Below are 115,343 nucleotides of genomic sequence, written 5' to 3' on the forward strand. Positions count from 1 at the left end.
CAATAAATTATTGGCACTGACATTCATCGACACACTATTGAGTTCTCAAAGAACAGGCGCACACAGAACTTCGCGGGCTCAATGTCCCGGATAGTCTCTGAGGCAACTTTTCCAGCCTAACGCCTGTCTCCCACGGAGTCAAACTCGGGGTTCCAGATCGTCTTGCCTGTTCGCCAGGCGCTCCTCGTCCTACCTCGTTTCCGGATCCGCGTTTCCAGCCTCTGAGCTGGGCGTTCGGCACCCGGTCGGTGTCCGTGTCGCTCTGACCTGGAATAAGTTACGTGCCGGGAAACGGAACGTCAAATCGCCTGGTCACGAACCCATCAGCGCTGGTCGCGGGACCGCGTCCAGGGGCATTTCCCGACCCGGGCCACCCAATTGTGACCCAGGTCATGGAAATTCGGGTTCTGAAGATCAATCGGCTCGGCGGACGCCGGCGAAGTTCTTCTTGCCCCGGCGCAGCACCAGCCAGCGTCCGTGCAGGTAGTCCGCGTCGGACGGGGTCCACTCCAGGTCGGACACCTTCTGGTTGTTCACCGCGGCGCCGCCCTCGTTGACCGCGCGCCGGGCCGCGCCGCGGCTCTCGGACAGACCGGTCGCCACCAGGAGATCGACAATCGTTGACGCCGAAGTGGATTCGGCGACCTTGCCGTCGACCGCGGCCTCGGTGAGTGCCGCGGCCAGGGTCGGCTCGTTCAGGTCGGCGAGCTCACCGCGACCGAACAGCGCCTGGCTGGCCAGCTGCACCGAGCGGGTGTTCTCCTCCCCGTGCACCAGCGTCGTCATCTCCGCGGCCAGGCGACGCTGGGCCTCGCGGGCGTGCGGGCGTTCGATGGTCGCCTGCTCCAGCTCGTCCAACTCCTCCCGCGAGAGGAAGGTGAACCAGCGCAGGTAGCGGACCACGTCGGCGTCCGCGGTGTTCACGAAGTACTGGTACCAGGCGTACGGGCTGGTCATCTCCGGATCGAGCCAGAGGCTGCCGCCGCCGGTGGACTTGCCGAACTTCTTGCCGTCGGCCGAGGTCACCAGGGGAACGGTGAGCGCGTGCACGTGCTCGCCGTCGACGCGGCGGTTCAGCTCGACGCCGGCGATGATGTTGCCCCACTGGTCCGAGCCGCCGACCTGCAGTCGGCAGGCGTGCTTGCGGCGCAGTTCCAGGTAGTCGTTGGCCTGCAACAGCATGTAGCTGAACTCGGTGTAGGACATGCCGTCGCTCTCGAGCCGGCGCTTGACCGTGTCCCGGGCGAGCATGACGTTGATCGAGAAGTGCTTGCCGATGTCGCGCAGGAAGTTCACCGTGCTCAGCGGCCCGGTCCAGTCCATGTTGTTCGCGATGATCGCGCCCGTGGGGGAATCGTCGATGTCGACGAACCGCTCGAGCTGCGAGCGAATGCGCCCGGCCCACTCGGCCACGGTGTCGGTGGAGTTCATGCTGCGTTCGCCCACGTCGCGCGGGTCGCCGATGAGACCGGTGGCGCCGCCGGCCAGGACGACCGGGCGGTGCCCGGCGCGCTGGAAACGCTTGAGCGCCAGCAGCGGGACCAGGTGCCCGGCGTGCAGGCTGGCCGCGGTGGGGTCGAAGCCGGCATAGAGGGTGAGCGGTCCCTTCGCCAGGTCCGCCCGCAGGGCGTCCAGGTCGGTGGACTGCGCGATCAAGCCGCGCCAGGAGAGTTCATCAATGATGTCGCCGGTCACCCTGCTCATCTTTCCGCACGTCGGTAGCTCGCCGACGGACAGGTCGGCGGCGGGCCGGACCCGTGCGGCGCATCGCCCGGTCGCGGCCCGAACCGCACGAGATCCGACGCCGATTGTGCGCGGCGGCGCCCGCGGAATCGAGGCATTATTCGACCGCGGCGCCGGTCGAGGAGTGCCGGCCGAGTCCGTTCGCGCGGATATCGCGACGGCCCGCGGACGCGGCTGACGGCGTCACCTCCACTCACTTCGACACGGAGCCTAAGTCTCGAAAGCGGCCTTCAATGCGGTGAGGTGGACGCGGCTGGACGTGGCCGCGGCGTCGGCGTCGCGGGCGCGGATGGCGTCGTAGAGGTGTTCGTGGGCGTGGTGGTCCGCGCCGGGATCGGCCATGGGTTTCAGGGTGAGCATGTCGATCATGGCGCGGCGGGAGCGCGGGACGAAGGCGTTGAACATCTCCAGCAGCACGTCGTTGTGGGCGGCGGCGATGACCGTGCGATGGAAGGCGGTGTCGGCGTCGACCAGGGCCTCGGTGGTGGTCGCCTCGGTGCGGGCGCCCAGGGCGCGGAGCATGGAACGCAGGTCGGCGGGGGTGCGGCGGGTCGCGGCCAGGGCGGCGGCCTCCGCCTCGATGGCGATGCGGGCCTCGATGACCATCACGATGTCCGCGCGCCGCAGCACCGTGTCCCAGTCCTCGGCCGGATCCAGGGAGGTGACGAAAACGCCTGCGCCCTGGCGGCTTTCGAGTACGCCGCGGCCGGAGAGTTCGCGGATGGCCTCGCGCAGCGTGGAGCGCCCGACGCCCAGCTGCGGGGCCAGCGTGGTTTCCCCGGGCAGCTTGTGCCCGAGCTCCCACTCCCCCGCGCGAATCCGTGCCAGCAGGACCTCGGCGGCCTGGGTGGCGAGCGGGTGTCGCTGTACCTGCGCCACAGCTGCTCCACTTCTCTACTTGTCTGAGGAGTTATCACCCTCTAGTCTAGGGCACATGGAACAGGGTGTGCTGCTTCTCCTTCGCTGCCGCAGCGGGGTCTGATCGACCGGCACCCCGCTCGCGGGTGCTGTGGCGTGCCGGTCCCTCTTCGACGCGAAAGCGCGCGGCACACCCATGACTACTTCTTCCCGCTGGAATCGACAGCAGCCCTCGGCCATGCCATCGCACCGGTATCGCGATGTGCACCACCGTGTTTCGGTGCCCCTGACCGATCGGCGTTGGCCCGCGAACACCGTGACCACCGCCCCGCTGTGGGTGCCGGTGGATCTGCGCGACGGCAATCAGGCGCTGCCCGAACCCATGGACCCCGCGCGCAAGCGCGAGTTCTTCGAACTCCTGGTCGGCATGGGCTACAAGGAGATCGAGGTCGGGTACCCCAGCGCGTCGCAGGCCGACTTCGACTTCGTCCGGCTGATCGGCGCCGAGAACCTGGCGCCGGAGGACGTGTCCATCGTCGTGTTCACCCCCGCGCGCCGCGATCTCATCGAACGCACCGTGGAATCGGTGCGCGGCATCACCAATGACGTCGTCATCCACATGTACACCGCGACCGCGCCGGTCTGGCGCGAGGTGGTGCTCGGCTCCACCCGCGAGGAGGTCGCCGAGCTCATCGTGGCCGGCGGCGCGGACATCCTGCGGCTGGCGGGTGACATGCCCAACGTGCGGTTCCAGTTCTCCCCCGAGGTCTTCATGCTCACCGAGCCCGACTTCGTCCTGGATGTCTGCGATCGCATGACGACGCTGTGGGACGCCACCCCGCAGCGGCCGGTGGTGCTGAATCTGCCCGCGACGGTGGAGGTGGCGACGCCGAACGTCTACGCCGACCAGATCGAGTACATGCACCGGAATCTGGCGCGCCGGGACAGCGTGATCCTGTCGGTGCACCCGCACAACGATCGCGGCACCGGCGTGGCCTGCGCGGAACTGGCGGTGCTGGCCGGGGCGCAGCGGGTGGAGGGCTGCGTGTTCGGCAACGGAGAACGCACCGGCAACGTCGATCTGGCCACCCTCGCACTGAATCTGCACGCGCAGGGCGTGAATCCGATGATCGACTTCTCCGATATCGACCGGGTGAAGCGCACGGTGGAGTACTGCACCGGCATCGCGGTGCCCGAGCGGCATCCGTACGCGGGCGATCTGGTGTACACAGCGTTCTCGGGCACGCATCAGGACGCCATCAAGAAGGGGTTCGCCGAGCATCGGGACCGCGCGGCGCGCAGCGGGCGCGATGAACGCGAGATCGATTGGGCGGTACCGTATCTGCCGATCGATCCGGCGGATGTCGGCCGCACCTACGACGCGGTGATCCGGGTGAACTCGCAGTCCGGCAAGGGCGGGATCGCGTATCTGCTCGAGTCCGAGTACGGGTTGTGCCTGCCGCGCGAACTGCAGATCGACTTCGCCCGGCACGTGCAGCGGCTCACCGACACGTCCGGGACCGAGGTGTCGGCGCGGGCGCTGTGGGAGTTGTTCACCCAGGTTTACGGGGACGAGGTCGTCAACCGGTGGCGTCGGCCGGACCGGGTGGGCGCACCTGACGCTCGAGCTCGCTGACCCGCCGTTCGAGAGCGATCACGCGCTGTTCCAGCTCGCGGTGGCCGGGGGCGCGCGGTGCGGCGATGGTCTCCCGCTCGAGGGGTTCGAGCGGGCGGCCGTGCAGCTCGCGCACCCGGGCGCGCACGGTGGGGGCGTCCACGCCGAGCGCGGTCAGGACCGTCGCGGCGGTGCCCGCGCTCTCCCCGACCAGGCCCAGGAGCAGGTGCTCGCTACCGATCTCCTTGTCGCCCAGCCCTTTCGCCTCGATGAGCGAGAGTTCGAGGACCCGTTTGGCCCGCGCGGTGAAGGGCACGTGACCGGCGGGGTGTTCGGCCCCGAGCCCGCGCAGTTCCTCGACCCGGTCCCGCACGATCTTCAGATCGACCCCGAGCAGGCCGAGAACGTGGGCTGCCCGGCCCTCACCCTCGTGCAGCAGCCCGAGCAGCAGGTGCTCGGTGCCGATGTAGTCGTGTCGCAGGAGCATGGCCTCCTCCTGCGACAGGATGACGATTCGGCGGGCGCGCTCGGAGAATCGGCTGAACATGGAACCCCCTCGTGGAGTGCTGCATCCATTCCACGGTAGACCGCGCGGGAGGTTACGTTCCAGGATCGGCGGGACCGCGACAGCGGCAACGCGCGTTGTTTCCCGCTACTCCGGGTCGGTCCCCGCCCGCCGGATCTCCGGCCGGCGTCGCAGATCGGAGCGCATCCGGGCGGCATCGGCGCCGAACCACGCGAGGGTCCGAGCCGCCGGATCCTCGCCCTCGCGAATCAGTCCGAGCAGCAGGTGCTCTGCGCCGATATGGTTGTCGCCCAGCGAGAACGCCTCGTGCACCGTGAGTTCGAGAACCTGTTTGGTTCCGGCGGACAGCGTGCCGGGCAGGGCCACCGGCTCGCCGCCGCTGCCGCCGGTGTTGCCGATGGTGCGCAGCAGGCGCACCGCGACCGCCTCGGCATCGATGTCCTGCGCTTCGAGCAGGGCCGTCGCCGGATTGGGACGCAGGCGATACAGACTCAGCAGCAGGTGCGCGGGACCCAGCACGGAATGCTCGAGCGCCCGCGCTTCCTCCTGGGCGACACGGATGGCCTTGCGGGCGGTGTCCGTCATCTGGTCGAACATGCCTACAACCTAGGCGGATTCGTCGATGCGGGGTGCGCGGGGACTGCGCCGGTACGCCGAAACCGCCGGGGAGCCTGGCAGCCACAGGCGCCACGGCCGGTCGGCGGCCAGGCTCACCCCGACGCGCGGACCCGTCGCGATCGCCGCGCCGTCGGTGATCGGTGGCGAGAGTTCCAGGCGGATGGGCGCTTTCGGGTCGAAGAGCCGGGTTCCGTAGTCCGGCAGGGTGATTCCGAGGGCGCTGCCCACATTGCCCGGTCCGCGGGCCAGGTCGGCGTCGGTGCGCGCGGCCGGACGGCGGGCGCGCACCTCGTCGTGGCCGGCGATGATCTCCCCCGCGCGCACCAGCGCCGCGCTCGCCACACCGTCCGGGCCGGTGGTGACGTTCACGCAGGTGTGCATGCCGTAGCTGAGGTAGACGTAGAGCACCCCCGGCGGTCCGAACATGGCGGCGTTGCGGGCGGTGCGGCCGCGCCCGGAGTGCGCGGCCGGATCGGGCCAGGGTCCGGCCGGGTCACCGCCGTACGCCTCGACTTCCACGATGCGCATGGCGACATTGCCGGAGTACATCGTGGCCCCGAGCAGACGGCGGGCCGCGACGAGCGGTTCGGCGGCCAACTCTTGCGCACTCACCCGAGCATTGTCGCGGATGCCGGAATGCGGCGGTTCGCGAGTCGGCGCGGATAGGCCCGCGTGATCGCGCGAGCGGCCGGTCGTGCGTGCTCAGGCCGGATTCTCCCCCGGCTGATTCAGGCGGCCCAGCTTGTCCGGGTTGACCTGGAAGCGCAGGTGTTCGATGCGACCGTCGACCAGGTCGAAGGTCAGCGCGCCCAGGGTGTAGTCGCCGATCTTGCCGAGGATGCCGAGTTCGCCGTTGATGACGGCGGATTCGAGGCGGATGCCCGCGCTCACCGGTTTGGCCATGACGCCGAGCATCCAGCGGGCCACGTGGTCGGGGCCGTGCAGCGGGCGGCGCGCGGCGGTGACCTTGCCGCCGCCGTCGTTCCACAGCGTGATGTCGGGGGCGAGCAGTTCCATCAGGGAGTTGAGGTCCCCGCCCTGGCAGGCGGCCATGAACTTCTCGGTGACCTCCTTGCGGGCGGCGTCGTCGGCGTCGAACCGCGGGCGGCGGGACTGCACGTGCGAGCGGGCGCGGTGCGAGATCTGGCGCACGGTCGCCTCGGGGCGGTCCAGGAATCCGGCGATCTCGGCGTGCGAATAGCCGAAGACCTCGCGCAGCACGAAGACCGCGCGTTCGACGGGGGTCAGGGTTTCCAGGACGACCAGCATGGCGGTCGAGACGGTCTCGGCCAATTCCGTCTCCTCGGCGGCGTCGGCGCTCGGGGTGAGCAGGGGTTCGGGCAGCCACGGTCCGACGTAGGTCTCGCGGGTGGCCCGGGCGGAGGTGAGGCGGTTCAGCGCGAGATTGGTGACCGTGCGAACCAGGTAGGACTTGGGATATTCGATCGAATCCTGGTCGACGCCATGCCATTTGAGCCAGGCGTCCTGCAGGATGTCCTCGGCGTCGGTGACGGTGCCGAGCATCTGATAGGCGGTGCCGAAGAGCAGCCTGCGGTGTTCGACGAAGGGATCGATCACCGGGTCGCGGCCCTGCGACGGCGTGTGCCGGGACGTGGCCGATTCAGCGCTGGTGCGGTCCTGCATGAGAAACATACCTACCGGTCCGGGGTTGCGGTGTCGAATGACGGCCGGATGCCGTGTCGGCATCCGGCCGCGAGGCGGGCCTCACGCGGTCTTTCGGGTGGCGCGGCCGCCCTTGGACAGCTGCACCTGGGCGGTCATCTTCTTACTGCGCTTGAACGCCGGCACGGGGCTGCTCGAGACGCTCTCCTTGTAGAACACGGCCGCGCCGCCCCGCAGGTACCAGCGCTTCGGGGTGTCGTCGGCGTTGGTGAACTGCACCACCGCGTCCTTGCGGCCCAGGCTCACCGGCTGGTGCACGTAGCCGAAACGGAAGGGCCGCACCGACTTTCCGCGCAGTTCCCGGGCGATGGCGTCGGCGGCGTACGCGGCGGTCGGCAGGCCGGACTGGCAGGTGCCGTGGATGGGCCCCCACGCCATGGTGACCGCCGCGGCGTCGCCGATCGCGCGGATCTCCGGGTGCGAGACCGAGCGCAGGGTGGCGTCGGTGACGATGAGACCCCGTGCGTCGGTGGCGATTCCGGCCTGGGCGGCCAGCGGGGACACGCGCACGCCGGTGGTCCACAGCGTCAGATCCGAATCCAGGGTCTCCCCGGTGTCCAGGCCGACGGCCGCGGGCAGGACCTTGACGACCTTCACGCCGACGAGCCGCTCGACGCCGAGCCGGTCCAGCGCGCGGTTCAGGTGCGCCCGCGCCCGCTCACCCATCATCGAACCGGGCTCGGCCGCGCTGACCAGGGTGACGGTCAGGTCCGGGTGCGCCTCGGCGATCTCGGCGGCGGCTTCGATGCCGGTGAGCCCGCCGCCGCAGACGGTGACCCGCCCGCGCACGGCGGCGATCTCGGTGAGCCGCTCGGAGAACCGGCGCGCCAGGCGCGGATCGTTCAGGGTCCAGGCGTGTTCGGCGACGCCGGGGACGCGCGAGGTATCGGTGGCACTGCCGAGCGCGTAGACGAGGGTGTCGTAGCGCAGGACGGCGGCGTCGTCGAGGGCGACCGTGCGGGCCGCGGTGTCGATGGCGACGGCGGCGGCCCGGTGGAAGATCACCGGCGAGCCGTCGAGGATCTCCGGGATCCGGTGGTCGGTGAGTTCCTGCCCGGCGGCGATCTGGTGCATGCGCAGCCGTTCGGTGAAGCGGTCCGACGGGTTCACCAGCGTGACCCGGGTGTCGAGTTTGCGGGTGCGGCGGGCCACCCGGATCGCGGCCAGCATGCCGGTGTAGCCGGCGCCGAGGACGACGATCTCGTGGGTTGCGGTGGTGGCGTTCATGGTCGGCTCCGTGTCTCGTTCGGTGGGTTCGGACAGGAGACAGACGAGCCGCGCCGAACGTGACAACCCGGCGGTGTGAGCCGGGTCACCGTGGAATCTTCGCCGGGTCCCGCCGGTTGGAATTGTCGGCGGCCGGGGCTCCGGCCTGCGATTACTTCGTTCGGAAGAGGTGTGATGGCTGTACAGGTCGAGATCTGGACCGATATCAACTGCCCGTTCTGCTACCTGGGCAAGGCGCGGTTCGAGGAGGCGCTCGGGGAGTTCGAGCATCGCGACGCGGTCGAGGTGGTGCATCGGTCCTTCGAGCTGGACCCGACCCTGCCGCACGATCACAGCGACGCCGTGGTGCCGCACATCGCCGAGAAGTACGGCATCAGCGAGGCGCAGGCCGCGGCCAACGAGCGCGGGATCGGCGCGCAGGCAGAGGCGATGGGCCTGACCTATCGCATCGAGGGCCGCGATTTCGGCAACAGCTTCGACATGCACCGGCTGCTGCACTTCGCCCTGGAACAGGGTCGTCAGGACGCCATGATCGACGCGCTGTACGCGGCGAACTTCGCCGACGAGCGGCCGCTGTTCGGTGACACCGAGCGCCTGGTGCAGGTCGCGACCGGCGCGGGTTTCGACGAGGCCGCCGTGCGCGGGGTCCTCGCGGACCCGGACGCCTACGCCGAGGCGGTGCGCGCGGACGAGGCCGAGGCCGCCCGGCTGGGCGCGCGCGGCGTGCCGTTCTTCGTTCTCGATCGCAAGTACGGGGTGTCCGGCGCGCAGCCGGCCGAGGTGTTCGCGCAGGCGCTGCGGGAGGCCTGGAGCGATCACGAACCGGTGCTGCAGACGGTCACCAGCGCGGACGGCGAGGTCTGCGGTCCGGACGGGTGCGCGCTGCCGGCCCGGGACTGACGCGCATCCGCTCGCGGCGGTTCAGCGGTTCGATCGCCGCCGCGGCGCGGCCCCGCGCAGGGCGAGCAGCACCGCGAGCCAGATGCCGGCCAGTGCGAGAGCGAGGCCGGCGGGGTAGGCGCGGTCGAGGATGGTCGGGTTGTCGGGGATGGCGCCCGCTCGGCCCAGGACCGGCGCCGCGATGAGCGCCAGGGTGACGGTGCACAGTGCGCCGCAGGCGAGCGGGGCCCAGGTCGAGGCGGGCAGCAGCCGGCGGGCCGTGAGCCCCAGGGCCGCACACACCGGGGCGAAAACCGCGTCGTGCAGCAGGATTCCGGCCGCGAACCACAGCGCGATGGACTTCAGGTCGGCGGGATTGCTCTCCAACAGCAGGGCGATGCCGTTCCAGGCCAGCGCCGCGCCGAGCAGAAGCAGCAGTGCGCGTAGGAGTTTCATGCGACCACCTCGATGCGCGAGAGCCATTTCGTCTGCAGGACACCGGGCCGATTGGGGGCGATGAGGCGGCAGGGATATCCGTGATCGAGGACCAGGTCGTCCCCGTTGAGGCGGAGTGCGACGAGCGTGTCCGCTGCGCGAACGTGCCGGGCGGGCAGGACCGAGGTGCGGTAGATGCCCCCGGATTCCAGGGATTCGAAGCGGACGTCGCGGTCGGGGTACGGGCCGACGGCAGCGAGCAGTTCGCGTAATCGAACGCCGGTCCAGCGCGCCGAGGCGCTCCAGCCCTCGACGCAGGCGATCGGTAGTTCGGCGGTGACCTGCGGCAGGGCGGCCAGGTCGGCGCGGGTGAATTCCCTTCGGCTGCCCCCGATGTCGACGATCAGCCGGTAGTCGGCGGACTGGGCTCGATCCAGCACGCCCGCGGCCGCCGCCGTGCGATTGACCGGGACGCCCTGCGGTCCCTCCCCGCTGCGCGGGGACAGGATCGCGAGCCATTCCAGGAACGGGACGGTCTGCCCGGCGACCGAGAGACCGGCGACCGCGGCTCCGATGCCCGCGGCGGTCAGCAGCGCACGGCGCGTGATGGGTTGTCCGGCCGGTGTTTTCGGCGCGCCGGCGGCCGACTCCCGTGATACGGATGCCGGAGCCGAGGACCGGTCACCGAGCTCGCCGCCCGAATCCGCGCCCGCCGCGCTCTCCGGCCGGGCGAGGGCGGCGCGCACCACGGGTAGTTTGACCGCGAGGTGGACCAGCAGCGCTCCGGCCGCGACGTAGGCCATCGCGTAGTGCGTGGTGGTGAAGAAGAACGCCCACGGGTAGAACTGCGCCGTATTGAACAGTCCCGTCACCAATTGGAACAGCACCGCTCCCACCAGCACCGCGATCGAACCGCGTTCGAGCAGGCGGAGCGGATTGCCGATGAGCGGCCGCGCGAACAGCCGCGGGTACACCGCCCAGAGCTTCACCAGCACCAGCGGTATCGCGACGACACCCGAAATCACGTGTGCGCCCTGCGTCACCCGGTAGAGCCACACCGGATGCGCCGGCCAGCCGAACCAGCCGGGCGGGTGCTGAATCCAGTGACTGATCAGGCCGGTCGCGAAACACACGCCCAGCGCCACGCCGAGCGCGATCCCGACCCGCGCCGCGAGCCCGGGCCCGCGCGCCGGTGACATTGCGGTGGCCAGCGGCGCGGGCAACAGTAGATCCGGGTGACTCGCCGGCGGCGGGCGGTCCGCGGAGCCGGGGTCTTCGGGCCGGTCCGACGTCACCGCGCCGCCGCCGGGAAAACGGCCGCCGCGCCGTCGGATTCGGTCTGGGCGTCGGTTTCGATGTGCGGCACGGTGTAGCGGGAAGGAGCCGGGGCGAGCCGGGCCAGGGTCGTGCCGAAGCGGCCGCGGCATTCTGCCGCGACGGCGAGGGCGTCGGCGTAGTGATCGACGTCGGTGAGTGCCGGGAGGTCGTGGACCTGAAACCCGTTGCCGCGCAGCGCGTCACGCGTGTACTCGCCGGTCCGCGGGGTGGACATCGGGACGTCCACCAGCGCGCGGGCCGCCTGCGGGTCGCTCAGACCCAGTGCCCACCACCCGCCGTCGACGGCGGGGCCGAGCACGGAGTCGCCGGTGGCGACGAGCCGGGACAGACATCGATCGAGCAGGTCGGCGTCGATCTGCGGGGTATCCATCCCGATCTGGAAAACCGGCGCGCCGAGCCGTGCGGCATCGGTGTGCGCGTTGGCCAGGCGCTCGCCGAACGTGGTGCCGCGCTGGGGAACAACGGTGAAGTCCGCCAGCGCCGCGGCGATGGTCTCGGACTCCTCGGCTGCCGCCGGGTCCCCCGTCCACGCCACCACCCGATGCCGCGCCCCGCAGGCGCGCACGGCCGCCAGGGTGTCCAGCAGCGCGGCGGCGGCCAGGCGGGCCGCGTCGCGGGGCAGCAGGGGCGGCGTGAGCCTGGTCTTGGCGAAGCCCGCGATGGGCGACTTGGCCACCACCAGAACCGTTGCGAGAGAATCGAATCGAGTCATCGGACGCTCCAGAAGTCGCGAATGGCGTGAACGGTGCCGCGCCAGGATCCGGAGACCTTGGAGGCGCCGTGGGTGCGGGGACGGTAGGTGACATCGCGTTCGGTGAGACGCCAGCCCGCGCGGGCGGCGGTGACCAGGAGTTCGAGGGGATAGCCCGAGCGGGGGTGCATCGGGCCCAGCGCCAGCAGACGCGAGCGATGCGCGACCCGCATCGCGGCGATGTCGTGCACGGCGAGACCGTAGCGACGACGCAGGCGGGCACTGACCAGCACGTTGCCGAGGCGCGCGTGCCAGGGCCAGGCGGCCGCGCCGACCGGGCGGCGGCGGCCGACGACCATGTCGACCTCGGGGGTGAGTTCGGCTACCAGGGCGGGCAATTCGCGCGGATCGAGCGAACCGTCACCGTCCAGCACCGCGACGACGGAGGTTCCGGCGGCGGCCAGTCCGGCCTGCACCGCGCTGCCGTAGCCCGGCACCGATTCGGTGACCACCCGCGCGCCCGCCAGTCTGGCGACGGCCGCGGTGGCGTCGGTGGAGCCGTTGTCGACCACGATGACGTGGTAGCCCTGCGGGATTGCGGAAAGTACGCCGGGGAGTGCGCCTGCTTCGTCCCGGCACGGAATCACGACGGTGACTCCGGTGAGCTCGCTCGTTTCGGTCACCCGACGACCGTAAGTCCGTGTGGCCCGGTTGGACCCGCAGCGAACGGTGACGAAAGTATGACGGGAGCTGGACCGACGCCCATTCGACCGGCGCGCGGACGCGGTGGCGGCCTAGGGTGACACCGTGCGGAATGCTGCTGTCCAGACCCGGGTGCGCGCCGACAATCGCCGCGCCGATCTCTACTGTGCGCTCGGCGGCGCGCTACTCGTCGCTACCGCTTTCCTCGTTCCGCGAATTCTCGGCGAACAATGGCGGAGCAATCTGTACGCGGGCGCGGCGCCGATCTTCGGTTCCTGGCTACCGCATGTCGGGTGGGGCACCGGCCCGGCCGTCGGCATCGCCGCGCTGGTGATCGCGTACGGCCCGGAGCTGGCCCGGCGACTGCCGTGGCGGCGGGCGCTGCTGCTCACCTGGGTGACGGCCCTGGCGTGGACCTTCGCGCTGGCCATGGTCGACGGCTGGCAGCGCGGTTTCGCGGGCAGGCTCACCACCCACGACGAATACCTGCACGAGGTCGGCGGCATCACCGACATCGCGGCGATGCTGCGCGGATTCTCCGGTCGCATACTGGATTTCCGACCCGACTCCTGGACCACCCACGTCTCGGGCCATCCGCCCGGCGCGCTGCTGAGTTTCGTCCTCCTCGATCGCGTCGGACTCGGTGGCGGCGCGTGGGCCGGACTGCTCTGCATGGGCGTGGGATGTACCGCGGCCGTGGCTGTTCCGGTCGCGATCCGCGCGCTCGGTACCGATCCCCCGGAATCGCCTGCCCGGCGTGCCGAGCAGCAGGCCCGCGCCGCACTGCCTTTCCTGGCGCTGGCCCCGGCCGCGATCTGGCTGGCGGTCTCGGCCGACGCGCTGTTCGCCGGCGTCACCGCGTGGGCGGTCGCGCTGCTGGCCATCGCCACCGGGCAGCGGCGCGGGTGGTTGGTGGCCGCGTGCGGGGCGGGCGTGCTGTTCGGATTCGCGCTGTTCCTCAGCTACGGAATGATTCTCATGGCGGTGCCCGCGGCCGCGGTGTTGCTTGCCCGCGGTCTGCGCGCGTCGATTCCGGCACTGGTGGCCGCGCTCCTGGTGGTCGCGATGTTCAACGCCGCGGGCTTCTGGTGGCTCGACGGCTACCACCTCGTGGTGGAGCGCTATTACCAGGGCATAGCCAGCGACCGTCCGTACACCTATTGGGTATGGGCCAATCTCGCGGCCACCGTGTGCGCGATCGGCCTCGCTCCGGTGGCGGCCGCGCACCGGGTGGTGCGCGGGCTGCATCCCGAGAAAATACTGCGTGCCGCGAGCATCCCCGACCCGAATCCACTTCCGCGCGATGGGGAACGCGGCGGGCTCCCGGCGGAGACCCGGATCTCATCGCGCCGGCCCGGCCGCGACGAACCACAGCCCGACGGCGCGCCGGCGCCGGACCTCCGGCGAGCCGCGGCCGAGCGGCTCGCGCGGTGGCGGGCCGCGGTCGATCCGGTCGCGCTCGTCGCGGGCGCCGGATTCGTGGCGCTGCTGGCGGCCGACCTCAGCGGTCTCAGTAAGGCCGAGACGGAACGGATCTGGCTGCCGTTCGAGGTGTGGGCGCTGGCCGCGGCCGCACTGCTACCCGCACGCGCCGCGCGATACTGGCTCGCGATCCAGGCCGCCGGGACCCTGCTGCTCGCCCATCTCATTCTGACGAACTGGTGACTCCGATGCGCATACTCGTGGCCGATGACGACCCGATGGTCCGGGAAGTGGTGCGCCGCTACCTCGAACGCGACGGGCTGGAGGTGATCGAGACCGGGGACGGGCCCGCCACCGCGGCGGCGCTGACGCGCGGTGAGATAGATCTGGCCGTGCTCGACGTCATGATGCCGCCGCCCGACGGGATCGACCTGTGCCGGACGGTGCGCTCGGGCCCGTTTCCGAACACCCCGATCATCCTGCTCACCGCACTCGGCGAGGAGGACGACCGGGTCATCGGATTGCAGGCCGGGGCCGACGATTACGTGACCAAGCCGTTCAGTCCGCGCGAACTCGCGCTGCGGGTCGCCTCGGTGCTGCGGCGCTCGCATCCCACGCGCCGGGACGAGCAGATCCTGCGCGGCGGGACGGTGGAGGTACGGCAGTCGGCGCGGGTGGCCACCGCCGGCGGAGTCCAGATCGACCTGACCGCACGCGAATTCGATCTGCTGGCGTTCCTGCTGGCCAATCAGCGCCGGGTGTTCAGCCGGGACGAGTTGCTGGCGCAGGTGTGGGGCTGGAGCTTCGGTGACCTGTCCACCGTGACCGTCCATGTCAAACGGTTGCGCGCCAAGCTCGGCGACGCCCACCGCATCGACACCGTCTGGGGCCGCGGCTACGCCTGGAATCGTGATGCCGACTGACACCACCGAGCTCATCGGCTTCGCACTGGCGGGTTCGCTCCCGGTGGTCGCGCTCGGCGCGCTGCTGCTGCGCTACACCCGCAATCGGGCCATGAAGACGAGTCTGGCCGTGCTGGTGCTGATTCCGACGCTGGCGACCCTCAGCGGCGTGGTCGCGGTGAGCGGGCTGATGTTCACCGCGGAGTTCGAGCGGATCGCGGTGGTGCTGAGCGTGGTCACCGCGGTGACCGTGCCGGCGGCGGTGCTGCTGGGCCGGGCGCAGGCGCGAACCACGGTGTGGGAGCGCGAGATGCTGGCGCGGGAGCGTGCGGCCGAGCGGTCCCGGCGCGAGCTGGTGGCGTGGGTGAGCCACGACCTGCGCACGCCGCTGGCCGGAATCCGCGCCATGGGCGAGGCGCTCGCCGACGGTGTGGTGCGGCGCGAGGAGGACATCCAGCGGTACGCGAATCAGATTGTGCGCGATACCAATCGGCTCTCCGCCATGGTGGACGACCTGTTCGAGATGTCGAAGATCAACGCCGGGGCGCTGCGCCTGGCGCTGGAGCCGGTGGATCTGCGCGAACTCATCGACGAGGTGCTCGCCGCCAACCAGCCCACCGCCCTGCGCGCGCACATCACCCTCACCGCGAGCCAGCCGCCCGATCGGATCGTGGTGTGCGCCAGCGATCACGCGCTCACACGCGTCCTGACCAATCTGGTGGCCAACGCCATCGCGCACACCCCGCCGGGCGGTCGCATCGACCTGTCCAGCGGCAGTGCCGACGGCCACGCCTGGGCACGGGTGGAGGACACCGGCCCGGGCATCGCCGCCACCGATCTGCCGCGCATCTTCGAGGTGGCCTATCGCGGCAGCTCGGCGCGCTCTCCCGCCGCCGCCGAACTGGGCAGCAGCAGCGGGATGGGCCTGGCCATCGCGGCCGGACTGGTCCAGGCCCACCACGGCGACATCAGCGCCGAGAACCGGGAACCGGGCTGCCGCTTCCAGGTGCGGTTGCCGCTGCTGGTCGAAGGTCCGCCCGCACCCGGGCTCGTCGGCTCGTACCGACCGCCGGGCTCAGCGCCACTCGGGTGCGGAGCCCGCGGCGACCGCGCGCAGGGGCGCGTCCGCGAACGCGGTCAGACCCGCCTCCGGGGTGATCGCGGCGGTGAAATCCAGTAGCGCCGCGGCCCGATCCGGGGCGGCGACGATGTGGCGGACGTCGCCGGAACGGAATTCGCCGGTGACCACCGGTTCCTTGCCGCCCGCCGCCGCGGCCAGGATCCCGGCCACCTCGGCGATCGTGATCGGGTGGCCGGAGGCGACGTTCAAGGGGGTGAACACTTCCAGCGGGCGTTCCACCGCGGCGACATTGGCGGCGGCGATATCGCGGACGTGCACGAAATCCCGGGTCTGGCGGCCGTCTTCGAAGACGCGGATCGCCTCGCCCGCCGCGGCCGCCGAACGGAAGATCGCGGCGACCCCGGAATACGGTGTGTCCCTGGGCATATGGTCGCCGTACACGTTGTGATAGCGCAGCGCGGTCACGGTGGAGCCGGTGGCCGTGGCCCAGGCGGCGGCGTAGTGCTCCTGCGCCGCTTTGCTCGCGGCGTACAGACTGCGCGGGCGCAGCGGGGCGTCCTCGTCGATGGCCGCCCAGTCCAGCGGTGCGCCGCCGGGCCCGGCGTGGTCGAACACCCCGCGCTCGAGATCGGCGGTGCTGCGGGGCCGCGGGACCACGTCGGTGTCGCCGTCGCGGTAGCGGCCCTCGCCGTACACCACCATCGAGGACGCCAATACCAGGTGGCGGCACCGTTCCCGGGCCATGGCCGCCAGCAGCACCGCGGTGCCGAGATCGTTGTGCGAGGCGTACGCGGGGGCGTCGAAGGCGTTCACGCCCGCGCCGACGACCGCGGCCTGATGGCAGACCGCGTCGATGCCGGGGAGCAGCGCGGCGATCGCGTCCGGGTCCCGGACATCGACCCGGTGCACGCCCGCCGGCGCCGGGGCGTCCGGTCCGTGCGCGGCCGCGAGCATCAGGTCGACCGCGACGACCTCGTGTCCGGCGCCGCGGAGCGCGTCCCGGATGTGCGATCCGATGAATCCGGCGGCGCCGGTCAGCAATACGCGCATGAGCACGCCTTCCCCGCTGTCGAGTGGCGGAGGTAAACAGGGCAGGTCATGCGGTCGATGCTGGCTCGCGGTCCGCCCGGGCGCACGCGCGACAGCGGCGTGGCGCGGATCCGTCAGGGTTTGGTCACCCCTGTGCGGTCAGCCGCGCGGGCGGCGGACCGCGAAGGTGGGGCGGCTGACGTATTTGCCCTCTTCGCCGCCGCGCACGCTGATCACGTCGTCGGCGATGACGAAGGCGTAGGCCACGACCACCAGGACGGCCAACTGCGCCCAAGCCACCCAGACGATGCCGATCGGCGCGGTCGCCAGCACCGCCGCCGCGCCGAGCAGGCGCAGACCCGGGCGGGGCAGGCCCAGCACCGCGCGGAAACCGGCCTGGCCCAGGAAGAACACCGCGACACCGCCCGAGAGCGCAAGGGCGGCAGCGGTACTCGCGGGTTCGCCGCCGTGCGCGATGCTCATGCTGATGCCGGCGGCGGTGAGGATGATGCCGACCAGCAGCACGTAGAAGCCGTAGTCGTAGGCGACCACGGCGGGGCGGGCGCGCTCGGCGGTGGGACGCGCCTCGAGGGCGTGCTCGCCGCGTTCGTCGTCGAGGCCGAAGTACGCCCACCACAGCACGTAGACCAGGGTCAGGCCGACGGCCACCATGGCGATGAGGGCGGGGGTGATCTCCTGCCCCGCGAGCCCGGCGCCCATGGCCACCACCGATTCACCCAGCGCCACGATCAGAACGAGGCCGTGCCGTTCGCAGAAGTGGGCGGTGCGCACCACGAAGCCGCCGGTGTCCACCAGGTAGGGCGTGAGGATCTGGATCGCGAAGGCCAGGCCCCACAGCAGATAGCGCGGCCAGCCGTGGATGCAGCCGCCGGCCAGCACCAGCCCCGCGGTCAGCGCGTTCATCGGGCCGATGCGGCGGATCGCGAGCGCCGCGGACGCGCCGCCCGCGCTCGCGAACAGCAGCGTGTGCACGGTGTTGACCAGCACGTAGGCCAGGCCGAATGCCAGCCCGGAGCCGGTGAAGGCGTCCGGAATCGCCAGGGCGAGTACGAAGAAGCCGAACATGCCGATCAGCAGCCAGGTGCGGCGGCTCGAGTTGTCGGGGGCGACCTCGTTGGTGAGCCAGACGTAGCCGGCGTACATCCACCAGATCACGCCGAACATGAGCGCGACCTGTCCCAGCGCGGCCCAGCCGGGATGGTGGGTGAAGGCGTGGGTCAACTGGGTCATGGTGAAGACGAACACGAGGTCGAAGAACAGTTCCAGGGTGGAGGCGCGGTGCTGCCCACCCGCTTCCGCGTCCTCGGCCGTGTTCGGGATATCGCTGGTCACGGGAAGACTTTAGTGGTGGTCCGGCGCCCCAACCATCCCGGATGGTCCGTTTCACTCGGAATTCTCGAACCCGCCATCCGGGACCGATATCAGGGACGGCTGGGGGCCGAGATCGGGGTGCTGCCGGATGCGGGCGGGCGGGTCGAATTCCTACTGTCGGCGGATGGCAGTGCTGTGGTCGCGTACGCGGCGAATTCTCTTGGCCCTCACCGGGTTCCTGGCGGTGGCGACCCTGGTCATCGGCGGGGGCACGGTGTGGTTGTTCACCACCGCGGACGTGTCGACGGTGGGGCGGGTGCGGTTCGAGAACGAACTCCGGATCCCGCCGCTCGCCGACTCACGGGTGGAGGCGGACGGGACGCGCGTGTTCGAGCTCGACATGCGCTCGGGGAGAACGGAATTCCAGGCGGGCCGGGAGACCGAGACCCGGGGGTTCAACGGCTCCTATCTGGGACCGACGCTGCGGGCCGCCCGGGGTGAGCGGGTGCGGGTCCGGGTGCGCAACAGCCTGGACGAGGCGTCCACGGTGCACTGGCACGGCATGCATCTGCCCGCCGCCATGGACGGCGGTCCGCATCAGATGGTGGCCGCGGGCGCGAGCTGGGAACCCGAGTGGCAGGTCGATCAGCCCGCGGCCACGCTCTGGTATCACCCGCACCCGCACGGGGCCACCGAATCGCACGTGCGAAAAGGGCTGGCGGGCATGTTCATTCTCGATGACGACACCGCGGCGGCACTGCCGCTGCCGCGCGCGTACGGGGTCGACGATCTGCCGGTCATCGTGCAGGACGCGAAGTTCGACGGCGCGGAATTCGACAGCGGGCGCGGGATGTTCGCCGATATCGGCGTGCTCGGCGACCGGATTTTGGTCAACGGCACGCTCGCGCCGTTCCGCGAGGTGGGTGACGAACTGGTGCGCCTGCGCCTGCTCAACGCCTCGACCGCGCGGGTCTACGACTTCGGCTTCTCCGACGATCGCGCCTTCACCCTGATCGGCACGGACAACGGGCTGCTCGAGCGGGCGGCCGAGCTGAACGGGATACGGCTGTCCCCGGGGGAACGGGCCGAGATCGTCGTGCGCGTGCGCGCCGGGGAGCGCGTGACCCTGCGCAGCACGAATCCCGATCTGGGACTGGACTTCTTCGGGAGCCGATTCAGCGGCGGCGACGACAGCTTCGACGTCCTCGAACTGCGCGCGGCCGCCACGCTGCGGCCCTCCCCCGCGCTGCCCGTCGCGCTGGTGGATCCGCAACTGCCACGGGAGTCGGACTCGGTGCTGCGGCGCGACTTCGACCTGAGCTTCTCCAAGATCAACGGCCGCGCCATGGCCATGGATCGCATCGACGCCGCGGTGACCCGGGGCAGCACCGAGACCTGGACCGTCACCAATTCCGATGGCATGCCGCACAACTTCCACGTGCACGACGTGCGGTTCGCCGTCGCCCGGATCAACGGGTCCGGGCCGCCGCCGGAACTGCGCGGGCCCAAGGACACCGTCTTCCTCGCCCCCGGGGACACCGTGGACCTGGTGCTGCGGTTCGACGGCGCCGCCGATCCGAACACGCCGTACATGTTCCACTGCCACCTGCTGTGGCACGAGGACCTCGGCATGATGGGCCAGTTCGTGGTTGTCGAGCCGGGTGGACAGGCCGGGCAGATCGCTCCGCACGCAGGTCACTGACGCTTTTCGGGAAAGACCCCGGCGCGTGCCGACACGACACGCGCCGGGGTCTTGTGCTTTCCGAGGCGGTGGCCACATAATTCATCACGTAGTGAATTCAACACTTGATGAATTGAGAGGTGACCCGTGACGGCACCCATCGCAGACCCCGCGATCGCGGTCCGGAACCTGCAGGTGCGACGAGGCGAACGCCAAGTCCTGCACGACATTTCGCTGACCGTGCCGCGCGGCAGCATCACCGGGCTGCTGGGGCCGTCCGGGTGCGGCAAGACCACGCTCATGCGCAGCATCGTCGGTACCCAGCTCATCGAGCGGGGCGAGGTGGAGGTACTGAACGAGCCCGCCGGCTCGGCCGGGCTGCGGCACCGGCTGGGGTACGTCACCCAGGCGCCCAGCATCTACGACGATCTGACCGTCGCCGACAACGTCGCGTATTTCGGTGCGCTGTACGGGTCTTCGGCGCAGGACGTGCGCGCGGCCATCGACGCCGTCGGACTCGGCGGGCACACCGGCAATCGCGGCAACCAACTCTCCGGCGGGCAGCGCACCCGGGTGTCGCTGGCCTGCGCGCTGGTGGCGAACCCGGACATCCTGGTGCTGGACGAGCCGACCGTCGGCCTGGATCCGATGCTGCGGGCCGACCTCTGGGAGCAGTTCCACGCCCTGGCCGCGCAGGGGTGCACGCTGCTGGTCTCGAGCCACGTCATGGACGAGGCCGAGCACTGCGACAACCTGCTGCTCATGCGGGAGGGCAAACTGCTCGCTCAGCTCAGCCCCGATGAATTGCGTTCCCGCACCGGCGAATCCAGCCTCGAGAACGCCTTCCTCGCCCTGATTCGAATGGGAGAAAAGCTGTGACCGCCACCCTCGCCCGCCCGGCCGGGCGCAACCCGCTGCGCTGCTACGCCGCGACCACGGTCCGCATCCTGAAGCAGTTGCGCGCCGATCATCGGACCGTGGCCATGATCCTCGTTGTGCCGGCGCTGCTCATGACGCTGCTGTATTTCGTCTACCGGGACTACGCGGTGGCACCGGGCGCGCCCCGGCTGTTCGACCGGATCGGCATCACCATGCTCGGCATCCTGCCGTTCGTGGTCATGTTCCTCATCACCGCCATCGCCATGCAGCGCGAACGCGTCTCGGGCACGCTGGAACGGCTCATGACCACGCCGCTGTCCAAGATCGATTTGCTCGCCGGGTACGGCACGGCGTTCTCGGTCGCCGCGGCCGGGCAGGCGATCATCGCGTGCGCGGTGTCGTTCTGGCTGCTGGGCCTCGAGGCCGCGGGGTCCCCGCTGCTGGTGGTGCTGATCGCGGTGCTGGACGCGATACTCGGGGTGGCGCTGGGCCTGCTGGCGAGTGCGTTCGCGCGCACCGAGTTCCAGGCCGTGCAGTTCATGCCGGTGATCGTGCTGCCGCAGTTCTTCCTGTGCGGGCTGCTGGTGCCGCGCGGCGAGCTGCCGGGCTGGCTGGAGGCGATCAGCAACGTGCTGCCGCTGAGTTACGCGGTGGACGCGCTGCAGCAGGTGGCCACGCACACCGGGGCGACCGGGCAGATGTGGCGGGATCTGGCGATCGTGGCCGGATTCGCCGCGGTCGCGCTGGCGCTGGGGGCGGCCACGCTGCGCAGGCGCACCGCGTGAGTGTCCCCCTGAGCGGCACCGGCGGCGCCCGAAGTGGCGCGGCCGGTGCCGGCGGTGGTACAGACGAGCCCGTGAGCGGCATCGAGAACACGCGCAGCGGGCGCAGGCCCGGAAATTCCGGCACCCGGGAGGCGATACTCGACGCCGCCCGGGTGCGGTTCGCGGAGGTGGGGTTCGACCAGGCGTCCATTAGATCGATCGCCACCGCCGCGAGCGTGGATCCCGCCCTGGTGCATCACTACTTCGGCACCAAGAAGGAATTGTTCACCGCCGCACTGGATTTCCCGATCGATCCGGAGGTGGTGCTGTCGCAGATCGCGGCGGCGCCGCTGGATCAGTTGGGCGAAACCCTTGTGCGGGCGGTAGTTACAGTATGGGACTCGCCGATCGGGATACCGGCGATTGCCACATTTCGCACCCTGCTGACGACCTCGGATCCCGCCCTGGCCCGCACCCTGCTGCTCGACGTGATCCTGAAAGGCGTTCGCCTGCGCCTGGACTCGGCCGTGGGCGACGGCGCGAAACGCTCGGTGCTGGCCGCCTCCCAACTGACCGGTCTCCTGGTAACCCGCAAACTCATCCGCCTGGAGCCGATCGCGTCGATGCCGATCGACGAACTGGTGGCGGCCGTGGGACCGACGCTGCAGCGCTATTTCACCGGCGAATTGCCTTCGGGTTCGTAGTTCGCGCCGTGGTCGAGACCACGGCAAAGAACCGCTGCTAGTGCGTTCCCTGCTTCGGCGGGGAGATCTGACCGGGCTTCTGCAGGCTCGGGGCGTACCGCGCCTGATGTGTTCCACCGGGTGGGAAGCCGCCTTGCCCGTCAACTCCGGGCGCGAACTCGCCCGGGACACCGCCGAATCCACCGGGTGGTTGCGTGTGCGGCATACTCGCACCCTGCTGCGGGAAGCCGGGAGCATAACCCTGGGGCACCGCCGGTGCCGGGAAGCCGCCCATCGGGGCATACGGGTTCACAGGCGGAGCGGCGGGATACGGGGTGCGGTAGCGCGGTGCGGACCCTGCGGCGAGCACGGTCAGCACCATGGCCACCGGGACAAGCAGGGTGGCGAACACCTGGACATAGAAGTCGCCACCGAAATAGTCGAAGCCCCCATCCTGATCACGCACGATATCGATCTTCGGCATCAAGGTGCCGGCACCGACGGTGAACGCCAGCGCCGCCGCTGTGGCACCGGCTCGACGGGCGAAAGCCCTGCCGGCCAACAGCAGAACGAGGGCACCGACGAAGGCGGAGAGCGCACTCACACCCGCCGCGATCAAGCTCGAATACTCGTCGTCGAACACGAGAAACATGCGTTCGCCCGACCCGAACATGAACCCTGCGATCGCGATCCCCACGGTGACGAGCGCGTAGAGGATCAGGAGCACGGCGGCGGTCACGTCGAGACCGGTCGACCGTTCGCGCTGCGGCCGCCCGTACGAGTCCACAGTGACGTTGAATCCGGTACCCGATGACGAGGGGGCCGCGGCGGTCGCCAGCAGTGCCAGCGGCACAGTCAGTACACACAGCCAGAACGCGGCTCCGTAGGTGTACTCGAGGTCGCCGTTCCGCTGTACGAGGGGCGCGAGGCCGACATTGAGGACGACACCCAGGGCTGTGCCGAGAACCGCTCCCGTTGCCAGCGATACCAGGGCGCTTGCCCGCGGCCGGTCGCCTTTGCCGGTCGCCAGAACTGCCACCGCACCGAACGCGAGCAGCACGGCGAGAACGAAGATGATGCCGTAGAGGCTGGAGAAGTCCCTCGCCGCCCCAAGATCGCTGCCGTAGGCCCACGATGTCACCCAGCTCCCATACGCCGAGTTGTGCCCTATGGTCAGCAAGCGCAGGAAGGAGCCGACGCCGAGCAGCACCCCGCCGAGCCCCAACGGGATGGCCTGCACCAGATCTCGGCGCCGCGCGGTTCGAACGGGAGGCGGCAGCGGGGCGAAACCGGATGGCGCGGGCGCGCCGTGTGGAAATCCCCCCTGGCCACCGGGGTGCGGGTATGAACCGGATTCCGGATAGCTATTCACACCGAAACCCTAGTGCAGCAGCCTGATCACGGCAGGTCGCGGGTTCGGCGGCCGGCGCGCGCTCAGCCCTGGGCGATCAGCGCGGTGTGTTCGACGTCGTCGACGGGGCGGGACTCGTCGGCGAGCAGGACGGGGATGCCGTTGTCGATCGGGTAGGCGCGCTGCAGGCGCGGGTTGTAGAGGACGCTGTCGCCCTGATCGTCGCGGACCAGCAGCAGGGGGCCCTTGTCCTGCGGGCAGGCGAGCAGGCTCAGCAGGGTGGCGTCCAGGATTTCCTCCGACATGATCGACAACCTACCGGGTGGCCGGGGCGGGCCCGGCACCGCGCCGGTGATGCCGGGCCCGGCACCGGAAATCGGCCGGCGGGACGGTATCCCGCCGGCCCGCGTCTTGCCGACCGCTACCCGAATGACGTCCCGGCGAACAGACGCCCGGCCGGCACGAATCGAATCCCGGCTCGCCGACTGCGAAACCCGGCGGCTCGGCCGAGGCGGTGAACCCGACTCCGGTGGCGTTCCGCCGCCGGTCAGGACGGCGTACCCGCCAGCTCGCGTTCGGGCTCGTCCGACGGCTCGGCGGCCTCGGGCTCCTCGTCGGGGCGGCGGGAGCGCACGTACATCCACTGCAGGACGGCCAGGCCGGCCAGACCCGCGGCGGCGGTGCCGATCCCGATCTTCCAGCCGGGCGGGCGCCAGGTCAGGACCAGTTCGGCGTTGTCGGTGCCGGGCGGGATATTCACCGCGACAATCGATTTGGCGATCGTGGTGATGGGCAGGGGCTCGCCGTTCAGGGTCACCCGGTAGCCGGGCCAGCTCAGGCGGGAGAACACCACGCGGCCGCCCTCGGGCGAGCTCACCCGGACCCGGCTCGTGGTGTCGGTCTCCGACAGCGAGGTCGCGGTCACGTCGTGCGCGTCGGCGACGCGGCCGTTCACCGTCGAGATGAGGCCGTTCTCGCGCTCGAGCACCCAGATGAACTTCTCGTGACCGGGCTGATCCACCCACTTCCAGCCCGCGGGCGCGGGCTCGTCGCGCACGGTCGGGAACAGCGCCCGCTGCAGCACGACCCGGTCCAGTTTCAACAGATCGATCAGCGGGGTGCCGGTGACCGGCTCGGGGGCGAACAGGCGCGTGTACGCCTCGGGGCAGACGCTGGAATCCCAGCGCATGCACAGCAGTTCGCCGAAGTAGAAGTGCCCGGTCGGGGTGTACCCGTTGACGTACTCGAGTTCGAGCGACTTGGCGTAGTTGCCGAACACCAGCGAGCCGTACGCCTCGTCCAGGCTGCGGTCGCCCGGCTGCAGCAGGCCGCGATCGGCGAGCTGGATCGTGGTGCCCGGGAACTTCGGGAACACCGCGCCGGCCTCGGACCGGTTGGTGGGCATGTTGTAGGAGGTCGGCGTCGGCTGGGCGGCGCTCACCTGCCAGAACGCGACGGGGAACATGACGGCGACGACCACCGCGCACGCCGCGGCCGTCCCCCGCGTACTGCCCAGCCACACCACCAGCGCGCCCGCGCCGATGAGGATGCCCGCGGCCAGCACGTGCCGGATCACGTTGTGCGGATCCGCGGAGAACGATCGCACCCACAGCGCCAGGATCAGCACCAGCGCGGCGATCCCGCGCGCCCGCACGTCGCGCACGGTCGCGAACCGCCCGAGCAGCACGCACACCAGCACCAGCAGGCCGATCGCGATCATCGGCAGCACACGGGCGGGCCAGCGCAGCGGCCCGATGGTGCCGGGCCCGGCAGCCCACATGAGCATGACGATCGCGAACAGCGCGGGCGCGCTCAGCTCGCGCCAGGCCGCGCGCGCCCGCCGCCAATCGACGAAGGCCAGCGCCGGAATCAGGAACCAGGCGATATAGGTGATGGGCATCGGCTGGATGTAGCCCCACCACGAGTTGAACGCGGGCAGCGTGCTGGGCAGGCTGGCGTTCAGCGATTCCGACCACGGCACGGTCAGGAACTGGTCGTTGTTGATCTGCGCGGTCCCGCGCCAGGTCACCTTGGCCGAGAGCATGCTCGGCAGGAAGGTCAGCAGGCCCGCGAGCCCGGCGCAGGCGCTGACCGCGACCAGCCGCGCCACCTGCGCCCACGCCCGCCGGTACAGGATCTCCCCCACCGCGACCGCGCACAGCATGAGCGCCGCCTCGATCGCCGGGAAGATGTACTGGGTCGAAATCGTCAGGTAGAGAAAGACGAAGACCGGAATCGGACCGCTCTGCCCGCGCGAGTAGCGCACCGCGGAGGCCCAGGCCTGCACCAGCCACGCGGTGCCGGTGAGCGCGGTCATCCAGCTGGCTTCGTCGAAGAACAGGAAGAAGCCCGAGAGCGGGAACGCGATGCCCGCGACCGCGGACCAGGCCGGGCGGCCGCCGTAGGCGAGGCAGATCCGGTACACACCGAGCGCGGCGATGATCGCGAAGACGAGTTTCACCAGGGTCGCGTACAGCGCCATATTGTCGAACGAGGGCGCGAGCAGATCGATCAGCAGCTGCGGCGGATTGAACAGTCCCGCATCGTCCATCGTGTTGTTGCCGGACATCCACTGTTCGGGCCACAGCACCGGGAATTCACCGGCGCGCAATGCGCGGCCCATCGCCACCCACAAACCGGTGTACTGCGATTCGGTGTCATCGGTGAAGAAATGGCGGGAATTGGCCAGCAGCACGGCCGCATAACCGAGCAGCACGCCGAACACGGTGATAACGCCCCAGCGCAAGACATTTCGTCGTGCGACGGCTTCACCTCCGGCGGCCTCCGGAACGTGTGCGCCTCCGGTCGAAGCCACCATTGAATCTGTACTGCCCGTCACGAGTTCCCAACCCTACAGCGCGATACGGTTCTTGGCATCGCCGTAGCAACGCCGCTGCGCGGGCCCCCGCCGCGGGTGATATCCGGAGCGGGAATACCGATAACCCACCGTGTTAGAGTTCACGCGGCTCGGGCTCCGCCCTCTCGAGGAGCACCGGCACGCACCGTCTTCGAAAGTCGATTCAGCTGATGCCGCTTCCCTCCCGACGTATGTACCACTCCGACGTCGACGCTTCGACCGATACACCCGCGCTGCCCGGCGTCGACCGGCCGCACGCGGTGTCCGTCGTGGTGCCGGTGTACCGGGGTGAACACACCATCGGTGCGCTGGTCGCCGAACTGCACCGGCTGACCGCGCCGAGTACGACGCCCGCGGGCGTGCCCTTCGTGGTCGAGGAGATCATCCTCGTGCACGATCACGGCCCCGACCGTTCCGACGTGGCGATCAAGGAGCTGCTGCAGCAGCACGCCGAGGTGCGCGCGGTCTGGCTGAGCCGCAATTTCGGGCAGGACGCGGCCACGATCGCGGGGATGTCGACCGCGCGCGGCGACTGGATCGTCACCATGGACGAGGACGGTCAGCACGATCCCGCGGCCATCGGCGCGTTCCTGGACGCCGCGCTCGAGCAGCGCGCGGACCTGATCTACTCGAAGCCGTCCAACACCCGCCCGCACGGCTTCCTGCGCAACCTGACCTCGCGCGGCGCGAAACTGGTGCTGGCCACGGTGTTCGCGTTCCCCGACTCCACCCGTTTCGAGAGCTACCGGCTGATCCGCGGCGACATCGGCCGCCAGCTCGCCGAGGTCGCCTCCAACGGCGTGTACCTCGACGTGGCGCTGACCTGGGTGGTCGACACCGTCGCCCAGGTTCCGGTGGCGCTGCGCGCCGAGGGCCGCGAGGAGTCGGGCTACAACTACCGGCGCCTGTTCTCGCTGTTCTGGAAGATGGTGCTGTGCAGCGGAACTCGCGGCCTGCGCCTGGTGAGCATGCTGGGCATGACGCTGGCGCTGGCCGGCGCCGCGCTGACCGTGGTCATCGTGTACGAGTCGCTCACCCGGGAGGACTGGGCGCCCGAGGGCTGGACCTCGATGATCGTGGTGCTGCTGTTCTGCGCGGGCGCGATCCTGTTCTCGCTGGGCCTGATCGCCGAGTACCTGGGCGTGGCCCTGCACATCCTGGTCGGCAAACCGCTGTACCTGACCGTCGATTCGCCGACGCCGCGCCCGGAGCACACCCGGGAGTCCCGCGCGGCCGCCGAGCGGGAGATCGAGCGGGTCGGGAGCTGAGCGCCCCCGGCGGCCCACTCAGGGCCGCAGCACGTACAGCTTCTCGCGCCCGCCCGCGATGAGGGTGCGCTCCACGACGTGTTCGGGGTAGCCGCGGAACAGCTCGTCCAGGGTGTCCTCGGTGAATCGATGCGCCGCCGCGCCGTCACCCGGATCGGTGAACCGACCGCCGAGACCGGCCAGCACGCGATTGCCGCTCGAGGTCAGGTTCTTGATCGGCTCGGCGATGATCACCCGTTCCCGCGCGGCCGCCAGCATGCGATCGATGACGGGTTCGGGTTCGGGCAGGAAGTGGTACAGGCTCGCCTGCATCAGGACGTAATCGGCGGCCGGTAGCGGCAGGGCCGAATGCAGGTCCCACACCTGCCCGTCCGCGCCCGCCGCGGTGAGCCCGGCGACGAAACGCTCATTGAGATCCAAACCCGTGTATCGCACGGATTTTCCGCGCAGATACCGCGTATAGAGGGTGGCCGGGCCGCAACAGAGGTCGAGCACCTGCGCGCCGTCGGGAATCGCCGCCGCGATGGCTCGGTACCTGGCACCGTAGTGCCGGCCGTACAACCCCCGCATCAGCAATCCGTAGATCGTTTCGTGCCGATAGATGAAGCTGGTACTCACGAGTTTCCTGAACTGATGGCGGACAACGGCTTCCATGTCCCAAACTAGCCATCTGTCCGGATCCGCGCATCCGCTGGAGCGTGGAACCCCGGTGAATTCAGGAATGCGACGCGGTGGAATCCTCGCTCCGGCGGAACGAGATGTGCCGGTGCCCGAAGAAACTCAGGACCGCCACCAGCCCCATCACCACCACGGCCGCCGGTTTGGCGGGCGCGTGCAGCACCGAGACCGCCAGCTGCAACAGCAGCAGATTCAACAGCAGCCCGCCGGAATTCACCCCGCAGAAGGCGAGAAAATCGCGCAGCGCGTGCCCGCGGACCCGGAACACCAGGGTGCGATGCAGCACGAACGCCACCACGATACTGACCGCGTAGGCCAGGGCGGGGGCCAGCGCCACCGCGACGGGCTTGGCGACCTCGCCCTCCAGCACCGACAGCCACAGCACGGTCAGGACCATGCCGAGCGCGGTATTGAACCCGCCGACCAGGGCGAAGGCGACCTCCTGCCGTCGCACCAGGCGCAGCAGCAGGCCGGGGGGCGCGGGCTCGGCGGCGGCGGGCGCCCGGTCCGGTGTCGCGATCGCTTCCGGTGAGAAGTCGGCGGTACTCACGAAACCGAGCCTGCCAGTTCGCGATCCGCCTCGGGGGTGGATTCGCTGTCCGGACCGGCCGGATCGTCCTCGTCCGGGCGGCGCGAGCGCAGGTGGTACCACTGCAGGGCGACGAGCCCGGCGAGTCCGGCGGCGGCGGTGCCCATGCCGATCTTCCAGCCCGGCGGCCGCCAGGTCAGCACCAGTTCCGCGTCCTGGGTTCCGGCCGGGACATCCACCGCGACAAAGGAATTGGCGACGGTCGTGAAATCGATGTCGCGACCGTTCAGGGTCGCGCGGTAGCCGGGCCAGCCGAGCCGGGCGAAGACCACGCGGCCGCCGTTCTCCGAGGTCACGCGGACGCGGCTGGTGGTGTCGGTCTCGGACAGCGAGGTGGCGGTGGCGTCGCGGGCATCGGCGACGCGGCCGTTCACGCCCGAGATCGGGCCGCCGTCGCGCTCGAGCACCGAGATCCAGCGCTCGTGCCCCGGATAGTCCGCGAAATGCCAGCCCGCGGGGGCGGGCTGATCGCGGGCGTCGGGGAACATGGCGCGCTGCAGGATCACCCGGTCCAGCAGCATGAGATCGACCAGGGTGCGGCCGGTGGTGGGTTCGGGGGCGAACATCCGCCGGTAGGCGTCGGGGCAGACGCTGCCGTCCCAGCGCATGCACAGCAGCTCACCGAAGTAGAAGTGGCCGTTGGGGGTGTAGCCCTGGACGTAGTTCAGTTCCAGGTCCTTGGCGTAGTTGCCGAAGACGAGGGAGCCGTACGCGGCGTCCAGGCTCTTGTCGGCGGGCCCGATCAGCCCGCGGTCGCCGAGCTGGATGTTGCGGCCCGCGAAATCGGGGAAGTCGGCCTTGGCCGCCTCCCGGTTCGCGGGCAGGTTCCACGACATCAGGTTGGGCTGCACGCTGCGGACCTGGAAGTACGCGATGGGGAAGATCGCGATCAGGGTCAGCAGGCAGGCCGCGGCCGTGCCCCGGGTGCGGCCCAGCCACACCGCGCCGGCGGTGAGCGCGGCGACCACGACCGCGGAGAGCACGTGCCAGCTCACGTCGCGCGGATCGGCGGAGAAGGTCCGCACGAACAGCAGCAGGATCAGCACGCCCGCGGCCGCGCCGCGACCCCGCCAATCACGCACGGTGCCGAACCGGCCCAGCAGGACGCACACCAGGATGAGCAGGCCGACGGCGAGCATCGGCAGCACGCGGGCGGGCCAGCGCAGCGGTCCGATGGTGCCGGGCCCGGCGGTCCACATCAGCGCCATGATCACGAACAGCCCGATGGAGACGAACTGCTTCCAGTGCTCGCGCGCGGCCCGCCAGTCCACGAACGCCAGCGCCGGAATCAGGAACCAGGCGATATAGGTCATGGGCAGCGGCTGCACATAGCCCCACCACGAACTGAAGGCCGGGAAGGTGCTCGGCAGACTGGCATTGAGCGATTCCGACCACGGCACGGTCAGGAACTGGTCGTTGTTGATCTGCGCGGTCCCGCGCCAGCTCACCTTCGCCGAGAGCATCGACGGCAGGAAGGTGAGCAGGCCGGCCAGCCCGGCGCAGCCCGCGGCCGCCGCGAGCCGCAGCACCTGCGGCCACGCGCGCCGGGTCACGATCTCGCCGACCGCGACCGCGACCAGCATGAGCACGGCCTCGACGGCCGGGAAGATGTACTGGACCGAAATCGCAAGGTAGAGAAAGACGAAGACCGGAATCGGGCCGCCCTGCCCGCGCGCGTACCGGACCGAGGCGGCCCAGGCGTGCAGCATCCACGCGGTGCCGGTGAGCGCGGTCATCCAGCTGGCGGTGTCGAAGAACAGGAAGAAGCCGGTGAACGGGAAGGCCACACCCGCGACCGCCGACCACTCCGGGCGGGAGCCGTAGGCCAGGCACACCCGGTAGACGCCGAGGCCGGCGATGATCGAGAACAGGAGTTTGACGATGGTGGCGTAGACCGCGAGGTTCGGCACCGACGGCGCGATCAGATCGATCAGCAGCTGCGGCGGGTTGAACAGGCCCGCTTCCTCCATCGTGTAGTTGCCCGACATCCACTGGTCGGGCACCATCACCGGGAACCGGCCCTCGCGCAGCGCGTTGCCGATCATCACCCACATCGGGGCGTACTGGGATTCGGTGTCGTCGGTGTAGAAGTGGCGGGCGTCGGCCAGCAGGACCGCCGCGTATCCGAGTAGCACGCCGATCGCGGTGACCGCTCCCCATCGGAAGACCGCACGCCGGCTATCGAGAGCTCCACTGTCGACCACGAGTTCCAGAGACTACACCGCGCCCCGCACGTCACCGGCGCGATGCCCATGCCGATTCCACCCCCGGCGGCGCGGAATCGCCCTCCGGGCACCGTGCTAGAGTTCGACAGCTCGGGCCCCGCCGTCCGTCGGGGAGTGCCGGCCGACACCGGCATCGAAAGCTGATCCAGCCGATGCCGATTCCGTCCGTCTCCTGCCCCGGCACGACGTCGCGCCGCCCGGACGAACCGGAGCTGCCACCGACCGCCAGAGGGGACCGACTCGCGTGAGTGCCGACCGCGTAATCTTCAGCCGTCCGTACCGGGCGAGCCGGGAACTGAGCAACCTCGAGGCCGTGCTCGCCTCCGATCACAGCCACGGCGACGGGCAGTTCACCGCGAGCGCGACGGCCACGCTCCGGACGATCACCGAGGCGCCGTTCGCGCTGCTGACCACCTCGTGCACGCACGCGCTCGAAATGGCCGGGCTGCTACTGGAACTCGGGCCCGAGGACGAGGTCATCGTCCCGAGTTTCGCCTTCACCTCCACCGCGACCTCGATGGCGCTGCGCGGATCGACGGTGGTGTTCGCCGATATCGACGCCGCGACCGGCAATCTCGATCCCGAGGCGGTCGCCGCCGCGGTCACCGAGCGCACCAAGGCCGTGGTGGTCATTCACTACGGTGGCGTGGCCGCGGACATGGAGGGGCTGCGGCAGCTCGCCGACGCGCACGGGTTCGCGATCATCGAGGACAACGCGCACGGGCTGGGCGGGCGCTGGCGGGGCCGCGCGCTGGGCAGTATCGGCACCGTGGGCGCGCTGAGCTTCCACGACACCAAGAACGTGCACTGCGGCGAGGGCGGCGCGCTGCTGCTCACCGACGAGATCCTCATGGCGCGCGCGGAGATCATTCGCGAGAAGGGCACGGACCGGGCGCGGTTCCTGCGCGGCGCGGTGGACAAGTACTCGTGGCAGGACATCGGATCCAGCTATCTGCCCAGCGAATTGAACGCGGCGGTGCTGGACGCGCAGCTGGCCGAGTTCGATGTCATCCAGGCCAACCGGCACCGGGTGTGGGATTCCTACGCCGCCGCGCTGCCGGAGTGGGCGGCGCGCAACGACGTCCGGCTCATGACGGTGCCGGACGACCGCGAGCACACCGCGCACCTGTACTTCCTGCGCGTGCCCACCGAGAGCCGCCGCGACGACCTGATCAAACACCTTGGCGCGCTGGGTATCTCGGCCCCGTTCCACTACATTCCGCTGGACTCGAGCCCCGCCGGGCTCAAGCTCGGCCGGACCCCGGTGCCGTGCGTGCGCAGCGCCGAGTTCTCCGGGACCGTCGTGCGCCTGCCGCTGTGGCCGGGACTGTCCGCCGCGCAGATCGAGCGCGTGATCGACGGGGTCACCAGCTTCACCGTCTAGCTCGGTGGCGCGAACCTCCGGCTAGGCGTGCCGGGCGATCAGCAGGTGGCCGTTCATCGGCTTGCGCTCGACCACCCGGTGCTCCACCCGTAGCCCGGCGGCCTCCAGCACGGCGACGATCTCGGCGACCGGGCGCAGCCGGAACCCGTACCGGGTGAACGGCATTCGCGCCATCTCGTCCGGGTCGCCGATACCGATCACGGCGCGGCCGGCCGGGCTCAGCACCCGGGCGAACTCGGCGGCGACCCGGTCCAGTTCGGCGACGAAGTAGACGGTGTTGACGGTGATCAGCGCGTCGAGGCCGCCGTCGGTGACCGGCAGCGCGGTCAGCGACCCCTCCTCGATCCGCAGCGTGCCCGCCGCGATCGCCTGCGCGTGCCCCGCCCGCCCCCGCGCGACCATGTCCGCGGAGATCTCGAACCCGTACACCAGCCCGGTGTCCCCCACCCGATCCCCCAGCAGCGTCAACCCGACCCCGCCGCCGAACCCGATGTCCGCCGCCGTCTCCCCCGCCCCCGGGTCGGCCGCGATCACCGCCTCGTCGATGAGCACCCGGTTGGCCCGGTTCAAGACGGCGGCGGTCCCTCGCCCCAGCAATCCGTGCGGATTGCCGAGCTGACCGGCGACAGTGGACATCACACGCGCGACAAGGGAATTCACCTCTCGCATGCTACCGCCGCGATCTCGTCCGGCAGGGTCGTCCGCACGCGCGACGGCACGCGCGTCCGCACCACGCCCGCGCGGGGCCCGGCCCGCTCAGATGCCCAGGCGCTCGGCCAGTTCCGGGGTCAGGACCTCGTACTGGTCGGACTCGCGGTTGTACCACCAGGTTCCCTCGCCCGGGGCGGGGCGGCCGGCGGCCTGGACGGCGCGGGTCGAGGGGCGGAACGTCGAGCTGCGGGGGATGTCGTCCACGACGTGGATGAGGTCGGGGCGCTGGTCGGGGGCCAGGGCGCGCAGGGCCTCGGTGACGTCGGCGGGGGTCAGGCGGTGGCCGGCGCGGACACTCACCGCGGCGACCGCGAGGGTGCGGTCGGCGGCGGGCAGGCGGTAGGCCACCTCCAGGTCCACCGCGGTGATGTCGTTGAGGACATCGACGATGGGCTGGGTGAACACCGGGCCGCGCGGGGTGCGGATGACCGTGTCCACGCGATCCATGAGCCAGTAGTCGCCGTCGCTGTCGCGGCGGAACAGGTTCTCGGTCGGCATCCAGGAGTCACCGGGGGCGAAGACACCCCGCAGCCCGCCCGCGGACAGATCCACACTGTCCGAGGCTGTCCCGATGAGCAGGCCCACCTCGTTGTCGGCGCAGCGCCGGGCGAAACCCGCGCCGTCGACCAGGATCTGCTCGCCTTCGGGGTCGTAGCCGATCAGCTCGACCTTGGCGGTGCCGGGCACCGGGCGCCCCTTGCTGCCGACCTTGGCGCCGGACACGTTGGCCAGCACCACATCCCCCTCGATCGAGGCGTAGAACTCGAGCACCCGCGCCGGGGCGAAACGGTCCTGGGTGCGCCGCCACAACCCGGCGGGCATACCCGAACCGATGAACAGCCGGATCGGGTGCGAATGCCCCTTGGGGAAGGTGTCCGCGTCCAGGATGTCGCGCAGCATCGTCCAGGTGTAGGTGACGACCGTGACGCCGTACCGGTGGACCTCCGCGGCGAACTGCGCGGGGTCGAGCGAGCGGGCCAGCGCGATCCGGCTGCCACCGGCCACCGCACCGCCCAGACTCACCAGTAAACCGGATGAATGATGCAGCGGCGCAAGGCAGTAGACGGTGTCCTTGCGGTCCAGATCCGCCGCCGAGGCGGTGCCGAAGGCCGACAGCGCCCAGCGGTGATTGGTGACGTACTTGATGTCGAACCGATCGCCGGTACCGGTGACCAGGATGAACGCCAGCTCGCGCGCGAGGCCGGGATTGGGCCGGTACCACGCGGGGAGCGTCACCTGCTCGGGCACGATCTGCTCGAGGTCGACGACCTCGCGACCGGCGGGGACGTCCAGCGTGCGGGCGTCGCCGCCGCCGAGCACCAGCACCCGGATTCCGGTCTCGGCCGCCGCGGGCAGATTCTCCGGATCGGAGATGAGCAGCTTCGCGCCGGTCAGCTCGGCGACCTTGGACAGCTCGCTGCCCGGGGCCAGCAGCACCGCGACCGCGCCGATGCGCGACAGCGCCGCGATGGCGACCATGGCGCTGGGCCTGGTCTCCATGACCACGCCGACCCGCCCGGCCGGGCGCACGCCCGCCGAGACGAGCCCGCGCACCACGTTGTCGATGCGGGTGTTGACCGCGCGGTGGGTGTGCACGCGATCCTCGAACAGGAACGCCTCGCGATCGGGTCCACGCCGCGCCTGTTCGGCGAGCAGGCGGCCCAGCGAAACGCGGGTGTGCGGCTGGATCATCCCGAGCCGGGTCAGGCGCGGCAGGGCGCGCGCGGCCTCACCACCGAGTTCGACGGTGCCGCGCAGGGTCTGGCCCGCCACGCCCTCGATGGCCCGGCCGAGCCCGGCGCCCGCCTCGGCGAGCGTGCCGACCGCGTGCACCACGCGGGTGAGCCCGGTGCGCGGTCCGTTGCGCGTCACCTCCTGGCTCATGTGGTCGATCTGGGCGGGCAGATCGCCGCGCCCGCTGAGCCAGTTGACCCAGTCGCGCACCAGCGGCCAGGTGTTGCGGGTGGCGGTGGAGCCCGACACGAGGCCGAAATGCCCGGCCACCACGCTGGCTTCGTACACGTCGGCGTTGGGCGCGGCCCGCACGATGCCGCGCACCGCGGCCGGCTGGCCGATGTCGTCGACCTCGCCGACGAAGGCGAGGATCGGGCTCGCGATGTCCGCGAACGAAATAGGCTGGTCACGAATGACGAAGCCGCCCAGCATCATTCGGTTGTGCTTGACGAACTGCTGCAGCAGGTCGGTGAGCGCGGGCCCGGGGTAGCCGAGCCAGCCGTCGGTCTCGAGGAACCGGCGCTGACGCTCCTTGGGCAGCAGCGCCTCGCGGTCGTGCAGCTGACGCAGGAAGTCCAGGCGCGCCTTGGCGGTCTTGACCGGATCCAGCGCCTGAAAGCCCAGCCGCACCATGGAATCGGTGATCGGCAGCCGGTTCAGGACATGATCGGTCAGGAAGTCGGCGGCGTCGGAGGCCAGGCCGTGCGGGATGCCGAAGGGCATGCCCGCCACCGCGTCCACCGGGCTGCCGAAGGTGACGATGGACTCCACGCCCTTGCCGTGCCGGTAGGCCGCGGTCTGGTAGGCGAACATGCCGCCCTGCGAGTAGCCCATGAGATGCACACCGCGCCCGGTCAATTCGGTGACCGTGTCGATGGCGCTGCTGACCGCGAGCACGTGGTCGGCGAGGTCGCGGTCCCAGCCGCCCTCCTCGGTGGTGGGCGAGCCGAAATCGACCACCCAGCAATCGATTCCGGCCTGGTGCAGAATGCCCACGGCCCCGTCCACGCCGTTCACGTCCCAGATCTCGGCGGTCACCATGAGCGGGGGCACCAGCACCACCGCGGGCCGATCGGCGCCGAGGTCGTCCGGGAAGTAGTGCCGCAGCCGGTACATGCGCTTGCGCTCGACGATTTCGTACGGCGACGATTCGATGTCGTGAACCAGTCCCCCGAACCGGATCACCTCCAGCCCGTTCTGGGCGGTCGCCATCAGGCGCTGCATCGGCCCGACAACGGACTTCGTACTGAATTTCACGGCTTCGCTCCCAGACCCATCCTGCTTGTGACCTGCGTTATCCGCCCCAACGCGTCCAGATGAGCTTGCCATAGAGCCACCCTAGCGCGTGGCGGCTGTGACCAGCACCATGTGGGCTACCAATACCGACCGACCGCTATTTAGCGGCAGAGCAATCTTTCAGCGAGATCCTGTAAACCTGCGAATACACCCATCCGCGAACAAGTTCGCCCGGTCACACTGCGGGTCGCAGCCACGACACGCCGAATACCGCCGTGTTTCTGCGAGTCCGCGAAGCCCGGACACGCCGGTCATAGCAATGCGCCAGTCATCATGTTTATGCGTTTGGCTGCGCGTGCCGAAGTTCGCGATCTACCATCGGTATCGCTGGAACGCACTGTCTCGCTTGTCTTTTCATCCCCATGTCTAATTTCAGCAGGCCCCCATCGGACCTGCCGTTTCGCCGTGGACTCCTGCGCTAGCGTGCCGTCCCCGGTGGCCCTTCGAGGTGAGGACCGCAGCATGACCATCGAATTGCCCATTCACGCCGAAACCAATGGCCAGCGCAAAACCCTCAGTACCACTGCCGCCCACCAGCTGGCGCACACCACCAAATCCGAACCGCAAATGCAGGGCATCAGCTCGCGCTGGTTGACCCGCAGCCTGCCGTGGGTGCAGGTCAAAGGTGGCGTCTACCGCGTGAACCGCCGGCTCACCCACACCGTGGGCAACGGCGAGGTGGAATTCATCATCAACGGCCCCAATGCCCGGGTGATTCCGGCCGAGCTGCAGGAATTGCCGCAATTGCGCGGCTTCGACGACGAAGAGGCGCTGGCCGCCATCGCCGCGCGATTCGAACAGCGCGACCTCGCGCCGGGCACCGTCGTCGCCGAATTCGGCAACCCGATGGATCAGGTCATGCTGATCGTGCACGGCAAGCTCACCAAACTCGGCACCGGCGAATACGGCGAGGTCACCAAACTCGGCATGCTGGCCGGCGGTGACTATTTCGGCGACGAGATGCTGGTCGAGCCGTCCGGCATCTGGCCGGTGACCGTCAAGACCGTCACCCCCTGCACCATGCTCGTCCTGCCGCGCGCCGGACTCGGCGAACTCAGCGAGAACATTCCCGCGCTCGCGGATCATCTGTCCGCTGTCGCCTCCGCGCCGCCCAAATCGCAGAACAAGTACGGCGAGGCCGAAATCGTGGTCGCCTCGGGCCATTCCGGGGAACCGCTGCTCGACGGCACCTTCGTCGACTACGACTCCCAGCCCCGCGAATACGAGCTCAGCCTCGCGCAGTCCGTGCTGCGCGTGCACAGCCGCGTCGCGGATCTGTTCAACGACCCGATGGACCAGGTCGAGCAGCAGCTGCGCCTGACCATCGAGGCCATGTACGAGCGCCGCGAATACGACCTGGTCAACAACCCGGACTACGGCCTGATCAACAACTGCGATCTCAAGCAGCGCATCTACACCGAGTCCGGCCCGCCGACCCCGGACGACATGGACGAGCTGCTGAGCATGCGGCGCAGCACCACGTTCTTCCTCGCACACCCCAAGGCCATCGCGGCGTTCGGCCGCGAGTGCAGCAAACGCGGTCTGTACCCGGACCCGGTGGACATCGACGGCCGGCGGGTGCCCGCCTGGCGCGGGGTGCCGATCTTCCCGTGCGGCAAGATCCCGGTCAGCGGCACGCAGACCACCTCGATCATGGCCATGCGCGTCGGGGAGAAGGAGCAGGGCGTGATCGGCCTGCACCAGATCGGCATTCCGGACGAATACGAGCCCAGCCTGAACGTGCGCTTCAAGGGCATCGACGATCAGTCGATCATCTCGTACCTGGTGAGCTGCTACTACTCGGCCGCGGTCCTGGTGCCCGACGCGCTCGGCATCCTCGACAACGTGCTGGTGGCCCGCCAGTCGGACTGAGGCGCGCCGCGTCCGCCACCGGCGGGCGCGGTACGCGGCAACGCGGTGGAACGGCCGGACGCGAGGACGCGACGGCCACCGGAACGGCTGCTCGGGCCCCTGGGGTTGGGATCCGCGCACCGGCGCACCGCACCATCCGCACCCGCCCGCCGCACGATCGCCACCGCGACAACACATCCCGGTGACTCCGCCCCGGGCGGCCGCCGTTCCACTACGGCGGCCGTCCCGGGCGGGCCCGGCGCGCGCCACCACCGTGGCCCCGCGCCGGCCGCCGTCCGGCGCGCCATCCGTACCGCCGCCGCGGCGCGACAACCCCTGAGCCCCAGGGCTTTCCGAACCCAAGGCTTGTTCCGACTCGGTGCGACCTGCCGAGCGTTCCTGATCTCGGAGACCGGATCCCGTTCTCCTACAGCACATCAGTGATCGAGAGGATGATCTGCCATGACCATGATCGACCCCCAGGCCGACGGCGTCCTGCGCACCGAATACCAGAAGTCGGTCGCCGCGTACTGGAACAACAATCCCAACGACGATCGGGTCAACACCAAGCTCGGCGAGGTGGACGGGCTCTACCACCACCACTACGGCATCGGCGAACCCGACCTCTCGGTCCTGGAGGGCCCGGAAGACACCCGGCAGGAACGCCTGGTCAAGGAGCTGCACCGGCTCGAGACCGCGCAGGCGGACGCGCTGCTGGATCAGCTCGGCGACGTCCGGCCCGGCGATCGGCTCATGGACGGCGGATCCGGGCGCGGCGGCACCAGCTTCATGGCCAATCAGCGTTTCGGCTGCGCCGTGGACGGCGTCACCATCTCCGAGTACCAGGCCGGCTTCGCCAACGACCAGGCCGTGGAGCGCGGGGTCACCGACAAGGTGCGGTTCCACTTCAAGAACATGCTGGACACCGGCTTCGAGACCGGCTCCCGGCGCGGCATCTGGACCAACGAAACCACCATGTACGTGGACCTTTTCGAGCTCTTCGCCGAGTTCTCGCGGCTGCTCGAGCCGGGCGGGCGCTACGTGTGCATCACCGGCTGCTCCAACGACGTCTTCGGCGCGCGGTCGGCGTCGGTGAGCTGGATCGACGCGCACTACGGCTGCAACATCCACCCGCGCAGCACGTATTTCAAGGCCCTGGCGGCCAATAACCTGGTCCCGGTGGCGGTTACCGACCTGACCCCGGCGACCATCCCGTACTGGGAACTGCGCACCCACTCCGAGCTGGCCACCGGCGTGGAGAAGCCGTTCCTGACCTCGTACAAGGAGGGCAGCTTCCAGTACCTGATGATCACCGCCGATAAGGTAGGCAGGTGACCGGCTATCTCGACACTTCCGACGCCACCCCGGCGGTCGATCGTGAATCCCTGCTCGTCGAGCTCGTCGACGAGCAGGGCCGGGCGGCCGGGTCGCTGCCGGTAGCGGCGGCCCATACCGCGCCCGGGCGCCTGCATCGCGCCTTCTCGGTCCTGCTCTTCGACGCCGACGGGCAGGTGCTGCTGCAGCAGCGGGCCGGGGTCAAGACCCGTTTCCCGCGGCTGTGGACCAACACCTGTTGCGGGCATCCCCTGCCCGGGCAGCCGGTGGCCGACGCCGCCGCGGTGCGCCTGGACGAGGAAATGGGCATGGCCGCGCGGCTGACCGAGGTCGGAGCCTTCGTCTATCAGGCGGCGGATCCGGCCACCGGGCGCGTGGAGTACGAGTTCGACCACGTGCTCATCGGCTGGGGTGACGAGGCCGCGCCGCGTCCGAACCCGGAAGAGGTCGACGACTTCGCCTGGGTCGGCATCGGCGAACTGCGATCGAACATGTCGCTGGTACCCACCGGGTACACGCCGTGGCTGCCGCAGGTGCTCGCGCTCGCGGAGCGGGCGTGGCACAGCGGTTCCCGCTAGGCGTCGAGCAGCCAGTCGTTGGGCGTGAACAGCTCGACATGCACTCGGTCACTCGGGATTCCGAGAGCCAGTAGCTGGGCACGCAGCGCCTGCAGGAAGCCCGCGCCGCCGCACAGATAGAAGTCGGCGTCCGCGGGCAGCTCGATGCGGGACAGGTCCATGCGACCGTCGGTCTCGTACCAGGTGCGCGCCCGCGCGGCGGGCAGGCCGGCGACGAGTTCGCCGGCTTGCTCGCGCAGCGGATGCGTCGCGGCCGAACGATCCGCGTGCAGCACCAGCGCACGGCGCTCGGACGCGCAGGCGCTCAAATGATTCAGGATGCCCACCATCGGGGTGATGCCGATGCCCGCGGAGATCAGCACCACGGGGGTGTCGGCGGCCGGATCGATCGTGAGATCGCCGAAGGGCAGCGTCACCTGAAGTCGGTCCCCCGCGCCGACGTTGTCGTGCAGCCAGACCGAGACCTCACCCGCGGGACCGTCGGCTCCGGCCGCGACCCGGCGCACCGCGAAGGCGAGCCGGCCGTCGCCCGAGCGATTGGTGAGGCTGTACTGGCGCAACTGCCGGGCGCCGTCGGGCAGGTCGGCGCCCACCGAAATATATTGCCCCGGAAGGAAATCCGGGAGCGGCCGGGACGAATCCGCCGATTCCACCTCGAACGTCGCGACGCCCGAGGGATCGTCGATTCGCCGCACGACCCGCGTCTCGCGGAACACATCGCCCGGTGCGACGCCCGCGCCCTCGTACAACCCGGTCTCCAGGTCGATGAGCGCGGTGGCCATGAGCCAGTAGACGCGATCCCAGGCGGCCGCGACGTCCGCCGTCACCACATCGGCGCCCAGCACCGCCACGATGGCGGCGAACAGGTGCTCGTGCACGACGCGGTACTCGGGCGCGGTGACCCCGAGCGAGGCGTGCTTGTGCCCGATCCGGGCGAGCAGCTCGCGCGGATGCGGCAGGGCGGGATCGACCAGATGGCTCGCGTACGTGGCGATCGAGGCCGCGAGCGCCCGCTGCTGCGCACCCAGGCGCTGATTGCCGCGATTGAAGCGGTCCCGCAGCAGTTCCGGGTGCGCGTCGAACAGTTCGGTGTAGAAGCGCGCGGTGATGGCGTCGATGTTCGCCGCGATCAGCGGCAGCGTCGCGCGGATCACCGCGGCGTGTTCGGGTTCGAGTTCGGGGACGGCCTCGACCACGGCTTCCGGCGCGAACGTCATGACGGTGACTCCTGTTCTTCGAATACGGCCGCCGGGATCACCGGCATGTGCAGCAACTCCACGGTGCGCCGGTCCACCAGGTCGGCGAGGGTGTAGCCGTCCAGCTGCCGATAGAAGGCGTCCCGCGCCTGCGCGAGAATTCCGCGCAAACGGCAGGCACTCGCCAGCGGGCACGGATTTTCGCCCAGGCAGTCGATGACCTCGGCATCGCCCTCGAGTTCGCGGACCATGGTGCCCACGGTCGCGGTCCGGCCCCGATCGGTCAGGAAGATGCCGCCGGTGCGCCCGCGCTGGGACTGCACGTAGCCCAGTTCGACGAGCCGGGAGACCGCCTTCGCCACATAGTTCTCGGACGCGTTCACCTGTCGCGCAATGAGTTTGACGGTGACGCGCTCCTGCGCGTCACCGCTCACGGCCAATCGCATGAGCGCACGCAGTCCGAGATCGGTGAACCTGGAGAGCTGCATGTCCCTCACGCTACTAATTGCGCTTTTCTAAAGCATGTTTTGCGGGTGTGGGCTTGAATACGCAATTCCGTGCGGTTTTTCGCGGCCCGCGAAAAGGGCTCGGAATGATGCGCTGGACAACCCGTGGCAAATTCGAGAAACGAGAACGCCGCCCGTCCCGGCAAGGGACGAGCGGCGCTCCGGGTGCGATCGGCGATCACATCATGCTGGCGCTCACCCTGCCCGGACCCGTCCGCACGCCCGGGCCCATACAGCCCATCACCATGTCCGGGGTCATCATCTCGTACTCGGCGACGACGGTGACCCGCTCGCCCACGCCGACGCCGCTGATGACCTCGAGCGGCCCGACCGCGGGCTGCATCATCGTCACCGGCCAGTGCCCCCACAGCGTGCTCCGCTCGCCGTTCGACCAGACGATGTGCACCGTGATGGGCCCGTCGGCGGGATGCATGCAATCCGAGGCGGCGGTGTGCACGCCGGTGAACGTGCCGCCGGTGATGTCGTCGGCGCCCGTGCAGCCCCACAGCCGCCCGACCGAGGTGAAGACCAGGTCCTTGGGCGTCATGTCGATCGCGCCGTTGACGGCGGTCCAGCGGAAGTCGCCGCCGGAACAGCTGGCCATGGGGGTGGCCGCGGCCGTGGGCAGCGCCGCGGGAGCCATTGCGAAAGCGGCGGAAACAGCGAGTGCGGCAATGATCTTCGAGGTTGTCGGCACAGCTTCCCTCTCTTCCGAAATGGTGGAGGTGGAGCGGAAAAGGCGCAGGTCAGCGCGTTCGACGCGAACATTAGACCGAGCCGTGGAGCCGAGTCCGAAAATTCGGGCCGCGCCCGGTCCCGCCGCGTGGCGAAGCACGCGAATCGACCGACCCGCACCTGTTCCCGAGTGCCGGGTTGATTACCGCGAGTGCCGGGCTACTTCCCGCGCTCGACCTCCGCCCGGGCTGCCTTGATGCGGTCCCACGGCACCGCGGGGCGGGCCAGGCCGCGCCGGCGCAGATACTCCTTGGCCGCGCGGCTCGCCTTGCGGCTCAGGCGCAGACCCTGCGTCGCCGAACCGGTGTATTCCTCGAATCCGGTGGGGGTGAAGACGAGGTCGATGCCTTCGGCGCGAATGCTCCCGCGGATCTGCACGGACCGCGTGCTCCCGCCCTCCGCGTCGTGACTGTGGGCCAGCATGGACGCCGGGCCGTCCATCGCGTCGAACCATTTGGGCCGCGCCAGCACCAGTGAGCCGCCGCGTGGACCGGGGTGGCAGCGCAGACTCACCGGATAGCCGGCCGGGCTGTCGGCGGTCAGCACGACGCCGTCGGGAAAACGGTAGAGCGCGTGGTGAATATCCTGAACCAAACCCATTACCGCGCCCCTTCCGGCCGCTCGGGATGCTGTGGATGCGGCGGCGGCGAGCCGGGGTGCGGCCGGCCGCCGGGCGGATGCGGGGCGTTCGGATGCGGCGGCGGGCCATCCGCGAACGGGGATCCGGCAGGGTGCGGCGGCGGGGCATCCGCGAACGGAGATCCGGCGGGGTGCGGCGGCCCGTCGGCGTGGGTCACGTTCTCGTAGCCGGGCAGCGCCGCCTCGTGGGGTACGGCGGTCATGTCCCGGCCCGGCCACCAGCGGATGCGAACGGGTTCGACGGTGATTTTCAGGCGCATGTAGTACCACCAGAACACGCGGCGGGTGATGGCGTCACCGGCGATGCCCTTGGGGCTCTGTGCCCAGACCTTGCGCCACTGGCGCTCCAATTCCTCGTCCCAGGTGACGATTTCGGAAACCACGGCATTGCCCTGCACCAGGACCACGGGCGGATCATCGAGTCCGCCGGCGGTGGGATTGGAGTAGAGCAGGGAGACCTTGGGGTCGCGCCGGGCGTTGAAAGCCTTGTAGGGGAACCCGATTCCGGTGCTCACCAGGATGGCGCCGCGTTCGGGCAGCCAGAGCGGGGCGACGGGGACGGCGATCGGGGTGCGATCGCGTGCGCGCGTGGCGAACTCCGCGGTGTAGTGGCGTTCGAGGACGCCGGCCACCTCCGGGGGTATCGCGATGGAATTGCTCATGCAACACGATCGCGCCATCGCCCGCCCGGCGCAACAATCCACGGGCCATGGTGTCCTACGCGACACTGCCGCAAACACCTGGCAGCATGACGCCATGGATATCGTCGCGCGGGTCGAGGCGGCCGCGTCCCTGCTGGAGCCGGTGATCCGCCGGACCCCCGTGGTGGCCTCGCGGGCGCTGACCGATCGCACCGGGCACGACGTGTGGCTCAAGTGCGAGAACCTGCAGCGCACCGGGTCGTTCAAACCGCGCGGTGCGTACAACCGCATCGCGAACCTGCCCGCGGCGGCGCGCGAACTCGGGGTGGTGGCCGCCAGCGCGGGCAATCACGCGCAGGGCGTCGCGTGGGCGGCGACCTCGCTCGGCATCGAGTCCACGGTGTTCATGCCGGTGGGCGCGGCCCTGCCGAAACTGGTGGCCACCCGGGCGTACGGGGCGACCGTGCACCAGGTCGGGGATTCGATCGACGAGGCGCTCACGGCCGCACTGACTTTCGCGGAGCAGACTGGGGCGACCCTGGTGCACCCGTTCGATCACCCCGACATCGTGGCCGGGCAGGCCACGGTGGCGCTGGAGATACTGGAGCAGCTGCCCGAGGTGGAAACGGTGCTGGTGCCCACCGGCGGGGGCGGGCTGCTCGCGGGCATCGCGGCCACCCTGCGCGAACTGGCGCCGGAGGTCCGGGTGATCGGCGTGCAGGCGGCGAACGCGGCGGCCTGGCCGGGATCGCTCGAGGCCGGAAAACCGGTGCGGCTCGGCCAGATGTCCACCATGGCCGACGGCATCGCGGTGGGAATGCCCGGCGAGGTCCCGTTCGCGCACGTACTCGATTGCGCGCCCGCGATTCTCACCGTCGACGAGGACGCGCTCTCGCGGGCGCTGCTGCTGTGCATGGAACGCGCCAAACTCATCGTCGAGCCGGCGGGAGCGGCGGCGGTGGCCGCGCTCATGTCCTGCGCCGCGGACGAACTCGCGCTGCGCGGGCAGGTCTGCGCGGTGCTGTCCGGCGGCAACATCGACCCGCTGCTGCTGACCCATGTCATCGGGCACGGGCTCAGCGCGGCGGGCCGCTACCTGGCAGCGCGCATCACCATCTCCGACCGCCCGGGCAGTCTCGGCGGTCTGCTGGCCGAACTGGGCCGCACCGGTGCGAGCGTGCTGGACGTCGTGCATTCGCGCACCGGGGCCTGGCTGGCGATCGACGAGGTGGAGGTGCTGCTCACCCTGGAAACCCGCGGGCCCGCCCACCGGGACGAGGTGCTGACCTCGCTCGCCGACGCGGGATACGAGGTGCGCGTACAGGATTGACCGTGTCCGGCGCGCGGGCGGTGCCGGCTCAGTGCGCTCCGCCCAGCTCGAGCGCCAGCACCCCCGCGATCACCAGGACGATCCCGCCCATCTGCACGGGTGTGAGCGTCTCGTTCAGGAACAGCGCCCCGATGATCGCGATGGCGACCACGCCGACCGCCGACCAGATCCCGTAGGCCACCCCGATCCCCATCCCTCGCTTCAGCGCCTGTGACAGGAACCAGAACGCCGAGGCGTACCCGATGACCACGATGATCGACGGCACCAGCTTGGTGAATCCTTCGGAGATCTTCAGCGACACCGTCGCCGTCACCTCGCACGCGATGGCCAGGGCCAGCAGAAATAGGGTCATGCCCGCAGCATATCGACGGTGATCACGCGCGCCGGGAGCGCCCGCGCGACCGTCCCCCGGACACCGCCCGAAAAATAGGTGGCACGCGATCGCGTCGTCCGGTTACGGTGTCCGGCATGTGGATGCCCCTGTACTCCTGAGCGCTTCTCGCGCTTCACGTTCGGATGGCCGACGCCGCGCCGTGTGCGCCCGCGTGATCCGACGGCCACGACGCCCCGACGCGTCCCCCGGCGTGAGTCTCCCGCCGCCCAGCGGCGCTTCCGATACTGACCGGCCGCTTCCGGTGAGTCGGTCCCACATGTCCGCAGGAGGAACCATGCCCGATCAGCCTTCCATGCCCGCGTCCCACTCCCCCGAGCCCGCCGATCGCCCCCTCTCCCGCCGCGAACGCCGAGGCAAGCCGGAGAAGTCCCAAACGGTCCCCGGCCGCGTACACGGCCCCGGCCGCCCGGCCGTCCCGGCCAGCAAACACATGAATTACCGTCGCGGATAACACAGTTCGCGAACACGTGATGCCCGCCGCGCCCCCGCGGCGGGCATCACGCGGTCAACCCCTCAACCCGCTTCCGGCAGATCGAATTCGACGCGCAACCGCAACTCGAGTGCCTCCGCGAATCGCTCGAGCATCGGAATCGTGGGCATGGTGCCCCCCGCCTCGAATCGGGCCACCGCGGGCTGTTTCAGACCGGCCCGCTCGGCGAGTTCGGCTTGGGTGAGCCCGAGCGACTCGCGTCGCGCACGCACCGCCGCTCCGAGCTCGAACCGAATCCGGGCGGCGTCGTATGCCGCCCCAGCCCCCGGGCGGTCCATGATCTCGGCCCGCTTCTCCGACCAGCTCTTGCGTTCATCCATGGAATTCACTCCTCGTCCACGGTGTGCGCTTCGGCAACGCAGCGCCGCATCGCCCGCATCGCACGTTCGATCTCGGCGGCCTCGTGCATGCGATGCTTCCGAAACGCTGTCAGCAGGATGATGCGCCTGCCGGGGGCGATCCAGTAGGTGATTCGCACCGCGTCTCGGGTCAGGTAGAAGCGAAGCTCTCGGAGCTTGCCCCGTAGCTGTCGTGTATAGGGCTCGCCGAGTAGTACACCCCGCTCAGCGAGCAGGTCGACGTAGAAGGCCGCGGTCTCCTGGTCGTCCTGATCGAGCGAGTCGAACCACTCGTCTATCTCCGATTCCAGCTCCACCTCTCCCCAATTCATAACACGGACGTTATATCGGGGGCAAGCGGGCCGTCCGGGGAACAGGGATTCGACTCGAGTAAGCGATGTCCCCGGGCGGGTCTCAGGCCAGCCAGGTGCGCTGGTCGGCGGCGGCCGCGCGGACCTCGTCGAGCTGCTTCGCCACCTGGACGCCCGCGGTGCCGCCGCGGGAGTTGCGGGAGGCGATCGAGCCCTCGACGGTCAGGACCTCGCGGACCTGGGGGGTCAGGGCGGGGTCGACGGCGGCGAACTCGGCGTCGGTCAGTTCGTCCAGGCCCACGCCGCGGGACTCGGCGGCGCGGACGCAGCCGCCGGCGGCCTCGTGGGCCACGCGGAACGGGACGCCCTGGCGGACGAGCCATTCGGCGATGTCGGTGGCGAGGGTGAAGCCGGCCGGGGCCAGCTCGGCCATGCGGTCGGTGTGGAAGGTCAGGGTCGCCACCAGGCCGGCGATCGCGGGGAGCAGGAGCTCGAGCTGGGCCACCGAGTCGAAGACCGGTTCCTTGTCCTCCTGCAGGTCACGGTTGTAGGCCAGGGGCTGGGCCTTCAGGGTCGCGAGCAGGCCGGTGAGGTTGCCGATCAGGCGACCGGCCTTGCCGCGGGTCAGCTCCGAGACATCGGGGTTCTTCTTCTGCGGCATGATCGAGGAGCCGGTGGACCAGGCGTCGGCCAGGGTGATGTAGCCGAATTCCGGTGTGCTCCAGATGATCACCTCTTCGGCCATGCGCGAGAGGTCGACGGCGGTCATCGCCAGCACGAACGCGGCCTCGGCGGCGAAGTCGCGCGAGGAGGTGGCGTCGATCGAATTGGACGCGGCCGCATCGAAATTCAGGTCCGCGGCGATCGCCTCGGGATCCAGGCCCAGCGAGGAGCCCGCGAGCGCGCCGGAACCGTACGGGGAGATGGCGGCGCGCTTGTCGAAGTCGCGCAGGCGGTCGATGTCCCGCAGCAGCGGATGCGCGTGCGCGAGCAGGTGATGCGCGAGCAGCACGGGCTGCGCGGCCTGCAGGTGCGTCTTGCCCGGCATGACGGCGTCCGGATTCGCGGCGGCCTGGGCCACGAGCGCGTCGACCACGTCCAGCATGCCCGCGGCGATCCGGCGCACCGCGTCCCGCAACCACATCCGGAAAAGCGTTGCCACCTGGTCGTTCCGGGACCGGCCCGCACGCAGGCGGCCACCGAGTTCGGCGCCGACGCGCTCGATCAGCCCGCGCTCGAGCGCGCCGTGCACATCCTCGTCGGAGTCGGCGGGACCGTACGCGCCCGAGGCCACGTCGGCGGCCAGGGCGTCGAGTCCGGCGAGCATCGCGTCGAGATCACCGGCGGACAGCAGCCCGGCCTTGTGCAGCACGCGCGCGTGCGCCTTGGAAGCGCGAATGTCGTAGGGCGCCAGGACCCAGTCGAAATGTGTCGACTTGCTCAGCGCCGCCATGGCCGCGGCCGGACCGGAGGCGAAACGCCCACCCCACAGCGCGCCCTCATTGGTGCCGTGCTGCTCGGTCATGTGGATCTCTCCTGTCCTCGGGGTGGGTCCGGTATGCACACTATCGGCGTCCTACCCGCGGTGATCGCGATGGGTAGGACGCCGAGCGCAGGTGATGCGTATGTGGTGCGGGGTGTTACTTCTTGCTGCTCAGATCGCGACGGGCCGCGACCTTCGAGGACAGGCCGTGGATCTGCACGAAGCCCTTGGCCAGCGACTGGTCGAAGGTGTCGCCCGCGTCGTAGGTGGCCAGGTTGAAGTCGTACAGCGACTCGTCCGAGCGGCGGCCGTTCACGACCACGTTGCCGCCGTGCAGGACCATGCGGACCTCGCCGGAGACGTGCTGCTGGGTGTCCTGCACGAACGCGTCCAGCGCGCGCTTGAGCGGGGAGAACCACAGGCCGTCGTACACCAGCTCGCCCCAGCGCTGCTCGACCTGACGCTTGTAGCGGCCCAGCTCGCGCTCGATGGTGACCGCTTCGAGCTCCTGGTGCGCGGTGATGAGCGCGATGGCGCCGGGCGCCTCGTAGATCTCGCGGCTCTTGATGCCGACCAGACGGTCCTCGACCATGTCGAGACGGCCCACGCCCTGCCGGCCGGCGCGCTGGTTCAGTTCCAGGATGGCCTCGTACATCGACACCGGGCGGCCGTCGATGGCGACCGGGACACCCTTGTCGAAGGTGATGATGAGCTCGTCGGGCGCCTCGAAGTTGACGGTCGGGTCCACGGTGTAGTCGTAGACGTCCTTGGTCGGGGCGTTCCACAGATCCTCGAGGAAGCCGGTCTCGACCGCGCGGCCCCACAGGTTCTGGTCGACCGAGAACGGCGACTTCTTGGAGACGTTGATCGGCAGGTTGTTCTCGCCGGCGAACTCGATGGCCTTCTCGCGGGTCCAGGCGTAGTCGCGGACCGGCGCGATGACCTTCAGGTCGGGCGCGAGGGCGCCGATGCCGACCTCGAAGCGGACCTGGTCGTTGCCCTTGCCGGTGCAGCCGTGCGAGACGGTGTCGGCGCCGTGGTACTCGGCGGCCTCGACGAGGTGCTTGACGATCAGCGGCCGGGAGATGGCCGAGACGAGCGGGTAGCGGCCCATGTACAGCGCGTTCGACTGGATGGTCGGCAGGCAGTACTCGTTGGCGAACTCGTCGCGCGCGTCCACCACGATGGACTCGACCGCGCCGCAGTCGAGCGCGCGCTGGCGCACATCGTTCATGTCCTCGCCGCCCTGGCCGAGATCGATGGCGACGGCGACGACCTCGGCGCCGGTCTCCTTACCGATCCAGCTGATGGCGACTGAGGTGTCCAGCCCGCCGGAGTAGGCGAGTACGACGCGCTTGGTCATAGTCCGTGTGCTCCTCGATTAGTACGTGTAGGTCGGTCGCGCCCGCTGCGGGGCAGTGCGGGCGAGCTCGGTATGTTCACGCGCCGCGTGCCCGCTCCGTCGTCCTACAAATGATTATGCATGATGATGCAAGCCCATTCATAACCGGGGGTGGCCAAACAGGAACGGCCTGGCCAGGACCAGTGCGGAGACCAGCAGCGCGGTGCCGATATACACCGGCAGCAGGTGGATGAACGCGGTGTAGTGAATGAGGAAGTGGATGATCAGCGCGCTCGCCGAGCCCGCGAACGCCGCGCCCGCCAGCGCCCACCACACCCAGCGTTCCCCGCGCCGCCAGCCCCACAGGCCGATCAGCGTGATGGCGACGCCGGTGGCGATGAGCGCGCCGCCGAAGCCCGCGCGATCGTGGGCGATGAAGGGCAGCAGCTTCGGGTTGGCGGCGCGCAGGGTGGCGGCGTCGGTGTCGAGGAAGGCCAGATCGGTGGGGACGAACACGTCGGTGAGGCCCACGTAGGAGATGACGATGCCGCCGAAGATCACGCCGATGCCGGTGGCGATCATGATCAGCTGGCCGAGCAGGGCGCGCAGCCGCAGCGGTTCGGGGCCGTCGGGCACCGGCTCCCAGCTCGGCGGGCCGGGCCGCTCGCGGACCGCGAGCACGAACATCGGAAACAGCAGCGCGGCAACGGCTACGTGCAGGGGTTCGACGAAACCCGTTCCGAGGAAATAGAACAGCGTCGGGAACCCGACCAGCCCCGACAGCAGCAGCGCGTCGCGCGCCCACACCCGGCCCCGCCGCATCCCGCCCCAGGCCAGCCCGATGTACAGCGATCCGATGGCGATCATGTTGCCAGCCATGGTGATTCGGTCGTGCTGCAGGAAGTGCACCAGGTGGTGGTTGATCCGGTGCAGGCCCTCGACGTCCGTCCCGAGGTAGTCGCGGTCGTACCAGAGCAGCACCGGCCCGATGGTGATCAGCGCGGCCCCGAGCCCGCCCGCCACCATGCCCAGTCCGACCAGTGTTCCCCAGAACCAGCCCGGCCAGCGCCGCGGATCCGGGGGCACGTCGCGCAGCGCCGGCGGCGGTACGGTCTCGACAGCGGCGTCGATGACCCGGTTGAACCAGTTCGGCCCCGCCGCGATCAGCAGGGCGGGGGTGGCCAGGATCACGTCGTTCGAATCCCGCAGCGCCGCAACTACTTGCGCGACATCGGGGTCGTCGACATATCTCCGTCCCGGACCGGACTCGATCTCCCCGCCCCACGCGCTGCCCCCGGCCGGGTCCGGCGCCGGACCATCCGGGACGTCGATGGCCCGGGCGGCTCCGCGATGCTCGAGGACGATCTCATCGACCGAGCCCGCCAGCGCTTCGCACACCGCCGCGTCCGTCACCCGCGCGACGACCCGGCAGCGCCGCCCCCGCGCCGCCGCCCGCACCGCGTCGACGTCACCGGCCGCCACCGGACCGATCTCGATCACGCTCGCGCCTTGAACGGCCAGCACCGGCACGGCCTCCCGCGCCACCGATACCGGCACCGCGGCTCCCAGCCGCCCGTCCCACTCCGGCGGGGCGTGGGCATGCCCGAACACCCGCGGGATCGCGCGCGCTCCGCCGGGCAGCGCGATCAACGCCGCCAGGAACCGCAGGGCGGCTCGTTGGGTACGCCGCTCCCCCGCCACCGCGTTCGCCACCGGTCGCAGCGGGTGATAAGTCCAATCGGGCACGCCGTCATGGTCACACACCGGACATGATCGGCTCCACGGTTCGGGCACGTCCCGGACCGCGGTGGTTCGGCCCGGGCGGCGCGCCATCGAGTACTCACCGGCGTTCGAAATGCTGGCGTGTCGCATTCCGCAAACACCGACACTGGTGGGCACGCGCGTTCGCCGCGCGCCCGTACGCCTGTCCACAGGGAGATGATCGGCAATGTTCACACTTAGGCAGTCGGCGTTCGCCGCCACCGCGCTCACCGCGTCCGCCGCGGCGCTGCTGTGCACCGCACCGCACGCCTCGGCCTACGTCACCAGCGTGACCGTAAGCTCCACCGGCGGCGGCAAGTACGGCACCGGCTGCCCCTACCAGGTCACCATCAAGGGCAGCGCGAACGAGAACGTCTGGCTCTACGACAGCGCCGCCTCGAGCTTCGCCCCCCAGCAACTGGTCCTGGACGCCACCGGCACGGGCGCCTCGACCTGGACCCCGTCGTCCACCGGCACCCACTACGTCCAGGCGTGGTCCTACAACGGATCCCAGTGGGCCACACTCGAAGTCGGCACCGGCACCAACCTCGGCAGCGCCTGCCTGGTCAGCTGACGCCCCGGCCGGTTCACGACACAGCGGATCGGCCCCCGGCCCACGCCACCCCGACGCCGACCCGTCCCTCGGAAGTCGGGCTCGGGCTCGGCGCGGCCGCGGGCGTCATCCACGAAAGACTTACGGCGCCGGGCGCTTGCGGCGTCGAACCGATTCCGGCTGCCCGCCGACTTGTCGCCCGCGGCCCCTACAATCCCGCCGTGCCACTCTCTGCCGCCGATCTGATCGGCTATACCGACCGCGCCCTCGACACCGATCTCGCCCGCTGGTTCCCCGACGCCCCACTCGTCGACATTCCGGACGAAACCCGCCCGGTCGCGGCGTTTCTCGACCGGCTCGCGCCCGCGGACGCCGCCGCTCTCGGCGCCCTCGACGACCGCGTCCGCTCCGGCCGTCTCCCCCAGTTCCTCGACATGTACGACTGGTCCTACGGTTTCGAGTTCGCCGAGAACGACTGCACCATCCTGGATTCGGACTACAGCACCGAACTGAGCGACGAGGACGTGTACCCGATCGGCGCGGACGGCGGCGGCAACCTGTACGTGGTGCTGACGAACGGCCAGGTGGCCGTGTGGTTCCACGAGGAGGAGGTGATCGAGGCCGAGACCCGCTTCGACAACCTGGACGTCTTCCTCTGGTCCTACGTCCGCTACGCGGCGGTCCGCGCCGGAGCCCTCTCCCGCGACGCCGTCGAAGCCGATTTCCACGCCCTCGCCCAGGACGGCGCCCTCCACCCCGAGCTCGGCCTGCTCCGCCTCATGAAGTAGCGCGACGGCTGCCGCGGCCCGGACAGCCGGGCCCGGCCTCCCTCGAGGACCAGGGCCTCCGCCTCGCGTCGACCTGTGCGGTCACAACGGGGTGGTCGCTCGACCGTGCTTCTCGCCCGGCGGAACGGGCGGCGGGTCAGCGCGACGGTTCGCGGGAGCCGGGAGCCGTTGCCGGGCAGCGAGATTCGAGGGCGTAGGCGACGTAGGTGATGTCCGGGTCCACCAGGCGGCGCTGGACCGTCGCCTGGACCGCGGCGCGGCCGGGGGCGCCGCCGTGGCGGACCAGGGCCAGGGCGGCGTCGGCCTGGACGGGGATCGAGAAGTCGTCCAGGAGCTCTTCCAGGCGGCGGCGGGCGGCCGCGAGGTGAATGTGGGCCGCCAGGGCGGGGATCGAGGACAGGCGGGTGGCGGGGTGGTGCGAGCGGGTCAGGGCGGTGCCCAGGGTGGAGTCGGGGGTGGGGCTCGTCTCCATGCGTACGCTGCCTTTTCGGGGGTCGCGGGCCCGGGGCGGCGAATCGAGCGGCCGATCCGGGGATCGGGTGCCGTTACGCGAGTTGCTCTATCTTGGCGGCCAATTCGGCGCCGGTCATGGGTTCTCGGGCGATGACGGCGATGGTGTCGTCACCGGCGATCGTGCCGACGATCTCGGGCAGCGCGGCACGGTCCAGCGCGCTGGCCAGGAAATGCGCCGCGCCCGGCGGAGTCCGCAGGACCGCGATGTTGCCGCTGGCGTCGGTGGACACCAGCAGATCGCCGAGCAGCTTGGACAGGCGCTCGGTGCCGCCGGTGACCCCGCGCACGGGGCTGCCGTCCTCGGGCACGACGTAGACGCCCGCCCCGCCGTCGGCGGCCCGGAGTTTCACCGCGCCGAGTTCGTCCAGGTCACGCGAGAGCGTGGCCTGCGTGGTGTCGATGCCCTCGCCCGAGAGCAGCGCCGCGAGCTCGGACTGGCTGCGCACCTCGTGCTGGGACAGGATCGCGATGATCCGGGCCTGCCGGCCGGCGCGGGTGCGGGCGATCGCCGCACCCGATCTGCCGGCCGGGGCGGTCGAGCGGCGCTCGGTCGTCACGCGACACCGTGCTTGGCCAGCAACCAGACCAGGAGTGCCTTCTGCGCGTGCAGGCGGTTCTCGGCCTCGTCCCACACCGCGCTGTGCGGACCGTCGAGCACCTCGTCGGTGATCTCCTCGCCGCGATGCGCCGGAAGACAGTGCAGCACGGTCACATCCGAGGCCGCGCGCGCCAGCAATTCGTCGTTGACCTGGAAGGGGCGGAACGGCGCGACGCGGTCGCGGCCGTCGCCCTCCTGGCCCATGGACATCCAGGTGTCGGTCACCAGCGCGTCCGCGCCCTCGGCCGCCGCGAGCGGGTCGTTGGTGAAGGTGATCTTCGCACCGGTTTCGGCGGCCCGCTTCTGCGCCAGCTCCACGATCCAGCCGAACGGCTCGAAACCCGCGGGGGCGGCGATGGTCACGTTCAGCCCGGCGGTGACGCCGCCCAGCAGCAGCGAGTGCGACATGTTGTTCGCGCCGTCGCCCAGGAACGTCAGATTGCGCCCGGCCAGATCGCCCTTGCGCTCGCGCAGGGTCTGCAGATCCGCGAGCACCTGGCACGGATGGAATTCGTTCGACAGGGCGTTGACCACGGGAACCGTTGCCGCACCGGCCATCTCGTCGAGCCGGTCCTGCCCGAAGGTACGCCACACGATGGCGTCCACGTACCGCGAGAGCACCCGCCCGGTATCGGCGAGGGTCTCCTCGCGCCCGAGCTGGGTGTCGCGCCCGTCCACGACCACCGCGTGCCCGCCGAGCTGGGCGATGCCCATCTCGAAGGAGAAACGCGTACGCGTGGAGTTCTTCTCGAACATGACCGCCACCCCGCGCGGACCCTCCAGGGGCCGGGCGGAGAGCGGAGCCTTCTTGAGTTCGGCTGCGATAGAGAGGATCTCGGCCTGTTCGGCCGGGCTCACATCGTCATCGCGCAGAAAATGCCGGATCGTCACCGGTTGTTCTCCTTCTCGGCCTTGGTCTGCGCGGCATCGAGGATGCCGGGGAGGTCGGACAGGAAGTTGTCGGCCTGGGTTTCGGTGAGCACCAGCGGCGGCGCCAGCCGGATCACGTTGGGCTTGGCGGGATTGAGCAGGTAGCCGGACTCCCGCGCCGCCTCGTCCACCTGCGCGGAGATATCGGCGGTGAGCTGGATCCCGATGAGCAGACCGGCGCCCCGCACGTGGTCGACCAGCGGATGGTCCAGCGCGTCGATTCCATCGACGAGGATCTTGCCCACGGTCTCCACGTGCGCGAGCAGACCTTCTTCGTCGATGGTGCGCAGGACCGCCAGCGCCGCGGCGGCACAGACGGGATTGCCGCCGAAGGTGGTGCCGTGCATACCCGGCTGCAACAGCTCCGCGGCCGGCCCCTGCGCGAGCACCGCGCCGATGGGCAGCCCGCCGCCCAGGCCCTTGGCCAGGGTGATGACATCGGGCACGATGCCCGCGGCCTGATGGGCGTAGAACGCGCCGGTGCGTCCGATACCGGTCTGCACCTCGTCCAGGATCAGCAGCGCCCCATGCTCTTTGGTGATCGCGCGGGCCTGGGCCAGGTAGTCCGCGGGCGGCACCACGACGCCGCTCTCGCCCAGGATGGGTTCGAGGAACACCGCGGCGGTCTGATCGTCGACGGCGGCGGCCAGCGCGGCGGCGTCACCGAAGGGCACGTGCACGACCCCGGCGGGCATGGGCTCGAACGGCGTGCGCTTGGCGGGCTGCCCGGTGAGCGCGAGCGCGCCCATGGTCCGCCCGTGGAACGCCTCCTCGCAGGCCACGATCTTGGTCTTGCCGGTCAGGCGCGCCATCTTGAACGCGGCCTCGTTGGCCTCGGTGCCCGAGTTGCAGAAGAACGCCTTGCCCTGCCCGTCGCCGAAGTGCGCCAGCAGCCGCTCGGCCAGTTCGATCGCCGGTTCGCTGGCGTACAGGTTCGACACGTGCCCGAGGGTCCCGAGCTGGGCGGTGACTGCGGCCAGGATGGCCGGATGCGCGTGCCCGAGGCTGTTGACCGCGATGCCGCCGAGGAAATCCAGGTAGCGCTTGCCGTCGGCGTCGTAGACGACCGCACCCGCGCCGCGCACCAGCGCGACCTTCGGGGTGCCGTAGTTGTTCATCAGCGCGGCGTTCCACCGATGCTGAATCCCGGCTGTGCTCATGGGTTCACTCCGTTCGAACTTCCCTCAGCGGGCGTGACCATCGTGCCGATGCCCTCGCCGGTGAACAGCTCCAGCAACACCGAATGCGGTACGCGCCCGTCGATCACGTGCGCGGTGGGCACCCCGGCCTCGACCGCGCGCAGGCAGGCTTCCATCTTGGGGACCATGCCCGCATCCAGGCTCGGCAGCAACTTGGCGAGCTCGCCGGTGTCGATGCGAGTGGTCAGCGAGGAACGGTCGGGCCAATTGGTGTACAGCCCTTCGACATCGGTGAGGATGACGAGTTTCTCCGCGCCGATCCCCTGGGCGAGAGCGGCCGCGGCGGTGTCGGCGTTGATGTTGTGCACCACGCCGTCCGCGTCGGGTGCGATGGTGGAGACCACCGGAATGCGGCCCGCGGCAATGAGATCCAGCACCGCGTCCGGGTTCACCTCGGTGACGTCGCCGACCAGGCCGATGTCGGTGGCCTCGCCGTCCACGTCCACGGTGCGCCGGGTGGCGGTGAACAGTCCGGCGTCCTCACCGGAGATGCCGACCGCGTAGGGCCCGTGCGCGTTGATCAGCCCGACCAGCTCGCGCCCGACCTGGCCGAACAGCACCATGCGGACCACGTCCATGACCTCGGGCGTGGTGACGCGGAACCCGCCGCGGAATTCCCCCTGCAGCCCCAGCCTTTTCAGCATGGCGCTGATCTGCGGCCCGCCGCCGTGCACCACGACCGGGTGTACGCCGACGGTGCGCAGGAACGCCATGTCGGCGGCGAACGCCCGCTTCAGCTCGTCGTCGATCATGGCGTTGCCGCCGTACTTGACGACCACGACCTTGTCCCGGAAGCGCTGCAGCCAGGGCAGCGCGTCCGCCAGTACGTGCGCCTTGTCCAGCGCCGAGAGTTGTTCGTGCGCCGCGGTCATGAGCTGTACGCCGAGTTCTCCACCACGTACCCGATGGACAGGTCGGTGGTGCGGATGGTGGCGGTGCCGTCGCCGAGGCCGAGGTCGACCAGCACGGTGATGTCGGGACCGGACAGGTCCACCTCGCGGGCGCCCGGTGCGCCCATACCGTTGACGCACACCGGCTTTCCGTTGAACGACACCGAGATCCTGTCGGCGTCGAGCTCGATGGGCGCGATGCCGATGGTGGCCAGCACGCGGCCCCAGTTCGGGTCCGAGCCGAAGAACGCGGTCTTGACCAGGCTGTCGCGGGCGATGACGCGCGCGCCGACGAGCGCCTCGTCCTCGCTGATCGCGCCGGTGACGGTGATGTGCACGCGCTTGGTGACGCCCTCGGCGTCGGCCATGAGCTGTTCGGCCAGATCGTCGCAGACCGCGAGCACGGCAGCGTCCAGCTCCGCCTGCGACGGGGCGACGCCGCTGGCGCCGTTGGCCAGCAGCAGCACGGTGTCGTTGGTGGAGCAGGAGCCGTCCACGTCCAGGCGGTCGAAGCTCAGGCGGGTGGCGTTGCGCAGCGCGCTGTCGAGTTGTTCGGGGGTGGCGACCGCGTCGGTGGTGAGCACCACGAGCATGGTGGCCAGCGACGGCGCGAGCATGCCCGCACCCTTGGCCATACCGCCCACGTTCCACTTGTCGGTGTGGTGGAAGGCGGCTTCCTTCGGCACGGTGTCGGTGGTCATGATGGCGCGCGCGGCCTCCGCGCCGCCCTGCAGGCCGCCGCCCATCTCGTGCACGATCTCGGTGACCGCGGGGATGAGCTTGTCCATGGGCAGCCGGTCGCCGATGAGACCCGTGGAGCAGACCGCGATCTCGCCCGCGCCGGTCTCGGTTCCCCAGTTGCTCAGGGCTTTCGCGAGTTCCTCGGCGGTGGCGTGGGTGTCCTGGAATCCGCCCGGGCCCGTACAGGCGTTGGCCCCACCGGAATTCAGGATGACCGCGCGCAGGTGACCGTCGCGCAGCACCTGCTGCGACCACAGCACCGGCGCGGCCTTGACCTTGTTGCGGGTGAACACGCCCGCCGCGGCGTACTCGGGTCCTTCGCTGAACACCAGCGCCAGATCCGGTTTGCCGCTGACCTTGATTCCCGCCGTGATGCCCGCCGCGCGGAAGCCCAGCGGCGCGGTGACGCCCTGGGTCCGGACCAGCTTGCCGTCGTTGCTCGATGTCACGGTGCCACTCCTACGGTGGAAAGTCCTGCGGTCTCGTCGATTCCGAGAGCCAGATTCATGGATTGGACGGCCGCGCCCGCGGTGCCCTTGGCCAGGTTGTCGATGGCGGCGATGACCACCAGCAGTCCCGCGGCCTCGTCCACCGCGACCTGCAGGGTGACGGCGTTGGAGCCGAGCACCGAACCGGTCTGCGGCAGTACGCCTTCGGGCAGCAGATGCACGAAAGGCTCATCCGCGTAGGCCTTCTCGTACACCGCGCGCGCCGCGGCGGCGTCCACGCGGATCGGCGCGGTGCAGGTGGCCAGGATGCCGCGCGGCAGCGGGGCCAGCACGGGGGTGAAGGACACCGCCACGTCCTGTCCGCCCGCGGCCGTCAGGTTCTGCACGATCTCCGGGGTGTGCCGGTGCGCGCCGGCGATGCCGTACGCGCGCAGCGAGCCCATCACCTCCGAGCCGAGCAGGCCCACGTCGAGTTTGCGGCCCGCGCCCGAGGTTCCGCTCACCGCAACCACATTCACGGTGGGTTCGATGATCCCGGCGGCGATCGCCGGGGCCAGCGCGAGGCTGGCGACGGTCGGATAGCAGCCCGGGACCGCGATGCGGGTGGCGCCGCGCAGCGCGTCGCGACCGCCGGGGAGTTCGGGCAGGCCGTAGGGCCAGGTGCCGGCGTGGGGGGTGCCGTAGTACTTCTCCCAGGCCGCGCCGTCGGTGAGCCGGAAGTCCGCGCCGCAGTCGATGATGACGGTGGATTCGGGCAGGGCCTGCGCGATCGCGGCGGACTGCCCGTGCGGCAGGCCGAGGAACACCACGTCGTGGCCGGCGAGCTCGTCGACCGTGGTCGGTCCCAGGATTCGATCGGCCAGGGGCAGCAGATGCGGCTGCAGTTCGCCGAGCGCGGTGCCCGCGTTGGATCCGGCGGTCAGCGCGCCGATCTCGAGTCGTCCGGCGCGGTAGGCCGGGTGACCGAGCAGCAGTCGCAGGACCTCACCGCCCGCGTACCCACTCGCACCAGCGACCGCGACCCGCACCGTGGGCCCACCAGAGGTATCCGCCATGTGATGATTATGCACGACTGTGCAAGCTCATTCACAGTCGGGGTGCCATTCCGTGCCCGATTCACCCCGGATTCTGACAGTTTCCGCACGTTCCGGCACACTCGATGGGGCCATGTACGACGACGACACCGCCCCCATCCCGGCCGTCCGCCCCGACTCGCGCGCCCGGCCCGCCGCCGAATCCCGCCGCCGCGCCCCCCGGCGCTCCGAATCCCGGCGCTCCCGCCATGCCCGCCCCGCCACGCACCGCGGGGCCGGCGCGGGACGCGGGCTACGGACGGCCGGGCGGGTCTTGGCCGCGCTCGCGGCGGTGCTGGTGATGGGCATCACCGGGGCCGGCTGGTACGGGGAGAACAGCCTCGAAGGCGGCTTCGCCCGGTCCGATGTGATCCCCGAGGAGGATCGCAGTCTGGACGGCGACATCAACATCCTGCTGATCGGCCTGGACACCCGTAAGGACTTGGACGGCAACGACCTGCCGAAGGCGATCCTCGACGAACTGCACGCGGGCGACGGCTCGGAGGGCGGCTACAACGCCAATTCACTCATCCTGGTGCATATTCCGAAGGATATGCGCACGATCACCGCGTTCTCCATCCCGCGCGACGACTACGTGGCGGTGAGCGGCATCCCCGGCTACACCAACGTCAAGATCAAGGAGGCGTACGGCCTCAAGAAGTACGCGGTGGAGGAGAAGCTGAAGGCGCAGGGCATGACCGACAAGGTCGAGCTCGAGCGCGAGGGCCGCGAGGCCGGGCGGGCCTCGATCGTGCAGACGGTCAAGGCGCTGACCGGCGTGCCGATCAATCGCTTCGCCGAGGTGTCGCTGGCCGGTTTCTACCACCTGGCCGACGCGCTCGGCGGGGTGGACGTGTGCCTGAACAAGGCGGTCGACGACAGCTACTACTCCGGCGCGGTGTTCCCCGCCGGGCGCCAGCACCTGGACGCCGGGCAGGCACTGGCCTTCGTCCGCCAGCGGCACGGCCTCGAGAACGGCGATCTCGATCGCACGCACCGGCAGCAGGCCTTCCTCACCTCGGTGGCCAATTCGCTGAAATCCAAAGGCACACTGACCAATCCGGGCAAGCTCAAGGCCCTGATGGACGTGGCGCACCGGGACGTGGTGCTCTCGGACGGCTGGAGCCTGACCGAGTTCATCACCACCCTGGGCCGGGCGGGCTCGCCCACCGTGGAGTTCAACACCCTGCCCGTGCTGCGCTACGACAACATCAACGGCCAGGACGTGAACATCGTCGACCCGGTCGCCATTCGCAAACAGGTGCGGGCCGCGTTCGGCGTGGAAGAGCCGCCGGTGGTCAGCGCGCCGACCACGATGCCGGTGAGCACCCTGGACGTGGTCAACGCGAGCACCACCCGCGGACTGGCCGCGCAGATCTCCAAGAGCCTGGGGGCCAAGGGGTTTCCGACCGGTGAGGTCTCCACAGCGGACTACGCGGACGGCACCTCCACCGCCGTGCTGTACGGCGTGGGCGCGCAGACCGACGCCGAACAGCTGGCCCGAATGCTCAGCGGGGTAACCGCTTCCGCTTCGGACAGCGTCGCCCCGGGCCACGTGAAGCTGGTGATCGGCGCCGATTTCGAAGTCCCCGAGGCCCTGGACCCGGCGGCGGACACGACCGGCTCCGGCACGACGAGCACCGCCCCCACGACCACGAAGTCCACCACCACGACCTCGGACACCCCCGACGCGGGCAAACCGGTCACCACGACGATCGGTGACGGCATCCCCTGCGTGAACTGAGCGCGGCCGCTACTCCTCGTCCGGGGTCGGCACGAGCGAATAGATGCACCAGTGCCGCCGGGGCAGCTCGAAGCGGAAGATGTGGATGGACATCCGCACCCAGTCGCCGGTGTCGGGTGAGCGGACCAGGATCGGGCGGCGCGGGATATCGCTCACCGGAATGTCGGTGCCCCAGAAGTAATCCCACTCCGGGCATTGCTCCCGGAACGCTCGCGTGAGCTCCTCGATCCGTTCCGGCGACAGCAGCCCGGGCGCCGTGAACCGGAAGGCGCGCACGATGAGATGGGTTTCGCGGGCCCAGTCGGCGATGACCTCGCGCGCCCGCGGGTCCAGCAGCATCCACGCCATGACGTTGGCGCCGGGATCCAGGCCCGGGAAGGCGCGGCGGTAGGCGTCGTTGGCGGCCAGCACGTCCAACGCGGGCATGGTCTGGTAGCAGGCCGGGTACGGCAGGCTGTGCAGGAACGCCAGCTCGGCCGCGTCGGGCGTGCCCTCGTTGTCGACCTGGGAGGTGAGCTCGGGCTGCAGCACCTTGGCGGCGTGATCGCGATACTGCACCGGCACGTCCAGGGCTTCGAAGAGCGCGCCCAGCGCGGTGGAGGTGGGCGGGCGGGTGCCCTGCTCCAGCTTCTGCAGCAGCGCCTCGGACACGCCCGCGCGCTTGGCCAGCTCGGCCCGGGTCAGGCCCGCGGCCTCGCGGCATTCCCGCAGATAGCCGGCGATCGCCAGGTGTGCTTCGGCCATACCCGCTACCTCCAGAACTCGACGACCACGAAGAATCTACCGCCCGGTCCGCGGCGGTTCCGGATCGCGCATTACCCGCCCCGGGCAGCAACGCCAAACTGGGCGACTGGGACAAATTGGGACAGGCCCTCGCCTTGACGGTGGGCCGGTGAAATCGCGATGCTCTCCAAGCCGTGCAGTGCTGTTCGGCGACACCGGATGCCGGCGGAGGGGACGGCACGAAGGTCCGCGCGCATCGCCGATCACGATGCGCGCCGGTTTCGTGCCGCGGGGTATCCGACACGATGGGCCGGGATGGCCCGCCGTGCGTATCGACCCGCGGTCGGTGGTGCAACGCCGCCCTACCGACCGCGGATCGACGCGTACGGCTCCGGAGCCGCCGAGGTGCACCCGGGGAGCAGCGGCCGGTCAGGCGCCCGGCCAGACGGCGAGTTCGCCGCCGGGCATACACACCACCAGATAGCGGCCCGGATCGGTGACGGTCCAGGCTTCGAAGAAGCGGTCGGGCTCGACCACCAGGCGATGCCCGGTGTCCAGGTCGATCCGCAGCTCACCGTCGGATTCGACGGTGGCGGTGACGATCACGCCGTGCACGGCCTCGGCGAGGTCGTCGACCCGGGTCTCCCCCGCGAGCCGATGCGAGACCGAACCGGCGGCGCGGTGCACCACCAGCTCGCTCTCCACGCGAATCTCGTACACGCCCGCGGTCAACACGATGACGTGCGGCCCCGAGGACCGCACCCGTAGCTGTTCTCCGGTGATCGGCAGGTCCATCGGTCGCCTCCCGCGGGTCGGCCGCCCCGGCGCTGCCGGGGCGGCTCAGGGTTACTTGGTCGCCTCCGTCAGGACACCGATGACCTGACCGGAGAGGAAGAAGGGCTCGAGCCGCTCGCGAACGAGCTTGGCCAGCACGCCGTTCCGCTTGGCGGCGTCGACCACGGCGGGCCCGTACCGCAGGATCTCGCCGGCGATGTCGTCGCCGGACAGCCCCAGCTCGGGCAGGATCGCGGCCAGGGTGTGGTCGCCGTACTTCTCGAAGAAGACCTCGACGCCCTGATCGAGAAGGACGCCGAAGTACTCCTTCTCGCGGGTGGTGAGCGCGATGCGGTAGATGATGAGCGCCAGGTCCTTCAGATCCTGCTGCGTGAGGTAGTCGCGCAGCCCGCTCACCGGCTCGCCGGCGTGCAGGTCCCAGAACTCCATCGCGGCGTCGTGCACGGGCGCATCGCGCAGCATCTCGCGGATGGCGTTGTTGGTCCGCTTGAGCGCGAATTGCGCGCCCTTACCGGCCATCTCGCCGAGGAAGGTGCCGTCGCCGGTGGCCTTCTCGGCGGCCTTGGCCGCGGACTTGGCGGCGGAGGTGCCGAACGAGACCAGCGAGCCCAGGCCCGGGATCTTGTTCGCCATCTGCCGGTTGCTCTCCATGAAGTCCGAGATCAGCTTGTCCACGAACTTGGAGGCGACGGTCGCGACCAGCGGGCTCTCGGTGAGCCGCTCCAGGATGCGCTCCTGGGCCTGGTGCATGGCGAAGATCTTCTCCAGCAGCGCCTCGACCGGCTCGCGGTCGACGACGTCACCGAGGGTGTAGTCGTTGTTCGCGGCGATGTCGTCGTACAGCGCGGGGGCCAGCGCCCCGACCATCTCCCCGAGCACGGGGCTGCCGCCGATCAGATCCACGATCTTGCCGACGGTCTCCTTGGCCTGCTCGACCTCGACCACGTCGCGGAAGATGATGGTGTCGGCGACGCCGATCACCGCCTCCACGTCGCGGGCGATCACCTCGGCGAAGCGGTCCCCGGTCACCTCGGCGACAATGAAGTCCACCTGCAGGTCCAGCAGCCGTTCGGCGATTTCGCGCGGCTCGGTCATACGATTCCACCCATCGTGTCGAAGCGGAGGGCCGGAATCAGTCGGAATCGTTGCCGTGCACCGACTTTCGAATCTGTTCCAGACGCTCCCGCGCGGCTTTCTCCCGCGCGTCCCACTGTTCGTCGACGCTGCGGCCCACCGGTGTCTGCCGATCGAGTTCGTTCATCCCCTGGGCGGTGCCGTAGCGCTGCTCGACCTTATCCCGAACTGACTCGAAAGTAGGGACACCACTGTTCGTATATCCGCCGATCCCCGGTGAGCTGGGCATACCCGTCGGCGGTACCGGTCCGCCGGTGACCATCGCACCCAGTTCGACCTGCCCGAATGTATCCGGTACCGCGGGCCCCGCGCTCGATGGCGGGATGTCCGAGGACAGATCCGTGTCCGGAGTCACATCGGTGACGCCGGGCGCATGACCGACGGTCGCGGCCACCGCGATCGCCACCGCGTGCAGCTCGGCGAGCCCGGCCCGGCCGTCGGTGGCCGCGCCCACCACCGCCGCGAGCTCGGCATCGCTGAGACCCGTCAATTGCGCCGCCAGATTACTGGAATCGCTCATATCGACCAGGCTACGCAGCCGGGCCGCGCACTCGCCGGAAATCCGCCGGGCCTGCGGTTTCGCGGCCCGGCGGGGCTCTCAGAAGCGCACCCGGCGCTGTTCGACCCGGCGCAGCAGATCGTGCACCCGGGGATCGGCGGTCAGCGCCCGATCCAGGGCCACGTTCACCAGGCCGCGCAGCATCGCGTACGGCATCCAGCCCAGCGGCGCGATGGTGCGCGGGGCCCGGCGCTCGATGCCGTCGGCGATGATCTCGGCCGCGCGTTCGGAGCTGATCCGCACGCTCAGCGGCCAGGGCAGCAGATCGTCCAGCTCGGCGCCGAGTTCGTCGCGATCGAGGGTGGCCCGGGTCATCTCGGTCTGCACGATGCCGAAGTAGGCGATGCCCGCGGTCGCGCCGAAGGGCGCGAGTTCGACCCGCAGCGCCCGCCCGAGCTGCTCCACCGCCGCCTTGCTGATCATGTACGGCGCGCCGGCCATGCCGGGGGCGAAGGCGGCGCACGAGGACACCACCACCACGTGCCCGCGCGCGTTCACGATGTGGTCCAGCGCCGGGCGCACGGTGTTGAACACACCGGTGAGATTCACCCCGAGCACCCGATCGAATTCCGCGCCGTCCATGGTGCGCAGGGTGGCCGGGCGCGGCACCACGCCGGCGTTGGCGACCACCACGTCCAGGGTGCCGAAGTGATCTACGGCGCGAATCACGGCCTGGCGCATGGCATCTCGATCCACCACGTCGGCAGCGACCGCCAGGGCGCGCTTACCGAGCCGGTGCGCCATGGCGTCGACCGCGTGCCGGTCGATGTCCACCAGCACCACGCGCGCGCCGCGCTCGTGCAGCAGCAGGGCCAGGTCGTGCCCGATGCCCTGCCCCGCCCCGGTGATGAGCACCGTCTGCCCGTTGACCCGATTCGCGGCGGGCGAATTGGGGGACAGCAGTCCCAGCAATGACAACATCACGTGCTCACCTCGTAGGATTCACTGTCGAATGCGGCTGTGCGACGACGATATTGGAAGCTCCAGTTGGGGTAGAGCCCGGCATTGAGTCCGTCGGCGGTGGTGTAGTAGCTCTGGCAGCCGCCGGTGAGCCAGACCGTGGCGGTGCTGCGGCGCGCCATCTCCGCCAGGAACGCCTGCTGCACCCGGGGACGGACCTCCACGCGACGGGCTCCGTTGGCGCGCAACTGCTTCAGAGCGTCGACGATGTAGGCGATCTGGGACTCGATCATGAAGATGGCGGACTGGTTGCCCGCCGCCCCGAACGGGCCGAGCGTGCAGAAGAAGTTCGGGAATCCGGCGACCGCCACACCCAGGTAGCTCTGCGGCTGCTTGTCGTAGAGCTGGGCCAGGCTGCGGCCGTCGGTTCCGATGTAGCTGTCGTACGCGGTGGGGATGGAGGTGAATCCGGTGCCGAACACGATGGTGTCGACCTCGTGTTCGGTGCCGTCGCGCAGCACGATGGAGTGCGGGCGCACCTCGGCGATGCCGGTGGTGATCACCTCCACGTTGGGCTGATCCAGGGCCGGGAAGTAGGCGTCGGAGAAGATGGCGCGCTTGCAGCCGATGACATAGTCGGGCAGCAGTTTCGCGCGCAGGGCCCGATCGCGGACCTGGCGTTGCAGCTGCCAGCGGCCCAGCGCCTCGTAGGGATGACGGAACCGCTGATCGACCAGTGAGATGAGCCCGAAGGTCTCGATGGCGGAATAGAACCCACCGCGAATCAGGCGCTGGGCCAGCGGAACACGCTCGAGCAGCAGGCGCTCGAGGCCCGAGGTGTGCCGGTCCATGCGCGGCACGATCCAGGGCGCGGACCGCTGGAACAGCAGCAGCTCGCGCACGCGGGGCTGGATCTCCGGCACGAACTGCACCGCGGACGCGCCGGTGCCGATGACCGCGACCCGCTCGCCGGTCAGGTCGTGGTCGTGATCCCAGTGCAGGGAGTGGAAAGCCTTGCCCTCGAACGTCTCCAGGCCCGGCAGCGCGGGATACTTGGCCTCGGCGAAGATGCCGGTGGCCGAGAGCAGGAAGTCCGCGGTGAGCGGGCCGTAACTGGTGGCCAGGTGCCAGCGGCACTCGTCCTCGTCCCAGCGCGCGTGCAGCAGCTCGACGCCGAAGCGCATGTGCCGCAGCACATCGTGCTCGGTCGCCACCGCCCGCAGGTACGCCAGGATCTCGCGCTGCTGCCCGTAGGTGCGCGACCACTTCGGGTTCGGCGCGAACGAGTAGCTGTACAGGTGCGACGGCACGTCGCAGGCCGCGCCCGGGTAGGTGTTGGCCTGCCAGGTGCCGCCGAGGTCGTCGGCCCGCTCGAGGATCACCAGATCCTCGAATCCCGCCTCGCGCAGCTTGATCGACAGCCCGATGCCGCCGAAGCCGGCGCCGATGATGACGATGGGCGTGTGTTCGACCGTGGAGGTCATCGCCTTGGAGTTCCCTTCGCTCACAGATCGACCACCAGTTCGTCGCCGGCCGCGCGCGAGACGCACAGCAGCATGCGCCGCGCCCGTGCCGATTCCGGGAGCAGCCGATCGCGATGATCGATCGCCCCGGCGAGCACGCCGACCTCGCACGAGCCGCAGAAGCCCTGCTGGCAGGAGTAGGCCACATCGGGCAGCTGCCGCCGGACCGCGCTCAGCGCGGTCTCGTCCGCGCCCACCCGCAGGGTCCGCCCGCTGCGCTGCAGGGTGAGATCGAATTCCCGGCCGCCGACCACCGGGAGCGCCGAAAAGCGTTCGGTGTGCAGCGAACCGGTGGGATTGAGCTCGAACATGCACGCCTGGGCGGCGGCCAGCATGGGCGGCGGTCCGCACACGTACACGGCCGCCCCCGGCGCGGCCGTGGCGATCAGCTCGGCCACATTCGGCGGACCGTGTTCCTCGTCCGCGAGCACCAGCGCGTCCGGGACGACATCCCGGAACGGCATGGAGTCGAGCGAGCGCCCGGTATAGATCAGGCGGCCGCGCGATCCGGCCGCGAGCGCCATCGGCAGGATCGGAGTGATACCGATACCGCCCGCCAGGAACAGGTAGGACGGCGCGTCCACGAGCGTGAAGGCGTTGCGCGGCCCGCGAATTCGCAGCCGGTCCCCCACCCACAGCGCGTCGTGGATCTCGGCCGAGCCGCTGCCGTCCGGAATCCGCCGGACCGCGATGCGATACCGGTAGCGGTCGGCCGGATCACCGCACAGCGAGTACTGCCGCTGCTTGCCCGAGGGCAGGAAGACATCCAGGTGCGCGCCGGGCCGCCAGCTCGGCAGCGGCCGCCGATCGGCGGCGTAGAGCGACAGGCTCACCACCCCGTCCGCCTCGATCGTGCGCGCGCCGACGACCATGTCCAGGTCGAATCCGCCGCGCCGCACCGGATTCGGGCGCGAGAGCACGGGGGCGGCGGGGCCGGAGACGAAGACCTTCAGGTACGCGTCCATCACCGAGCCGAGCAGCCGGAGCCCGGCCCCCGGACCCGTCGTTCTCGGCGCCGCCGTCCCGGATCCGGCAGGCGCCGCAGAACGGCTCGCACCCGGCGTCGCCGCCCCGCAACTTCCGTCCGCGGCAGGAACGTGGGGACCGACCGCGGTCCTGCCCCGCATCGCATCCACGCGACCGCCTCGCGGTGTCGCGACGCCGCTCGCGCCCGTCCCGGCCGCACCGTCGAGTCCGTGCTCCGCGGGTGCGCCCGCCATCACCGGGCCGCCCGGGCCGCGGGCGAGTGGGCGAGGTAGCGCAGCGCGTTGTCCATCGGGCCCAGCTGCGAGGGGTGGAAGCCGGGGCGGAGGTAGCGGGGCAGCTCGGTGAAGAAGACTGTCCAGCTGGGGATTACGCCGCGCTTGGTGGCGTCGAGGAACTGCCGGGCCCAGGAGCGGCCCTTGTCCGGGGTCGGGTCCTTGCGGTACAGGTAGCCCGCGGAGACGATGAACAGCGGCAGCAGGGTCGCGCTGGCAAGGACGGCGGTGCGCGCCTTGCGCGCGTAACTCCCGTCCACGTGCATGAAGGCGTCGTAGACGACGCTGCGGTGCTCGACCTCTTCCGCGCCGTGCCAGCGCACCAGATCGAGCATGGCCGGGTGCATGCCCTTGGCCTCGAGGATGTCGGCTTCCAGGAGCCATTCGCCGAGCACGGCGGTGTAGTGCTCCATGCCGGCGAACAGCCCGAGCCGTTCCTTGAGCCATTCCTGCTTGGCCCGCCCGGCGAGTCCGTGGTCGCCGAGAATCCGGTCCACCAGCCAGGCGATGGCGTCGACGTAGGTATCGACGTCGAGGCCGATGTCACGTAGGTGATTGCGCGCGGCCTCGTGCGAGCTGGCGTGCATGGATTCCTGGCCGACGAACCCGGTGACCTCCTCCCGCAAGCGCTCGTCGTCGATGTACGGCAGTGCTTCGGCGAGCGCGGCGGCCATGGCGCGCTCCCCTTCCGGCAGCACCAGGTGCATCACATTGACGATGTGCGTGGCCAGGGCCTCGCCCGGAATGTAGTGCATGGGAACGGATTCGAAGTCGAAGTGCACGTCTCGCGGGGCGATGGCGTGTGCTTCGTCGCGGTACTGGCGCCTCGTCGCGCCGTCCTGATCGACCATGCATCGAACCGTACAGTGCAACAATTTCTATTGCAATGTTGCAGCAACAGATCGCCTCAAATTGTTGCAGTTCGCCCCGGTTTTGCTAGCGTTGAACCGTGCCGAACGCCTCGAACACCCCCGCGAGCCGCATTACGGACGATGACCGGACCCTGATCCTGGACGCCGCGCTGCGCCAATTCGAACGCGTCGGGGTCAAGAAGACGACCCTGGAGGACGTCGCCCGCGAAGCTGGCGTCGATCGGGTGACGGTCTACCGCCGCATCGGCTCGCGCGACGACCTCGTGCAGGCGGTGTTCAATCGCGAGGTGGGCCTGGTGCTCACCGACCTGGCGCGGATCCCCGAACTCCACGACACCCTCGACGGGATGCTCGTCGAGCTGTTCCTCGGGGTGCTGACGCACTGGCGCGAACACCCGGTGGCCACCCGCATGCTCGCCCTCGAACCCGAACGCGTGCTGACCAAGCTCAGCGTCGAGGGCAGCGAGGTGTTCACCCTCGCCGTGAGCGCCACCGCCGCGCTGCTGGAGAACGCGGTGGAACGCGGACTGCTCGCCCCCGCCGACGATCTGACCACGCGCGCGGAAATCGTGTGCCGCCTGGTGCATTCGCTGATCCTGCTGCCGCACGCCACGATCGCGCTGGACAGCCGCGAACAGATCACGGAGTTCGCCCGGCGTTATCTGCTGCCGATCGTGGATCCCGCCCACCACTGAACCGACACTCTGATCGCGCGGGATTCAGTGCGGCAGCGTGCTTTTCGGGCGCGATCCCCGGCGCGGTGTCATGCCGGGCACCGATGAACCGACCCTAAACTTCACACACCGTTACGCCACACCGAGCGTCGCGCGCACCCACCGCGCCAACGCTCCCGACCAGCCGGGAATCGCGACCAGGTCGTTGTGGCCGCCGCCCGGATAGATGATGAGCTCCTTGGGTTCCGGGGCCGCGGCGTACAGCGCGTGCCCCATCCGCACCGGCAGCAGGTCATCGGCGTCGCCGTGCATGACCAGCACCGGACAGCGCAGGCGGCGGATGCGCTCGATGCTGGGATAGGCGTTGGGCACGAACATCTTCGGCAGGAACGGGTACACCGCCCCGGCGGCGTCGCGCAGCCCGGTGAAGGTGGACATCAGCACCATGGCGGCGGGCTGATGGGCCGTGGCCAACTCCAGGAGCACTCCCCCACCGAGCGACTTCCCCAGGTACACAACCCTTTCGGGATCGACGCCCGGCCGGTCCAGCAGTGCTTCGCGGGCGGCGCGGGCGTCGAGGTACGTGCCCCGTTCCCCGGGCCGTCCGGTGCTGCGCCCGAATCCGCGATAGTCGAACACCAGCACGTCGAACCCCGCCGCCGACAACAGCGCCAGGATCGGTGACCGATCTCCGATGTTGCCCGCGTTGCCGTGCGCGAACAGCAGGTGCCCCAGCGGTTCTCCGGCCGCGCGCACGAACCAGGCGTTGACCGTCTCCCCGTCCGCGGTCGGCAGGTACAGGTCCTCGTACGCCAGCCCGAACCGCTCGGGCGTCAGGAGCACCCGCCGGTCGGGGTGATAGGTCAGCGCGTTGAGCACGGGGGTCGCCGGATGTCGCATGTCTCTTCCTACCTCGCGGAACGGTGATGGCCCGCCGCGACACCCGAAGGCGCTCGCGACGGGCCATCGCCCGGGTTCGAACTATCCGCGCGGCACGCTATCCGCGCAGCACCGCGCCCACCGCGTCGGCCGCGGCGGCGACCGCGGCGTCGCGGGCCGCGCTGGCCTCGTCCTCGGTCAGGGTCCGGTCACCGGCCCGGAAGCGCAGCGCGTAGGTCAGGGACTTGCGGCCCTCACCGGCCTGCGCGCCCTCGTACACGTCGAAGAGCGAGATCTTCTCGAGCAGCTCGCCCGCACCGGTGCGCAGCGCCGACTCCACCGACGCGGCCGGAACCGACTTCGCGACGCTCACCGACACGTCCTGCAGCACCGCCGGGAAGGCGGAAACCACGGGGGCCGGGCGCAATTCGCGCACCGGCAGGGCGTCCAGGTCGATCTCCACGGCGCAGGTGCGCGGCGGCAGGCCCGAACGCTCGAGCACCGCCGGATGCAGCTCGCCGGCGTGACCGACCACGACGCCGTCCACGAGCAGTTCCGCGCAGCGGCCCGGATGCCAGGGCAGGTACGCCGCGGCCCGGCGCTCGATGACCACGTTGGCGGCGTCGGCGACGGCGTCCACCAGCGCGAACGCGTCGCTCGCCTCGACGGCCCGGCCCTGACCCCACGGGCCCTTCGGCTCACGGCGGCCGGTCAGCACCACCGCGATCTGCACCGGCTGCTGCGGCAGCGACTCCTCGAGGACGGCGATCTCGGCCTCGGTCGGCCGCCGATCCACCGGCAGCAGTCCGACCGGCGCGGTCTTCGGCGTGGCCCGCACGACCTGTGCGATGCCGTAGATGGCGAGGTCGCGCTCACCGCGAGAGATGTTGCGGGCGGCCACTTCCAGCAGTCCGGGCAGCAGGGTGGAGGCCAGCTCGGGCCGATCCGCGTCCAGCGGGTTGAGTACGCGCAGGGTCCGGCGGCGCACGTCGTCCTGCGGCAGCCCCCAGGTGTCGAAGACCTCGCGGGACATGAAGACCGGCGGCGGCACCTCGACGCAGCCCTCGAACGCGAGGGCCCGGCTCACCGCGCGGCGGCGGCGCTGCTCGGCGGTGAGGCCGCGACCGGCCGGGGCGGCGGGCAGCACCGACGGGATCTTGTCCAGGCCCTCCAGGCGCAGCACCTCCTCCACCAGGTCGGCGGGCTGGGTGAGGTCGGGCCGCCAGCTCGGCGGGGTCACCGCCAGCTGCGGGTGGCCGGCGTCGCTGACCCCGACCTCGACCGCGCAGCCCACCTGCTGCAGGCGGCGCAGGGCCGCGCCCGGCTCGTAGTGCACGCCCGCGACGCGGTCGGCCAGGTCGATGTCCATGGTGATGACCGGCGCGGCCGGAACCGGCACCCGCACATCGGTGAGCACGGATTCGACCGTGCCACCGGCGATCTCGGCGAGCAGGGTGGCGGCGCGGTCGAGCGCGACGATGTTGATCTCGGGGTCGACCACGCGCTCGAAGCGGCGGCTCGCCTCCGAGCCCAGCTTGTGCCGGCGCGCGGTGCGGGCCACGGCGATCGGGTTCCAGGTGGCGGCCTCGAGCACGATGTCGACCGATTCCGCGCCGACCTCGGTGCTCGCGCCGCCCATGATCCCGGCGAGGGAGATGACGCCGGACTCGTCGGCGATCACCACGTCCTCGGCGTCGAGGGTGCGCTCGACCCCGTCCAGGGTGCGCAGGGTCTCGCCCGTGCGGGCGCGGCGCACCACGAGTCCGCCCGACACCTTGGCGGCGTCGAACGCGTGCAGCGGCTGGCCCAGTTCGAGCATGACGTAGTTGGTGACGTCGACCGCCGGGGAGATCGGGCGCACGCCCGAGAGCAGCAGCCGGCGCTGCAACCACCACGGGCTCAACGCCTTCGGGTCGACGCCGGTCACCCGGCGCACCGCGAAACGGGTGCACAGCGACTCGGGCTCGAGCGTGACGGGCCAGGCCGGATCCTCGGAGTCCGGCAGCAGTCGCACGGCGGGATCGCCGTACTCCAGATCGAATCCGCAGGCCAGTTCCCGGGCGAGACCGCGCACGGAGAAGGCGTAGCCGCGGTCCGGGGTGATGGCCAGCTCGATGACGGTGTCGTCCAGGCCCAGCAGCACGTTGGCGTCGGCGCCGGGTTCGGCGGTACCGGGGCGCAGCACGAGGATGCCGTTGGCGTCCTTGCCGATGCCGAGTTCGGCGACCGAGCAGATCATGCCGTTGCTGGTGTGCCCGTAGGTCTTCCGGGAGGTGATCTTGAAGCCGCCGGGCAGCACGCCACCCGGCAGGATCACCACGACCAGATCGCCGACCGCGAAATTACTTGCGCCGCAGACGATCTCCTGGAGCTCCGGATTGCCGACGTCGACCTTACAGAAACGGATCGGCTTCTTGAACTCGGTCAGCTCGGTGATCTCGGCGACCCGGCCCACCACCAGCGGGCGCTCGATGTCGCCGCCGATCCGCTCGAGCGCGGCGACCTCCTCGACCTCCAGGCCGACCCGGACGAAACCCGCGTCGAGCTCGTCCGGCGTCACCGACCACTCGGGGGTGGTGCGCTGCAGGATTTCCGTCAGCCAGGACTGCGCTACTCGCACTTGACGTTTCGCTTTCCGTGTTCAGGGGATGGGATGGTGGGCTAGGACTGGATGCCGAAGGGCAGCGTGAAGCGCACGTCGCCCTCGACGATGTCGCGCATGTCCGGCAGTCCGTTGCGGAACTGCAGGGTGCGCTCCAGACCCATGCCGAACGCGAATCCGGAGTACTCCTCCGGATCGATCCCACTGGCGATGAGCACCTTCGGGTTGACCATGCCGCAGCCGCCCCACTCGACCCAGCCCGGGCCGCCCTTCTTGTCCTCGAACCACACGTCGACCTCGGCCGAGGGCTCGGTGAAGGGGAAGAAGCTCGGCCGCATGCGGGTGGTGGTGTTCGGGCCGAAGAGCGAGCGGGCGAAGGAGTCCAGGGTGCCCTTGAGGTGCGCCATGGTCAGGCCCTTGTCGATGGCCAGACCCTCGATCTGCGAGAAGACCGGGGTGTGGGTGGCGTCGAGCTCGTCGGTGCGGAAGGTGCGGCCCGGGCACACCACGTAGATCGGCAGCTCGCGCGTGAGCATGGACCGCACCTGCACCGGGGAGGTGTGGGTGCGCAGCACCTGCCGCGAGCCCTCGGGCGCGATGTGGAAGGTGTCCTGCATCGTGCGCGCGGGGTGGTCGGGCAGGAAGTTCAGGGCGTCGAAGTTGAAGTGCTCGGTCTCGACCTCGGGCCCCTCGGCGACCTCCCAGCCCATACCGACGAAGACGTCGGCCACGCGCTCGGAGAGCACGGCGATGGGGTGACGCGCGCCGGGCGCGGCGCGGCGGGCGGTCACGGTCACGTCGATGGCCTCGGCGACCAGCACGGCGGCGTCGCGCTCGGCGAGCAGTTCGGCGTTGCGGGCCTCGTACGCCTGCGACACCCGCTGGCGGGCCACGTTGACGAGCTTGCCCGCGTCGGCCTTCTGGTCCTTGGGCAGCGTGCCCAGCGAGCGCTGCGCCAGCGAGATCGGCGACTTGCCGCCCATGTGCTCGGTCTTGGCGCTCGCGAGCGCCTCCAGGTCGGCGGCAGCGGCGAACGCCTTCTCAGCGGCCTCCGCGGCGGCGGCGAGGGATTCCTCGGTCAACGCCACACTCTGCTCGGCACGGTCGATGTCGTCGGCCACGATGGTTCGTCACTCCCCTGGCTGGTACGGGTCGGGCGGTTTGCCGCCCCCATTCTTGCTGGTCGAATCGTAGTCGTTGTACTCAGCCCACTTCACATCGTTTTCCCCCAGGCAGCGCGGGTCCCGGCGGCGTGGGGGCAGCCCGCCCGGCGAGTGCCGGACGGGCCGAACAACACCGATGCCGGTTCAGTGCGCGAACGCAGCCGTACCCGCGGCCTTCTCACCCGTCGCCCGGCGACCCGGCAGGAACGCCGCGACGACCGCGCCGACGGCGACGATGCTCGCGCCGACCCAGACCGCGGGGATCAGGCCGTCGACGTAGCTCTGCGGGTCGGTGTAGGAGCCGTGCGAGGCGAACACCGAGGCCAGGATCGCCACACCCAGGGCCACGCCCACTTCGCGAATCGTGCTGTTGGCACCCGAGGCCATCCCCTGATCGGCCGCGCTCGCGCTGGACATGACGACCGTCGCGGCGGGCGCGAAGGTCAGGCCCATGCCGACGCCGCCCATGATGAACGGCAGCACCAGCGAGCCGTAGGCGACATCGGTGCTGGTGATCAGCGCCATCCAGCCGAGCGCACCGGCGAGCAGGACCTGGCCGGTGGCGACCAGCACGCGCGGGCCGACCCGGTCGACGAACAGCCCGGCGAGCGGGGCCACGACCATCGGGGCCATCGTCCAGGGCATCGTGCGCACCCCGGCCTCGAAGGGGCTGTAGCCCTTGACGACCTGGAAGAACTGGGCCAGCAGGAAGATCGAGCCGAAGACGCCGACCGAGAAGGTGAGCATGGTGGTGTTGATCAGGCTGAAGCCGCGATCGGCGAACAGGCGCAGCGGCAGCATCGGGTCCGGGGTGCGGCGCTCCCACACGATGAAGGCCGCGAAAAGCGCCGCGCCGCCGAGCAATCCGCCGAGCACCGGGGCCGAGGTCCAGCCGTCGTCCGCGCCGTGAATGACGCCCCACACCACCGCGAGCACGCCGCCGGCCGACAGCAGCAGACCGGCGATGTCCAAACGCCGTGTGCTGCCGAAGGATTCATCGAGCACCCGGGCGACGAACGGGAGCGCCAGAATGCCGATCGGCACGTTCAGCCAGAAGATCCACTGCCAGCTCAGCCCGTCCACGACCGCACCGCCCACGACCGGGCCGAGCGCGACGCCGAGTCCGGCGATGCCGCCCCAGATGCCGATGGCCGCGCTGCGCATCTTCTCCGGCACCGCCGCGGACAGCAGCGGCAGTGACAGCGGCAGCACCGCCGCCGCCCCCAGCCCCTGCACCGCCCGCGCCGCGATCAGCATCCACGGCTCACTGGCCACCGCGCAGGCCGCCGACGCCGCGGTGAACACCGCGATGCCGATCAGGAAGAGCCGGCGCCGCCCGATGCGGTCGCCGAGCGCCGACGCGGTCAGGATCAGCGAGGCGAACGAGAGCGTGTAGGCGTTGACGAACCACTGCAGGTCCGACAGCGAGGCGCCGAGCTCGGTCCGGATCACCGGCAGCGCGTTGGTGACCACCAGGTTGTCCAGCGTCACCATGAACATCGGAATACCCACGGCGACCAGCACCGCGGCCAGGGACCGCGGCGGCTTGCCGTCCGCCGTTGCCCCCGAGGACTTTTCGAGTGTCGAAGTCATGACCAACCCTTGTTGTTATCGACTGATAACTAGAGAGTATGCATCCACTGATAACAAGTCAACAGGCGACCGGCGTTGGACCCGGCGTCGAAGCGGTCGCTCGATTCCTCGCGCCACACCCGAGCGCGGGATTCCCTACACCCGCGACTCGCCCCACATCCCCCGTCCACACCCGATAGGCTCGGCAACCACAAGTCCACGAACATGTTTGGGGTGATTCCAATGACCACCGTCGTCGAAGAACTCGTAACCAAACTGCGGGCACTGGCCGAGCAGCGGTCCGACGTGGTGCAGTTGTTCTCCGGGTTCAGCGACAGCGAGCTCGACGCGTTTCCGGTGCCGGTGGCCGAGCCGGAGCGGTCGCTGCTACGGCAGGTCGGCGGGTTACTGGTGGAGGGCGAGTACTTCGGGCCGGGGCACGAGCGGCGGGCGCTGGACGAGCCGCCGAGCTGGGAGGGCGCGGTCGGCGGGGAGTCCGACACCGGGCCGAAAGGTTCGGCGCTGCAGCTGTATATGGCTCGCGGCTCGGGCGACCACTACTTCGTGGACATCGACCGCGAGACCGGCCACTGGGGTCCGATCCTGGGCAGCTCCCCCGACTTCGACGCCACCCTGGCCCTGCAGGCCCGCTCCCTGGTCGAGTGGTGGACGGCCCTGGCCGCCGGGATCGACGCCACTCCCCCCGACGAGGACTACGAGTTCGACGACGTCCTGGACAACGAGAACCCCCACCTGGCCGCCGCCCTCTACCCCTGGGACCACCGCCACTCCGAGGCCAAGCCGGTCCCCGTCACCGACCTGGTAGGCGACCTGGATCCCGAAGAGCGCCAGCACTTCACCGACCTGCCCGACGACACCCTGGCCATCGACCTGGACGCCGTGACCCCGCCCGCCCTCCTGGACGTCCGGGTCTCCGAGCACAGCGAGCGCCGAGCCAACGGCCGCTTCCTGCTGATCACCAAACCCGAGCGCTAGGGCGAGGGATTCCACCCCGCCAGGATTGTCCGAGTTGCTCGCTAAACTCGGAAAGAGTCAGTCCACGAAGGCATTTGGGGGGAACCGAATGACGGTCGATATCGACGAGTTGTACACCGCGCTCGAAGCGCTGGCCGAGCGCCGATCCGACAAAATACGCCTGTTCGCAGGCTTCACCGATACCGAACTCGACGATTTTCCCGTTCCGGTACCCGAGCCGGAACGGGCGCTGTTACGAAAGATCGGCGGATTCCTGGTGGAGGACGAGTACTTCGGCCCGGGTAACGAACACCGGAAACCGGGGGAACCGCCGTCCTGGGTGGACTCACTCGGAGGCGATTGGGACAGCGGCCCGCGAAACTCGTGCCTGCAATTCCACATGAGCGGCGGATCCGGCGACCACTACTTCGTCGACATCGATCGCGACACCGGCCACTGGGGTCCGATTTTCGGCAGTTCCCCGGATGCCAGCGACGATATCGTCGCCTACCAGGCTCGTTCGCTCTTCGACTGGTGGGTCGCGCTGATCATGGGCATCTCCGCCACACCGCTGGAACCGATCGCGGACCGCCAATCACGCTGGGCGAACGAGTACATCCTGGAAAACTACAATCCCCATCTGGCCGACGCGCTCTACGTCTGGGATCGCCCGAGCCCGCACGCGATGGCCGTGCCGTATCGCGAACTCACCACCGGGTTGCCCCCGCAGGAACATCGATACTTCACCGACCTCCCCGACGACGCGCTGGCCATCGACCTGAGCACCCTCACCCCGCCCACCACACTGGACGTCTGTGTCTGCGAGGAGACCGAGCGGCGTGGCAACGGGCGCTACCTGCTCATCACCTCACTCGAGCGGTGACGGCGGCCTCGACCGGCAAGTATGCATTGACTGATAACATGGTCGGGCGAGGACCAACCCAGTGACGAGGAGCCCGGCCGGCCATGAGGACCACCCGAACGCGAATGACCGCCAGTGAGCGCGGCGAGCAGGTGCTCGAGGCCGCCCTGTCCGCGTTCGCCGAATCCGGTTACGCCGCAACGAAAACCGACGAGATCGCACGGCGGGCGGGGGTGTCGCAGCCGTACGTGATCCGGCTCTTCGGGACCAAGCAGCAGCTGTTCCTGGCCGCGCTGCGGCTCAGTTGCGACCGGATCGAGGAGGTCTTCCGGACGGCGGTCGAGCAGGCGCCGGCCACCGCGACGCCCGAGGAGAAGTTGTACGCCATGGGGCAGAGCTACAACATCTTCCTCACCGACCGGACCCGGCCGCTCATGCTGTTGCACGGGTTCGCGGCCAGCGCGGACCCGGAGATCGGCAACGAGGTCCGGGCGCGATTCGGGCGGATCTACGACCTCGCGCGCGAGGCGACCGGGGCGTCGGTGGCGGAGGTGCGCCGGTTCATCGCCACCGGAATGCTGCTCACCGACCTGACCGCCATGCAGGTGGTCGGCCCCGACGCGGTGCCCGCGCCCTGGGCGCAGGAGATGCTGTCCGACCTGGAATCGAACGGGGACTGAGCTTTCCGGGCCGGACCCCGGCGCTACGGCTCAAACCTGCGCGGGCGCGTCCGCCTCGATGATCCGCTCGGTCGGCTCGGGCAGGGCACGAGCCAGGACCTCGCCGCGGAAGAACGGCGGCATGACCCTGGCCAGGATCAGATAGATGGGCACGCCGAGCAGCAGGGTGCCCACGCCCAGCAGGAAGGTCGCGCCGATCTCCCAGTGCGGCGGGAACGGCACCTGCCACGACGAGCCCTCGTCCTCCACCCACCACGAGGTCACCGCGGTCCAGGCCGCAGCGAACAGCAGCGCGCAGCCGCCCAGCGCGGGCAGCACCCCGCGCACGACGAAAGCCCCTGGGCTGGAACCGAATCGACCGCGATACAGCCACGCGCAACTGAGCCCGGTGAGGCCGTAGTACACGCCGATGGAGATGCCGATCGCCGTCACCGCCTGCGCGATCAGACGCCCGCCCGAGGCGAAATTGAGCGCCACGTACAGCACCACCGAGGCCGCGCCGAACACGATCGTGGAGAACGAGGGCGTCCGGAAGCGCGGATGGACACGCCCGAAGGCGGCGGGCAACGCATGGTGCAGCGCCATCGAATAGGTGGCGCGGGCGGTGGGCAGGATCGTGGTCTGGGTGGAGGCGGCCGCGGAGGTCAGGACCATCAGGAACAGCAGGTGCACCAGGACCGTGCCGACGGCCCCGTCCCCGAACACCGCGGCGCCCAGCGCGCCGAGCACGTCGTCGACGTGGTCGGGATTGGCCAGCCCCAGCCCGTCGGTCCCGATCCCCGCGAACGCCTGACTCGCCACCGTCACCAGCAGATACAGCGCGACCAGCGTAATCGTCGACAGCACCGCGGCCCGCCCGGGCGTGCGCCGCGGATCCACCGTCTCCTGATTCACCGCGACCGCCGAATCCCAGCCCCAGTAGATGAACACCATGAGCAGCATGGCCGTCACGAAGTCCGAGAACGACCCCAGTTCGAACGGGTTGAACCACGACCGGTGCGGCGAACTCGACCCGGACGGCGCGTGCCCGAGCCCCACCCGCACCAGCGCCACCACCGAGAACACCACCAGCATGCCGAATTCGACGGTCAGCAGCCACGACTGCAGCCGCGCCGACACATCGATCCCGTACAGCGCGACCAGGGTCATCACGACCAGATAGGCAATCCCCAGCAACAGCACCCAGCCGCTGGTCGCGTCCGCCCCGATCCCGTGCGCCCCGAACAGATGGAAGGTGTACTGCGAACTGATCTGCGCCAGGCTCGCCATCACCAGCAGATCCGACACCACGATCGCCCACCCGGACATCCACCCCGCGAAGGGCCCGAACGCCCGCGTCGCCCAGACGAACGTGGTGCCCGGATCCGGTTCCACCGCATTGAGTTCCCGATACCCGATGGCCACCAGCAGCATGGGCACGAAGGCCAGCAGCACGATCACCGGCGCCTGCGCCCCCACGGCCACCACCACCAGGCCCAGGGTCGCGGTGATGCTGTAGGCGGGTCCCGCCGACGCCACCCCGATCACCACACTGGATGCGAGGGAGAGCGCACCGGAGCGCAAGGTACTGGGCGAAGTCACCGCGCAAGCCTAAGGGCAACGATCCGGCTATCTACATCCCCCGTTCACTCCCCCGGGAACAGCCCCCGCAGTCCCTGCTCGAGCTGCCGGACGTTCTGCAGGTTCTTGCCGTAGTCGACGACCGTGCCCGGGAAGGCCGGCCGGCTCTCGATACGCACCTCGGTGCGGCCGTCGCCCAGGGACAACACGGTCGCGGAAAGCCGTTCCCCCCAGCTCTTCCAGGAGAACCCCGTGCGAGCCTCGATCCGGCCCGCGATCGTGTCGCGCCGGGTGACCCGCGCGCCGGAGCCCTGGATGAGATGGTCCACGGCTTCGAACACCGCGGGCGGTTCCGCGCTCAGAACCGTCGAGACCTGCTGGCGGACCGGCGCGTTCGTGGCGGCCTCGCCGCCGATCCGGCGCGCCGAACGAATGTTGATCGTGCCCAGCAGCAACGACATGATCGCCCCGAACAGCAGTCCGCCGACCACGCCCACCACGACGGCGCCGCCGAGCCCGACCCCGAGGATCGCGCTGTAGCCGGCCATGAGAACACCGAACAGCGGGGCCGTCCGGACGAAGATTCTGGTGTAGACACGCGTTGAATCACTCACCGCAGTACCCTACCCGCGAGTAGCCCAGGCCCGCGCCGAGGCGGACAGCCGACGGGGCACCCGCAGACCCGGACATACCCGGCGAGCTGCGGAAACACGCGGGATACGTTGCGGGGCAGGGGTATGGACGCCGCCTAGTCTGTGCGCCATGACGACCTCGCAGCAGACACTCATCGCCCCCGGCGCCTGGACCCTGGACACCGCGCATTCGGCGGTGCACTTCACCGTCAAGCATCTCGGCATCTCGAAGGTCCGGGGCCGGTTCAACCATTTCGACGCCGCCTTCGTGGTGGATCAGGACGGCGCCGCCGCGATCGAGGCCACCGTCTACTTCGACTCCTTCGACACCGGCAACGAGTTCCGCGACAACTACGTGCGCGGCGCCGACATCCTCGATGTCACCAAGATCCCGCACCTGACCTTCCGGGTGCCCGAGCCGGTGGCCATCACCGACGAGTTCGACGTCACCGGCCTCAGCACGATCGGCGACGTCAGCAAGCCGGTCACCCTGCACGTGGAATGGGGTGGGGTGCAACTGTTCCCGCTCGACAACAAGAACCACGCCGGCTTCGCCGCCCGGGGCACGATCGACCGCAGCGCGTTCGGGATCGCCCCCGGCATCCCGACCATGCTGGTGAGCGACACCATCGAGATCGAGCTCGACATCCAGCTGATCGAGCCCGGCAACTGACCCACACCGTGGCGGCGGTGCGTTTGCCCCGCCATCACGGTTCCCGAGATCGGGCACGAGCCGGTCCACTCAGCGGGAGCCGGGCACCTCCGTCGGCGGATTCGGGGAGGTGATCGGGGCCTCGGGGGCCGTGTCGATCGTGACCTCGCCGGTCCGGAGGTACCGCAGGACAGCGGTGTTGAGCACGGGATTGGGGCGGGTGAAATTGCCGTGGTCGCCGCCCTCCACCCAGATGATGTCGCCGCCGAGGGCCGCGGCGAGGCCGGGGGCGCCGGAGGTGGCCGGGTCGTGGCGGCTCTGCACCAGCAGGGGGCGCACCGCCAGGCGAGCGCCGTCGACGTGCACGCGGCGGGTGGTCTGCGGCCATGCGGCACAGGTGATCCCGGACCGCACCACCGCCGCCTGCTGGAGGTAGGGGTTCGTCTCGGTGAGCAGGGTGGCGGCGGTCGCGGTCAGCGCGGCGAGGTTCAGCCCGCTGTCCTCGTTGCAGCGTGTGGCGTCCCGCATCCACGCGGACGTCGGATCACCGACGATGGGCGGGCGGGCGAGGAAATCGAGGAACCTGGTCTCGCCCGGGTCGTCGCGGTACTCGCGCATCCCCTGCGCCAGGTACGGCCACTGGCTGCGGGAGTACGCGGCGAAGGTGGTGGCCGCGACGGTGGCCGACCCCCAGCCGCCCGATTGCGCCGCGGACTGACGCTTCCACTCCGCGAGCACGTCCGCGCGCGTCGGGCCGAGCCCGTAGATCGCGTCGTTGGCCGCGATCCAGTCGAAGATCGCGTCGAGCCGCTCGTACACGCCGACGGGCACATCCGCCACCTGGTCGACCCAGCTCACGTCCGGATCCACGTTGGAGTCCAGCACCATCCGGCCGACGTGCTCGGGGAAGAGGGTCGCGTACACCGCGCCGAGGTAGGTCCCCCAGGAAATACCGAGGAAGTCGATCCGGTCCACCGCGAGCGCCCGGCGCACCTGGTCCATGTCCCGGGCGACGGACTCGGTGGTGACGGTCGCGGGATAGCCGGGCCGATCCAGCTCGCACGCGGCCCGATCGGTCACCAGCACGACGTCCAGCGCGGAGGTGCAGTGCAGCGGCGTGGACCAGCGCAGGCCGCGCGGCTGCACCGCGATCAGATCCCACTCACGCAGCTGCGGCACCCGGGTGGCGGCGCCGGTCCAGAAACTCAGCGCGTCACCGCCGGGGCCGCCGGGATTGCCGAACAGCATGCCGCGGCTGCGGGCCGGGTCCAGTGCCGGTATCCGGCTGACCGTGACCTCGATCCGCGGACCGTCCGGATCCGCGTAGTCCCTGGGCACCGATACCGTTGCGCACGAAGCCTTTTCGGCACCGGACCCAGCCGGGCACGCCACCCACTCCAGCCCCGGAGCCGGCTCCGCACCGGCCGGAGCGCCCGGCAACAGCGCGGCGGCGCCCAGCAGCGCGGTCAGCGCCACACCTCGTCCGCCCGATACCAGCGAACGCCCACGTCCCACCCGCATGCCTGCTCCCCTCCCGAGCCCACGACCATGGTGAATCCCTCGAACGGTATCCACCGGCGAGCGGATTCCGTCCGAGGTGTGACTTACTTCGCGTGTTGCACGCGCGAGCTCGCGTAGAGGCAGATCGACGCGGCCGCGGCCAGGTTCAGACTCTCGGCCCGGCCGCGGATAGGAATACGGATGCGATGATCCGCCTGCCGGGCGATCTCGGGATCGAGCCCGTGCGCCTCGTTGCCGAAGAGCCAGGCGACCGGACCGCGCAGGATGTCGTCGGCCTCGTCGAGGTCGACCTCCCCCTTGGCCGCGGTGGCCAGCACCGTGATGCCCGCCGCGCGCAGCGCGTGCAGTACGGCCTCGATATCGCGGTCTCGGGCGATCGGCACGTGGAACAGGCTCCCGGCCGCCGCGCGCACGCTCTTGCCGTTGTGCGGATCGACCGAATCGCCGGCCAGCACGACACCGTTCGCGCCCACCGCGTCGGCGACGCGGATCAGCGTGCCCGCGTTGCCCGGGTCGGACATGGCGACCGGAACCGCGAGCAGCCGCGGCGCGGTGGCCAGGATGTCGCGCACCGGCACGTCGATCTGCTTGCAGACCGCGACCAGGCCGGGCGGGGTCACCGTCTCGCCGAGCGCTTCCGCGGCCCGATCGCTCACCAGCGTGGTGCGCACGCCCATGGCGGCCGCGCCCGCGACCAGTTCGGTCTCGCGACCGGCGGCCTTCAGCGAGTAGAACAGCTCCTCGACATGACCCGTATCCAGCGCGGACGCAACGGAATTGGGCCCCTCGGCCAGGAACAGGCCGGATTTGCGCCGCACCGGCGCCCGATGCAGCTTGACAGCGGAAACGACCCGCGGATTGCGCTCGGAGAGCGCTTCCACGGGTCGTTCCGAATGCTGTTGCGTTGTCACGCAGCGGCAGCTTACGCAGCCGGGGCGTTGACGTCGGCCGGCAGCGCGGCCTTCGCGATGGCGACCAGACCGGCGAACGCGGCGGCGTCGGAGACAGCCAGCTCGGCGAGGATCTTGCGGTCGACCTCGACACCCGCGGCCTTGAGGCCCTGGATGAAGCGGTTGTAGGTCATGTCGTTCAGACGCGCGCCGGCGTTGATACGAGCGATCCACAGCTTGCGGAAGTCACCCTTGCGCGCGCGGCGGTCGCGGTAGGCGTAGGTGAGCGAGTGCAGCTGCTGTTCCTTGGCCTTGCGGTACAGCCGCGAGCGCTGGCCGCGGTAGCCCTTGGAGGCCTCGAGAACGGAACGGCGCTTCTTCTGAGCGTTGACGGCCCTTTTGACGCGTGCCACTTGTCAGTCCTTGATCGATTGGGCGGGCGCAGAATACGCGCCCGAAGTTAGTCGGGGATGGCGTTCGAGAACGCGAGGTGCTGACGCGGCCTTAGAGGCCGAGCAGCTTCTTGACGCGCGGGACGTCCGCCTTCGCGACGACCTCCGTGCCGTCCAGACGACGAGTCCGGGTGGACGGCTTGTGCTCGAGCAGGTGGCGACGGTTCGCCTGCTGACGCAGCAGCTTGCCCGCACCGGACACCTTGAATCGCTTCGAGGCGCCGCTGTGCTTCTTCATCTTCGGCATGGAATCCTCAATCTGTCTCGTGCCGGAGGCGCGCCGAAGCGCGCTTCCGCCAATGCTGTTCGTTATTACTGCGGCGGGGTGGCAGCCGGAGCCGGAGCGGCCTCGGGAGCCGGGGCCTGCGCCGGGGCCGCGGGCGCCGGCGCACTGCTGCGCTGCGGTGCCGAGCTGGCCTCGTTCTGAGCCTTCACCCGCGTCTTCGCGCCCTTGTGCGGGGCGAGGACCATGGTCATGTTTCGGCCGTCCTGCTTGGCCGAGGTTTCGACGAAACCGAGATCGGCGACGTCGGAGGCCAGCCGCTGCAGCAGCCGGAAACCGAGTTCCGGCCGGGACTGCTCACGACCACGGAACATGATCGTGACCTTGACCTTGGATCCGGCCTCGAGGAAGCGAACGACGTTGCGCTTCTTGGTCTCGTAGTCGTGATCGTCGATCTTCGGTCGGAGCTTCTGCTCCTTGATCACGGTCTGGACCTGGTTCTTCCGGGACTCACGCGCCTTCTGCGCGGTCTCGTACTTGAACTTGCCGTAGTCCATGATCTTGCAAACGGGTGGACGCGCGTCCGGTGCCACCTCGACCAGGTCGAGGTCGGCCTCCATGGCGACGCGTAGTGCATCTTCAACACGCACGATCCCGACCTGCTCACCACCCGGTCCGATGAGGCGGACCTCGGGTACGCGGATGCGATCGTTGATGCGAGTCTCAGTGCTGATGGGGCCTCCTAGGTCAAGCGGTTCGTCAACGACCGCAAGCAATAACTGCAACCCCAATTTCAACACGAAAGCCCCGGGTTGGTATTTCTCCAACACGGGGCCCGAGTCGACCGGTCCGCGACGCAAACTACTCGCATCACGTCTGTACAGGGCAAACCCTCACAGATGACTCACCAGAAAATGGTGAGCGACCGGACCGCCAACCTGGTTCGAGACCGGCAGACGGTGGGAGTCGGGCTCCACTTGATGCCCTGAACCGGAGTCCGGGGCGGTCGTCGCAGGAGAGTCTAACAGCCCGCGGCCGAACCGCCGAATCGGCCGCCCCCTCGACCATTGACAACCCGCTCGATGCCATGCTCTACCCATGAGCGAGGCGTCTTTGAACGAGCGGGAATCGGACCTCATCGAGGGCGAGGCCGTGCGTGAGCTGGCCGAGATCCCGGCGGTCGAGGTTATCAGCCGCGCGGCCGTCATGCTGATGAGTTCCGCGGCCGAGAAGCTCGGGCTCGGCGAGGCCGACCCGTCCACCAGCCCGCACCTGGATCTGGACGAGGCGCGCCGGGTCATCACCGCGCTGGCCGGTCTGGTCACCGCGTCGGTGGAGTACCTGGGCCCGCACGCCGGCCCGATCCGCGAAGGTCTGCAGTCGCTGCAGCGCGCGTTCCGCGAGGCGTCGGCGCATCCCGACGCGCCGGGCCAGGGGCCGGGCGAGAAGTACACCGGCCCGGTCTACTGATAACTCCCGCCCGCTAGTTCGCGTCCGCGCGGATGGCCCGGACGATGATGTCCGCGACGCCGCTCATCCCTTCCAGGGTGGGGTGGTACGGGATCAGGGTCTGGGTCGCGAGCAGCGGATCGAACCAGCGCTCGCCGGGCGCGGCGCACATGTCGTGGCCGATGGATCCCGCGCGGGTGTCGATGTAGGTCGCCCCGCTGGCCGCGGCCTCGCGCGAGACGACGGTGTTGAGGCGATCGAAGGCCCGCTGCACCACGGCCGCGTCCTGCGGGCGCAGGCCGGGCAGTTCGGCGCAGCCGCCGGCGCGCACATAGGTGGGCCAGCCGTCGACGTAGATCTTCGCGTTCGGCGCCAGCGCCGAGATCTGTTGCAGCGCGGCGGCATACGAGCCCGCGATGGCGTCGATGCTCGTGTCCCACGCCGGATCGGCGCACTGCTTCGCACCGGCCAGGTGGCAGCTCAGGATGTAGGTCGTCATCGCGGCGTCGTTCGCGCCGATGTGCACGGTAACCAGCTTCGTCGCCGGACCGAGCGCGTCGAACTGCGGCGCGATGCCCGCGCCCTGCGAGGTCGTGAGATGCGGAATCTTCGCCGAGCTGCAGCTGCGGTCGTCCAGGTTCACACCGAGGGCGGCGGCGACCAGCTTCGGGGTGTTGGCAGTGGATCGGATGCACTGCAGCGGCGCGCCCGCGTCGAACTTCTGCACACCGGTGGTGGCGGCGCCCGAGTCGCCGAGGGCCACGTACTCGGCGCCGCCGCCGGCCGGGGCGGCGAGGGCGGGCGCGGGGGACGCGGCGGCGGCGAGCGCGCACAGTCCGGCCGCGAGTGCGCTTCGGCGCCAAAGGTTTCGGCGGGTCGTCGTCATTGTCGTTCCCTCGTCTGCGTCGCTCGTTCCGGACTTAAAGTGGTACGATTCGGTTTCAGTTTGATTGTGACGCAGGTTACTCGCCGGGCGGACCGGCCGCAAGCATGGACACGTGTTCGGTCACAAGAGCATTCGCGCCGCCGCGGCGCGCGTCACGATCCTGTCGGTGGGCCGTGCCATGCTCGAGCCATGACCCACGCATCCCCTTCCACGAACGCAACGGAGGGTCCGGATACATGGTGATTGCCGAACAGTTGCCTGCAATCCGGGGAGTGCCCCTGTTCGACAATGCGGCGCGATCGACAGCGCTGGAAAATCGCTATTGCCAGCCGATAGCCGAATTCCCGCCGACGCGTCGAAGTAAGCATCCGGGAATGGGTTTCGCGACACCCGCGACAAAAGCCTTGGCGCGTTCGCGACCACCCTGGTTGGATGCCGGTGTGCCGCCCGATCATGCGGAATGCATCTCGGGTGCTGCATACTACGACGCGGGTGGCGGCAGCCGCCCGCATACCGAGATCACGAACTCTTCGGGGGTTGTACATGATTGACTCCATTTCCCGCGGGACCGCCTCCCATCGGCGCCGCCGGGCACTCGTCCCGGCCATGGTCGCGGCGGCGGCCCTGTTCGGCGCACTGGTGACGGGCTGCACCTCGGACTCCGAATCCAGCACCACCTCTTCGGCTCCCGCCACGGGCCCGCTCCCCGAGGGCGGCCAGCTGGTGGCCGAGTGCTCGCGCACCACCCAGACCCTGCAGTCGGTCCACCTGGACCTGAAGGTCACCGACATCCCCAACCTGCCGGTGGACTACGTCAAGGCCGACATCACCAACCAGCCGCAGGGTGAGGGCCAGGCGGTCGGCGAGGCCAAGGTCCGGGTCAAGGAAGGCGACACCAACTGGACCGAGACCAAGTTCCTCGTGGTGGACAAGACCCTGTACGCCGGTGACGGCTCCAAGTACGCCCCCGTCGGCCCCGCCGAGAAGATCTACGATCCGGGCGTGATCCTGGACAAGGACAAGGGCATCGCCCACGTCATCGCGCAGGTGCAGAACCCGAAGGTGGAGGCCCGCGAGACCATCGACGGCGTGAACACCGTCCGCGTCACCGGCACCATCGACGCCTCGGTCATCGACCCGGTCGTCCCGCGCATCGGCCAGCAGGCCGGCGTCCTGCCGATCACCCTGTGGATCGCCGATGTCGCGCCGCCGACCACCTCGGTCGCGGCCCGTCCCTCCGAAGAGGCCTCCCCCGGCACCGGCCCGAACCTGGTTCGCGCCGTCGTCACCAAGGATTCGGGCAACATCAAGCTGACGCTGTCCGGCTGGGGCAAGGACGTCAACGTCGTCAAGCCCGCGGGCTAGGCCCTAGCTGCCCGCTCCCCCTGGGAGCACCGGTCCGGGAAAGCGCCACGGCGGCAACGATTGCCGAGCGCGGTCCCGGACCGGCTGTCGTCTCGGGCCGCGGTGGCGTCCGGCCCCGCACGGCCCGGCGAGATCACTGCCCGCCGGCCGGCAAGATCGCACAGCCGCTCGACGGCGGCGCAAGCGTTTATTCAGTGAAATGCAAGGCGCTACACGCACGATAACCACACAACGCTCGAAAGCGGTGTGTGCGTTAGGCATCAGGGGTAGCTAGGAACCCTGATCGGCCCGACAGGCAGCCGGTCAGACATGGAGGAATGAGATGACGAACGACCGCCCGGATACGCAGGAGCGGGAACTCCGTCCACCTCCGCCCTCGGGGCCACCGCCGGTGTCGAACGTCTGGGTCTACAACGGCAAAGCCTACGACCTGAGCGACTGGATCTCCAAGCATCCCGGCGGCGAGTTCTTCATCGGCCGCACCAAGAACCGGGACATCACCTCGATTATCGGTTCGTACCACAAGAATCCGGAAGGCATCGCGAAGCTGATCGAGCGATACGCGCTCAATCGGCAGGCGCTGCCGGAGGACATTCACCCCAAGGCGAACGCGCCCGACTTCCTTTTCAAGGAAGGCTTCGACAGCTGGCGCGATACCCCCAAGTACCAGTTCGACAATAAAGACGACCTGCTGCATCAGGTGAAGAAGCGGCTCAAGGATCCGGTGCTGGCCGCGCGCGTCAAGCGCATGGACACCATCTTCAACGTCGTGGTCGCGACGCTCGCGGTGCTGTACTTCGCGGTGCAGGGCCTGCGCCTGTGGGACACCAGCTGGATGCCGTTGCCGGTCTTCGTGATCGCGATGGTCCTGCTGCGCAGCTCACTGGCGGGCTTCGGCCACTACGCGATCCACCGTGCCCAGAAGGGCATGAACAAGATCTGGGTCAACGCCTTCGACCTCAATTACGTCGCACTGGCTTTCGTGACCGCCGACGGTCACGCGCTGCTGCACCACCCGCACACCCAGAGTGAAGTCGACATCAAAAAGAACGTCTTCACCATGATGATGCGAATCCCCAGGCTGTACCGGGTCCCGGTGCACACCATGCACAAGTTCGGGCACACCGTGACCGGCATGATCATGCGCCTGCTGGACGTCTGCCGGCTCACCCGCAAGGTGGGCATCAAGGACATGTACGGCACCTGGGGCGGCGCACTGCCGCACTTCATCGGATCGTTCGGCGTGCGTTTCCTGCTCGTGGGCGAGCTCGTCGTGTTCACCCTGGCGGGCGACTTCTGGGCCTGGGCACTGCAATTCGTGCTCACCATGTGGATCAGCACCTTCCTCGTCGTGGCCAGCCACGACTTCGAGGTGGAGACCGAGCACATCGAGACCAATACCGAGGACTGGGGCATCAACCAGCTCGAGCAGGCCTACGACCTCAAGGTCATCGGCAATCGCTACGTCGACTGCTTCCTGTCCGCGGGCCTGAGCTCGCACCGAGTCCACCATGTGCTGCCCTATCAGCGCAGTGGCTTCGCCAATATCGCGACCGAGGACGTATTGCGCGAAGAGGCAGCCAAATTCGATGTCGAATGGCTGCCGGCGAAGAGTTTCTTCACGGATCGCTTTCCGAAGCAGATCCGAACGTACATTCTCTCGGCATCGGATGAAGCGAAAGAACGGGAGTGGGGCTTCTTCCGCGAGCATTTCGCGCCATCGGCCTTGAAGACCTGTGTCGTCTACACCGCGCAGGGATTCTCCGGAATCGGCACTGTCTGAATCGATTTCGCCGGTCGTTAACGCAATAGCGCAGCAGCGCAATATCTTTATCGAAAGAAGGGGAGTAATTTCGTGTCTATCACCATTGACGAGGGCGCCCTGCGTCCCACCGCGCTGAACCGCCACCACGGCTCGAGCGAGCGTTACGACCGGGTCGAGGGGCTGGTCGAGCGGGTCCTGCCGCCCGCGCCGCCGTCCACCGTCGGCGTAATCGAAAGCATCGCAACGGGTTCGCCCGCCCCGAGTGTAGATCAGGCCGAGGCCGCTCGCCGGGTGGCCGAGCGATTCACCGATCCCGCTCAGCAGGCGCGCATCCCGCGGGTCTACCAGAAGACGCGGATCACCACCCGCCGCCTGGCCATCGACCCGCTGGACCCGCAGTTCCTGCCCTTCAGTCAGCGGCCGGCCACCATCCGCGAGCGCATGAACCTTTTCTACGAGCACGCGGTGCCGCTCGCGGTCGACGTCGCGGGCCGGGCCATCGCCGGAATCGATGACCCCGCAGCCGATCTCGGAATGCTGATCTTCGTCACCAGCACCGGGTTCATCGCGCCGGGCGTCGACGTCGCGGTCGTCAAGCAGCTCGGGCTGTCCCCCACCGTGAACCGGATGGTCATCAACTTCATGGGCTGCGCCGCCGCCATGAACGGCATGCGCGCCGCGGTGGATTACGTTCGGGCGCACCCGGACAAGAAGGCCATGGTGATCTGCCTCGAGCTCAGCTCGGTGAACGCGGTCTTCGACGACGACATCAACGACGTCATCACGCACAGCCTCTTCGGCGACGGCTGCGGCGCGGTCGTGATCGGCGCCGGCCAGGTGCACCAGCAGCTGGCCCCCGGCAAGATCGTCATCCGCGGCGGCTTCAGCCACCTGTTCGACGACGCGGAGGACGGAATCGTCCTGGGCGTCAACGACAACGGCATCACCTGCGAGCTGTCGGAGAACCTGCCGCAGTACATCTACCGCGGCGTGGATCCGGTCATCACCGAGATGCTGCGCGCGCACGGGCTACGCAAGTCCGACGTCGATCTGTGGGCCATCCACCCGGGCGGCCCGAAGATCATCGAGGAGTCGGCCAAGTCGCTCGGCATCGACGCCGAACAGGCCGCCGCGGTGAGCTGGGATGTGCTGGCGCGCTACGGCAACATGCTCAGCGTCTCGCTCATCTTCGTGCTCGAGCAGATGGCGGCTCAGGCCGAGACCGACAAGCCCATCTCCACCGGCGTCGCGTTCTCCTTCGCCCCCGGCGTCACGCTCGAGGGCATCCTGTTCGACATCGTCCGGCACTGAACCGCCGGCATCGACGCGAACATTCGTTCCGAAAGAGCGCAGTAACAATGCAACTCATCAGATTCCTCATCTCGATTTCGTGGGTACGGATCGCGGCGGTCACCGCCACGGGCCTGGTATGCGGCATCGCCAACACCTTCCTGGTGATGCTGATCCGCGGCATCGTCTCGCCCGAACCGCCGCCGTACGTGCACGTCGGGAACTTCGCCCTCACGGCGGTGGTGATCCTGGTGAGCGGCGTGCTGTCGCAGGTGCTGCTGATCCGGCTGGCGCAGGACGCCATCTACCGGCTGCGCGCGGAGCTGAGCTCGAGCATCGTCTCGGCTCCGCTGGAGCACCTCGAACGGCTCGGCATGCACCGGCTCATGGCCACGCTGACCGAGGACGTGCGGGCGCTGTCGCAAGCGGTGACGGCGATTCCGAGCATCGTGGTCGACGTCGCCACCATCGTCGGCTGCTTCGTCTTCCTGCTGGTGCTGTCGGGTCCGATCTTCGCCATCACGGTGGCGGGCACCCTGATCGGCATCGCCTGCGTCGAGATCTTCCTCAAGCGGGTGCGCCGGCTCTACCAGGAGGCGCGCGAGAACGAGGACGTGCTGCTGCGGTCCTTCCAGGCCGTGACCCTGGGCATCAAGGAGCTCAAGCTGCATCGCGGCCGGCGCCGGGACTTCATGGACCGGCATCTGCTCGGCTCGGCGGCGACCCTGCGCGGGCAGAACATCGAAGCGGCGTCGAAGTTCTCGATCGGGCAGGGCCTGGGGCAGCTGCTGCAGCTGGCCACGATGGGCCTGATCCTGTTCGTGATCGCCAAGGCGCTGAACGTGCCCGGGCCGGTCATGTTCGGGTACGTGCTGGTCACGACCTTCCTGTCGATGCCGATGCAGAACTTCATGCACCGGATTCCGGACCTGCTGCGCGGTGACGTGGCGCTGGCCAAGATTCGCGGCATGAACCTGTCCATGGAGACCATGCACAACGAGAACGAGCTGCCGTACTCCGATCGGCCGCTGGTCGATTCGGCGCGGCTCGAACTCGCCGGGGTCGGGTACACGTATCGGTCCGAGGCGCCCGCGCCGTTCCCGACACCGGGCGCGCCCGACGGCACCGGACCGCATCCGGGTGGCAGGCCGCCGCGGCCGGGGGCCCAGCCGCGCCGCGAAAAGGGCGGCGCGGCAGCGCATCCCGGCGACGGCGGCGCACATCCCGTTGGCGCACAGCACCATCCGGGTCAGGCTCCCGCGCATCCGGCCGGGGCGCCGGCGCATCCGGCGGGCGCGCACGGTCCGGGCGGGCATCCCGCGGGGCCCGAGGGCCATCCCGGGCATCCGGGCGGGCGGCCGCCGCATCGCGGTGGGCACCCGGCCGGGCCGGATGTGAACGGGCACCGGTTCGTCGAGCACAGCGGGCACGACGCGCGCCCGGCGCCGCTCGGCCATCCGCCGCTCGAGGGGAACGGCGAGGGGTTCGCGCTCGGGCCGATCGACCTGGTCTTCGAACCCGGGCAGGTGTCGTTCATCGTGGGCGGCAACGGCAGTGGCAAGTCCACGCTCGCCAAACTGCTCACCGGGCTCTACGTGCCGCGCATCGGGACGATGACCCTCAACGGCGAACGCATCGATCACGACAACGTCGAATGGTTCCGCCAGCACGCCTCGGCCATCTTCACCGACTTCCACCTCTTCGAGGACTACCTGGGATTCGATCGGCCGGGCATCGACGACGAGGTGCGGCACTACCTCGAGGAACTGCAGATCGCGCACAAGGTGACCGTCGAGAACGGCAAGCTCTCGACCATCGACCTGTCCCAGGGCCAGCGCAAGCGTCTCGCCCTGCTGACCGCGCTGCTGGAGGATCGCGCCATCTACCTGTTCGACGAGTGGGCCGCCGATCAGGATCCGAAGTTTCGCGAGGTGTTCTACACCGAGATCATCGCCGAGCTCAAGGCGCGCGGTAAGACGGTCATCGTCATCACCCACGACGACCGCTACTTCCACCTCGCCGACCAGATCGTCAAGCTCGACTTCGGCAAGGTCGTGGCCGAGAGCGACACCGTCGCGGTGTCCTGAGGCCAGCAACCCCCTTCCGACAGCGCCCGGCCGGTATCCACCGGCCGGGCGCTGTCGCGTCGCCGGGAGGTCGTGTGCGCGGTGGGCCGGAGTAAGCGCCGGGCCACTATTGTTGCGCCCGATATGGCTGGCACATCGAAGGCGGCGCGCGAGCTGCGCCGGGAACAACTGCGGGACTTCCTGCGCACCCGCCGGTCACGGCTGACGCCCGCCGAGGTCGGGCTGGTCTCGACCGGTACCCGCCGGACGCCGGGGTTGCGGCGCGAAGAGGTCGCGTTGCTCGCGGGGGTGGGTGTCTCCTGGTACACCTGGCTCGAGCAGGGGCGCGACATCAACGTGTCGGCGTCGGTGCTGCGGGCGATCGGGCGGGCGCTGCAACTGGACGACCCCGAGCTGGCGCATCTGTTCACCCTCGCGGGGCTCACTCCCCCGGCCGCGGTGCGTCACGGCTCCGGGCCCGTCGGCCCGGAATTGCGTCGGGTGATCGACGCATGGACAGCGGGGCCGGCGCTGCTGCGCGACCGCTACTGGAACATCCTCGCGATCAACGCCGCCACCCGCGCGGTCTTCGGCTACGACGAGACCGACCACAACTGCCTGATCTCGTTCTTCACCAACGACCGCTACCGGGCCGCGCACCCGCAGTGGGCGGCGATCGCGCCCGCGGTGGTCGCGGCGTTCCGCGCCGACGCCGCGCAGCTGCCCGGTGATCCGGAGTTCGAGCGGGTGATCAGCGACCTGCACACCGCCAGTACGGATTTCGGCGAGATCTGGGCCCGGCACGAGGTAGCCGCACCGCGCCAGGCCGTGAAGGCGATCACCCATCCCGAGGCCGGGGAGCTGCAATTCGACACCACCACGCTGACCCCGGCGGACCACCCGACCTGGTACCTCGAGCTCTACAACCCCCGGCCCGGCACCGGCACCGCCGACCGCCTCGCCACCCTCGCGCTGAGCACGGCTACCGCCTGAGCGGACGGGGCGACAGCGCTTCGTTGTACCGCAGCGTGTTCGGATGTCTGTCGGCACTCAGGCGCGGCGGAGGCTGCGCGGCGCCGGTGCCCGCACGGGCTCAGCCTGGTGGTGGCACACCCGGGATGACCGGACACTGTTTGCCGGCGCGCGGAGCCGCGACCCTGGATGGCATGACAGACAGCACTTCTCGATTCCAGGAACGCGTCGCCCTCGTCACCGGCGGCAGCAGCGGTATGGGGCTCGCGACCGCGCGGCGACTGCTCGCCGAGGGCGCGCGGGTGGTGATCACCGGGCGGGACAAGGCCCGGCTCGACGACGCGGTGGCGGAACTGACGGGGACCGGTGCCGCGGAATCCGTTCTCGCCGTGGCCGGAGACATCGGAAGCAGCGCCGACCGGACCGCGCTGTTCGCGGCGATCGCCGCGCGCTTCGGCAGGCTCGACGTGGTCTTCGCGAACGCCGGGGTCGGTGTGTTCGACCCCGTCGAGGCGGTGACCGAGGAGAACTTCGACCACATCGTCGGGATCAACTTCAAGGGCGTGTATTTCACCGTCCAGCAGGCACTTCCGCTGCTGACCGACGGCGGATCCATCGTCATCAACGCATCGTGGACGCTGCACCGGGGCATCCCCGGCGCGACCGTCTACTCCGCCACCAAGGCCGCCGTCCACAACCTCGCCCACACCCTCGCCGCCGACCTGGCTCCCCGCCGGATCCGGGTGAACTCGGTCAGCCCCGGCTACATCGAAACCCCCATGTTCCACGAGAACGTCTCTCCCACAGCCCATGCCGAGGTGGTCGCGACCGTGGCCGCGGCCCGCCTGGGCACCGCCGACGACGTGGCCGCCGCCGTGGCCTTCCTCGCCTCCCCCGAGGCGTCCTACATCAACGGCCAGGACCTGGTCGTCGACGGCGGCTTGGTGGCCGCGACCCCGGCCGCCATGCTGTAGACGTATCGAAGCCACAGGAGCCCATGCGCTCGAAAAACCCATTGCCGCTCCGGGTTCGAGTGCGCAGGCTCGGGTCGTGCGGTTCACGAGCGACGATCCCGAGATCGAGTATGTCGTGGCGGCCGAGATAGAACTGGCGCAGCGCACGCGGCGCGGCTCCGGGGAAGCGGCCGCCGCCCTGATCCACTCGCAGTTCCGCGAGTTCGGCGCGTCCGGGCGGGTCTGGGACAGGGCGTCGATCCTCGCCCTGATGGATGCGGAGAGCGCGGCGGCTCCCGCGATCGACGACGTCGCGGCGGTTCGGCTGGGCCCCAACGTAATCCAGGTGACCTACCGGACACGCGATTCGAGGGGAACGGCCGCGCGCAGCTCGATCTGGCTCGGGGGCGACGGCGAGTGGAAGATCTACTTCCACCAGGGCACACCCCAGCCATAGGACGGTGCCCCGCGATGACTCCTCCAACAGGGCATGGTGCCGGCCACCGAGTTCGGCGCGGATCACTTCGACGAATCAGGCGGCGCTACAGCTGAATTCCTGACCTCGGGATGGGATCTGTAGCCGAGCCGGTAAGCGGTGGGAAGGTCTTGTCCAGGGACCTGAGCCGGTAAGTGGCGGCGGGGCGAAACCCCCACCACCGGTGGCGCACGGCCGCGGCCCTCGACCGCGGCTGTTCGCCCGAGCGCAGCGCCAGCAGCATCGCGCGCACCGCGTCGGCGCCCACCCACAGGGCCGCGTTCGCGTCGGCCTGGAGATACTCGCCGCGCGCCTCGTTGGCCGACATCGCCCAGTACCCGGCGACCAGCAGCACGAACCCGGGCAGGCCCGCGACCGAGAACACCGACCCCGATGCCACGATCGCACCCGCGGCCAGCGCCAGCACACCGAAGAACGCGATGGCGGGCAGGCCGTTCGCCGTGCGTTCGAACCAGCGGTCCCACGTCGCGGTCCGCGACGGGTAGTCCGCGAGATAGCGCGACCCCAGCCCCGCGCGGGACAGCTCGACCGCCAGCAGTGCGTCCCGCCCCCGCCCGTCCAACTCGGCATACACCTCCGGGTCGACCGAAACATACTTCGGCACAACGCCCACCCACTGATTCCGCAGGATCGGGGTCCGCCGCCGAACGACTTCCACCGCCGTGGCGGTGACCGCGTCGTGCGGGTGCGCCCTCACAACCAGCCGCACCGGCAACGGCGTCGGGTTGATGGAGACGGGCCGGAACACCACGTCCCCGGTGAGCCGAGCCGACCGCGAGTTCGCGTCCGCGCTCAACGCCCCGAGCCCTGGAGACACGGCGGACCTCCCTTTCCATCCCGCACCGAACTTCTTCGCGCGGCAAACGAACAGAGCCGAAGCATACGACCCCGCCCGACAACCCGCCCCCGGACCGACGGTTTGCCTGGCAGGAGGCGTGCGACACCCAGCAGACGATGAAAACGGCCACCCGGCGAATCCGGCTGCGGCTCAGGATCTCCGGCGGCCACTCTCCGGCCGGGCCCGATCCCCACCGCCGTCCTCCCCCGGGTAGGCCTCGCTCCCCACTCGTGCGCCCTACATCCTGCCTCGACAAGGGCGACAGCGACGTGGAACCCGCTGCGGCTAGCGTCCACACGGCTGGTCGCCGGGATCCGTTGCCACGGATCGCGTGCCGCGAACCTGTCACGAAAACCCCCATGGGAAGGGCCGTTACGGACCGGCGCTCGGGGGAACCCTACGTCGCAGCGTGGCGCGTGCGGAACGTCGGCGGGCCCGGGCTCGAGGAGAAAGCGCGTGGTGGGCTATGAACAACCGGGTTCATCGGGAAGTAGCGCGGAGCAGGGTGTTTCAGGTCGTGGCGCGGGCTGGGTTGGTGGCGTACGGGGTCGTGCACCTGCTCGTGGGGTGGGTCTGTGTGCAGATCGCGGTCGGCGACCTCGACGGCGACGGGATCGGGAGGGCGGACAAGACGGGGGCGCTGCAGAGCCTGGCGGAGAACGCCGGGGGCGCGATCGCGCTCTGGCTCATCGCCGGCGGGCTCGGGGTCGCGGCGGTGTGGCAGGTGCTCGAGGCGGTCACCGGCGCGCGGAACAGCCGTAAGGACAAGGCGCTGCGCATCATGAACCTCGGGGAGGCGATCCTGTTCGGGTACCTCGCCTACAGCGCGGCCAAGCTCGCGAAGGGGAAGCCGGCCAACTCCACCGACCAGGCACAACTCGGTCTCGTCGGCGGCCTGCTCGGCAAGGAGTGGGGCAAACCGGTCGTCATCGGCATCGGGCTCGCGATCATCGTCGCCGGACTGTTCATCGCCCACCACGGCTGGACGAAGCGGTTCCGCGCGGAGCAGGACTTCCGCGGCGCGAGCCCGGCCACGGAAAATCTCGTCGTCCGGCTCGGGCAGATCGGACACGCGGCACTCGGCGGCGTGTACGCGGGCGCCGGGGTGCTCGTAGTCGTGGCCGCCGTGCAAAGTCGGCCGGACAAGGCGACCGGGCTGGACGTGGCGCTCAGAACGCTTGCGGCACAGCCGTACGGTGCCGCGCTGCTGGTCGTCGTGGCGGTCGGTCTGGCCGCCTACGCGGCCTTCGCGTTCCTCGACGCCCGGTTCCGCGAGATCGGATAGCCGTCCGCACGGCAACGAACTGCTTCGAAGCTTCCGGACGGACCGAACCACCTGCGGGGTGCCGGATCCGGTCGGCCCGCAAGCCGCACCGCAGGCCCGCCTCGACCGCCGCGGGCAGAAGGCAACGGCAACAGACAACATTTCACCGAATGCCTTGCGAACCAAGGGATTCGAACCGCTCCCTGACCGGTAACACGCACGCGGCAGCCGAGGACAGGTGAGTCGGAGATTCGAACCGTTCCCCGGCCGGGCGACGCACGCCGCAGCCGGGGAACGGGTAACTCTCAGCGCAGCGCCGCCGCCTTGCGACGCGCCGCGGCGGCCTTCTTCGCGGCGGCATCGGCGGGCGCGGCGGTCTTCTTCGCCGCCGTCGACTTCTTCGCGGTCGCCGCCTCGGGCGCGGCCTTCTTCGCCGCCGCCTTCTTGGCCGGCGCCTTCTTCGCCGCCACCGCGCGCGGGGCCGAAGCCGGCGGCGCCTCCAGAACCTCCTTCAGGAACTGCCCGGTGTAGCTGTCGGGCTCGGCCGCGACGTCCTCCGGGGTGCCCTGGGCAATCACCATGCCGCCGCCCGAACCGCCCTCGGGCCCCATGTCGATCACCCAGTCGGAGGTCTTGATGACATCGAGGTTGTGCTCGATCACGATGACCGAATTGCCCTTGTCGACAAGGCCGTTGATGACCTTGAGCAGCTTGCGGATGTCCTCGAAGTGCAGACCCGTGGTCGGCTCGTCCAGGATGTAGACGGTCCGACCGGTCGAGCGCTTCTGCAGCTCGGCGGCCAGCTTCACGCGCTGCGCCTCACCACCGGACAGGGTCGGGGCGGACTGGCCCAGGCGCACGTAGCCGAGACCGACCTCGACCAGGGTCTTGAGGTAGCGGTGGATCGAGGTCACCGGCTCGAAGAACTCCGCGGCCTCCTCGATCGGCATGTCGAGCACCTCGGCGATCGTCTTGCCCTTGTAGTGCACCTCGAGCGTCTCGCGGTTGTACCGCGCACCGCCGCACACCTCGCATGGGACGTACACGTCCGGCAGGAAGTTCATCTCGATCTTCAACGTGCCGTCGCCCGAGCACGCTTCGCAGCGCCCGCCCTTGACGTTGAACGAGAACCGGCCGGGCTGGTAACCGCGCACCTTGGCCTCGGTGGTGGCCGCGAACAGGGTGCGGATCTTGTCGAACACGCCCGTGTAGGTCGCCGGATTCGAGCGCGGCGTGCGGCCGATCGGCGACTGGTCCACCTGCACCAGCTTGTCCAGATGGTCCAAACCGTTGATGCGCGTGTGCCGCCCGGGCACCTGCCGCGCACCGTTGAGCTTGTTGGCCAGCACGGTCGCGAGAATGTCGTTGACCAGCGTCGACTTACCCGAACCGGACACACCCGTCACCGCGGTGAGCACCCCGAGCGGGAAGTTCACCTGAATGTCGCGCAGGTTGTGCTCGACGGCGCCCACCACGGTGAGCTGCTTCTTCCTGTCGATCGGCCGCCGGATGAGCGGGACCTCGATGCGCTCGCGCCCGGAAAGGTAAGCGCCGGTGAGCGATCGCCGATCCTCGAGCAGACCCGGATACGGCCCCGAGTACACCACCTCGCCGCCGTGCTCGCCTGCCAGCGGGCCGATGTCGACCACCCAGTCCGACGCATGGATGGTGTCCTCGTCGTGCTCGACGACGATCAGCGTGTTGCCCAGGCTCTTGAGCCTGGTCAGCGTCTCGATGAGGCGGCGGTTGTCGCGCTGGTGCAGGCCGATGGACGGCTCGTCCAGCACGTACAGCACACCCACCAGACCCGAGCCGATCTGCGTGGCGAGCCGAATGCGCTGCGCCTCACCGCCGGACAGCGTGGCCGCGGCGCGCCCCAGACTCAGATACGCCAGCCCGACATCGAGCAGGAAGCCCAGCCGCGCCTGAATCTCCTTGACCACCTGCGCCGCGATGGCGGCCTGGCGATCGTCCAGGGTCAGCGACAGCAGGAACTCCGCGGCGTCACCGATGGACAGATCGGCGATGTCGGCGATCGACTTGTCCTGCCCGCCCGCGCTCAGGGTGACCGCGAGAATCTCCGGCCGCAGGCGCGCACCGTTGCACACCGGGCACGGGATATCCCGCATGTACCCGTCGTAGTGCTCCTTCATCGCCTCGGACTCGGTGTTCTCCATGCGCCGCTGCAGGAACGGCATCACGCCCTCGAAATCGGCGTAGTACGAACGCTTGCGGCCGTACCGGTTGACGTAGGAGACGTGCACCTGTTCGGAACTGCCCTCCAGCACCGCTTTTCGCGCCTTGGCCGGCAGATCCTGCCAGGCGGTGTCCATGGAGAAGCCGACGGCCTCGGCCAGACCCGACAGCAGACGGGTGAAGTATTCGGCGGTCTGCCCGCGCGACCACGGCGCGATCGCGCCCTCGGCCAGGCTCAACTCCGGATCCGGGACCACCAGATCCGGATCGACCTCCTTGCGGATACCCAGACCCGTGCAATCCGGGCAGGCGCCGTACGGGGAGTTGAAGGAGAACGAGCGCGGTTCCAGATCCTCGATGTCGAGGGGATGCCCGTTCGGGCAGGCCAGGCGCTCGGAGAACCGGCGCTCACGATCGTGGGCGTGCTCGTCGCGATCGACGAAGTCCAGCACGACGATGCCGTCGGCCAGGCGCAGCGCCGTCTCGATCGAGTCGGTGAGGCGCTGCTTGGAGCTGGGCTTGACCGAGAGCCGGTCGACGACCACCTCGACGTCGTGCTTCTCCTGCTTCTTCAGCTTCGGCGGCTCGGTCAGCGGATACACCACGCCGTCGACCCGCACGCGCGAATAGCCCTGCCCGTGCAGCGATTCGAAGAGATCGACGAATTCGCCCTTGCGCGTGCGCACCACGGGCGCGAGCACCTGGAACTTGATGCCCTCGGCCATCGCGAGCACCTGGTCCACGATCTGCTGCGGCGACTGCTTCTCGATCAGATGACCGCAGGTCGGGCAGTGCGGGGTGCCCGCGCGCGCGAACAGCAGGCGCAGGTAGTCGTAGACCTCGGTGATGGTGCCGACCGTGGACCGCGGGTTGCGGTTGGTCGACTTCTGGTCGATGGAGACCGCGGGCGACAGCCCCTCGATGAAATCCACATCCGGTTTGTCCATCTGGCCCAGGAACTGACGCGCGTACGCGGAGAGCGACTCCACGTAGCGGCGCTGGCCCTCGGCGAAGATGGTGTCGAACGCGAGGGACGATTTGCCGGAGCCGGACAACCCGGTGAATACGATGAGGCTGTCACGGGGTAGGTCGAGATCGACCCCTTTGAGGTTGTGTTCCCGTGCTCCGCGCACCGTAAGGCGATCCGCCACCGGCCATCCTTCCAACGTTCGGTATCCAGAATTACCCCCGACGCCATGCTAGGCGTGCCCACCGACAAGTTCTGTCGAGCGGGCTCCGACGCTGGTCAACCGCTGTGTTGGTGTCAAGATTCCCCGGCCGGTCGCGGGCGGTTTTCACCGGTCCGCGATCACCCCGGCCGCGAACCATTCGGTGAGCGCCTCGGTCTGGGTGCGGCGCACGCAGGTGGTGCTGAGCACCCGCGGCTGCAGCCCGCGATCGCGCGGGCGCTCGTCGCTGCCGATCGCCGCGACCAGGGTGAGATCGCCGTCGAACCGGCGGTACAGCAGCCTGCCCCGGCGGGTGTCGGGATCGGTGAAGAACAGGTACGGCAGCCCGCCCAGGCACAACCGCGCCGCGGCCTCGTCCTCGAGCAGCGCCGGCACCACGTCCCGGTACTGGCGCTGGGCCCGCGCGCCCAGCGGCCCACTCCAGCACACGACCGCGTCCGCGCCGGTGTCGGCGTCGGTGTACAGGTAGGCGTCGTAGTCCATGGCGTCCAGCACCAGCGCCGCGTTCGCCGCGGTGGCGACCCGCAGCCGGCAGTCCTTGCGCCGCACGATCGCGCGCGGCTCGCTGACCGCGCCCAGCACCGGCCGCGCCGGATCCGGCCACGGCCGCGACGCGGTCTCCGCCGGACACCCGAGCCGCAGGTCCAGCCGTTCCAGCGCGAAGGTCGTGGCGAATCGCCCCGGCCCGGCGACCTGCACCCGGAACGCCTTCCCCAGCGCCCGGACCGACACCTGCACGAGGGTGGGACCGTCCTCAGCCGCCGGCCAGCGCAGCCGCACCCGCACCTGCCCCTCCAGCCCGTGCCTGCGGAGGATCCGGCCGAGCCCGCGCACCGCCCGCGTCACCTCCGCGGCGGGGACGGGACCGTGCGTGGTCACCACGAAATCCGGATCCACACCACTGGACCACACTTCCGACCCACCCATAGCCGACCACCTTTCCCGTATCCGACCCGGCAACCCGCATTCATGGCATCACGGTCCTCACGACACGAAACAGGGTCGAAAGTCCCCACCGAGATAACAAGTGACCTTCGCCCGTATTCACCTGAGCCATCAGGGGTTACGTTCGAAGAGTCAGTGCGCACCCTGGTTTCACCGAGAGCTCGGAGGCAGCCTTGATCACCGTCTTCCTCGTCACCGCACCGGGAACCGTCCGACGCGGGCTCACCGAAATGCTGGAGCAGGACAACTCGCTCACCGTGGTGGGCGGCGCCGGCGACATCGCCCAGGCGCGCTCGCGAATACCGGCGCTGCGCCCCGACGTCGCGGTGCTGGACGCGCGGCTGCCCGACGGCGACGGCATCGAACTGTGCCGGGAACTGCTGGCGGGCATCGACAAACTGCGCTGCCTGATCCTGGCGTCCTATCCCGACGAGCAGGCCATGATGGCGGCCATGGACGCCGGGGCCAGCGGATACGTGGTCAAGGACATCAAGGGCATGGAATTGGCTTCGGCCATCAGGGAAATCGGCGCCGGGCGCTCGCTGCTGGACAACCGCGCCGGGGCCGCGCTACTGGCCCGCCGGCGCGCGTGGGGAGTCGTCGCGGATACCGCGCGGGCGCCGAAACTCCGTTCGAGACGGTCACGTTCGGCGTAACAACCCGTCGGCAACCCTGCCGAGCGTAGTATCCACCGTGCTGTGTGCGCGCCCGCCGACACCAGGACTACCATGCACGACACCCCTCGCACCGGACCCTATTCGGTACGTGACACGTTGTCGCAGTTGCGATTACGAGAATTGCTCACCGAGGTCAAAGACCGCGTGGAGCAGATCATCGACGCGCGTGATCGCATCGACGGACTGGTCGAGGCCATGCTCGCGGTTACCTCCGGGCTCGACCTGGATCAGACGCTGCGCACCATCGTGCGCGCGGCGACCAGCCTGGTCGACGCCCGGTACGGCGCGCTCGGGGTCCGCGGGCACGACCAGCAGTTCAACCAGTTCATCTATCACGGCATCGACGATCAGACCCGCATGCTCATCGGCGATCTGCCCGAGGGCCACGGCGTGCTCGGCCTGGTGCTGAGCAAGGCCCAGCCGGTCCGGCTGGACGATCTCACCCGCCATCCCGCCTCGGTCGGCTTCCCGCCCGAGCATCCGCCCATGCACACCTTTCTCGGTGTGCCCGTGCGCATTCGCGGCGAGCTGTTCGGAAATCTGTATCTCACCGAGAAATCCGGCGGGCATCCCTTCACCGAGGACGACGAGGTCCTCATGCAGGCCCTGGCGGCCGCGGCCGGTATCGCGGTGGACAACGCCCGGCTGTACGAATCCGCGCGCACCCGCCAGGCCTGGATCGAGGCCACCCGGGACATCGCCACCGAGTTCCTCGCCGACACCGACCCCAATCAGGTGCTCGCGCACGTGGTCGAGCACGCCCGCGAACTCACCGCCTCCCAGCGCGCGCTGCTGGCCGTGGTCGCCGACACCGACACCCCGCCCGAGGAAGTCACCGAACTCGTTGTGGCGCAATGGTCCGGGCCGCCCGCGCGGGCGACCGAACCGGACGCGGCGACCGTGCGCACCGTCGACGCGGCGGTCGGGCAGGCCCTGATCTCGCGCACCCCGCTGCGTTTCGACGACGCCCGGCACATCGATCTCGGCATACCCATCGAGGACATCGGCCCGGCCCTGGTGCTGCCGCTGCACACCCCCGACTCCACCATGGGCGTGCTCATCATCGTGCGCTCGGCCGAATCCGCGCCCTACGCCGACGAAGTGGTGGAACTGATCGCGGCCTTCACCGATCAGGCCGCGGTCGCCATGCAGTTGGCGGTGGCCCAGCGGCGCATGCGCGAACTCGACATCCTGACCGACCGCGATCGCATCGCCCGCGACCTGCACGACCACGTCATCCAGCGACTGTTCGCGATCGGCCTCTCGCTGCAGGGCACCGTGCCGCGCGCCCGCGTCCCCGAGGTGCGCCAGCGCCTGACCGACACCATCAACGATCTGCAGGACGTGGTCGAGGAGATCCGCACCTCGATCTTCGATCTGCACGGCGGCAACGGGCACAGCACCCGGTTGCGCCAGCGCATCGAACGCGCGGTCAAGCAGCAGACCACCGACAGCGAGATCCGCGCGCTCATGCACGTCACCGGACCGCTCTCGGTGGTCGAGCCCGGGCTCGCCGATCACGCCGAGGCGGTCGTGCGCGAGGCGGTCAGCAACGCGGTGCGGCATTCGGGAGCCACCACCATCACCATCGACATCGGGGTGGCGGACGATCTGACCATCGTGGTGGCCGACAACGGGTGCGGCATCGCCGACGACATCACCCCCAGCGGGCTCACCAATCTCGCCACCCGGGCCGAGGAATCCGGGGGCAGGCTCGCGGTCTATCCGCGCCGCGACGGCGAGGAGACCGGCACCAAACTGCACTGGTCCGTGCCGCTGCACTGACCGGTCGCGGGTCGTCGCGTCAGCCGACGGGCCCGAGCACCAGCGCCGAATTGTGCCCGCCCATACCGAGCGAGGTCTTGAGGGTGATGCCGTCGGTGCCCACGGCCACGCCATCCAGCAGCCGCGGATGCGCGGGCGCCACGATCGGGGACGAGACCACCAGGCCGCGTTCGTACCCCAGGGCGATCGCCGCCACCTCCACGCCGGCGGCCGCGCCCTGGCAGTGCCCGGTCAGCGGTTTCGTCGCGCACACCAGCGGCCGATCCGCGAACATGTCGGCCAGCAGGGCCGTTTCGGCGTCGTCGCACTGCCGGGTGCCCGACCCGTGCGCGTTCAGATAGGCGACTTCCTCGGGCCGCACATCGGCCCGGGCCAGCGCGCGCCGCACGCAGTCGAAGATCTGTTCGTGGCCGGGTTCCACCGACACCACGTGGTAGCCGTCGTTCGACATCGCCCCGCCCAGGACCGCGGCGTAGGGCCGATCGGCCGCGCGGGTCACCACGAACGCGGTCGCGGCCTCGCCCATGCTGAAGCCGCGGCTGCCCTGCTGGAAGGGCCGGCACGCGCTGAGCGGTTCGTCGTCGGTGACCGCCGCGCCCAGGGCCACGAAGTGCTCGACCATGTCCGGGGTCGCGGACAGATCGGTGGCGACCACGATCACATCATCGGCGAAACCCTGTGCCAGCCACAGTTGCGCGGTGATCACCGCGACGTTGGCCGAGGAGCACGCGGCCGAGACGTTCATGGACGGGCCGTGAAAACCGAACTCCTGCATGAGCATCGACACCGGTGTCGAGGGGAGTAATCGCATGTAGTCGCGAGAGCGTCGTCTGCCGCCGTCGACCAGGTAGAAATCTCGCCATTCGGACACATCCCCCAGCACGATGGCGTGCAGGAGACCGACCGTCCCGCCCGGCCGCCAGCCCCGCGCCGTCGCGTCGGCCACGGCCTCGCGCACCGACTGCTGCGCGGCCCGCGCGTAGCGACTCGGACCCAATTCCGGGTCACCGCCGTCCGGCACGCGGGCAACCCAACCGTGCCTATCGCGTTCGGGGCCGTACCCTGGAAAGAGCCGAGCGGCGGGCTTACCGCTCAGCAAACCTTCCCACAGAGCTTCACGACCCCAGCCGTACCCGGTCACCGCACCGATTCCGGCGATGGTCATATGATCTTGGTGCTGTTCTTCGGTATTCGGGTCGGGGATGGTGCCAGCCATGAGCATCGCTCCTTCCAGAGCCGGTGCCTGTAATGATCGTCAAACGCAGCCCGATGCTGTGCTGGACTGTGATTGATTCAATACAGGTCGGCAGGGTGTCGCAGCAACCTCGCCGACAACATAATGGTGCCGGGCTCCATCGACGCTTCACAACGACGATCAGGGGGTGCAAGAGGTGGCGGGTAACGATCGGGCAACCGCTCCGACCGATGCCGAACAGTTGGCCCAGCGGTACCGGACCCTGGTGGAATACAGCCCCGACGCGGTGGTCGTCCACGAGCGCGGGACCATCGTCTACGCCAATCCGGCCACCGTGCGACTGCTCGCCGCCCAGACCACCGACGAGATAGTCGGCCAGCCCATTACCCGGTTCGTCCATCCGGCCTCGCTCACGCCGATGCTCGAGCGCATTCGCACCCTCACCATCGCCGGCACCGCCTCGGTACCCGCCGAGATGACACTGCTGCGCATGGACGGCCGCACCGTGGACGTGGAAACCGTCTCGGTGCTCACCGCCTGGCACGAACACCTCGCCTACCAGGTGGTCCTGCACGATCTGACCCCGCAGCGCGCCGCCGAGGCCGCGCAGGAACGCGCCGAACAGTTCTTCGCCACGGTCGTCTCCCAGCTCGAGGAGGGTGTGGTCGTGATCGACCGGGACGGCCGCATCGAATCGGCCAACCCGGCCGCGCGCCGCATCTTCGGCTACGACGCCGACGATCTCATCGGCACCCGCATCGACGACATCCCGCTCGCGCTGCTCGATGCCAACGCCCAGCCTATGCCGCAGTCCTGGTACCCCGTCATGCGGACCCTGGCCACCGGGGAGACCGTGACCCGCTTCGTGTTCGGCGTCGACCGCCCGGACGGGCAGCGCCGCTGGCTCTCGGCCAGCAGCCGGCTGCTCAATCCGGAGGACCCCAACTCCGCGGCCGTGTCCTCCTTCAACGACATCACCGAATTCCGGGCCAGCCGAAGGCAATTGGAGTACCAGGCCACCCACGACCCGCTGACCGGGCTGGCCAACCGCGCGCTGGTGCTGTCCCGGCTCGCCGCGGCCCTGGGCACCAGCGAGGATCTGCCGGTGTCCACGGTGCTGTTCATCGACCTGGACGGCTTCAAGGCCATCAACGACACGCTCGGGCACGCCATCGGCGACACCGTGCTGCAGATCGTGGCCCAGCGGCTCCAGCGCGGACTGCGCTCGGACGACATCGTCGGCCGCATCGGCGGCGACGAGTTCCTGGTGCTGCTGTCCGGGCGCACCCTGGGCGAGGACCTGGAAACCCTGGTCACGCGGCTGCGCACCACCATGGCCGAACCCATCATCGCGCGCGGGCACCGCATCCAGGTCAACGCCTCGATCGGCATCACCCCGCTGCACCCGGGTGACGGGCGCACCCCCGAGGCCGTGCTGCACGACGCCGACATCGCCATGTACCGGGCCAAACCGCCGGGCCACCGGGAGAGCGCGCTGAGCAGGCGCAGTGACTCCACGCACGCGTCCTGAGCCACTCGGCGCGCCCCGGCCGGCCGATCGCGTCGCGTCACGACCGGACCGTCATATCCCGCCACGACCGGGCGGTACGGCGCGCCGGGCGAACGCGAACTAGACTCGACAACTCTGTTCTCGATGGTGCGCGCGCCCTGCCCGGCGACCGGTGTGGTGACAAGGAGTTCCGTTTTGCCCGACCTCACGCAGGAGCGATCCGTTTCCGGATCCGGTGCCGAACCCACGGCCGACCTGGAACGCGAACAGCGGCACCTGACCCTGCTGTACGAACGGCTCGACGGCATGCGCGAATACGCCCAGCGCCGCCTGCGCACCGTGCTGCTCGAGACCGGCGGCACCCCGCAGGCCCGCAGCGAACGCGAGTCGTTCACCCAGCTCTACTCCGAGGACCTATCGAAGTACGACGCCGCCGAGCACGGATTGTGTTTCGGGCGAATCGATCTGGCCGAGAGCGCCGACGGGGACCCGGCCGCCGGCAACGGTGACGGCCAGGCGGGCGCCGACGGCGAGGGTGAGCGCCGCTACATCGGCCGCATCGGCATCCTGGACGAGGAATCCGACTACGAGACCCTGCTGCTGGACTGGCGCGCGCCCATGGCGCGGCCGTTCTACCTGGCGACCACCGCCGCCCCGGACGGGGTGACCCGGCGCAGGCACATTCGCTCGCGCAATCGCAAGGTCACCGCGGTCAACGACGAGTACCTGGACCTCGAGGCCGCGCGCCGGGACGGCGTGATCGACGGCGACGGCGGCGTCGGCAGCGAGAGCGCGCTGCTGTCCGCGCTCAACGCCGCCCGCACCGGCCACATGAACGACATCGTGGAAACCATCCAGAGCGAACAGGATTCGATCATTCGCTCCGAGCACAAGAGCGTGCTCGTGGTGCAGGGCGGGCCCGGCACCGGCAAGACCGCGGTGGCGCTGCACCGCGCCGCCTACCTGCTCTACACCTACCGCCAGCAGCTGGACAAGGCCGGCGTGCTCATCATCGGGCCGAACTCGACCTTCCTGGACTACATCGGCCAGGTGCTGCCCTCGCTGGGCGAGACCGGCGTGCTGCTGTCCACCATCGGCAACCTGTACCCGGGAGTGCGCGCGACACTGCAGGATTCGCTGCGCGCCGGTGAGCTCAAGGGCTCGCTCGACATGATCGAGGTGCTCAAGAAGGCGGTCCGCGACTGGCAGGAGGTGCCGCGCCAACCGATCCGCCTGCACTTCGACGGCCGCGAACTGACCCTGGACCGCCGCGTCGCCACCAAGGCGCGCGGGCGCGCCCGCTCCTCGCGGCGGCCGCACAACCTGGCCCGGCCCATCTTCGCCGCCGGTGTCGTGGACGCGCTCACCGATCAGCTGGCCCAGCTCATCGGCGCCGACCCGCTCGGCGGGCGAAACCTGTTGAGCCAGGCCGACCTCACCGAGATCCGCGACGAGATGCGCGCCGACGCCGAGATCCAGCGCGCCATCGCCGGGCTGTGGCCGCTGCTCACCCCGCAGGACGTGCTCGGCGGACTCTGGGCCGATGCCCGCCGCCTGAACAACGCCGCCGGTGACCTCGGCGCCGAGGACCGCGCCGAACTCCGGCGCCCCGACAACGGCGAGTTCTCCGACGCCGACGCGCCCCTGCTGGACGAGCTGGCCGAACTGCTCGGCATCGACGACAGCGAGGAGCGCGAACGCTCGCGCCGCCGCTGGCGCGCCCAGCTCGCCGAGGCCCAGGACGCGCTGGACATCCTGACCGGTTCCGCGCCACAGGATCTCGAGGACGACCTCGATCCCGAACTGCTCATGGCCTACGACCTCATCGACGCGAGCCAGCTCGCCGAACGCCAGCAGGTCCGCACCAGCCAGACCACCGCCGAGCGCGCGGCCGGGGACCGGACCTGGACCTACGGGCACGTCATCGTCGATGAGGCGCAGGAACTCTCGGAGATGGCGTGGCGAATGGTCATGCGCCGCATCCCCAACCGCTGGATCACCGCTGTCGGCGACGTGGCCCAGACCGGCGACCCGGCCGGCGCGGCGTCCTGGCAGCAGGTGCTCGAACCGTATGTGGCCAAACGCTGGAAGCTCACCGAGCTGACCGTGAACTACCGGACCCCCGCCGAGATCATGGCCATCGCCGCCGACGTGCTGGCCGAGATCGACCCGGGCATGGCGATCCCGCGCTCGATCCGCGAATCCGGTTTCACCCCCGCCGCCCACCGCGTGGCCGCCGGCGGTGTGGCCGCCGAGGTGGCCCGGCATGTCGCGGCCGAGGCCGCGCATCCGGGCACCACCGCGATCATCGTGCCGCACGATCTGGCCCCGGAACTGGCTGACCTGGCCGATGATTCGGCGCGCGTCATGACCGTGCACGACGTCAAGGGCCTGGAGTTCGACGCGGTGATCCTGGTCGAGCCGCAGCGCCTGCTGGCCGAGTCCCCGCGCGGGATGAACGATCTCTACGTGGCCCTGACCCGTGCCACCCAGCGCCTGACGGTCGTGCACACCGCCGACCTGCCGCCGGTGCTGGGCAGGCTCTCGGACACCGGAACCACCGCCTGACAACGGGGGTCCGGCACCCGAAGTCGCGGGACACGCGCACACCGGGCCGGCGACCGCCCGCGCTCGCGAACGGCGCCGCGGCGGTCCGGCCCCGCCGACGCGAGAGCGGCCGTGACCAATTGGTCACGGCCGCTCCGGTATCGGGAGTCCGGGGACTCAGCGCACGGTGTGCACGATCAGCACATCGCTGCGCGATTTGCGCGCCACGTCCGACGGCACGGAGCCGAGCAGACGACCCGCGAGGGTGTTGAGGCCGCGGTTGCCGACCACGAGCAGATCGGCGTCCACCTCCTTGAGCAGGTGCAGCAGCGACTCGACGGGTTCGCCGACCACCGCCTTCTCCACGATGTTCGCGGCGCCCGCGGCGGCGGCGCGATCCCGGGCCACGCGCAGGATCTCGCTCGTCGGCGCGGAACCGCGGACCTGGTAGGCCTCTTCCTTGAGTACGTCGGCGGCCGCGGCGATGTCGCGGTCGTCGGTCGGGTAGTAGGCGCAGGCGATGTACAACGTCGAGCCCTCGCCGGCCAGCGCCGCAGCCCGCTCGACGGCGACATACGACGAGTCCGAGCCATCGGTACCGACGACGATCGTCCGGTAGGCGGTCATTCTCTCCTCCAAGTACAAGGGTCGGGGCCGCGACGCCCGCGTGCTGCGGATGAGTCGGCGGCGACTGCGCCTGACAATAGCGGCATATCCGACGGAAATTTTCGATATGGCAACACATCACACTCGCGTGCCGCATCGGGCGCAGCACACATTCCGCACGCGGTTACCGAACGAACCCCGGCTACCTGCGAATTTCCAATGCCCCTCGGGAGACGGCGTAAAACGTCAACCCTATTGCGCCCCTGGGATATTGGTCACAAGCGGCGTTTCTACCCGGAATCGGCGGGATGAAACGGTCCGGCCCATCCGGCGCTCGGCACGCACCGGATGGGCCGGAAATACAACCGCTACCCACTCACCGCTGGTGATAGTCGGCCCAGAACCAGCCGAGAATCACGCTCATGATGTTCATGCGCTCCTCTTCGTTGTGGCCGATCACAATGACGCGCAATACTAGCGCGCCGATCGGTCAGAGGTTGAAAAGCGGTCCGGTGAGCGTCAATCCGAGGCAGTGGCCCGCCGCGGAGAAGAAGGCGAAGAGCATGAGCGCCGCGCCGGCGAGTGCGACGTCCTTGTTGAAGCTGATCATCTCGGTCTGCTTCGCCTCGGGATCGGTCTCCTTCCAGAACGGGTGCATGAGGAAGGCCGTCGGCAGCAGGAAGATCACCAGCAGCAGCGCGCCGAGATCGGCCCAGACGCCGAACAACACGCTCAACCCGCCGACCAGCAGCAGCACACCCGAGCCGATGACCGCGAGCTTGGGCGAGGGCACCCCGCGGAACTGCGCGTACTGCGCCATCGCGTCGGCTTTGGTGAGGTGGCCCATCGCTGAGCCCAGGAACAACGCGGCGAACAGGATCCGCCCGATCAATACCAGCACATCCACCATGGCTCACTCCTCGGTTGATCGACTTTATGCCATTAGGTGACATGGCAACCAACTGGCTGTGCGATTTCCTTATTCCCAATATCTCAGGACAGGAGCGCGGAGCGGGCGTATTCCAGGGGAGAAATTCCGATCTCCTGCCCGAACTCGCGGGAAAAGTGCGCCTGATCGAAGTAGCCCAGGTCGAGCGCCAGCGCGGCCAGGTCCGAGGTGCGGCCCTGCGCCAGCAGATGCGCGCCGTCCTGCAGCCGATAGCGGCGCAGCACCGCCTTCGGGCCGGCCCCCACGTAGCGGCGGAACAGCCGCTGCAGGGTGCGGGCCGGGATGTCGAAACGCGCGGTGACCTGGTCGACCCGGGTGAGCGCGCGGTCGCCGGCCATGGCGTCGATGATCTCCAGGACCTGGCGGTACGGCGCGTCGTCGGTGACCGCGCGCCGGTCGGCGATCTCGGCCAGGAAGTCCTCCACCAGCGTGCGGCGCCGCTCGAGCGAGGTGGCCGCCAGCACCGCGTCGGTCAGGCCCGCCGCCTCCGGGAAGACCTCGGTCAGGGGCACCGCCCGATCGCGCAGCGCCCCCACGTCCATACCCGTGAACGCGCCGAAACCGCCCGCCAGGAACTTCACCCCGAAAGCCTCGCCCGCCCCGGCCAATTCGCGCACGTACTTGGTGGTCCAGACCCCGGAGACGAACCCGCCGCGCCGCTCGTGGGTGTGCTCGAAGGTCACGTTCACCGCCGGGAACGGCAGCACCTCGGCGTAGTACGGCTCGAGCCCGCGCCGATCCCAGCGCACCGACCAGTACCACTCGACGTAGCGGGACACCCGCTCCCCCGCGGCGAGCCGGGCGTGATTGTTGACCGCCGCCTGCTCCCGCGGTCGCAGAATGCCCTTCGCGGATTCCGGCGGCGGCACCGCCCGCGGGCCGACGGCCGCCGGGAAGTGCTTGCTCCCCACCGGATCCGGGGCCCGCGATTCGGCGTTCACTGCAGCCCGGCGGCGTCCATCCCGCGCAGTTCCTTCTTCAGGTCGGCGATCTCGTCGCGCAACCGGCCCGCGAGCTCGAACTGCAGTTCGCGGGCGGCGTTCATCATCTGCGCGGTCATATCCTTGACCAGATCGGCGAGTTCGGCGCGGGGCATGGCCTTGATATCGCGGCCCTCGTACACCCCCGCGCTGACCGCGCGGCCGGGCTCGCCCTGTGCCCGGCGGCCACGGCTGGAGTTCCGGCCCGACCCACCGATCTCGACGGCCTCGGAATCCTCGGCCTCGCGATAGACGGTGTCGAGGATGTCGGCGATCTTCTTGCGCAGCGGCTTGGGATCGATGCCGCGTTCCTCGTTGTACGCGATCTGCTTCGCGCGCCGGCGTTCGGTCTCGCTGATCGCGTGCTGCATCGAATCGGTGATCTTGTCCGCGTACATGTGCACCTCGCCGGACACATTGCGGGCCGCGCGGCCGATCGTCTGGATCAGGCTGGTGCCGCTGCGCAGGAACCCCTCCTTGTCGGCGTCCAGGATCGCGACCAGTGACACCTCGGGCAGGTCCAGGCCCTCGCGCAGCAGGTTGATGCCGATCAGGACGTCGTACTCGCCGAGCCGCAACTGCCGCAGCAACTCCACGCGGCGCAGCGTGTCGATCTCCGAGTGCAGATAGCGCACCCGGATACCGAGCCCGAGCAGATAGTCGGTGAGATCCTCGGACATCTTCTTGGTCAGGGTGGTGACCAGGACGCGCTCGTCGCGCTCGGTCCGCTGGCGGATCTCGTGCACCAGATCGTCGATCTGCCCCTTGGTCGGCTTGACCACCACGTGCGGGTCGACCAGGCCGGTCGGGCGAATGACCTGCTCGACGAATTCGCCGCCGCTCTGGCCCAATTCGTATTTACCCGGGGTCGCCGACAGATAGACGGTCTGCCCGATGCGGTCGGCGAATTCCTCCCAGGTAAGCGGGCGGTTGTCGACCGCGGACGGCAGCCGGAAACCGAATTCCACCAGATTCCGTTTACGCGACATATCGCCCTCGTACATGCTGCCGATCTGCGGCACCGTCACGTGCGATTCGTCGATGACGAGCAGGAAATCATCGGGGAAGTAATCGATGAGCGTCGCCGGTGCGGTACCCGCGCCGCGACCGTCGATATGCCGCGAATAATTCTCGATGCCGGAACAGAACCCGACCTGCCTGATCATTTCCAGGTCGTATTGGGTACGCATGCGCAAACGCTGCGCTTCCAGAAGTTTGCCCTGCTTCTCCAATTCGGCGAGCCGCTGCTCGAGTTCGGTCTCGATATCGGCGACGGCGCGTTCCATCCGCTCGGGCCCCGCGACATAGTGGGTCGCCGGGAAGATGCGGACCATATCCACCTTGCGCACCACATCGCCGGTGAGCGGGTGCAGGTAATACAGCGCCTCGATCTCGTCACCGAAGAACTCGATGCGGATCGCCAGCTCCTCGTACGAGGGAATGATCTCGACGGTGTCGCCGCGCACGCGGAAACTGCCGCGCGTGAAGGACATGTCGTTGCGGGTGTACTGCACGTCGACCAGCAGCCGCAGCAGTTTGTCGCGATCGACCTCGGAACCGACGTCGAGTTGCACCGAGCGATCGAGGTAGGACTGCGGGGTGCCCAGGCCGTAGATGCACGACACCGACGCGACCACCACCACGTCGCGGCGCGAGAGCAGGCTCGAGGTCGCCGAATGCCGCAGCCGCTCGACGTCGTCGTTGATCGAGCTGTCCTTCTCGATGTAGGTATCGGTCTGCGCGATGTACGCCTCGGGCTGGTAGTAGTCGTAGTACGAGACGAAGTACTCGACGGCGTTGTTCGGCAGCATCTCGCGCAGCTCGTTCGCCAACTGCGCGGCCAGGGTCTTGTTCGGCGCCATCACCAGGGTCGGGCGCTGCAGCTTCTCGATGAGCCAGGCCGTGGTGGCCGACTTACCGGTACCGGTGGCGCCCAGCAGCACCACATCGCGCTCACCCGAGTTGATGCGCTTCTCGAGTTCGGCGATGGCGGCGGGCTGGTCACCGGCGGGTTTGTGTTCGGAGACCACCTGGAACCGGCCTTCGGTCCGCTCGATATCGCCGATGGGCCGATGTTCGGAGTGTGCCAGCGGCCGATCTTCCGGGATCTCGGTTGCGAAAGCCATGTTCACCAGCCTAGAGCCCCCCACCGACACACTGTCCCGCCTCTCCGCGTCTTTGGCGCACGGCCTGGGAGCCGTTGGCCGTTGGGGACGCGTGACTCGGGTGGGAGAAGACACAATTTTGGGCGTGCCCCCGGAGTTACCCCGATCCTTGCGAAATCAGGCATTGCTTGCGGGTGGGGGCTTTGCGGGGATGGCATTGCTTGTCGTTGGGGTTTGCGGGGGTGGGGATTGGTTGGGGGTGGGGGGTTGATTACCTTCGGGTGGGTGGGGGTTTGTATTGACTTGGGGTTCGGGTTGGATGTCTGAAATGTGTGGTCTCACAACGGAGTTCGAGGTGAGTTCCGGAATTGTTGCGCTCGGATTCCGGTCTTCTCACGGGGGTTGCGGCGGGGGGCGGCGGGCGTAACCTGGTCTGGTTCCGGCAGGTCGAGACGAGGCGAGGCGAGATGACCAGTCTGCAAACGCCACAGGGGAATTCCACCAACGGGTCGGGTCCCCGGGGAGCGAGACGTGTCCCGCCCGGTGCGCCGGCGCACCGGCCCAGACTCGAGTTCTTCAATCTCGCGCACCTGTCCTGGACCGATCACCACGGCTACGTGCACCCGGTCGAGCGGCTGCACGCCGAGCCGTGGGGGCTGTACATGGAACGGATCGTGGACAATCCGCGGTACCGGTACATCGAATCCTGGCTGCTGCCGGATCTTTCGCTGCGGGCCACGGTCTATCACCTGCGCCCGGGCCACGATCGCGGCCAGACCTACCACCTCGACATCGGGGACTACGGCCCGATCGGACCCAAACGATGGCGGGCCGAGGGGCACTACCTGCACGTGGTGGCCCGGCCGGGCCGGGAACCCGAACTGCTCGGCATCGACGAACTGCTGACCGCGCACGCGGCGGGGTACTTCGACACCGCGCACACCCACCGGGTCATCGAACAGGCCACGCGGGTGGTGGACGGCATCGCGGCGCACGGCCACGACGTGAACCGCTGGTTCGGGGCGCGGGGCCTCCGGCTCACCTGGCTCTGACCGGGTGGCGGCAGCGAAAAGCCACCCGGCTCGGCGAGTCCGTGCTCGGGTGGCTTTCGATCTGTCGGTCCGCGTGGGGCCTAGCCCGCCGACAGGCTCGGCAGCAGATCGCCGAGGCCGCCGCTACCGCTGGCGCCGCAGCCGAGGCTGCCGGTGCCGGTGCCGGCGGCCACCTGGACGGTGATCGAGTCGCTGATCAGCAGCTGCCGCGCCTCGATCTTGTGGGCGCCCGCGGAGTCCGGGGTCCACTTGATGGTCACCTTGTTGCTGAGCAACGACGGCGAGACCGGGCTGCCCGGAATGTCCTTGCCGTTGTCGGTGAACTTCACCGACGAGAGACGGTCGACCTCGACCGAGGCGGTCACGGTGTAGCTGCAACCGGCCTTGTGGTTGGACCCGGAGACCGCAACATCCCCGACCCAGGCGCTGGCCTGCGGCGCGGTGAGAATGACGGTGCAAGCCATCGCACCGAAGGCCGTGACGCCAACCCCGGCCCGGCGAGCACGGACGCTCTGAGAATTCATGCGTAGTACTTCCCTTTGGTTGAACTCCCCCACGTCAACGTGGGTAG

104 protein-coding genes and 2 pseudogenes are annotated in these 115,343 nt (G+C 69.6%); 38 read left to right on the forward strand and 68 right to left on the reverse strand.

Translation table 11 applies throughout. The features are described from left to right. Positions 1–414 precede the first annotated feature (414 nt). Together tyrS and ACWDOP_RS15460 are read right to left on the reverse strand one after the other, a co-directional pair. Complete coding sequence (tyrS, locus tag ACWDOP_RS15455; protein WP_454203918.1) at positions 415–1,695, reverse strand: tyrosine--tRNA ligase; 1,281 nt, start codon at positions 1,693–1,695, stop codon at positions 415–417. Between the two features lie 258 nt (positions 1,696–1,953). After that, positions 1,954–2,622, reverse strand: a complete 669-nt coding sequence (locus ACWDOP_RS15460; RefSeq protein WP_454203898.1) for a FadR/GntR family transcriptional regulator — start codon at positions 2,620–2,622, stop codon at positions 1,954–1,956. A gap of 217 nt (positions 2,623–2,839) precedes the next feature. On the opposite strand from ACWDOP_RS15460, the pseudogene ACWDOP_RS15465 reads away from it, so the two are divergent. Then, positions 2,840–4,204 (forward strand): annotated as a pseudogene (locus ACWDOP_RS15465) (2-isopropylmalate synthase); the annotation flags it as partial. Here the strand turns inward: ACWDOP_RS15465 and ACWDOP_RS15470 are convergent. The 5 genes from ACWDOP_RS15470 to ACWDOP_RS15490 all read right to left on the reverse strand — a co-directional run bounded on the left by ACWDOP_RS15470 (position 4,182) and on the right by ACWDOP_RS15490 (position 8,270). Continuing rightward, the gene (locus ACWDOP_RS15470; protein ID WP_456345611.1) at positions 4,182–4,763 is read right to left on the reverse strand and encodes a Clp protease N-terminal domain-containing protein; all 582 of its coding nucleotides are present in this window, start codon (positions 4,761–4,763) and stop codon (positions 4,182–4,184) included. The pseudogene ACWDOP_RS15465 and the gene ACWDOP_RS15470 overlap by 23 nt on opposite strands. A gap of 105 nt (positions 4,764–4,868) precedes the next feature. Then, positions 4,869–5,339, reverse strand: a complete 471-nt coding sequence (locus ACWDOP_RS15475) for a Clp protease N-terminal domain-containing protein (RefSeq protein WP_456345612.1) — start codon at positions 5,337–5,339, stop codon at positions 4,869–4,871. Positions 5,340–5,348: 9 nt separating this feature from the next. Next, positions 5,349–5,972, reverse strand: coding sequence for a DNA-3-methyladenine glycosylase (locus ACWDOP_RS15480; RefSeq protein ID WP_456345613.1), 624 nt, complete (start codon positions 5,970–5,972; stop codon positions 5,349–5,351). A gap of 90 nt (positions 5,973–6,062) precedes the next feature. Continuing rightward, a complete protein-coding gene (locus tag ACWDOP_RS15485) occupies positions 6,063–7,004 on the reverse strand; it encodes an RNA polymerase sigma-70 factor (RefSeq protein ID WP_456345614.1) in 942 nt (313 codons plus the stop codon). Between the two features lie 81 nt (positions 7,005–7,085). Beyond that, positions 7,086–8,270, reverse strand: coding sequence for an NAD(P)/FAD-dependent oxidoreductase (locus ACWDOP_RS15490; protein ID WP_456345615.1), 1,185 nt, complete (start codon positions 8,268–8,270; stop codon positions 7,086–7,088). A gap of 174 nt (positions 8,271–8,444) precedes the next feature. On the opposite strand from ACWDOP_RS15490, the gene ACWDOP_RS15495 reads away from it, so the two are divergent. Then, positions 8,445–9,170 carry a DsbA family oxidoreductase gene (locus ACWDOP_RS15495; protein WP_456345616.1) on the forward strand — a complete coding sequence of 242 codons (726 nt, stop codon included), beginning with the start codon at positions 8,445–8,447 and terminating at the stop codon, positions 9,168–9,170. A gap of 21 nt (positions 9,171–9,191) precedes the next feature. On the opposite strand, the gene ACWDOP_RS15500 is transcribed toward ACWDOP_RS15495, so the two are convergent. From ACWDOP_RS15500 to ACWDOP_RS15515, 4 genes are all read right to left on the reverse strand, one after another. Further along, positions 9,192–9,605, reverse strand: coding sequence for a hypothetical protein (locus tag ACWDOP_RS15500; protein ID WP_456345617.1), 414 nt, complete (start codon positions 9,603–9,605; stop codon positions 9,192–9,194). Then, positions 9,602–10,783 carry a molybdopterin-dependent oxidoreductase gene (locus ACWDOP_RS15505; protein WP_456345740.1) on the reverse strand — a complete coding sequence of 394 codons (1,182 nt, stop codon included), beginning with the start codon at positions 10,781–10,783 and terminating at the stop codon, positions 9,602–9,604. Before ACWDOP_RS15505 ends, ACWDOP_RS15500 begins: the two co-directional genes overlap by 4 nt. Before the next feature lie 92 nt (positions 10,784–10,875). Beyond that, positions 10,876–11,634: a TIGR04282 family arsenosugar biosynthesis glycosyltransferase gene (locus ACWDOP_RS15510; RefSeq protein WP_456345618.1), complete on the reverse strand. Its 759-nt coding sequence runs from the start codon at positions 11,632–11,634 to the stop codon at positions 10,876–10,878. Further along, positions 11,631–12,296, reverse strand: coding sequence for a glycosyltransferase family 2 protein (locus tag ACWDOP_RS15515; protein WP_454203889.1), 666 nt, complete (start codon positions 12,294–12,296; stop codon positions 11,631–11,633). The genes ACWDOP_RS15510 and ACWDOP_RS15515 overlap by 4 nt, the downstream gene beginning before the upstream one ends. 151 nt (positions 12,297–12,447) lie before the next feature. On the opposite strand from ACWDOP_RS15515, the gene ACWDOP_RS15520 reads away from it, so the two are divergent. Genes ACWDOP_RS15520 through ACWDOP_RS15530 form a run of 3 tightly spaced genes read left to right on the forward strand, consistent with a single transcriptional unit; the run spans position 12,448 to position 15,819 of the window. Then, positions 12,448–13,980, forward strand: coding sequence for a hypothetical protein (locus ACWDOP_RS15520; protein ID WP_456345741.1), 1,533 nt, complete (start codon positions 12,448–12,450; stop codon positions 13,978–13,980). Positions 13,981–13,985: 5 nt separating this feature from the next. Further along, on the forward strand, positions 13,986–14,660 hold the full coding sequence (locus ACWDOP_RS15525) for a response regulator transcription factor (RefSeq protein WP_456345619.1): 675 nt from the start codon (positions 13,986–13,988) through the stop codon (positions 14,658–14,660). Beyond that, a complete protein-coding gene (locus ACWDOP_RS15530; RefSeq protein WP_456345620.1) occupies positions 14,650–15,819 on the forward strand; it encodes a sensor histidine kinase in 1,170 nt (389 codons plus the stop codon). The genes ACWDOP_RS15525 and ACWDOP_RS15530 overlap by 11 nt, the downstream gene beginning before the upstream one ends. Here ACWDOP_RS15530 and ACWDOP_RS15535 read toward each other — a convergent pair. After that, entirely contained in the window at positions 15,715–16,770 is a 1,056-nt protein-coding gene (locus ACWDOP_RS15535; RefSeq protein WP_456345621.1) for an NAD-dependent epimerase/dehydratase family protein, read from the reverse strand. The genes ACWDOP_RS15530 and ACWDOP_RS15535 overlap by 105 nt on opposite strands. Before the next feature lie 138 nt (positions 16,771–16,908). Then, a complete protein-coding gene (locus ACWDOP_RS15540) occupies positions 16,909–18,102 on the reverse strand; it encodes a low temperature requirement protein A (protein WP_456345622.1) in 1,194 nt (397 codons plus the stop codon). A 163-nt stretch (positions 18,103–18,265) separates the two neighbouring features. Between ACWDOP_RS15540 and ACWDOP_RS15545 the strand changes: the two genes are divergently transcribed. From ACWDOP_RS15545 to ACWDOP_RS15560, 4 genes are all read left to right on the forward strand, one after another. Then, the gene (locus ACWDOP_RS15545; RefSeq protein ID WP_456345623.1) at positions 18,266–19,783 is read left to right on the forward strand and encodes a multicopper oxidase family protein; all 1,518 of its coding nucleotides are present in this window, start codon (positions 18,266–18,268) and stop codon (positions 19,781–19,783) included. Positions 19,784–19,909: 126 nt separating this feature from the next. Next, entirely contained in the window at positions 19,910–20,641 is a 732-nt protein-coding gene (locus tag ACWDOP_RS15550) for an ABC transporter ATP-binding protein (RefSeq protein WP_456345624.1), read from the forward strand. Next, on the forward strand, positions 20,638–21,426 hold the full coding sequence (locus ACWDOP_RS15555) for an ABC transporter permease (RefSeq protein ID WP_456345625.1): 789 nt from the start codon (positions 20,638–20,640) through the stop codon (positions 21,424–21,426). Before ACWDOP_RS15550 ends, ACWDOP_RS15555 begins: the two co-directional genes overlap by 4 nt. A gap of 71 nt (positions 21,427–21,497) precedes the next feature. Further along, the gene (locus tag ACWDOP_RS15560; protein WP_456345626.1) at positions 21,498–22,109 is read left to right on the forward strand and encodes a TetR/AcrR family transcriptional regulator; all 612 of its coding nucleotides are present in this window, start codon (positions 21,498–21,500) and stop codon (positions 22,107–22,109) included. Between the two features lie 37 nt (positions 22,110–22,146). Here ACWDOP_RS15560 and ACWDOP_RS15565 read toward each other — a convergent pair whose 3' ends face one another. The 3 genes from ACWDOP_RS15565 to ACWDOP_RS15575 form a co-directional block, all read right to left on the reverse strand. Next, a complete protein-coding gene (locus ACWDOP_RS15565; protein ID WP_456345627.1) occupies positions 22,147–23,460 on the reverse strand; it encodes a hypothetical protein in 1,314 nt (437 codons plus the stop codon). Positions 23,461–23,522: 62 nt separating this feature from the next. Then, complete coding sequence (locus ACWDOP_RS15570; protein ID WP_454203879.1) at positions 23,523–23,744, reverse strand: Trm112 family protein; 222 nt, start codon at positions 23,742–23,744, stop codon at positions 23,523–23,525. Positions 23,745–23,986: 242 nt separating this feature from the next. Then, the gene (locus ACWDOP_RS15575; protein WP_456345742.1) at positions 23,987–26,155 is read right to left on the reverse strand and encodes a hypothetical protein; all 2,169 of its coding nucleotides are present in this window, start codon (positions 26,153–26,155) and stop codon (positions 23,987–23,989) included. A 311-nt stretch (positions 26,156–26,466) separates the two neighbouring features. Here ACWDOP_RS15575 and ACWDOP_RS15580 point away from each other — a divergent pair, with 311 nt between their 5' ends. Continuing rightward, on the forward strand, positions 26,467–27,564 hold the full coding sequence (locus ACWDOP_RS15580) for a glycosyltransferase family 2 protein (protein ID WP_454203878.1): 1,098 nt from the start codon (positions 26,467–26,469) through the stop codon (positions 27,562–27,564). 18 nt (positions 27,565–27,582) lie between these two features. Here ACWDOP_RS15580 and ACWDOP_RS15585 read toward each other — a convergent pair whose 3' ends face one another. From ACWDOP_RS15585 to ACWDOP_RS15595, 3 genes are all read right to left on the reverse strand, one after another. Then, positions 27,583–28,182 carry a class I SAM-dependent methyltransferase gene (locus tag ACWDOP_RS15585; RefSeq protein ID WP_454203877.1) on the reverse strand — a complete coding sequence of 200 codons (600 nt, stop codon included), beginning with the start codon at positions 28,180–28,182 and terminating at the stop codon, positions 27,583–27,585. A 97-nt stretch (positions 28,183–28,279) separates the two neighbouring features. Next, positions 28,280–28,792: a GtrA family protein gene (locus tag ACWDOP_RS15590; protein WP_454203876.1), complete on the reverse strand. Its 513-nt coding sequence runs from the start codon at positions 28,790–28,792 to the stop codon at positions 28,280–28,282. Next, positions 28,789–31,035, reverse strand: coding sequence for a hypothetical protein (locus ACWDOP_RS15595; protein WP_456345628.1), 2,247 nt, complete (start codon positions 31,033–31,035; stop codon positions 28,789–28,791). Before ACWDOP_RS15595 ends, ACWDOP_RS15590 begins: the two co-directional genes overlap by 4 nt. A 265-nt stretch (positions 31,036–31,300) precedes the next feature. Here ACWDOP_RS15595 and rffA point away from each other — a divergent pair, with 265 nt between their 5' ends. Then, positions 31,301–32,440, forward strand: a complete 1,140-nt coding sequence (gene rffA / locus ACWDOP_RS15600) for a dTDP-4-amino-4,6-dideoxygalactose transaminase (RefSeq protein ID WP_454203874.1) — start codon at positions 31,301–31,303, stop codon at positions 32,438–32,440. A 21-nt stretch (positions 32,441–32,461) separates the two neighbouring features. Here rffA and ACWDOP_RS15605 read toward each other — a convergent pair whose 3' ends face one another. Further along, the gene (locus tag ACWDOP_RS15605) at positions 32,462–33,100 is read right to left on the reverse strand and encodes a methyltransferase domain-containing protein (RefSeq protein ID WP_456345629.1); all 639 of its coding nucleotides are present in this window, start codon (positions 33,098–33,100) and stop codon (positions 32,462–32,464) included. Between the two features lie 96 nt (positions 33,101–33,196). Further along, on the reverse strand, positions 33,197–36,109 hold the full coding sequence (locus ACWDOP_RS15610; RefSeq protein WP_456345743.1) for an AMP-binding protein: 2,913 nt from the start codon (positions 36,107–36,109) through the stop codon (positions 33,197–33,199). Between the two features lie 534 nt (positions 36,110–36,643). On the opposite strand from ACWDOP_RS15610, the gene ACWDOP_RS15615 reads away from it, so the two are divergent. The 3 genes from ACWDOP_RS15615 to idi all read left to right on the forward strand — a co-directional run bounded on the left by ACWDOP_RS15615 (position 36,644) and on the right by idi (position 39,945). After that, the gene (locus tag ACWDOP_RS15615; RefSeq protein ID WP_456345630.1) at positions 36,644–38,053 is read left to right on the forward strand and encodes a family 2B encapsulin nanocompartment shell protein; all 1,410 of its coding nucleotides are present in this window, start codon (positions 36,644–36,646) and stop codon (positions 38,051–38,053) included. Positions 38,054–38,494: 441 nt separating this feature from the next. Next, positions 38,495–39,367, forward strand: coding sequence for a geranyl diphosphate 2-C-methyltransferase (locus ACWDOP_RS15620; protein WP_456345631.1), 873 nt, complete (start codon positions 38,495–38,497; stop codon positions 39,365–39,367). Then, positions 39,364–39,945: an isopentenyl-diphosphate Delta-isomerase gene (gene idi, locus ACWDOP_RS15625; RefSeq protein WP_454203870.1), complete on the forward strand. Its 582-nt coding sequence runs from the start codon at positions 39,364–39,366 to the stop codon at positions 39,943–39,945. The genes ACWDOP_RS15620 and idi overlap by 4 nt, the downstream gene beginning before the upstream one ends. Here the strand turns inward: idi and ACWDOP_RS15630 are convergent. From ACWDOP_RS15630 to ACWDOP_RS15650, 5 genes are all read right to left on the reverse strand, one after another. Then, positions 39,942–41,162 (reverse strand): globin domain-containing protein, encoded by a 1,221-nt coding sequence (locus ACWDOP_RS15630; protein ID WP_456345632.1) that lies wholly within the window; start codon positions 41,160–41,162, stop codon positions 39,942–39,944. The two genes, idi and ACWDOP_RS15630, sit on opposite strands and share 4 nt — an antisense overlap. Then, positions 41,159–41,629, reverse strand: a complete 471-nt coding sequence (locus tag ACWDOP_RS15635; protein WP_456345633.1) for an RrF2 family transcriptional regulator — start codon at positions 41,627–41,629, stop codon at positions 41,159–41,161. The genes ACWDOP_RS15630 and ACWDOP_RS15635 overlap by 4 nt, the downstream gene beginning before the upstream one ends. 196 nt (positions 41,630–41,825) lie before the next feature. Continuing rightward, positions 41,826–42,344: a hypothetical protein gene (locus ACWDOP_RS15640; protein ID WP_456345634.1), complete on the reverse strand. Its 519-nt coding sequence runs from the start codon at positions 42,342–42,344 to the stop codon at positions 41,826–41,828. 197 nt (positions 42,345–42,541) lie between these two features. Next, positions 42,542–42,982 (reverse strand): hypothetical protein, encoded by a 441-nt coding sequence (locus ACWDOP_RS15645; RefSeq protein WP_456345635.1) that lies wholly within the window; start codon positions 42,980–42,982, stop codon positions 42,542–42,544. Further along, positions 42,982–43,683 carry a hypothetical protein gene (locus tag ACWDOP_RS15650; RefSeq protein WP_456345636.1) on the reverse strand — a complete coding sequence of 234 codons (702 nt, stop codon included), beginning with the start codon at positions 43,681–43,683 and terminating at the stop codon, positions 42,982–42,984. Before ACWDOP_RS15650 ends, ACWDOP_RS15645 begins: the two co-directional genes overlap by 1 nt. 94 nt (positions 43,684–43,777) lie before the next feature. Between ACWDOP_RS15650 and ilvA the strand changes: the two genes are divergently transcribed. Further along, positions 43,778–44,992 (forward strand): threonine ammonia-lyase, encoded by a 1,215-nt coding sequence (gene ilvA, locus ACWDOP_RS15655; protein ID WP_456345637.1) that lies wholly within the window; start codon positions 43,778–43,780, stop codon positions 44,990–44,992. A gap of 28 nt (positions 44,993–45,020) precedes the next feature. Here the strand turns inward: ilvA and ACWDOP_RS15660 are convergent, their stop codons facing one another. From ACWDOP_RS15660 to ACWDOP_RS15685, 6 genes are all read right to left on the reverse strand, one after another. Beyond that, the gene (locus tag ACWDOP_RS15660) at positions 45,021–45,344 is read right to left on the reverse strand and encodes a DMT family transporter (protein WP_454203863.1); all 324 of its coding nucleotides are present in this window, start codon (positions 45,342–45,344) and stop codon (positions 45,021–45,023) included. 555 nt (positions 45,345–45,899) lie between these two features. Further along, the gene (locus ACWDOP_RS15665; protein WP_454203862.1) at positions 45,900–46,196 is read right to left on the reverse strand and encodes a helix-turn-helix domain-containing protein; all 297 of its coding nucleotides are present in this window, start codon (positions 46,194–46,196) and stop codon (positions 45,900–45,902) included. Between the two features lie 5 nt (positions 46,197–46,201). After that, the gene (locus ACWDOP_RS15670) at positions 46,202–46,546 is read right to left on the reverse strand and encodes a type II toxin-antitoxin system RelE/ParE family toxin (protein ID WP_456345638.1); all 345 of its coding nucleotides are present in this window, start codon (positions 46,544–46,546) and stop codon (positions 46,202–46,204) included. Positions 46,547–46,628: 82 nt separating this feature from the next. Further along, positions 46,629–48,050, reverse strand: coding sequence for an argininosuccinate lyase (gene argH / locus ACWDOP_RS15675; protein WP_456345639.1), 1,422 nt, complete (start codon positions 48,048–48,050; stop codon positions 46,629–46,631). 115 nt (positions 48,051–48,165) lie between these two features. Continuing rightward, the gene (locus tag ACWDOP_RS15680; protein WP_379008843.1) at positions 48,166–49,371 is read right to left on the reverse strand and encodes an argininosuccinate synthase; all 1,206 of its coding nucleotides are present in this window, start codon (positions 49,369–49,371) and stop codon (positions 48,166–48,168) included. Positions 49,372–49,509: 138 nt separating this feature from the next. Next, entirely contained in the window at positions 49,510–51,096 is a 1,587-nt protein-coding gene (locus ACWDOP_RS15685) for a hypothetical protein (RefSeq protein ID WP_456345640.1), read from the reverse strand. 202 nt (positions 51,097–51,298) lie between these two features. Here ACWDOP_RS15685 and ACWDOP_RS15690 point away from each other — a divergent pair, with 202 nt between their 5' ends. Next, entirely contained in the window at positions 51,299–51,685 is a 387-nt protein-coding gene (locus tag ACWDOP_RS15690; protein WP_456345641.1) for a hypothetical protein, read from the forward strand. Positions 51,686–51,885: 200 nt separating this feature from the next. Beyond that, the gene (locus ACWDOP_RS15695) at positions 51,886–52,452 is read left to right on the forward strand and encodes a hypothetical protein (RefSeq protein WP_456345642.1); all 567 of its coding nucleotides are present in this window, start codon (positions 51,886–51,888) and stop codon (positions 52,450–52,452) included. A 136-nt stretch (positions 52,453–52,588) separates the two neighbouring features. Here the strand turns inward: ACWDOP_RS15695 and ACWDOP_RS15700 are convergent, their stop codons facing one another. The 7 genes from ACWDOP_RS15700 to argC form a co-directional block, all read right to left on the reverse strand. After that, on the reverse strand, positions 52,589–52,924 hold the full coding sequence (locus ACWDOP_RS15700; protein WP_454203856.1) for a hypothetical protein: 336 nt from the start codon (positions 52,922–52,924) through the stop codon (positions 52,589–52,591). A 73-nt stretch (positions 52,925–52,997) separates the two neighbouring features. After that, complete coding sequence (locus ACWDOP_RS15705; protein ID WP_454203855.1) at positions 52,998–53,522, reverse strand: arginine repressor; 525 nt, start codon at positions 53,520–53,522, stop codon at positions 52,998–53,000. Next, positions 53,519–54,454, reverse strand: coding sequence for an ornithine carbamoyltransferase (argF, locus tag ACWDOP_RS15710; RefSeq protein ID WP_456345643.1), 936 nt, complete (start codon positions 54,452–54,454; stop codon positions 53,519–53,521). Before argF ends, ACWDOP_RS15705 begins: the two co-directional genes overlap by 4 nt. Continuing rightward, the gene (locus tag ACWDOP_RS15715; protein ID WP_454203853.1) at positions 54,451–55,653 is read right to left on the reverse strand and encodes an acetylornithine transaminase; all 1,203 of its coding nucleotides are present in this window, start codon (positions 55,651–55,653) and stop codon (positions 54,451–54,453) included. The genes argF and ACWDOP_RS15715 overlap by 4 nt, the downstream gene beginning before the upstream one ends. After that, on the reverse strand, positions 55,650–56,564 hold the full coding sequence (argB, locus tag ACWDOP_RS15720) for an acetylglutamate kinase (protein WP_456345644.1): 915 nt from the start codon (positions 56,562–56,564) through the stop codon (positions 55,650–55,652). The genes ACWDOP_RS15715 and argB overlap by 4 nt, the downstream gene beginning before the upstream one ends. After that, entirely contained in the window at positions 56,561–57,772 is a 1,212-nt protein-coding gene (argJ, locus tag ACWDOP_RS15725) for a bifunctional glutamate N-acetyltransferase/amino-acid acetyltransferase ArgJ (RefSeq protein ID WP_456345645.1), read from the reverse strand. The genes argB and argJ overlap by 4 nt, the downstream gene beginning before the upstream one ends. Further along, positions 57,769–58,827, reverse strand: a complete 1,059-nt coding sequence (gene argC / locus ACWDOP_RS15730) for an N-acetyl-gamma-glutamyl-phosphate reductase (RefSeq protein WP_454203850.1) — start codon at positions 58,825–58,827, stop codon at positions 57,769–57,771. Before argC ends, argJ begins: the two co-directional genes overlap by 4 nt. A gap of 112 nt (positions 58,828–58,939) precedes the next feature. Between argC and ACWDOP_RS15735 the strand changes: the two genes are divergently transcribed. Then, a complete protein-coding gene (locus tag ACWDOP_RS15735; RefSeq protein ID WP_456345646.1) occupies positions 58,940–60,589 on the forward strand; it encodes an LCP family protein in 1,650 nt (549 codons plus the stop codon). A 9-nt stretch (positions 60,590–60,598) separates the two neighbouring features. Here ACWDOP_RS15735 and ACWDOP_RS15740 read toward each other — a convergent pair whose 3' ends face one another. The 8 genes from ACWDOP_RS15740 to ACWDOP_RS15775 all read right to left on the reverse strand — a co-directional run bounded on the left by ACWDOP_RS15740 (position 60,599) and on the right by ACWDOP_RS15775 (position 68,333). Further along, positions 60,599–61,333, reverse strand: a complete 735-nt coding sequence (locus ACWDOP_RS15740; RefSeq protein ID WP_456345647.1) for an MmyB family transcriptional regulator — start codon at positions 61,331–61,333, stop codon at positions 60,599–60,601. Between the two features lie 408 nt (positions 61,334–61,741). Continuing rightward, a complete protein-coding gene (locus ACWDOP_RS15745) occupies positions 61,742–62,107 on the reverse strand; it encodes a DUF6188 family protein (protein WP_454203847.1) in 366 nt (121 codons plus the stop codon). 51 nt (positions 62,108–62,158) lie between these two features. Continuing rightward, positions 62,159–63,202 (reverse strand): hypothetical protein, encoded by a 1,044-nt coding sequence (locus ACWDOP_RS15750; RefSeq protein WP_456345648.1) that lies wholly within the window; start codon positions 63,200–63,202, stop codon positions 62,159–62,161. 37 nt (positions 63,203–63,239) lie between these two features. Further along, a complete protein-coding gene (locus tag ACWDOP_RS15755) occupies positions 63,240–63,761 on the reverse strand; it encodes a PspA/IM30 family protein (RefSeq protein ID WP_456345649.1) in 522 nt (173 codons plus the stop codon). 78 nt (positions 63,762–63,839) lie between these two features. After that, positions 63,840–64,721 carry a short-chain dehydrogenase/reductase gene (locus ACWDOP_RS15760; protein WP_456345650.1) on the reverse strand — a complete coding sequence of 294 codons (882 nt, stop codon included), beginning with the start codon at positions 64,719–64,721 and terminating at the stop codon, positions 63,840–63,842. Beyond that, positions 64,721–66,208, reverse strand: coding sequence for a flavin-containing monooxygenase (locus ACWDOP_RS15765; RefSeq protein WP_456345651.1), 1,488 nt, complete (start codon positions 66,206–66,208; stop codon positions 64,721–64,723). The genes ACWDOP_RS15760 and ACWDOP_RS15765 overlap by 1 nt, the downstream gene beginning before the upstream one ends. Further along, positions 66,205–67,188 carry a PDR/VanB family oxidoreductase gene (locus ACWDOP_RS15770; protein WP_456345652.1) on the reverse strand — a complete coding sequence of 328 codons (984 nt, stop codon included), beginning with the start codon at positions 67,186–67,188 and terminating at the stop codon, positions 66,205–66,207. Before ACWDOP_RS15770 ends, ACWDOP_RS15765 begins: the two co-directional genes overlap by 4 nt. 254 nt (positions 67,189–67,442) lie before the next feature. Continuing rightward, entirely contained in the window at positions 67,443–68,333 is an 891-nt protein-coding gene (locus tag ACWDOP_RS15775; RefSeq protein ID WP_454203842.1) for a metal-dependent hydrolase, read from the reverse strand. Positions 68,334–68,431: 98 nt separating this feature from the next. Here ACWDOP_RS15775 and ACWDOP_RS15780 point away from each other — a divergent pair, with 98 nt between their 5' ends. After that, positions 68,432–69,049 (forward strand): TetR/AcrR family transcriptional regulator, encoded by a 618-nt coding sequence (locus tag ACWDOP_RS15780; RefSeq protein WP_456345653.1) that lies wholly within the window; start codon positions 68,432–68,434, stop codon positions 69,047–69,049. Between the two features lie 111 nt (positions 69,050–69,160). On the opposite strand, the gene ACWDOP_RS15785 is transcribed toward ACWDOP_RS15780, so the two are convergent. From ACWDOP_RS15785 to ACWDOP_RS15800, 4 genes are all read right to left on the reverse strand, one after another. Next, positions 69,161–69,928 (reverse strand): alpha/beta hydrolase, encoded by a 768-nt coding sequence (locus ACWDOP_RS15785; protein WP_456345654.1) that lies wholly within the window; start codon positions 69,926–69,928, stop codon positions 69,161–69,163. A 97-nt stretch (positions 69,929–70,025) separates the two neighbouring features. Next, positions 70,026–72,527: a phenylalanine--tRNA ligase subunit beta gene (pheT, locus tag ACWDOP_RS15790; RefSeq protein WP_456345655.1), complete on the reverse strand. Its 2,502-nt coding sequence runs from the start codon at positions 72,525–72,527 to the stop codon at positions 70,026–70,028. A 41-nt stretch (positions 72,528–72,568) separates the two neighbouring features. Further along, positions 72,569–73,630 (reverse strand): phenylalanine--tRNA ligase subunit alpha, encoded by a 1,062-nt coding sequence (gene pheS, locus ACWDOP_RS15795; protein WP_456345656.1) that lies wholly within the window; start codon positions 73,628–73,630, stop codon positions 72,569–72,571. Positions 73,631–73,816: 186 nt separating this feature from the next. Further along, positions 73,817–75,265 (reverse strand): MFS transporter, encoded by a 1,449-nt coding sequence (locus ACWDOP_RS15800; RefSeq protein ID WP_456345657.1) that lies wholly within the window; start codon positions 75,263–75,265, stop codon positions 73,817–73,819. Positions 75,266–75,487: 222 nt separating this feature from the next. On the opposite strand from ACWDOP_RS15800, the gene ACWDOP_RS15805 reads away from it, so the two are divergent. From ACWDOP_RS15805 to ACWDOP_RS15815, 3 genes are all read left to right on the forward strand, one after another. Next, entirely contained in the window at positions 75,488–76,240 is a 753-nt protein-coding gene (locus ACWDOP_RS15805; RefSeq protein ID WP_456345658.1) for a hypothetical protein, read from the forward strand. 88 nt (positions 76,241–76,328) lie between these two features. Beyond that, a complete protein-coding gene (locus ACWDOP_RS15810) occupies positions 76,329–77,102 on the forward strand; it encodes a hypothetical protein (RefSeq protein ID WP_456345659.1) in 774 nt (257 codons plus the stop codon). Positions 77,103–77,185: 83 nt separating this feature from the next. Next, positions 77,186–77,761: a TetR/AcrR family transcriptional regulator gene (locus ACWDOP_RS15815; protein ID WP_456345660.1), complete on the forward strand. Its 576-nt coding sequence runs from the start codon at positions 77,186–77,188 to the stop codon at positions 77,759–77,761. 30 nt (positions 77,762–77,791) lie between these two features. Here the strand turns inward: ACWDOP_RS15815 and ACWDOP_RS15820 are convergent, their stop codons facing one another. Both ACWDOP_RS15820 and ACWDOP_RS15825 read right to left on the reverse strand, forming a co-directional pair. Then, entirely contained in the window at positions 77,792–79,342 is a 1,551-nt protein-coding gene (locus ACWDOP_RS15820) for an APC family permease (protein ID WP_456345661.1), read from the reverse strand. Positions 79,343–79,386: 44 nt separating this feature from the next. Then, positions 79,387–79,935 (reverse strand): hypothetical protein, encoded by a 549-nt coding sequence (locus tag ACWDOP_RS15825; RefSeq protein ID WP_456345662.1) that lies wholly within the window; start codon positions 79,933–79,935, stop codon positions 79,387–79,389. 148 nt (positions 79,936–80,083) lie between these two features. Here ACWDOP_RS15825 and ACWDOP_RS15830 point away from each other — a divergent pair, with 148 nt between their 5' ends. Next, positions 80,084–80,626, forward strand: coding sequence for a YceI family protein (locus ACWDOP_RS15830; RefSeq protein ID WP_454203833.1), 543 nt, complete (start codon positions 80,084–80,086; stop codon positions 80,624–80,626). A 69-nt stretch (positions 80,627–80,695) separates the two neighbouring features. On the opposite strand, the gene ACWDOP_RS15835 is transcribed toward ACWDOP_RS15830, so the two are convergent. The 5 genes from ACWDOP_RS15835 to infC form a co-directional block, all read right to left on the reverse strand. Then, positions 80,696–82,126 (reverse strand): alpha/beta fold hydrolase, encoded by a 1,431-nt coding sequence (locus ACWDOP_RS15835; protein ID WP_456345663.1) that lies wholly within the window; start codon positions 82,124–82,126, stop codon positions 80,696–80,698. Positions 82,127–82,209: 83 nt separating this feature from the next. Further along, positions 82,210–83,007 carry a TrmH family RNA methyltransferase gene (locus ACWDOP_RS15840; RefSeq protein ID WP_456345744.1) on the reverse strand — a complete coding sequence of 266 codons (798 nt, stop codon included), beginning with the start codon at positions 83,005–83,007 and terminating at the stop codon, positions 82,210–82,212. 41 nt (positions 83,008–83,048) lie between these two features. Then, on the reverse strand, positions 83,049–83,429 hold the full coding sequence (gene rplT, locus ACWDOP_RS15845) for a 50S ribosomal protein L20 (RefSeq protein WP_354987827.1): 381 nt from the start codon (positions 83,427–83,429) through the stop codon (positions 83,049–83,051). Between the two features lie 91 nt (positions 83,430–83,520). Continuing rightward, positions 83,521–83,715, reverse strand: coding sequence for a 50S ribosomal protein L35 (rpmI, locus tag ACWDOP_RS15850; RefSeq protein WP_354987826.1), 195 nt, complete (start codon positions 83,713–83,715; stop codon positions 83,521–83,523). A gap of 65 nt (positions 83,716–83,780) precedes the next feature. Next, positions 83,781–84,476, reverse strand: a complete 696-nt coding sequence (infC, locus tag ACWDOP_RS15855) for a translation initiation factor IF-3 (RefSeq protein WP_454203911.1) — start codon at positions 84,474–84,476, stop codon at positions 83,781–83,783. Between the two features lie 313 nt (positions 84,477–84,789). Between infC and ACWDOP_RS15860 the strand changes: the two genes are divergently transcribed. Beyond that, entirely contained in the window at positions 84,790–85,161 is a 372-nt protein-coding gene (locus tag ACWDOP_RS15860; RefSeq protein ID WP_454203831.1) for a DUF1844 domain-containing protein, read from the forward strand. Positions 85,162–85,174: 13 nt separating this feature from the next. Here ACWDOP_RS15860 and ACWDOP_RS15865 read toward each other — a convergent pair whose 3' ends face one another. Continuing rightward, entirely contained in the window at positions 85,175–86,026 is an 852-nt protein-coding gene (locus ACWDOP_RS15865; RefSeq protein WP_456345664.1) for an SGNH/GDSL hydrolase family protein, read from the reverse strand. Positions 86,027–86,262: 236 nt separating this feature from the next. Between ACWDOP_RS15865 and ACWDOP_RS15870 the strand changes: the two genes are divergently transcribed. The 8 genes from ACWDOP_RS15870 (at position 86,263) to ACWDOP_RS15905 (ending at position 94,894) form a co-directional block, all read left to right on the forward strand. Next, complete coding sequence (locus ACWDOP_RS15870) at positions 86,263–86,577, forward strand: hypothetical protein (protein WP_456345665.1); 315 nt, start codon at positions 86,263–86,265, stop codon at positions 86,575–86,577. Further along, complete coding sequence (locus ACWDOP_RS15875) at positions 86,570–87,391, forward strand: LppX_LprAFG lipoprotein (protein WP_454203828.1); 822 nt, start codon at positions 86,570–86,572, stop codon at positions 87,389–87,391. The genes ACWDOP_RS15870 and ACWDOP_RS15875 overlap by 8 nt, the downstream gene beginning before the upstream one ends. A 322-nt stretch (positions 87,392–87,713) precedes the next feature. Further along, on the forward strand, positions 87,714–89,174 hold the full coding sequence (locus ACWDOP_RS15880; RefSeq protein WP_454203827.1) for a fatty acid desaturase: 1,461 nt from the start codon (positions 87,714–87,716) through the stop codon (positions 89,172–89,174). A gap of 162 nt (positions 89,175–89,336) precedes the next feature. Next, a complete protein-coding gene (locus ACWDOP_RS15885; RefSeq protein ID WP_456345745.1) occupies positions 89,337–90,467 on the forward strand; it encodes a type III polyketide synthase in 1,131 nt (376 codons plus the stop codon). 47 nt (positions 90,468–90,514) lie between these two features. Beyond that, entirely contained in the window at positions 90,515–92,533 is a 2,019-nt protein-coding gene (locus tag ACWDOP_RS15890; protein WP_456345666.1) for an ATP-binding cassette domain-containing protein, read from the forward strand. A 123-nt stretch (positions 92,534–92,656) separates the two neighbouring features. Then, positions 92,657–93,505 carry a helix-turn-helix transcriptional regulator gene (locus ACWDOP_RS15895; RefSeq protein WP_456345667.1) on the forward strand — a complete coding sequence of 283 codons (849 nt, stop codon included), beginning with the start codon at positions 92,657–92,659 and terminating at the stop codon, positions 93,503–93,505. Between the two features lie 173 nt (positions 93,506–93,678). Beyond that, the gene (locus ACWDOP_RS15900) at positions 93,679–94,458 is read left to right on the forward strand and encodes an SDR family NAD(P)-dependent oxidoreductase (RefSeq protein WP_456345668.1); all 780 of its coding nucleotides are present in this window, start codon (positions 93,679–93,681) and stop codon (positions 94,456–94,458) included. A gap of 76 nt (positions 94,459–94,534) precedes the next feature. Continuing rightward, the gene (locus ACWDOP_RS15905) at positions 94,535–94,894 is read left to right on the forward strand and encodes a nuclear transport factor 2 family protein (RefSeq protein ID WP_456345669.1); all 360 of its coding nucleotides are present in this window, start codon (positions 94,535–94,537) and stop codon (positions 94,892–94,894) included. Between the two features lie 85 nt (positions 94,895–94,979). On the opposite strand, the gene ACWDOP_RS15910 is transcribed toward ACWDOP_RS15905, so the two are convergent. Continuing rightward, positions 94,980–95,750, reverse strand: coding sequence for a hypothetical protein (locus ACWDOP_RS15910; protein WP_456345670.1), 771 nt, complete (start codon positions 95,748–95,750; stop codon positions 94,980–94,982). A 538-nt stretch (positions 95,751–96,288) separates the two neighbouring features. On the opposite strand from ACWDOP_RS15910, the gene ACWDOP_RS15915 reads away from it, so the two are divergent. After that, positions 96,289–97,056, forward strand: coding sequence for a DUF1206 domain-containing protein (locus ACWDOP_RS15915; RefSeq protein WP_456345671.1), 768 nt, complete (start codon positions 96,289–96,291; stop codon positions 97,054–97,056). A gap of 284 nt (positions 97,057–97,340) precedes the next feature. Here the strand turns inward: ACWDOP_RS15915 and uvrA are convergent, their stop codons facing one another. Together uvrA and ACWDOP_RS15925 are read right to left on the reverse strand one after the other, a co-directional pair. Next, complete coding sequence (uvrA, locus tag ACWDOP_RS15920) at positions 97,341–100,382, reverse strand: excinuclease ABC subunit UvrA (RefSeq protein WP_456345672.1); 3,042 nt, start codon at positions 100,380–100,382, stop codon at positions 97,341–97,343. A 144-nt stretch (positions 100,383–100,526) separates the two neighbouring features. Next, positions 100,527–101,348 (reverse strand): sigma 54 modulation/S30EA ribosomal C-terminal domain-containing protein, encoded by an 822-nt coding sequence (locus tag ACWDOP_RS15925; protein ID WP_456345673.1) that lies wholly within the window; start codon positions 101,346–101,348, stop codon positions 100,527–100,529. A gap of 191 nt (positions 101,349–101,539) precedes the next feature. Between ACWDOP_RS15925 and ACWDOP_RS15930 the strand changes: the two are divergent. Then, positions 101,540–101,956: pseudogene (locus ACWDOP_RS15930) on the forward strand (response regulator); the annotation flags it as partial. Positions 101,957–102,094: 138 nt separating this feature from the next. Beyond that, positions 102,095–103,828: a sensor histidine kinase gene (locus tag ACWDOP_RS15935; protein ID WP_454203818.1), complete on the forward strand. Its 1,734-nt coding sequence runs from the start codon at positions 102,095–102,097 to the stop codon at positions 103,826–103,828. A 19-nt stretch (positions 103,829–103,847) separates the two neighbouring features. On the opposite strand, the gene ACWDOP_RS15940 is transcribed toward ACWDOP_RS15935, so the two are convergent. Beyond that, positions 103,848–105,044 (reverse strand): beta-ketoacyl synthase N-terminal-like domain-containing protein, encoded by a 1,197-nt coding sequence (locus tag ACWDOP_RS15940; protein ID WP_456345674.1) that lies wholly within the window; start codon positions 105,042–105,044, stop codon positions 103,848–103,850. A 175-nt stretch (positions 105,045–105,219) separates the two neighbouring features. On the opposite strand from ACWDOP_RS15940, the gene ACWDOP_RS15945 reads away from it, so the two are divergent. Both ACWDOP_RS15945 and ACWDOP_RS15950 read left to right on the forward strand, forming a co-directional pair. Beyond that, positions 105,220–106,554 carry a diguanylate cyclase domain-containing protein gene (locus ACWDOP_RS15945; protein ID WP_456345675.1) on the forward strand — a complete coding sequence of 445 codons (1,335 nt, stop codon included), beginning with the start codon at positions 105,220–105,222 and terminating at the stop codon, positions 106,552–106,554. Between the two features lie 234 nt (positions 106,555–106,788). After that, complete coding sequence (locus ACWDOP_RS15950) at positions 106,789–109,101, forward strand: HelD family protein (RefSeq protein ID WP_456345746.1); 2,313 nt, start codon at positions 106,789–106,791, stop codon at positions 109,099–109,101. Between the two features lie 156 nt (positions 109,102–109,257). Here ACWDOP_RS15950 and ACWDOP_RS15955 read toward each other — a convergent pair whose 3' ends face one another. From ACWDOP_RS15955 to uvrB, 4 genes are all read right to left on the reverse strand, one after another. Beyond that, positions 109,258–109,707: a universal stress protein gene (locus tag ACWDOP_RS15955; RefSeq protein ID WP_456345676.1), complete on the reverse strand. Its 450-nt coding sequence runs from the start codon at positions 109,705–109,707 to the stop codon at positions 109,258–109,260. A gap of 469 nt (positions 109,708–110,176) precedes the next feature. Then, on the reverse strand, positions 110,177–110,596 hold the full coding sequence (locus tag ACWDOP_RS15960; RefSeq protein ID WP_354987807.1) for a DoxX family protein: 420 nt from the start codon (positions 110,594–110,596) through the stop codon (positions 110,177–110,179). 83 nt (positions 110,597–110,679) lie between these two features. Further along, positions 110,680–111,576 (reverse strand): AraC family transcriptional regulator, encoded by an 897-nt coding sequence (locus tag ACWDOP_RS15965; RefSeq protein WP_456345677.1) that lies wholly within the window; start codon positions 111,574–111,576, stop codon positions 110,680–110,682. After that, a complete protein-coding gene (gene uvrB, locus ACWDOP_RS15970) occupies positions 111,573–113,741 on the reverse strand; it encodes an excinuclease ABC subunit UvrB (protein WP_454203812.1) in 2,169 nt (722 codons plus the stop codon). The genes ACWDOP_RS15965 and uvrB overlap by 4 nt, the downstream gene beginning before the upstream one ends. A gap of 446 nt (positions 113,742–114,187) precedes the next feature. Between uvrB and ACWDOP_RS15975 the strand changes: the two genes are divergently transcribed. After that, positions 114,188–114,772 carry a DUF402 domain-containing protein gene (locus ACWDOP_RS15975; RefSeq protein ID WP_456345678.1) on the forward strand — a complete coding sequence of 195 codons (585 nt, stop codon included), beginning with the start codon at positions 114,188–114,190 and terminating at the stop codon, positions 114,770–114,772. A gap of 80 nt (positions 114,773–114,852) precedes the next feature. On the opposite strand, the gene ACWDOP_RS15980 is transcribed toward ACWDOP_RS15975, so the two are convergent. After that, the gene (locus ACWDOP_RS15980) at positions 114,853–115,296 is read right to left on the reverse strand and encodes a hypothetical protein (protein ID WP_456345679.1); all 444 of its coding nucleotides are present in this window, start codon (positions 115,294–115,296) and stop codon (positions 114,853–114,855) included. Positions 115,297–115,343 lie beyond the last annotated feature (47 nt).

The organism is Nocardia sp. NPDC003693 (assembly GCF_053981095.1).

Excerpts from the sequence above, each read along its gene's own strand:
- ACWDOP_RS15470 (WP_456345611.1), bottom strand. The coding sequence starts at position 4,763 with ATGTTCAGCCGATTCTCCGAGCGCGCCCGCCGAATCGTCATCCTGTCG.
- ACWDOP_RS15475 (WP_456345612.1), bottom strand. The coding sequence starts at position 5,339 with ATGTTCGACCAGATGACGGACACCGCCCGCAAGGCCATCCGTGTCGCC.
- ACWDOP_RS15485 (WP_456345614.1), bottom strand. The coding sequence starts at position 7,004 with ATGCAGGACCGCACCAGCGCTGAATCGGCCACGTCCCGGCACACGCCG.
- ACWDOP_RS15490 (WP_456345615.1), bottom strand. The coding sequence starts at position 8,270 with ATGAACGCCACCACCGCAACCCACGAGATCGTCGTCCTCGGCGCCGGC.
- ACWDOP_RS15495 (WP_456345616.1), top strand. The coding sequence starts at position 8,445 with ATGGCTGTACAGGTCGAGATCTGGACCGATATCAACTGCCCGTTCTGC.
- ACWDOP_RS15500 (WP_456345617.1), bottom strand. The coding sequence starts at position 9,605 with ATGAAACTCCTACGCGCACTGCTGCTTCTGCTCGGCGCGGCGCTGGCC.
- ACWDOP_RS15505 (WP_456345740.1), bottom strand. The coding sequence starts at position 10,783 with ATGTCACCGGCGCGCGGGCCCGGGCTCGCGGCGCGGGTCGGGATCGCG.
- ACWDOP_RS15510 (WP_456345618.1), bottom strand. The coding sequence starts at position 11,634 with ATGACTCGATTCGATTCTCTCGCAACGGTTCTGGTGGTGGCCAAGTCG.
- ACWDOP_RS15525 (WP_456345619.1), top strand. The coding sequence starts at position 13,986 with ATGCGCATACTCGTGGCCGATGACGACCCGATGGTCCGGGAAGTGGTG.
- ACWDOP_RS15530 (WP_456345620.1), top strand. The coding sequence starts at position 14,650 with ATGCCGACTGACACCACCGAGCTCATCGGCTTCGCACTGGCGGGTTCG.
- ACWDOP_RS15535 (WP_456345621.1), bottom strand. The coding sequence starts at position 16,770 with ATGCGCGTATTGCTGACCGGCGCCGCCGGATTCATCGGATCGCACATC.
- ACWDOP_RS15545 (WP_456345623.1), top strand. The coding sequence starts at position 18,266 with ATGGCAGTGCTGTGGTCGCGTACGCGGCGAATTCTCTTGGCCCTCACC.
- ACWDOP_RS15570 (WP_454203879.1), bottom strand. The coding sequence starts at position 23,744 with ATGTCGGAGGAAATCCTGGACGCCACCCTGCTGAGCCTGCTCGCCTGC.
- ACWDOP_RS15580 (WP_454203878.1), top strand. The coding sequence starts at position 26,467 with ATGCCGCTTCCCTCCCGACGTATGTACCACTCCGACGTCGACGCTTCG.
- ACWDOP_RS15610 (WP_456345743.1), bottom strand. The coding sequence starts at position 36,109 with ATGCAGCGCCTGATGGCGACCGCCCAGAACGGGCTGGAGGTGATCCGG.
- ACWDOP_RS15615 (WP_456345630.1), top strand. The coding sequence starts at position 36,644 with ATGACCATCGAATTGCCCATTCACGCCGAAACCAATGGCCAGCGCAAA.
- ACWDOP_RS15620 (WP_456345631.1), top strand. The coding sequence starts at position 38,495 with ATGACCATGATCGACCCCCAGGCCGACGGCGTCCTGCGCACCGAATAC.
- ACWDOP_RS15630 (WP_456345632.1), bottom strand. The coding sequence starts at position 41,162 with ATGACGTTCGCGCCGGAAGCCGTGGTCGAGGCCGTCCCCGAACTCGAA.
- ACWDOP_RS15635 (WP_456345633.1), bottom strand. The coding sequence starts at position 41,629 with ATGCAGCTCTCCAGGTTCACCGATCTCGGACTGCGTGCGCTCATGCGA.
- ACWDOP_RS15645 (WP_456345635.1), bottom strand. The coding sequence starts at position 42,982 with ATGGGTTTGGTTCAGGATATTCACCACGCGCTCTACCGTTTTCCCGAC.
- ACWDOP_RS15650 (WP_456345636.1), bottom strand. The coding sequence starts at position 43,683 with ATGAGCAATTCCATCGCGATACCCCCGGAGGTGGCCGGCGTCCTCGAA.
- ilvA (WP_456345637.1), top strand. The coding sequence starts at position 43,778 with ATGGATATCGTCGCGCGGGTCGAGGCGGCCGCGTCCCTGCTGGAGCCG.
- ACWDOP_RS15660 (WP_454203863.1), bottom strand. The coding sequence starts at position 45,344 with ATGACCCTATTTCTGCTGGCCCTGGCCATCGCGTGCGAGGTGACGGCG.
- ACWDOP_RS15665 (WP_454203862.1), bottom strand. The coding sequence starts at position 46,196 with ATGGATGAACGCAAGAGCTGGTCGGAGAAGCGGGCCGAGATCATGGAC.
- ACWDOP_RS15670 (WP_456345638.1), bottom strand. The coding sequence starts at position 46,546 with ATGAATTGGGGAGAGGTGGAGCTGGAATCGGAGATAGACGAGTGGTTC.
- argH (WP_456345639.1), bottom strand. The coding sequence starts at position 48,050 with ATGACCGAGCAGCACGGCACCAATGAGGGCGCGCTGTGGGGTGGGCGT.
- ACWDOP_RS15680 (WP_379008843.1), bottom strand. The coding sequence starts at position 49,371 with ATGACCAAGCGCGTCGTACTCGCCTACTCCGGCGGGCTGGACACCTCA.
- ACWDOP_RS15690 (WP_456345641.1), top strand. The coding sequence starts at position 51,299 with ATGTTCACACTTAGGCAGTCGGCGTTCGCCGCCACCGCGCTCACCGCG.
- ACWDOP_RS15700 (WP_454203856.1), bottom strand. The coding sequence starts at position 52,924 with ATGGAGACGAGCCCCACCCCCGACTCCACCCTGGGCACCGCCCTGACC.
- ACWDOP_RS15715 (WP_454203853.1), bottom strand. The coding sequence starts at position 55,653 with ATGAGCACAGCCGGGATTCAGCATCGGTGGAACGCCGCGCTGATGAAC.
- argB (WP_456345644.1), bottom strand. The coding sequence starts at position 56,564 with ATGACCGCGGCGCACGAACAACTCTCGGCGCTGGACAAGGCGCACGTA.
- argC (WP_454203850.1), bottom strand. The coding sequence starts at position 58,827 with ATGGCGGATACCTCTGGTGGGCCCACGGTGCGGGTCGCGGTCGCTGGT.
- ACWDOP_RS15735 (WP_456345646.1), top strand. The coding sequence starts at position 58,940 with ATGTACGACGACGACACCGCCCCCATCCCGGCCGTCCGCCCCGACTCG.
- ACWDOP_RS15740 (WP_456345647.1), bottom strand. The coding sequence starts at position 61,333 with ATGGCCGAAGCACACCTGGCGATCGCCGGCTATCTGCGGGAATGCCGC.
- ACWDOP_RS15745 (WP_454203847.1), bottom strand. The coding sequence starts at position 62,107 with ATGGACCTGCCGATCACCGGAGAACAGCTACGGGTGCGGTCCTCGGGG.
- ACWDOP_RS15750 (WP_456345648.1), bottom strand. The coding sequence starts at position 63,202 with ATGACCGAGCCGCGCGAAATCGCCGAACGGCTGCTGGACCTGCAGGTG.
- ACWDOP_RS15755 (WP_456345649.1), bottom strand. The coding sequence starts at position 63,761 with ATGAGCGATTCCAGTAATCTGGCGGCGCAATTGACGGGTCTCAGCGAT.
- ACWDOP_RS15760 (WP_456345650.1), bottom strand. The coding sequence starts at position 64,721 with ATGTTGTCATTGCTGGGACTGCTGTCCCCCAATTCGCCCGCCGCGAAT.
- ACWDOP_RS15770 (WP_456345652.1), bottom strand. The coding sequence starts at position 67,188 with ATGGACGCGTACCTGAAGGTCTTCGTCTCCGGCCCCGCCGCCCCCGTG.
- ACWDOP_RS15775 (WP_454203842.1), bottom strand. The coding sequence starts at position 68,333 with ATGGTCGATCAGGACGGCGCGACGAGGCGCCAGTACCGCGACGAAGCA.
- ACWDOP_RS15785 (WP_456345654.1), bottom strand. The coding sequence starts at position 69,928 with ATGCGACATCCGGCGACCCCCGTGCTCAACGCGCTGACCTATCACCCC.
- ACWDOP_RS15800 (WP_456345657.1), bottom strand. The coding sequence starts at position 75,265 with ATGACTTCGACACTCGAAAAGTCCTCGGGGGCAACGGCGGACGGCAAG.
- ACWDOP_RS15805 (WP_456345658.1), top strand. The coding sequence starts at position 75,488 with ATGACCACCGTCGTCGAAGAACTCGTAACCAAACTGCGGGCACTGGCC.
- ACWDOP_RS15810 (WP_456345659.1), top strand. The coding sequence starts at position 76,329 with ATGACGGTCGATATCGACGAGTTGTACACCGCGCTCGAAGCGCTGGCC.
- ACWDOP_RS15815 (WP_456345660.1), top strand. The coding sequence starts at position 77,186 with ATGAGGACCACCCGAACGCGAATGACCGCCAGTGAGCGCGGCGAGCAG.
- ACWDOP_RS15830 (WP_454203833.1), top strand. The coding sequence starts at position 80,084 with ATGACGACCTCGCAGCAGACACTCATCGCCCCCGGCGCCTGGACCCTG.
- ACWDOP_RS15835 (WP_456345663.1), bottom strand. The coding sequence starts at position 82,126 with ATGCGGGTGGGACGTGGGCGTTCGCTGGTATCGGGCGGACGAGGTGTG.
- rpmI (WP_354987826.1), bottom strand. The coding sequence starts at position 83,715 with ATGCCGAAGATGAAGAAGCACAGCGGCGCCTCGAAGCGATTCAAGGTG.
- ACWDOP_RS15860 (WP_454203831.1), top strand. The coding sequence starts at position 84,790 with ATGAGCGAGGCGTCTTTGAACGAGCGGGAATCGGACCTCATCGAGGGC.
- ACWDOP_RS15865 (WP_456345664.1), bottom strand. The coding sequence starts at position 86,026 with ATGACGACGACCCGCCGAAACCTTTGGCGCCGAAGCGCACTCGCGGCC.
- ACWDOP_RS15870 (WP_456345665.1), top strand. The coding sequence starts at position 86,263 with ATGGTGATTGCCGAACAGTTGCCTGCAATCCGGGGAGTGCCCCTGTTC.
- ACWDOP_RS15875 (WP_454203828.1), top strand. The coding sequence starts at position 86,570 with ATGATTGACTCCATTTCCCGCGGGACCGCCTCCCATCGGCGCCGCCGG.
- ACWDOP_RS15880 (WP_454203827.1), top strand. The coding sequence starts at position 87,714 with ATGACGAACGACCGCCCGGATACGCAGGAGCGGGAACTCCGTCCACCT.
- ACWDOP_RS15890 (WP_456345666.1), top strand. The coding sequence starts at position 90,515 with ATGCAACTCATCAGATTCCTCATCTCGATTTCGTGGGTACGGATCGCG.
- ACWDOP_RS15895 (WP_456345667.1), top strand. The coding sequence starts at position 92,657 with ATGGCTGGCACATCGAAGGCGGCGCGCGAGCTGCGCCGGGAACAACTG.
- ACWDOP_RS15900 (WP_456345668.1), top strand. The coding sequence starts at position 93,679 with ATGACAGACAGCACTTCTCGATTCCAGGAACGCGTCGCCCTCGTCACC.
- ACWDOP_RS15925 (WP_456345673.1), bottom strand. The coding sequence starts at position 101,348 with ATGGGTGGGTCGGAAGTGTGGTCCAGTGGTGTGGATCCGGATTTCGTG.
- ACWDOP_RS15935 (WP_454203818.1), top strand. The coding sequence starts at position 102,095 with ATGCACGACACCCCTCGCACCGGACCCTATTCGGTACGTGACACGTTG.
- ACWDOP_RS15940 (WP_456345674.1), bottom strand. The coding sequence starts at position 105,044 with ATGGCTGGCACCATCCCCGACCCGAATACCGAAGAACAGCACCAAGAT.
- ACWDOP_RS15955 (WP_456345676.1), bottom strand. The coding sequence starts at position 109,707 with ATGACCGCCTACCGGACGATCGTCGTCGGTACCGATGGCTCGGACTCG.
- ACWDOP_RS15960 (WP_354987807.1), bottom strand. The coding sequence starts at position 110,596 with ATGGTGGATGTGCTGGTATTGATCGGGCGGATCCTGTTCGCCGCGTTG.
- uvrB (WP_454203812.1), bottom strand. The coding sequence starts at position 113,741 with ATGGCTTTCGCAACCGAGATCCCGGAAGATCGGCCGCTGGCACACTCC.
- ACWDOP_RS15975 (WP_456345678.1), top strand. The coding sequence starts at position 114,188 with ATGACCAGTCTGCAAACGCCACAGGGGAATTCCACCAACGGGTCGGGT.
- ACWDOP_RS15980 (WP_456345679.1), bottom strand. The coding sequence starts at position 115,296 with ATGAATTCTCAGAGCGTCCGTGCTCGCCGGGCCGGGGTTGGCGTCACG.